General features: G+C 65.1%; 83 protein-coding genes and 3 pseudogenes. 40 read left to right on the forward strand and 46 right to left on the reverse strand.

Features of this window, described 5'->3' with window-relative positions:
* Positions 1-186: 186 nt before the first annotated feature.
* Positions 187-879: a ChrR family anti-sigma-E factor gene (locus tag AC1DR7_RS03925; protein WP_478051526.1), complete on the reverse strand. Its 693-nt coding sequence runs from the start codon at positions 877-879 to the stop codon at positions 187-189.
* Positions 876-1,499, reverse strand: coding sequence for a sigma-70 family RNA polymerase sigma factor (locus tag AC1DR7_RS03930; RefSeq protein ID WP_256774408.1), 624 nt, complete (start codon positions 1,497-1,499; stop codon positions 876-878). Before AC1DR7_RS03930 ends, AC1DR7_RS03925 begins: the two co-directional genes overlap by 4 nt.
* Positions 1,500-1,648: 149 nt before the next feature.
* Between AC1DR7_RS03930 and AC1DR7_RS03935 the strand changes: the two genes are divergently transcribed.
* Positions 1,649-2,608, forward strand: a complete 960-nt coding sequence (locus tag AC1DR7_RS03935) for a cation diffusion facilitator family transporter (protein WP_256774409.1) — start codon at positions 1,649-1,651, stop codon at positions 2,606-2,608.
* Positions 2,609-2,664: 56 nt separating this feature from the next.
* On the opposite strand, the gene AC1DR7_RS03940 is transcribed toward AC1DR7_RS03935, so the two are convergent.
* From AC1DR7_RS03940 to glgA, 14 genes are all read right to left on the reverse strand, one after another.
* Positions 2,665-4,611: a hybrid sensor histidine kinase/response regulator gene (locus AC1DR7_RS03940; RefSeq protein ID WP_256774410.1), complete on the reverse strand. Its 1,947-nt coding sequence runs from the start codon at positions 4,609-4,611 to the stop codon at positions 2,665-2,667.
* On the reverse strand, positions 4,598-5,458 hold the full coding sequence (locus AC1DR7_RS03945; protein ID WP_457318202.1) for a sensor histidine kinase: 861 nt from the start codon (positions 5,456-5,458) through the stop codon (positions 4,598-4,600). Before AC1DR7_RS03945 ends, AC1DR7_RS03940 begins: the two co-directional genes overlap by 14 nt.
* Positions 5,455-6,471, reverse strand: coding sequence for an ATP-binding protein (locus AC1DR7_RS03950; protein ID WP_457318201.1), 1,017 nt, complete (start codon positions 6,469-6,471; stop codon positions 5,455-5,457). The genes AC1DR7_RS03945 and AC1DR7_RS03950 overlap by 4 nt, the downstream gene beginning before the upstream one ends.
* Positions 6,462-6,863, reverse strand: coding sequence for an anti-sigma regulatory factor (locus tag AC1DR7_RS03955; protein ID WP_457318200.1), 402 nt, complete (start codon positions 6,861-6,863; stop codon positions 6,462-6,464). Before AC1DR7_RS03955 ends, AC1DR7_RS03950 begins: the two co-directional genes overlap by 10 nt.
* Complete coding sequence (locus tag AC1DR7_RS03960; RefSeq protein ID WP_256774414.1) at positions 6,860-7,225, reverse strand: STAS domain-containing protein; 366 nt, start codon at positions 7,223-7,225, stop codon at positions 6,860-6,862. The genes AC1DR7_RS03955 and AC1DR7_RS03960 overlap by 4 nt, the downstream gene beginning before the upstream one ends.
* 1 nt (position 7,226) lies before the next feature.
* The gene (locus AC1DR7_RS03965) at positions 7,227-8,087 is read right to left on the reverse strand and encodes an STAS domain-containing protein (protein WP_256774415.1); all 861 of its coding nucleotides are present in this window, start codon (positions 8,085-8,087) and stop codon (positions 7,227-7,229) included.
* A gap of 160 nt (positions 8,088-8,247) precedes the next feature.
* Positions 8,248-9,165: an NAD(P)/FAD-dependent oxidoreductase gene (locus tag AC1DR7_RS03970; protein WP_457318198.1), complete on the reverse strand. Its 918-nt coding sequence runs from the start codon at positions 9,163-9,165 to the stop codon at positions 8,248-8,250.
* Positions 9,162-11,294, reverse strand: a complete 2,133-nt coding sequence (gene glgX / locus AC1DR7_RS03975; protein WP_457318197.1) for a glycogen debranching protein GlgX — start codon at positions 11,292-11,294, stop codon at positions 9,162-9,164. Before glgX ends, AC1DR7_RS03970 begins: the two co-directional genes overlap by 4 nt.
* Positions 11,291-11,452 carry a DUF2934 domain-containing protein gene (locus AC1DR7_RS03980; RefSeq protein ID WP_457318196.1) on the reverse strand — a complete coding sequence of 54 codons (162 nt, stop codon included), beginning with the start codon at positions 11,450-11,452 and terminating at the stop codon, positions 11,291-11,293. The genes glgX and AC1DR7_RS03980 overlap by 4 nt, the downstream gene beginning before the upstream one ends.
* A gap of 11 nt (positions 11,453-11,463) precedes the next feature.
* Positions 11,464-14,013, reverse strand: coding sequence for a malto-oligosyltrehalose synthase (treY, locus tag AC1DR7_RS03985; protein WP_478052626.1), 2,550 nt, complete (start codon positions 14,011-14,013; stop codon positions 11,464-11,466).
* Position 14,014: 1 nt separating this feature from the next.
* Positions 14,015-15,916 carry a 4-alpha-glucanotransferase gene (gene malQ, locus AC1DR7_RS03990; protein WP_457320674.1) on the reverse strand — a complete coding sequence of 634 codons (1,902 nt, stop codon included), beginning with the start codon at positions 15,914-15,916 and terminating at the stop codon, positions 14,015-14,017.
* On the reverse strand, positions 15,913-17,652 hold the full coding sequence (gene treZ / locus AC1DR7_RS03995; protein ID WP_478051436.1) for a malto-oligosyltrehalose trehalohydrolase: 1,740 nt from the start codon (positions 17,650-17,652) through the stop codon (positions 15,913-15,915). The genes malQ and treZ overlap by 4 nt, the downstream gene beginning before the upstream one ends.
* A complete protein-coding gene (gene glgB / locus AC1DR7_RS04000) occupies positions 17,649-19,889 on the reverse strand; it encodes a 1,4-alpha-glucan branching protein GlgB (RefSeq protein WP_478054453.1) in 2,241 nt (746 codons plus the stop codon). Before glgB ends, treZ begins: the two co-directional genes overlap by 4 nt.
* Positions 19,886-21,379 carry a glycogen synthase GlgA gene (gene glgA / locus AC1DR7_RS04005; RefSeq protein ID WP_457319118.1) on the reverse strand — a complete coding sequence of 498 codons (1,494 nt, stop codon included), beginning with the start codon at positions 21,377-21,379 and terminating at the stop codon, positions 19,886-19,888. Before glgA ends, glgB begins: the two co-directional genes overlap by 4 nt.
* Before the next feature lie 479 nt (positions 21,380-21,858).
* Between glgA and AC1DR7_RS04010 the strand changes: the two are divergent.
* Positions 21,859-22,161, forward strand: a pseudogene (locus AC1DR7_RS04010) (MFS transporter); the annotation flags it as partial.
* Positions 22,162-22,280: 119 nt separating this feature from the next.
* On the opposite strand, the gene AC1DR7_RS04015 reads toward AC1DR7_RS04010, so the two are convergent.
* Together AC1DR7_RS04015 and AC1DR7_RS04020 are read right to left on the reverse strand one after the other, a co-directional pair.
* Positions 22,281-22,655: a response regulator gene (locus tag AC1DR7_RS04015; protein WP_457319113.1), complete on the reverse strand. Its 375-nt coding sequence runs from the start codon at positions 22,653-22,655 to the stop codon at positions 22,281-22,283.
* Positions 22,652-23,665, reverse strand: coding sequence for a sensor histidine kinase (locus tag AC1DR7_RS04020; RefSeq protein WP_457319114.1), 1,014 nt, complete (start codon positions 23,663-23,665; stop codon positions 22,652-22,654). The genes AC1DR7_RS04015 and AC1DR7_RS04020 overlap by 4 nt, the downstream gene beginning before the upstream one ends.
* A 142-nt stretch (positions 23,666-23,807) precedes the next feature.
* Here AC1DR7_RS04020 and AC1DR7_RS04025 point away from each other — a divergent pair, with 142 nt between their 5' ends.
* Positions 23,808-24,164, forward strand: a complete 357-nt coding sequence (locus AC1DR7_RS04025) for a bleomycin resistance protein (protein WP_457319115.1) — start codon at positions 23,808-23,810, stop codon at positions 24,162-24,164.
* Between the two features lie 21 nt (positions 24,165-24,185).
* Here AC1DR7_RS04025 and AC1DR7_RS04030 read toward each other — a convergent pair whose 3' ends face one another.
* A complete protein-coding gene (locus tag AC1DR7_RS04030) occupies positions 24,186-24,656 on the reverse strand; it encodes a hypothetical protein (protein ID WP_457319116.1) in 471 nt (156 codons plus the stop codon).
* Between the two features lie 299 nt (positions 24,657-24,955).
* Between AC1DR7_RS04030 and AC1DR7_RS04035 the strand changes: the two genes are divergently transcribed.
* From AC1DR7_RS04035 to AC1DR7_RS04045, 3 genes are all read left to right on the forward strand, one after another.
* Positions 24,956-26,728 carry a GGDEF domain-containing phosphodiesterase gene (locus tag AC1DR7_RS04035; protein WP_478052617.1) on the forward strand — a complete coding sequence of 591 codons (1,773 nt, stop codon included), beginning with the start codon at positions 24,956-24,958 and terminating at the stop codon, positions 26,726-26,728.
* 117 nt (positions 26,729-26,845) lie between these two features.
* Positions 26,846-29,020, forward strand: coding sequence for a methyl-accepting chemotaxis protein (locus AC1DR7_RS04040; RefSeq protein WP_457319393.1), 2,175 nt, complete (start codon positions 26,846-26,848; stop codon positions 29,018-29,020).
* Between the two features lie 99 nt (positions 29,021-29,119).
* Complete coding sequence (locus AC1DR7_RS04045; RefSeq protein ID WP_478052028.1) at positions 29,120-29,596, forward strand: hypothetical protein; 477 nt, start codon at positions 29,120-29,122, stop codon at positions 29,594-29,596.
* A gap of 57 nt (positions 29,597-29,653) precedes the next feature.
* Here AC1DR7_RS04045 and AC1DR7_RS04050 read toward each other — a convergent pair whose 3' ends face one another.
* Positions 29,654-29,944 (reverse strand): hypothetical protein, encoded by a 291-nt coding sequence (locus tag AC1DR7_RS04050; RefSeq protein WP_457319395.1) that lies wholly within the window; start codon positions 29,942-29,944, stop codon positions 29,654-29,656.
* Positions 29,945-30,167: 223 nt separating this feature from the next.
* Between AC1DR7_RS04050 and AC1DR7_RS04055 the strand changes: the two genes are divergently transcribed.
* Positions 30,168-30,338, forward strand: a complete 171-nt coding sequence (locus tag AC1DR7_RS04055; protein WP_256774579.1) for a CsbD family protein — start codon at positions 30,168-30,170, stop codon at positions 30,336-30,338.
* Between the two features lie 79 nt (positions 30,339-30,417).
* On the opposite strand, the gene AC1DR7_RS04060 is transcribed toward AC1DR7_RS04055, so the two are convergent.
* Entirely contained in the window at positions 30,418-31,446 is a 1,029-nt protein-coding gene (locus tag AC1DR7_RS04060) for a sensor domain-containing diguanylate cyclase (RefSeq protein ID WP_457319398.1), read from the reverse strand.
* A 225-nt stretch (positions 31,447-31,671) separates the two neighbouring features.
* On the opposite strand from AC1DR7_RS04060, the gene AC1DR7_RS04065 reads away from it, so the two are divergent.
* The 3 genes from AC1DR7_RS04065 (at position 31,672) to AC1DR7_RS04075 (ending at position 35,772) form a co-directional block, all read left to right on the forward strand.
* Entirely contained in the window at positions 31,672-32,115 is a 444-nt protein-coding gene (locus AC1DR7_RS04065) for a hypothetical protein (protein ID WP_457319399.1), read from the forward strand.
* Positions 32,116-32,300: 185 nt separating this feature from the next.
* Positions 32,301-34,340 (forward strand): TonB-dependent receptor, encoded by a 2,040-nt coding sequence (locus tag AC1DR7_RS04070; RefSeq protein WP_457319396.1) that lies wholly within the window; start codon positions 32,301-32,303, stop codon positions 34,338-34,340.
* A gap of 1 nt (position 34,341) precedes the next feature.
* Positions 34,342-35,772 carry a PepSY-associated TM helix domain-containing protein gene (locus AC1DR7_RS04075; RefSeq protein WP_478051935.1) on the forward strand — a complete coding sequence of 477 codons (1,431 nt, stop codon included), beginning with the start codon at positions 34,342-34,344 and terminating at the stop codon, positions 35,770-35,772.
* Between the two features lie 79 nt (positions 35,773-35,851).
* Here the strand turns inward: AC1DR7_RS04075 and AC1DR7_RS04080 are convergent, their stop codons facing one another.
* On the reverse strand, positions 35,852-36,097 hold the full coding sequence (locus AC1DR7_RS04080; protein ID WP_457320661.1) for a hypothetical protein: 246 nt from the start codon (positions 36,095-36,097) through the stop codon (positions 35,852-35,854).
* A gap of 343 nt (positions 36,098-36,440) precedes the next feature.
* Between AC1DR7_RS04080 and AC1DR7_RS04085 the strand changes: the two genes are divergently transcribed.
* The 10 genes from AC1DR7_RS04085 to AC1DR7_RS04130 all read left to right on the forward strand — a co-directional run bounded on the left by AC1DR7_RS04085 (position 36,441) and on the right by AC1DR7_RS04130 (position 52,491).
* Positions 36,441-37,136 carry a response regulator transcription factor gene (locus tag AC1DR7_RS04085; RefSeq protein WP_457320659.1) on the forward strand — a complete coding sequence of 232 codons (696 nt, stop codon included), beginning with the start codon at positions 36,441-36,443 and terminating at the stop codon, positions 37,134-37,136.
* A gap of 17 nt (positions 37,137-37,153) precedes the next feature.
* Positions 37,154-38,365, forward strand: a complete 1,212-nt coding sequence (locus AC1DR7_RS04090; RefSeq protein ID WP_457320656.1) for a sensor histidine kinase — start codon at positions 37,154-37,156, stop codon at positions 38,363-38,365.
* A gap of 94 nt (positions 38,366-38,459) precedes the next feature.
* Positions 38,460-38,852 (forward strand): diacylglycerol kinase, encoded by a 393-nt coding sequence (locus tag AC1DR7_RS04095; RefSeq protein WP_457320654.1) that lies wholly within the window; start codon positions 38,460-38,462, stop codon positions 38,850-38,852.
* A gap of 78 nt (positions 38,853-38,930) precedes the next feature.
* Positions 38,931-40,595, forward strand: coding sequence for a phosphoethanolamine transferase EptA (gene eptA / locus AC1DR7_RS04100; protein ID WP_478052619.1), 1,665 nt, complete (start codon positions 38,931-38,933; stop codon positions 40,593-40,595).
* A 156-nt stretch (positions 40,596-40,751) separates the two neighbouring features.
* On the forward strand, positions 40,752-41,966 hold the full coding sequence (locus AC1DR7_RS04105) for an acyltransferase family protein (protein ID WP_478052620.1): 1,215 nt from the start codon (positions 40,752-40,754) through the stop codon (positions 41,964-41,966).
* Between the two features lie 55 nt (positions 41,967-42,021).
* Positions 42,022-43,290 carry an MFS transporter gene (locus AC1DR7_RS04110; RefSeq protein WP_256774439.1) on the forward strand — a complete coding sequence of 423 codons (1,269 nt, stop codon included), beginning with the start codon at positions 42,022-42,024 and terminating at the stop codon, positions 43,288-43,290.
* A gap of 18 nt (positions 43,291-43,308) precedes the next feature.
* Positions 43,309-44,556, forward strand: coding sequence for an arsenic transporter (locus AC1DR7_RS04115; protein ID WP_256774440.1), 1,248 nt, complete (start codon positions 43,309-43,311; stop codon positions 44,554-44,556).
* A 107-nt stretch (positions 44,557-44,663) separates the two neighbouring features.
* Entirely contained in the window at positions 44,664-45,866 is a 1,203-nt protein-coding gene (locus AC1DR7_RS04120) for a hypothetical protein (protein ID WP_457319614.1), read from the forward strand.
* 364 nt (positions 45,867-46,230) lie between these two features.
* Complete coding sequence (locus tag AC1DR7_RS04125; protein ID WP_478052622.1) at positions 46,231-49,842, forward strand: autotransporter outer membrane beta-barrel domain-containing protein; 3,612 nt, start codon at positions 46,231-46,233, stop codon at positions 49,840-49,842.
* A 297-nt stretch (positions 49,843-50,139) separates the two neighbouring features.
* On the forward strand, positions 50,140-52,491 hold the full coding sequence (locus AC1DR7_RS04130; RefSeq protein WP_478051057.1) for an arylsulfatase: 2,352 nt from the start codon (positions 50,140-50,142) through the stop codon (positions 52,489-52,491).
* Between the two features lie 70 nt (positions 52,492-52,561).
* Here the strand turns inward: AC1DR7_RS04130 and AC1DR7_RS04135 are convergent, their stop codons facing one another.
* Positions 52,562-52,918, reverse strand: coding sequence for a YkgJ family cysteine cluster protein (locus tag AC1DR7_RS04135; protein WP_457319761.1), 357 nt, complete (start codon positions 52,916-52,918; stop codon positions 52,562-52,564).
* 308 nt (positions 52,919-53,226) lie between these two features.
* On the opposite strand from AC1DR7_RS04135, the gene AC1DR7_RS04140 reads away from it, so the two are divergent.
* The gene (locus AC1DR7_RS04140) at positions 53,227-53,523 is read left to right on the forward strand and encodes a hypothetical protein (protein WP_457319763.1); all 297 of its coding nucleotides are present in this window, start codon (positions 53,227-53,229) and stop codon (positions 53,521-53,523) included.
* Complete coding sequence (locus AC1DR7_RS04145; protein ID WP_457319765.1) at positions 53,520-53,714, forward strand: hypothetical protein; 195 nt, start codon at positions 53,520-53,522, stop codon at positions 53,712-53,714. The genes AC1DR7_RS04140 and AC1DR7_RS04145 overlap by 4 nt, the downstream gene beginning before the upstream one ends.
* A 29-nt stretch (positions 53,715-53,743) precedes the next feature.
* On the opposite strand, the gene AC1DR7_RS04150 is transcribed toward AC1DR7_RS04145, so the two are convergent.
* Positions 53,744-54,460 carry a TetR/AcrR family transcriptional regulator gene (locus tag AC1DR7_RS04150; RefSeq protein ID WP_478051058.1) on the reverse strand — a complete coding sequence of 239 codons (717 nt, stop codon included), beginning with the start codon at positions 54,458-54,460 and terminating at the stop codon, positions 53,744-53,746.
* A 57-nt stretch (positions 54,461-54,517) separates the two neighbouring features.
* On the opposite strand from AC1DR7_RS04150, the gene AC1DR7_RS04155 reads away from it, so the two are divergent.
* The gene (locus AC1DR7_RS04155) at positions 54,518-56,800 is read left to right on the forward strand and encodes a TonB-dependent receptor (RefSeq protein WP_478076403.1); all 2,283 of its coding nucleotides are present in this window, start codon (positions 54,518-54,520) and stop codon (positions 56,798-56,800) included.
* A gap of 16 nt (positions 56,801-56,816) precedes the next feature.
* Positions 56,817-57,722, forward strand: coding sequence for a tyrosine-protein phosphatase (locus AC1DR7_RS04160; protein ID WP_457319771.1), 906 nt, complete (start codon positions 56,817-56,819; stop codon positions 57,720-57,722).
* A gap of 206 nt (positions 57,723-57,928) precedes the next feature.
* Here AC1DR7_RS04160 and AC1DR7_RS04165 read toward each other — a convergent pair whose 3' ends face one another.
* From AC1DR7_RS04165 to AC1DR7_RS04180, 4 genes are all read right to left on the reverse strand, one after another.
* Positions 57,929-59,110: an MFS transporter gene (locus tag AC1DR7_RS04165; protein WP_478051060.1), complete on the reverse strand. Its 1,182-nt coding sequence runs from the start codon at positions 59,108-59,110 to the stop codon at positions 57,929-57,931.
* Positions 59,111-59,211: 101 nt separating this feature from the next.
* Positions 59,212-60,117 carry a LysR substrate-binding domain-containing protein gene (locus tag AC1DR7_RS04170; protein ID WP_457321689.1) on the reverse strand — a complete coding sequence of 302 codons (906 nt, stop codon included), beginning with the start codon at positions 60,115-60,117 and terminating at the stop codon, positions 59,212-59,214.
* Between the two features lie 161 nt (positions 60,118-60,278).
* Positions 60,279-60,656, reverse strand: coding sequence for a putative quinol monooxygenase (locus AC1DR7_RS04175; protein WP_478051061.1), 378 nt, complete (start codon positions 60,654-60,656; stop codon positions 60,279-60,281).
* A gap of 50 nt (positions 60,657-60,706) precedes the next feature.
* Positions 60,707-61,375, reverse strand: coding sequence for a carboxymuconolactone decarboxylase family protein (locus AC1DR7_RS04180; protein WP_478052623.1), 669 nt, complete (start codon positions 61,373-61,375; stop codon positions 60,707-60,709).
* A gap of 196 nt (positions 61,376-61,571) precedes the next feature.
* Here AC1DR7_RS04180 and AC1DR7_RS04185 point away from each other — a divergent pair, with 196 nt between their 5' ends.
* Complete coding sequence (locus tag AC1DR7_RS04185) at positions 61,572-62,465, forward strand: LysR family transcriptional regulator (protein ID WP_457319731.1); 894 nt, start codon at positions 61,572-61,574, stop codon at positions 62,463-62,465.
* Positions 62,466-62,775: 310 nt separating this feature from the next.
* Positions 62,776-63,102, forward strand: coding sequence for a hypothetical protein (locus AC1DR7_RS04190; RefSeq protein WP_457319732.1), 327 nt, complete (start codon positions 62,776-62,778; stop codon positions 63,100-63,102).
* A 40-nt stretch (positions 63,103-63,142) separates the two neighbouring features.
* Here the strand turns inward: AC1DR7_RS04190 and AC1DR7_RS04195 are convergent, their stop codons facing one another.
* The 3 genes from AC1DR7_RS04195 to AC1DR7_RS04205 form a co-directional block, all read right to left on the reverse strand.
* The gene (locus AC1DR7_RS04195) at positions 63,143-63,535 is read right to left on the reverse strand and encodes a DUF1264 domain-containing protein (RefSeq protein ID WP_457319744.1); all 393 of its coding nucleotides are present in this window, start codon (positions 63,533-63,535) and stop codon (positions 63,143-63,145) included.
* A gap of 150 nt (positions 63,536-63,685) precedes the next feature.
* Positions 63,686-64,081 (reverse strand): hypothetical protein, encoded by a 396-nt coding sequence (locus tag AC1DR7_RS04200; protein WP_457319734.1) that lies wholly within the window; start codon positions 64,079-64,081, stop codon positions 63,686-63,688.
* 245 nt (positions 64,082-64,326) lie between these two features.
* Positions 64,327-64,908, reverse strand: a complete 582-nt coding sequence (locus AC1DR7_RS04205) for a TetR/AcrR family transcriptional regulator (RefSeq protein ID WP_457319736.1) — start codon at positions 64,906-64,908, stop codon at positions 64,327-64,329.
* 177 nt (positions 64,909-65,085) lie between these two features.
* Between AC1DR7_RS04205 and AC1DR7_RS04210 the strand changes: the two genes are divergently transcribed.
* The 4 genes from AC1DR7_RS04210 (at position 65,086) to AC1DR7_RS04225 (ending at position 69,428) form a co-directional block, all read left to right on the forward strand.
* Complete coding sequence (locus AC1DR7_RS04210; RefSeq protein ID WP_457319738.1) at positions 65,086-66,183, forward strand: alkene reductase; 1,098 nt, start codon at positions 65,086-65,088, stop codon at positions 66,181-66,183.
* A 59-nt stretch (positions 66,184-66,242) separates the two neighbouring features.
* Entirely contained in the window at positions 66,243-67,025 is a 783-nt protein-coding gene (locus tag AC1DR7_RS04215) for an SDR family NAD(P)-dependent oxidoreductase (RefSeq protein WP_478051063.1), read from the forward strand.
* Complete coding sequence (locus AC1DR7_RS04220; protein ID WP_478051064.1) at positions 67,022-68,023, forward strand: NADP-dependent oxidoreductase; 1,002 nt, start codon at positions 67,022-67,024, stop codon at positions 68,021-68,023. The genes AC1DR7_RS04215 and AC1DR7_RS04220 overlap by 4 nt, the downstream gene beginning before the upstream one ends.
* A gap of 757 nt (positions 68,024-68,780) precedes the next feature.
* On the forward strand, positions 68,781-69,428 hold the full coding sequence (locus AC1DR7_RS04225; RefSeq protein WP_457321638.1) for a hypothetical protein: 648 nt from the start codon (positions 68,781-68,783) through the stop codon (positions 69,426-69,428).
* Positions 69,429-69,484: 56 nt separating this feature from the next.
* Here the strand turns inward: AC1DR7_RS04225 and AC1DR7_RS04230 are convergent, their stop codons facing one another.
* The 5 genes from AC1DR7_RS04230 to AC1DR7_RS04250 form a co-directional block, all read right to left on the reverse strand.
* The gene (locus AC1DR7_RS04230; protein ID WP_478051065.1) at positions 69,485-69,814 is read right to left on the reverse strand and encodes a helix-turn-helix domain-containing protein; all 330 of its coding nucleotides are present in this window, start codon (positions 69,812-69,814) and stop codon (positions 69,485-69,487) included.
* 141 nt (positions 69,815-69,955) lie between these two features.
* Complete coding sequence (locus AC1DR7_RS04235) at positions 69,956-70,195, reverse strand: hypothetical protein (RefSeq protein ID WP_256774468.1); 240 nt, start codon at positions 70,193-70,195, stop codon at positions 69,956-69,958.
* Positions 70,196-70,282: 87 nt separating this feature from the next.
* The gene (locus tag AC1DR7_RS04240) at positions 70,283-70,582 is read right to left on the reverse strand and encodes a SymE family type I addiction module toxin (protein WP_478051066.1); all 300 of its coding nucleotides are present in this window, start codon (positions 70,580-70,582) and stop codon (positions 70,283-70,285) included.
* Positions 70,583-70,956: 374 nt separating this feature from the next.
* Positions 70,957-71,316, reverse strand: coding sequence for a helix-turn-helix domain-containing protein (locus tag AC1DR7_RS04245; protein WP_313245415.1), 360 nt, complete (start codon positions 71,314-71,316; stop codon positions 70,957-70,959).
* A 1-nt stretch (position 71,317) separates the two neighbouring features.
* Positions 71,318-71,620 (reverse strand): type II toxin-antitoxin system HigB family toxin, encoded by a 303-nt coding sequence (locus AC1DR7_RS04250; protein WP_478054861.1) that lies wholly within the window; start codon positions 71,618-71,620, stop codon positions 71,318-71,320.
* A gap of 254 nt (positions 71,621-71,874) precedes the next feature.
* Between AC1DR7_RS04250 and AC1DR7_RS04255 the strand changes: the two genes are divergently transcribed.
* From AC1DR7_RS04255 to AC1DR7_RS04265, 3 genes are read left to right on the forward strand one after another with little or no spacing between them, the layout of a single operon-like run.
* A complete protein-coding gene (locus AC1DR7_RS04255; RefSeq protein ID WP_457319292.1) occupies positions 71,875-74,013 on the forward strand; it encodes a TonB-dependent siderophore receptor in 2,139 nt (712 codons plus the stop codon).
* Between the two features lie 8 nt (positions 74,014-74,021).
* Complete coding sequence (locus AC1DR7_RS04260) at positions 74,022-75,152, forward strand: PepSY-associated TM helix domain-containing protein (RefSeq protein ID WP_457319293.1); 1,131 nt, start codon at positions 74,022-74,024, stop codon at positions 75,150-75,152.
* A complete protein-coding gene (locus AC1DR7_RS04265) occupies positions 75,149-75,274 on the forward strand; it encodes a hypothetical protein (RefSeq protein ID WP_256774474.1) in 126 nt (41 codons plus the stop codon). Before AC1DR7_RS04260 ends, AC1DR7_RS04265 begins: the two co-directional genes overlap by 4 nt.
* Before the next feature lie 136 nt (positions 75,275-75,410).
* On the opposite strand, the gene AC1DR7_RS04270 is transcribed toward AC1DR7_RS04265, so the two are convergent.
* Both AC1DR7_RS04270 and AC1DR7_RS04275 read right to left on the reverse strand, forming a co-directional pair.
* On the reverse strand, positions 75,411-75,713 hold the full coding sequence (locus AC1DR7_RS04270; RefSeq protein ID WP_457319294.1) for an antibiotic biosynthesis monooxygenase family protein: 303 nt from the start codon (positions 75,711-75,713) through the stop codon (positions 75,411-75,413).
* Between the two features lie 60 nt (positions 75,714-75,773).
* Complete coding sequence (locus AC1DR7_RS04275) at positions 75,774-76,454, reverse strand: helix-turn-helix transcriptional regulator (RefSeq protein ID WP_457319295.1); 681 nt, start codon at positions 76,452-76,454, stop codon at positions 75,774-75,776.
* Between the two features lie 209 nt (positions 76,455-76,663).
* Here AC1DR7_RS04275 and AC1DR7_RS04280 point away from each other — a divergent pair, with 209 nt between their 5' ends.
* The 3 genes from AC1DR7_RS04280 to AC1DR7_RS04290 all read left to right on the forward strand — a co-directional run bounded on the left by AC1DR7_RS04280 (position 76,664) and on the right by AC1DR7_RS04290 (position 81,351).
* On the forward strand, positions 76,664-77,962 hold the full coding sequence (locus AC1DR7_RS04280) for a DUF2254 domain-containing protein (protein WP_478051968.1): 1,299 nt from the start codon (positions 76,664-76,666) through the stop codon (positions 77,960-77,962).
* A 265-nt stretch (positions 77,963-78,227) separates the two neighbouring features.
* Complete coding sequence (locus AC1DR7_RS04285; RefSeq protein WP_478053046.1) at positions 78,228-79,328, forward strand: hypothetical protein; 1,101 nt, start codon at positions 78,228-78,230, stop codon at positions 79,326-79,328.
* 46 nt (positions 79,329-79,374) lie between these two features.
* Positions 79,375-81,351: a BCCT family transporter gene (locus AC1DR7_RS04290; protein ID WP_478054671.1), complete on the forward strand. Its 1,977-nt coding sequence runs from the start codon at positions 79,375-79,377 to the stop codon at positions 81,349-81,351.
* Here AC1DR7_RS04290 and AC1DR7_RS04295 read toward each other — a convergent pair whose 3' ends face one another.
* Positions 81,352-81,603, reverse strand: a complete 252-nt coding sequence (locus AC1DR7_RS04295) for a Na+/H+ antiporter NhaA (RefSeq protein ID WP_478076404.1) — start codon at positions 81,601-81,603, stop codon at positions 81,352-81,354. It abuts the gene before it with no gap.
* A 51-nt stretch (positions 81,604-81,654) separates the two neighbouring features.
* Here AC1DR7_RS04295 and AC1DR7_RS04300 point away from each other — a divergent pair, with 51 nt between their 5' ends.
* Positions 81,655-82,017, forward strand: coding sequence for a hypothetical protein (locus AC1DR7_RS04300; RefSeq protein WP_478052293.1), 363 nt, complete (start codon positions 81,655-81,657; stop codon positions 82,015-82,017).
* A gap of 5 nt (positions 82,018-82,022) precedes the next feature.
* Here the strand turns inward: AC1DR7_RS04300 and AC1DR7_RS04305 are convergent, their stop codons facing one another.
* Both AC1DR7_RS04305 and AC1DR7_RS04310 read right to left on the reverse strand, forming a co-directional pair.
* On the reverse strand, positions 82,023-82,706 hold the full coding sequence (locus AC1DR7_RS04305; RefSeq protein WP_457320353.1) for a thermonuclease family protein: 684 nt from the start codon (positions 82,704-82,706) through the stop codon (positions 82,023-82,025).
* 139 nt (positions 82,707-82,845) lie between these two features.
* Entirely contained in the window at positions 82,846-84,090 is a 1,245-nt protein-coding gene (locus tag AC1DR7_RS04310; protein WP_457320345.1) for an MFS transporter, read from the reverse strand.
* A gap of 58 nt (positions 84,091-84,148) precedes the next feature.
* On the opposite strand from AC1DR7_RS04310, the gene AC1DR7_RS04315 reads away from it, so the two are divergent.
* On the forward strand, positions 84,149-85,159 hold the full coding sequence (locus AC1DR7_RS04315; RefSeq protein WP_478053044.1) for an AraC family transcriptional regulator: 1,011 nt from the start codon (positions 84,149-84,151) through the stop codon (positions 85,157-85,159).
* 371 nt (positions 85,160-85,530) lie between these two features.
* Here the strand turns inward: AC1DR7_RS04315 and AC1DR7_RS04320 are convergent, their stop codons facing one another.
* From AC1DR7_RS04320 to AC1DR7_RS04340, 5 genes are all read right to left on the reverse strand, one after another.
* Positions 85,531-86,082, reverse strand: a complete 552-nt coding sequence (locus AC1DR7_RS04320; RefSeq protein ID WP_457320351.1) for a CPBP family intramembrane glutamic endopeptidase — start codon at positions 86,080-86,082, stop codon at positions 85,531-85,533.
* Positions 86,083-86,256: 174 nt separating this feature from the next.
* Positions 86,257-87,072: a bifunctional hydroxymethylpyrimidine kinase/phosphomethylpyrimidine kinase gene (gene thiD, locus AC1DR7_RS04325; RefSeq protein WP_478053043.1), complete on the reverse strand. Its 816-nt coding sequence runs from the start codon at positions 87,070-87,072 to the stop codon at positions 86,257-86,259.
* A gap of 78 nt (positions 87,073-87,150) precedes the next feature.
* A complete protein-coding gene (locus tag AC1DR7_RS04330; RefSeq protein WP_478052177.1) occupies positions 87,151-88,500 on the reverse strand; it encodes an acyl-CoA thioesterase/BAAT N-terminal domain-containing protein in 1,350 nt (449 codons plus the stop codon).
* 105 nt (positions 88,501-88,605) lie between these two features.
* Positions 88,606-89,310 carry a LytR/AlgR family response regulator transcription factor gene (locus AC1DR7_RS04335; RefSeq protein ID WP_478053119.1) on the reverse strand — a complete coding sequence of 235 codons (705 nt, stop codon included), beginning with the start codon at positions 89,308-89,310 and terminating at the stop codon, positions 88,606-88,608.
* Complete coding sequence (locus AC1DR7_RS04340) at positions 89,307-90,428, reverse strand: sensor histidine kinase (RefSeq protein WP_478076405.1); 1,122 nt, start codon at positions 90,426-90,428, stop codon at positions 89,307-89,309. The genes AC1DR7_RS04335 and AC1DR7_RS04340 overlap by 4 nt, the downstream gene beginning before the upstream one ends.
* A gap of 59 nt (positions 90,429-90,487) precedes the next feature.
* Here AC1DR7_RS04340 and AC1DR7_RS04345 point away from each other — a divergent pair.
* Both AC1DR7_RS04345 and AC1DR7_RS04350 read left to right on the forward strand, forming a co-directional pair.
* Positions 90,488-90,703, forward strand: a pseudogene (locus AC1DR7_RS04345) (integrase core domain-containing protein); the annotation flags it as partial.
* Positions 90,704-90,717: 14 nt separating this feature from the next.
* A pseudogene (locus AC1DR7_RS04350) lies at positions 90,718-91,661 on the forward strand (IS3 family transposase); the annotation flags it as partial.
* Positions 91,662-92,467: the final 806 nt, after the last annotated feature.

A 92,467-nucleotide genomic window follows, 5' to 3' on the forward strand; every position in this document is an offset into this window, starting at 1 on the left:
GCACGATTTCCTCCACGCCGTCCGCCACCGCACCKCTGCGGCGGACCAACGCCGTCACGCGCTGGACATCCGCTGCGGCCAGGCAGGCGCGCAGCACGCCTTGCCCGACCAGTCCGCTGGCACCGGTCATCAGAACATCAAGGCGGGAGGTGGCGGGCATCAGGAGATCCTTGGCAAGGCCGAACGCTAGAGTTTCACGAAACGCTGCATGCTGCGCGCCAACCAGCCGCTGAAACGCAGCGGCGCATCCAGCGCCGACACGCAGATGCACGGCGCACCCGGTGCTGTCACCGGCTGATGCTCGACGTCTTCATCCAGGTCGGCCATGTCCCCTGGGCCGAAGATGCCCAATGCGTCGTTGTAGGCGCCGCGCAGGATCTGGGTGAGCTCGCTCTGGCCGTGGCTGTGCATCGGCAGACACTTGCCCGGGGCGATGCGCAGCATGATCAACGACGGCATGTCGGCGGCGCGGATGCAGTGCACGCCGGGCGCGATCCAGCGCCAGCGCACGTCGCGCAGCGAGGGACCGAAGTACGGATGCAGGGAGACCGGGAGCGCATCGGGATGGGCCTGCACGGAACCACGTGGCGGTGCCGACGCGGTCGGCGGCCGCAGATCGCGCACCGGATCGTCCGGCACATCCTCGCTGTCCAGCTGCGCCAGCATCGCCTCGCGCAATGCCGCCTGGCGCGCGCTGGGCGATGCCGGTTGGGTCTGGTCCAGCAAGGCCGCGCCGATGGCCTCGGCGTCACGCAACACGTGCCGGCAATGCGCGCAGCTTTCCAGGTGCGTGCTGGCCACGATGCTGAGCGCGGTCGGCAAGGCGCCGGCGGCGTAGCTCATCAACGTCGATTCATGCAGGTGGTGGCGGGGATTCATGGCGCACTCCCGACGCTGGACTGCAGCTGCAGGAATGCCCGACGCAGGTGGGATTTGACCGTGCCCAGCGGCATCCCCAGCGCCTGGGCGATTTCGCTGTGGCTTTTGGCTTCGAAATGAGACATCCGCACCAGCCGTGCCTGGATGGCCGGCAGCTCGTTGATCCGCTGGCGCAGGCGCGCGTGGTCGGCGAACTGCTCGGCGGAGGTGCGCTCGGGCGGATCATCCAGGGCCGCATTTTCGACCGCCTCCTGGGCCTGCAGCCAGCCCCGCTCGCTGCGGAAGCGGTCGATGTGCAGGTTGCGCGCGATGCGGTACAGCCAGGTGCTGAGCGCGCTGCGCGAGGCGTCGAAGTCGGCCGCGTTCAGCCAGAGCCGCAGCAGGCTTTCCTGCGCCAGTTCCTCGGCGGTGCCGTCCGGGGCGCCACGGCCACGCAGGTAGATGCACAGGCGGGGCATGAAATGGTCGTAGATACGGATGAAGCACTCGCGGTCACGCAGCCGCGCCACGCCCTCCATGTCCTGGGTCCAGTCGGGAAGCACGCCGGTGGGCTGGGCGGAAACGGACACGATACGGGCGGCGTCGAAGGAAAAGGGCGGCGGGTCGGGTTGACGATACATCTGCGGTGGATGACGCCGTGTGTAGGGAGGCATGGGGTGTACGGGCCAGCGGGCCGATTGGATGCAACGCCGCGCCCATTTCCGCCCTGCACGCCGCCGGTACGGGCGCTTGGGGATCATGTAGCTCCCCCATTCAACCCGTCCCCGCCATGGCCAAGCCGTCCGGCTCCCGTCTTGTCATCTATGCCGCGCTTGCCGGCAATCTGTGCATCGCCATCGCCAAGTTCGTCGCCGCCGGGCTGTCGGGCAGCTCGGCGATGCTCAGCGAGGGCGTGCACTCGCTGGTGGATACCATCAACGAGCTGCTGCTGTTGTACGGCCTGCGCCGCTCCGAGCAGAAGCCCGATACCGTGCATCCGTTCGGCTACGGGCGCGAGCTGTACTTCTGGAGCTTCATCGTGGCCCTGCTGGTGTTCGCCGCCGGCGCGGGCGTCTCGGCGTACGAGGGCATCCAGCACATCCGCAACCCCGAGCCGGCCACCAACCACCTGATCAGCTACACGGTGCTGGGTGTCTCCATCGTGTTCGAAGGCACCTCCTGGTGGATCGCCCTGCGCGAGTTCCGCGCCACCAAGGGCACGCTGGGCTACTTCGAAGCCTTCCGGCGCAGCAAGGACCCGACCACGTTCACCGTGCTGCTGGAAGACAGCGCTGCCCTGCTCGGCCTGGGGTTTGCCCTGATCGGCCTGGTGGCCGCGCAGCTGCTGGACATGCCCATCCTCGATGGCGTGGCCTCGCTGTGCATCGCCGGGGTGCTGGCGGTGACTGCCTTCCTTCTGGCGCGCGAAACCAAGGGCCTGCTGGTCGGCGAACCGGCCCATCCCAGCGTGGCCAAGCGCATCCTGGCGGTAGCCAATACCGACCCGGACCTGCGCAACGCCAACGGCGTCACCACCATGCAGATGGGTCCGGACCAGGTGGTGGCGATGCTCAGTGCCGAATTCGAGGACGACCGGACCACCCCGCAGATCGAGGCGTGCATCACCCGGATCGAAAAGGCGGTAAAGCAGGAATACCCGGAGCTGGTGGCGCTGTTCATCAAGCCGCAGACGCCGGAGGTGTTCCGGGCGCGGCGGGCGGAACTGGGCGAACCCAAGCCGAGCCCCTGACCCGTTGCGGCCCGCGGCCCCCTGCAGCGCAGGTGGGCCAGCCCGCGCGGGGCCGCTCAGGCCGGCGCGAACATCTGGCGCACGCTGCGCAGCAGTTCGATCACGCTGAACGGTTTGGGCAGCAGCGACATGCCCGTGCCGAGGAACTCGTTGCGCACCGCCGCGCCCTCGGTATACCCGGTGACGAACAGCACCGGCAGATGCGGCCGCAACACGCGCGCGGCATCGGCCAGCTCGCGCCCGTTCATGCCCGGCAGGCCCACGTCGGAGAGCAGCAGGTCCACCTCGCGGGTCGAATGCAGCTCCAGCAACGCCTGCTGCGCATTGATCGCCTCGACCACCTGGTAACCGGCCTCGACCAGCATTTCGCGCACCATCATCCGCACCGAATCGGTATCGTCCACCAGCAGGATGCGTTCGGCACTGCCACGCGGGACCTGGCTGGGAACAGGTTTCTGTTCGTCGATGCCGACCAGCTCGCCTTCCGGCAGCAGCAGTTCTATCTCGGTACCTTCGCCGCGCTCGCTGGCGATGCGCGCACTGCCGCCGGACTGGCGGGCGAACCCGTAGGTCATCGACAAGCCCAGCCCGGTGCCCTCGCCCTGCGGCTTGGTGGTGAAGAAGGGCTCGAACACCTTGGTCAGCAGTTCCATCGGAATGCCGATGCCGTTGTCCAGGACTTTGACGCTGATGTAATGACCCGGCGCGAGCTCATGATCGCGCTCGATCTCGGTACGGTCGGCGCGGATGCGGATCAGCCCCTGCCCGCCCAGCGCATCGCGCGCGTTGATCACCAGGTTGAGGATCACGTTCTCGAACTGGTTCGGATCGGCCACGGCCACCATCGGCTGCGGCCCCAGTTCCAGGTCCAGCTCGATGTTCTCGCCGATCGAGCGCAGCAGCATGTCTTCCAGCGAACGGATCCGCGCGACCACGTCGAAGGTCTGCGGGTCCAGCGGCTGCTTGCGGGCAAAGGCCAGCATCCGCTGGGTCAGCGCCGCCGCGCGGTGGGCCGAGCCGGTGGCGATCTCGACATACCGCGAGGCCTTGTCCCATTTGCCGCTGGAGACGGCCATCTCGATCATGTCCAGGCCGGAGATGATCGTGGTCAGCAGGTTGTTGAAGTCGTGCGCGATGCCGCCGGTAAGCTGGCCGAGCGAGTCCATCTTCTGCGCCTGCAGCAGCTCGACCTCGGTGCGCTGGCGCTCGGCGATCTGGAAGGCCAGCTCCGACGTCGCGGTTTCCAGCTCCTGGCGCTGCTCGGACTCGCGCGCGTGGTGTTCGGTGGTGTCTTCGATCAGCACCAGGCCCTGGCCCGGTGCATGGTAAGGCGTCACGCGCCATTCGGTGATGCGGGTGTCGGCGCCTGCGCGCAGGGTAAACGTGCCCTGCCAGCGCTCGCCTTCGGCCAGCGCGACTTTCAGGGCAGCCAGGGGCGCGGCCTGTTCGTCCAGAAGCGATTCCAGCGCGCCCGGCTGGGTGGCATCCATGCCGAGCAGGCGCACGAAGGCATCGTTGGCATCATGGGAGCGCAGGGACGCATCCAGCACGGCGATCGGTGCATTGATCTGGCGGAAAATCTCGCCGAACCGCGCCTCGGCCTCGCGCAGCGCTTCTTCGGAACGTCGGGCGCGCAGCAACGTGCGCAGCGTGGCCAGCAGCACGTCCGGGTCCACCGGATGGATCAAGTAGGCATCGGCACCGGCGTTCAGGCCGGTGATCAGGTCACCGGTAGCGATGGACGCGGCCGAAACGTGCACCACCGGCAGCAGCCGCATGCGCGCGTCCTCGCGCAGTTGCCGCACCACGTCAAAGCCACTCATGTCAGGAAGGTTCACATCCAGCACAAGCGCGCCGAAGTCCTGCGCAGCCAGCCTGGCCAGTCCCTCGCCACCGGTACCGGCTTCTTCGACGCGGAACCCATGGTGCTCCAGCACGCGGCGCACCGCGTAGCGGGTGGCGACGTTGTCGTCCACGACGAGGATGCGGTCAGAGTGCGGCATCGGCAGCCTCCGTGGCGAGCGTGAGCGGCAGGATCACATAGAAGTCCGAGCCCTCGCCGACCACACTGTCCACGCCCACATGCCCTCCCAGCAACTCGGCGAAGCGCTTGCACAGCGACAGCCCCAGCCCGGTACCGCGCAGACGCTTCTGCAACGGCGTGTCGACCTGGACGAAGTCCTCGAACAGGGTGGACTGCAGCTCGGCAGGAATGCCGATGCCGGTATCGCGCACGCTGAAGCGGACCGAGTGCTCGCCTTCCAGGCGTGCCGAAACCACCACCTGGCCATTCGGGGTGAACTTCATGGCGTTGGAAATGTAGTTGCGCAGGATCTGCGCCAGCTTTTTGTCATCGGTGTACAGCATCGGCAGCGCGGGCGGATCGTCGAACACCAGGTCGACCTGGTTGCCCTCCACCAGCGGGCGGAACATGCCGCGCAGCGCCGAGAACAGGTCCATCAGATCGAACCACGCCGGGGAAATCGTGATGCGCCCGGCCTCGATCTTGGCCAGGTCCAGCAGGTCATCCACCATCTCGCGCAGCTCACTGGTGGAGGCGCTGATGAAGCGCACCTGGCGGCGCTGCTCGTCGGTGAGCGGGCCGTCCATGCCGTCTTCCAGCAGCCGGGTCATGCTCAGGATCGAACCCAGCGGCGTGCGGAACTCATGGCTCATGTACGACAGGAAGCGGCTCTTCAGCTCGGAGACCTCGCGCAGCTGCTCGGCCTGCTGGTCCAGTTCGGCATACAGCGCCAGCACCCCCTGGTTGGTCTCCTCCAGCTCGGCACGCAGCGCGTCGGCCTCCAGGCGCAACGTCTGCAGCTCGTGCGGGTCAGGGGCGGTAGTCAATGCAGGTCTCCAGGACGCAGGGCCACGATGCCGACGTCGTCGCGGCCACGGTCGAAATCGCGCTGCAATACCGCCACGATCACGCTGGGGTGGCGGTGGAACAGGCCGGGGTAGTCACGCAGGCTCCAACGGGCCTGCAGTCCATCGCTGTGCATGACCAGAAGCGTGCCTGCGGGTGCGTGAAAATGAAAGGGTTGGGCTTTACGGAACTGCACCCCGACGATGCCGGGATGGGAGGCCATGCCACGCGAGGTGGTCGGCTCGCACAGCGTGGCGGAAATGTTGCCGATGCCCGCGAACTGGATGCTGCCGGCCTGCGTGTCGATACTGGCCACCGCCGCCGCGCCACCGCGGGTGCCGGACATGCCGGCATGCAACGCGCCGATCAGGCCGGGCGCATCGAAGCTGGTGGCCTGCGCAGCGGCAGCCACGCCGGCCTGCGCGGCGTCCGCCGCCTGCAGCCCGTGGCCGAGGCCATCGATCATCGTGACCGCCACCGACGGCCCTTGCGCGCGTAGGTGCCAGCCATCGCCACAGGCCACTTCATGACGCATGGCAATGCGCAGCGCACCGTACGGAAGATCAATGGCGGCCGTCGCGCGGCCGGGATAGATCCGCGCCACGATCACCGCGCCCCTGGCATCGGACCAGACATCAAGCAGCGTCGCCTGGCGTGCGATCGCGCCCAGACCGATGCCCTGGGTGCCGCCCGTGGAATAGCCATCGGGCAGGCAGTGGGCCAGTGAAAATCCCGGGCCCGCATCGATCGCGCACAGCTCGACACCGAGGCCGCTGCGCCCGCAGACCAGCGACAGGTGCATGCGCCCGCCCCGCCCGTGCTTGATCACATTGGTGGCCAGTTCGGTGGCCACCAGGGCAACACGGCCCGCATCGGTTTCGTTGAAACCGGCCTGCTCGGCGAGCGCCAGCGCTTCGCGCCGGGCCTGTCCTACCTGCGAGGTTTCTTCGACCGCCACCACCCGCGTCACCTGGCCGGCGAAGTTCAGGTCCATTTGGTGATCGTGATGCGCGTGCCCTCGCCGGGCGCACTCTCCAGCTCGAACTCGTCCACCAGCCGGCGCGAACCGGACAGCCCCAGGCCCATGCCGGACCCGGACGACCAGCCATCGGTCAGCGCCTGCGCCAGGTCGGGAATGCCCGGGCCCTGGTCAGCGAAGACCAAGCGCACGCCCTTGCGCAGCCCACTCTCCAGGATTTCCCAGTCCATCGTGCCACCGCCGCCATAGATCACGGCATTGCGCGCCAGTTCGCTGGCGGCGGTGACCAACTTGGTCTGGTCGATCAGGCGCAGCTTGCAGGCCACGGCCACCTGCCGCGCAGCCTGGCGCGCCAGCACCACGTCCTGCTCAACGCGGATCGGCAGCGTCCCACTGGGCGCGGTCATGGCGCGTCGTCATCGGTGCGCTGCAGCAGTTTCATCCCGCGCTCGACGTTGAGCGCGGTCCGCACCCCGCTGAGGGTCAGGCCCAGCTCGACCAGGGTGATCGCAACGGCCGGCTGCATGCCGACCACGACCGTGGTGGCGTCCATGATCCGCGCGATCGCGGAGATGGTGGAAATCATGCGCCCGATGAAGGAGTCGACGATATCCAGCGCGGAAATATCGATCAGCACGCCGCGCGCCGAGGTGCGGCGGATCTTCTCGCTGAGGTCGTCCTGCAGGGTCAGCGCGAGCTGATCGTGCATGTCCACCTGGATGGTCACCAGCAGCAGGTCGCCCATCTGCAGAATCGGAATACGTTCCATCTCAGCGCTCTGCCCGCACCACCGTCTGCCCGGTGCGCTTGAGCGCCAGGGCGAGTGCATCGGCCAGATTGGCCTTGGTCACGATGCCCTGCAGGTCCAGCCCCAGGTGCACGATGGTCTGGGCAATCTGCGGGCGCACGCCGCTGATGATCGCATCGGCGCCCATCAGGCGGATCGCGGTGACGGTCTTGAGCAGGTGCTGGGCCACCAGCGTGTCCACGGTGGGCACGCCGGTGATGTCGATGATGGCGATTTCCGAGCCGGTATCGACGATCCGCTGCAACAGCGATTCCATCACCACCTGGGTCCGCTGCGAATCCAGCGTGCCGATCATCGGCAGCGCGAGCACGCCTTCCCACAGCTTCACCACCGGGGTGGACAGCTCCAGCATCTCTTCCTGCTGGCGCTGGATCACGTCTTCGCGGGTCTTCTGGAACGCCTGCACGCTGTGCAGGCCGAGCAGATCCAGCAGCTCGGAGATCGCCCAGAGCTGGTCGCCCAGCTGCGCTGCATCGGCGGCATAGCCCTGCTGGACCAGTTCGAACAACGGGCGCTTGAGCGAGAACAGGAAGCTGGCCGTCTCCGTCGAATTGAAGCCCTTCAGCACCCGATCGCGCGAGAGATCTTCCAGGAAGCGGCGGGTGTCCTGCCACTCTCGGGCGCCCACGGTGCCGGCGTTGGCAGTGGAGATGGCCTCCAGGAACAAGCGCCAGAACTCGCGTGCCTGCGTCTCCAGCTCGCGCTGGGACAGCCGGTTGTCCTGCGCCTGACTTCCGGAGGTCAGGTTTTCCATCCATTTGGACAGCAGCTGTTCCTGCTGACTACGGATAAGGTCGATCGTGCGCTGCTGCAAAGCCGCCATGGGGCATTCCTGGAAAGGGGATCAAAAAGTGACGCACTTCACATGAATGCGCGCCAGCACGCGAGCTTAAATCAATTCAGGTTCATGAGGCGATACGTTGCCGCGCGTTCCGTGAAAGATCCGTGCAGATCCCTGACTCGTTCAGAAAATACCGCGTCGTTCAGTCCAGCAAGCCCATCAACGAATGGTGTACGGCCACGCCGGCCAAGGCGCCCTCGCCCACCGCCAGCGCGATATTGCCGGCCATGCGCGCTGCGTCGCCGCAGGCGAACACGCCCGGCACGGTGGTCTGCTTGGCCGAGTCGGCGGTGATGCAGCCAGCGTCCTTGAGCTCGCAGCCGAGCTGCTCGGCCAGGTCGCTGGACAGCGTGGAGCGCGGCGAGACAAACAACGCGTCCATCGGCAGGCGGCGTCCGTCCTCGAGGACGATGGTGGCGGTCTCATCCACGCATCGCACCGGCGTGGATTCGATCACCACCCCGCAATCGTCCAGACGGCGGCGTTGTTCTGCATCGATACGCGTGTCTGCCTCGCTGCAGAACAGGGTCACCTGGCCCCAGTCGCACAGCAGCAGCGCCTGCCCTGCGCCGCCATCGTCGGAACAGCCGATCACCCCGATCCGGCCTTCGTACAGCTCATAGCCGTGGCAGTACGGGCAGTGCAGCACGCTGCGTCCCCAGCGCTCGGCGACCCCGTCGATATCGGGCAGCGCATCGGTCACCCCATAGGCAAGGATCAAACGGTCGGCACTGAATGTCTGACCGCCCTCGCAGGTGATCTTGAACGGCGTATCCGGCTCGGCCGACGCAGCCACCGCCGTTGCGGTCAGCCAGGTCAAGGTCGGATAGGCCATCAGTTCCTGCCGTGCCTGCATCGCGATCTCCGCAGGCGCGATCCCCTCCCGGCCCAGGAATCCATGCGCCACCAGCGCGTTGCGGTTGCGTGGCGTGCCACCATCGATCACCAGCACGTTGCGACGCGCCCGCACCAGTTGCAGCGCGGCGGACATGCCGGCGTAGCTGCCGCCCACCACCACCACGTCGTACTTGCCGGTCTGCGCGGGGGTCATGGCAATCATGGGGTCCTCTCGGGAGCACGCACCCGGCGACTGGTCAGCAGGCCCATGCTCCGCTCGGGCAGCGTGAGCCCGCCCTGCGGGTCCAGCGCCGGGACGGGGCCGTCGGTGCTGGTCAGCAGGACCCGCCAATGCCGCCCGGGCAGCACCGGCACATCGAAGCGCACCTCGCTATGGCCGGCGTTGAAAAGCAACAGCAGGGTTTCATGCTCGGGGCCGGGTTCACCGCCCTGCAGCGCGTTGCCGCCCATCTTGAGCATCAGCACGCGCGCCTCGGGATCGTTCCAGTCCGCTTCGTGCATGACCCCGCCATCGGCGCGCAGCCATTCGATCGCGGTATCGGCCATGTCGTCACGCGCGTCCAGGAAGCGCCCGCGACGCAGCTGCGGATAGCGGCGACGCAGCTTAAGCGCCTTGCGCACGAACGCTGCCTGGCGCACGCCGGGCTCCGAGCCGGCCTGCGCCCAATCCATCCAGGTCAGCGCGTTGTCCTGGCAATAGGCGTTGTTGTTGCCCTGCTGGGTGCGCCCGAACTCGTCGCCGGCCAGCAGCATCGGCGTGCCCTGCGAGAACAGCAGGCTCGCCAGCAGGTTGCGCATCTGCCGCGCACGCAGTGCCAGCACGTCGGGATCCTCGGTCGGGCCTTCGGTACCGTGGTTCCAGGAGATGTTGTGGTCGCTGCCGTCGCGTCCGTCTTCGCCGTTGGCCTCGTTGTGCTTGTCGTTGTAGCTGACCAGATCGCTGAGGGTGAAGCCATCGTGGGCGGTAACGAAATTGATCGACGCCGCCGGGCGTCGACCCTTGTGATTGAACAGGTCGGCCGAGCCCATGATGCGCGTGGCGAACTCGGCCAGTTGGCCGCCATCGCCGCGCCACAGTGCCCGCACGTTGTCACGGAACTTGTCGTTCCATTCGGCCCAGCCCGGCGCGAACTGCCCCAGCTGGTAGCCGCCCGGGCCGATATCCCACGGCTCGGCGATCAGCTTCACCTGGCTCAGCACCGGGTCCTGGCGCACCGCGTCGAGAAAGCTGCCCGACGGGTCGAAGCCGGAGCGCTCGCGGCCGAGAATGGTGGCCAGGTCGAAGCGGAAGCCGTCCACGTGCATGTCCTGCACCCAGTAGCGCAGCGAGTCCATCACCATGCGCAGCGCGCCGGCGTTGGTCAGGTCGAAGGTGTTGCCGGTGCCGGTGTCGTTGATGTAGTAGCGCGGATTGTCGGCCAGCCGGTAGTAGCTGGCGTTGTCGATGCCCTTGAAGGACAGGGTCGGGCCCAGTTCGTTGCCTTCGGCGGTGTGGTTGTAGACCACGTCCAGGATCACTTCCAGCCCGGCGGCGTGAACGCAGGCCACCATCTGCTTGAACTCGGCGATCGCATGGGTTGACAGCAACCGCGGGTCCGGCGCGAAGAAGGCCAGGGTGTTGTAGCCCCAATAGTTGCGCAGGCCGCGCTCCAGCAGGTGCTGGTCGTCCACATGGGCGTGGATGGGCAGCAGTTCCAGCGCGGTGGCGCCGAGCTGTTTCAGGTGGTCCAGCAAACCGTCCTGCTTGAGCGCGGAGAACGTGCCCCGCGCCGATTCGGCCACGTCCGGGTGCAGCATGGTCAGGCCGCGCACGTGCGCTTCGTAGATGACCGTGTCTTCCCACGCCACGCCCGGCGGGCGATCCCGCCCCCAGGTGAAGGCGTCATCGACCACCGCACACTTGGGCATGAACGGAGCGCTGTCGCGTTTGTCGAAGCTCAAGTCCTTGTCGCGGTGCCCGACGGTGTAGCCAAACAGCGCCGGCGCCCACTTGAGCTGGCCCACGATCTGCCGGGCGTACGGATCCAGCAGCAGCTTGTTGGCGTTGAAACGATGGCCCGCTTCGGGTGCGTACGGGCCGTCCACGCGGTAACCATAACGCTGGCCCGGGCGGGCATCGGGCAGGTAGCCGTGCCAGATCTCGTCGGTGTACTCGGGCAGGACGATCCGCTCCACCTCGCGTCCGCGCTCGTTGAACAGGCACAGCTCCACCTTGGTGGCGTGCCGGCTGTAGAGCGAGAAATTGACCCCCAGCCCATCCCAGGTGGCCCCCAGCGGGAAGGGGCGGCCCGCGCGCAGGCGGGAGGTTTGCACCGTCGGCCGACCGTTCATTGGCCACGCTCCTTGCCCGTGGCGGCCTGCAGTTCGGCCTCCAGCAGGCGCTCGGCCATCACCCAATGGCGCAGGTGCTGGTCGTTCGGGCGGCCCTCGGCCTCCCAGATCTGGCGCGCCAGTTCTTCAATGCGTTCGCGTCGTTCTTGCTCTTCCATGGGTCCCGGCTTCATTGGTGGATCAACACGGTCACGGGGCTGTCCGCAGACAGCACCCGCAGGGGAATGCCAACGGCTTGAATATCTACAGACAGGCCGGTGAGTACGTTGCGATAACGGCCAGGCGGGACGTTCACGCGCGCCCCGCCCCAGAAACGCCCCGGCAGCGCGGCGCTCGCCTGCGCCGCCGGGCCGGCGGTGGTATCGATGGCCACCACCAGCACCACGCGTTGCTGCGCGTGCGTGCGGCTCAGCGCCAGCACGCGATCGGGCGCGGTGGTATCCAGCGGTTGGTAATCGCCGTGCGCAAACAACGCCGGCATCGCGCGCCGCAACTGCAGCAGGTCGCGCAGCAGGCGCGTCTTTGCCGCGCCGTCGTGCCACGCCACCAGCAGCTGCGACCACGCCCGGGTGTCATCCAGTCCGTGATGGCGTGCCGGGTAATCCACCGGCCGGCGGTTATCCGGGTCCACCAGCGACAGGTCCCACGTTTCGGTGCCTTGGTACATATCCGGCACGCCAGGCACGGTCAGGCGCAGCGCGGTCTGGGCCAGGCTCAGGCGCGCACCGGCTGGCGCCAGCCGCGTCACCGCCGCACGCAGCGCGTGCCGCAGCGGCTGCGCACGGGATACAGACAGCAGGTCGTCGACGAGCCTGTCTGCGATCTGCTCGTAGGCGGCGTCGGGGTTGCGCCAACTGCTGCGCACGCCGGCTTCGCGCAACGCCTTGCGCTGCCATTGGCGGATGCGCGGGCTGAAGTCGTCCGGTAGCTGCTCGACCTGGGCCGGCCATGCCGACACCAGCGTCTGCCACAGCATCTGGCGATCGGCAGGATGCAGCGCGGCCACGCCGAGCGGCGCGGCGAGGCGGTCCAGGCGCCGTGCAGTGGTACCCCACCACGTCGGCCAGTGCGACAGCACCGCCAGCCGCATCCGCGCGTCTTCTCCGCGTTTATGGTCGTGGGTGGCCGTGGCCAGCAGCGCACGCCGATGCAACTGGCCGCGCTCGGCCGCCAGCGCGTGGAAGCTGTCCGGCGACAGCCCCAGCACCGACGGATGCGTGCCGACCTCGTTGCGCGAGAGCTGGGCGGCGTAGCGATAGAAGCTGCAGTCCTCCACCGCCTTGGCGTTGAGCGGCGCGCTCAGCAACTGGAACTGCTGGCGCAGCCGCAGGCACCGTGCCGGCAGCGCGTGCGAGCCCATCGGCGCAGGTGCTTCAAGCATCCAGCGCAGGATCTGCTCGATGACCACTGTCACGGCAGGGTCGGCGCCGGCGCAGGCATCGCGTGCTGCGCGCTGCCACCAGACCCGGTCCAATGCGGCCGGTGCCGCGCCGGTCAGGTAACTGCGGTACACCGGGAAATGCGCCAGCAACCGGGCCACCGCCGCGGCCAGCAGGGGCCTGCCGAAATCAGCCGCCTGGCCGCCGGCTTCGTCGGCGACCTCGGCCAGCAACGCGGCCAGTGCCTCGAACTCGGCGTGCAGCCCGTTATCCAGCACCTCACCGCGCGCCTGCAGCTCGACCTGCTCGACACTGCGCCCGTCTCCCGTCGCCTGTCGCCACTGCTGTGCCAGCACCGCGCCACCGGCGCTGTCATGCATCAATCCGCCCACCTGGTCCATGAGGTCATAGCCGGTGGTGCCATCACAGGGCCAATCCGGTGGCAGCCGCTCATCGGGGCCGAGGATTTTTTCCACCCACAGCCCAAGCGTGCCGGGGGCCAGGTTGCGTGCCGCGCCGGCCACATCCAGCGCATCACGCAGGCGTCGCAGATAGGCGGCAGGATCACGCAGGCCATCCACATGGTCCACGCGCACCCCGTCGATCACGCCGTCGGCGGCCAACCGCAGCGGCAATGCATGCACCGCATCGAAGACCTCGGCGCGCTCCATCTGCAGCGCCGCCAACGCCGTGAGGGTGAAGAACCGGCGGTAATTGACCTGCGCGTCGCCACTGCGCCACCACGCCAGCCGATAGGCCTGGCCGGCGAGCAATGCGGTGAGCGGTCCGGCTGCCATGCCCGGCACGGCATCGGCGTGGGTTTCCGGCGCCAAAGGATAACGGGCATCGCCGAGCGACAGCCAGGCGGTGCCCGCCGCATCGCGTTCCACCTGGATCCCCCCTTCTGCCACCGCCGTGGCCAGCGGGCGATCCAGTACCGGCAGCCACAGCTTGCCGCCGCGGCCAGGCGCCTGCCAGTCGATGTCGAACCACGCCGCATACCGGCTGCGCTGGCCGTTGGCGAGCACATCGGCCCAGAACGGATTGTCCGGGTGTGCGGCCACGTGGTTGGGCACGATATCCATGATGAGCCCCATGCCGTGCGCGCGCGCCTGCCCGGCCAGGCGTACCAGCCCGGCTTCGCCGCCCAGTGCCGGATTGACCGTGGTCGGATCGAGCGCGTCATACCCGTGGGTCGAACCGGGCACCGCCCGGGTGATCGGCGACAGATACAGATGGCTGATGCCCAGCGCCGCGTAGTAGGCCACCTGCGCGCGCGCCGCCTCGAAATCGAAACCGGCATGCAGCTGCAGCCGTGCGGTTGCGCGGAACGGCACCATCTCAGGGTTCACTGCCGCGCGCCGCCGCGAACCGACGCAACGTAGCGTGCAGCGTACGCCGCGGCAATGGCTGCGGCAGGCGATGCCGCCAATTGGGATACACCGCCACGGTGCCGGGCAGGTTCACCTGCTCGCGCAGGTCCAGCGCATCTTCCACGGGAAGCAGCGCCAGCGGCGCAGGACCGGCGGCCACGAACGCAATGGCCGCATCGTGCAACGCTTCCGGGCACGTCGCATCGGCGCCCACCGCGGCGGCCAGCTGCGCCGCTTCCTGGCGACGTTGCTGCATGGCCTGCGCGACGGTCGCTGCGCTGTCGTTGCCCAGCTGCGCGCGCACGGCGATGTCTTCGCCACGCTGCCACCCGGCCAGGGTGGGTAGATCGTGCGTGCCCGTGGTGGCCACCGCCATCTTCCGCCACAGGTTGGGCGGCAGGAATTCACCATCGCTGGCGCGCGAGAACGCCAGCACATCCATCCCGAGCACGCCGCGCTCGGCCAGCCGCTGACGGATGCCCTCAGGCACCACGCCGAGGTCTTCGCCGATGACGATGCAGCGGTGCCGCCACGATTCCAGTGCCAGCAGGTTCAGCAGGTCGTCCAGCGGATAGCGCAGATATGCACCCGCTTCCGACCCTGCGCCGTGCGGCACCACCCACAGCCGTTGCAGGCCAAGGATGTGATCGATGCGCACGCCACCGCGATCACGCATGACCGCGCGCAGCAGGTCGATGAATGGCGCAAACCCGGTGCGCCGCAGCCCATCGCCGGAATAGCTGCTCACGCCCCATACCTGGCCGTGCGGCGCGAACGCATCCGGCGGCGCCCCGAGCACCAGCCCGCGCAGCGCGGTATCGCCAGCGGCAGCCGCCTCGGCGCCGTCCGGTACGAAGCCGACCGCCAAATCGGCGATCAGCCCCAGCGCCATGCCGCTTGCGCGGGCGCGCTGCTGCACCTGGGCCCAGCTTCGGGTCGACAACCACTGCGCGAATTCCTGCAGCGCCGGGTCCGGCTGGCCCAGCGCGGCGGCGTTGAACGCGGCAAACCGGGCGAGCGATGTTCCGCCCTCCTGTCGATGGCGATCCAGGTCCTCACGCACCTTCTCGGGCGCGGCGTCCAGCCACTGGTGCCAGTGCGCCAATCGCGCCCACTTGTACGCAGCCGCCCCCGCCCAGTCGATCAACCCGTCGGGCGTCGGCATCGGCGCCTGCAGTGCGTCGTCGTCATCGGCGACCCAGGGAGGCGGCGCGGTGTAGACCGGTTCGAGAAAGCGGCGGTCGCTCGGCGAGTACGGGCTGTACAGCGCTTCGATCCGGCCGGCCGCGTGCAGCGGGCTGAGCGTCAGCGCGTCACCGCCGGCCGCGCGGATCCGCCGGCACCACGCCGCCGCGCCCGCACTGTCGCCAATCCCGGCGTCACCGGGCGAGCGGCCCGCATACACCTGCAGCGTGCCGCCCCATCGGCGCGGGGTTTCCGTGCCGGTCGCATCGGCCACGCTGAAGCACTGGGCCGGCGCAACGGCGACGGCATGTTCGCCGCCACCGATGCGCAGCGTCCAGTAGCCGGGCCGCCGCGGGCAACGCCAGCCACCTGCCGCATCCTGGCTGGCGGCCTCGGTAAGTCCCTCCTCATCGCACCACTGCCCCTGCCCTGCATCGGCCGGACCGATCACGAGCGTGGCGCCGACCTGTGCGGTATGCAGCTTCGGCTGCGCCCGCTCGGTCAGGCAGCGCTGCTGGCTCTCCATCCGCTGTGCGGGGGTGGCGGCCGGCCATTCCAGCGCTCCGAGCACCGCCAGCAGCGTGGTCTGGTCGACCCGACGCGCCGTGCCGTGCACGTCATGCCAGTCCACGATCAACCCGACCGTGGCAGCCAGGTCCGTCAGCGCTACCGATGGCGCGGTCATAGCGGCACCCAGCGCACCAGCATCGCGTCCGGCGCCAACGTGTCGTCGGCATCCACGTCACCCAGCTGCAGCACGGTTTGTCCGGCCGGCAAGGTGGCGGCCACCGCCGTGCCGCCAAGGTTGAAGGCCAGCCACCACTCGCCGCCGGGCAGTGCCCATCCCGCGGCGATGGCTTGATCGGCCAGTACCGTGGCCCCCAGGCTGCGCGCCTGCGCCGCGCCCTCGGCCAGATACCGGTGCCGCAACGCCAGGGACGCCTTGAAGTCGGCCAGCCAGGGGTTGTGCGCAAGCGCGTCCGGCGACGGCATCGGACAACGCGAGGCCAGGAACGTCTCCAGCGCGTTCGGATCGGGAATCGCCTCGCGCGATGCGGGCTCGGTGAATGCCTTGAGCTGGCTGAACTCGGTTCGCCGCCCCTGGCGCACGGCCTCATCCAGTGGTGGCTCGAAATCGGTGAAGAACAGGAACGGCTCGCGCGCGCCCCACGGCTCGCCCATGAAGAACAGCGGCACCATCGGGGTCAACGCGGTCAGCGCGTGCGCGATCCGCAAGCGTGCCGGGGCCACCGAACCCTGCAAGCGATCGCCGAAGGCGCGGTTGCCGATCTGGTCATGGTTCTGCGCGAACACCACGAAATGATCCGGCGACAACCCTGCGCTGGGTTCGCCGCGGCGGTTGCCATGCCGGTTCACTTCGCCCTGCCAGGCAAACCCTTCGGACAGCACCCGGGCAAATCGTGCCCCCGGTGCGCTGGCATAGTCGGCGTAGTAGCTCTCGGTCTCGCCGGTCAACAGCACGTGCAACGCATTGTGGAAATCGTCGTTCCACTGCGCGGTATAGCCCTCGCCCAGCAATGAGGCGGCATTGTTTTCGTTCTCCACCACCAGGTCCACCGCATGCGCCGGGCCATCGGCGTGGATGGCCTCGCGCAGCGTCACCAGGAACGTCTGCGGATGGATCGCGTGTACCGCATCCAGGCGAAGGCCGTCGAAGCGGTATTCGCGCAGCCACATCAGCGCGTTGTCGATGAAGTAGCGCTGCACCCACGGCTGGCGGAAATCGATGGCCGCGCCCCACGGCGTGCGAACATCCTCGCGGAAAAACTGCGGCGCGTAGCTGGCCAGCTGGTTGCCTTCCGGACCGAAGTGATTGAACACCACGTCCAGCAGCACCATCAACCCCAATCCGTGGGCGGCATCGACCAGCGCCTTCAGCTCGTCGGGCGTGCCATACACCGAGGCCGGGGCGTATGGCAGCACGCCGTCATAACCCCAGTTGCGCGACCCGGGGAACGTGGCCAGCGGCATCAACTGCAGCGCGGTGATGCCCATCGCCGCCAACGCCGGAAGCTCAGCCTGAAGCGCCGAATAGCCGCCCACCGCGCCCAGGTGCACTTCGTAAAGCACCGCTTCGGACCACGGCCGCCCTGCCCCGCCGGTGGTCTGCCAGACGTAGGCGTCTTCATCGGGGATGGCGCTGGCGCCCTTGAGGCCCTCCGGCTGCCAGCGCGAGGCCGGATCGGGCACGCTGAGCGCACCATCGATCCGGAAGCGATAGCGCGCACCGGGCGCGGCGTCGCAGACGACGGCATGGCACCCGTCTTCTTCCGAAACCATGGCCATTACCTCGCCCTCCAGCAGCAGTTCCACGCGGTGCGCTGCCGGCGCCCACAGCCGGAAGCAGTACCCACCTTCCGCCTGCCGCTGCGCGCCCAGTTGCCGCCGCGCAGGCGTCACTCCATCACCTGAAGGTAGACCGTGGACAAAGGCGGCAAGGTCAGCTCGATGGATTGCGCGTGGCCGTGCATGGCAATGGGCCGGGCGTCCACCTGTCCACGATTGCCCGCGTCGCTGCCACCGTAGAAGTGGCTGTCGCTGTTGAATACCTCACGCCAACGACCGGCACGCGGCACTCCCACGCGGTATCCATGTCGCGCCACCGGGGTGAAATTGCTCACCGCCAGCAACGCACCGCCATGGCCTTGCACGTCGTGGCGGATGAAGGCCAGCACGCTGTTGACGTGATCGTCGCCCACGCTCCACTCGAAGCCGTCCTCGGTGCGGTTGCCATGCCGCAGTGCAGGAATATCACGCAGCAGCCGGTTGAGGTCGCCGATCAGGCGCGCCACCCCGGCGTGTTCGGGTTGCGCGGCCAGCGCCCAGTCCAGCTCGGCATCGTGGTTCCACTCGGTGGCCTGGGCGAACTCGCCGCCCATGAACAGCAGTTTGCTGCCCGGGTGGGCCCACATGAAGCCGTAATAGGCGCGCAGGTTGGCCAACTGCTGCCAGCGGTCGCCGGGCATCTTGCCCAGCAACGAGCCCTTGCCGTGCACCACTTCGTCATGCGACAGCGGCAACACGAACTGCTCGGAGAAGGCGTACATCGCGCTGAAGGTCATCTCGCTGTGGTGGTGCGAGCGATGGATCGGGTCGCGCTGCAGATAGCTGAGTGTGTCGTGCATCCAGCCCATGTTCCATTTGTGCGAGAACCCCAGCCCGCCCTCGGCGGCCGGCGCGGTCACGCCCGGCCACGCGGTGGACTCCTCGGCGATCACCACCACGCCCGGATAAGTCGTGGCGATGGCGGTATTGAGCGCACGCAGGAAGTCGATCGCTTCCAGGTTCTCGCGGCCACCGTGCGCGTTTGGAATCCACTGCCCGTCGGCGCGGCTGTAGTCGCGATACAGCATCGAGGCCACCGCATCCACGCGCAGCCCATCGATATGGAAGCGGTCGATCCACTCCAGTGCACTGCCGATCAGGAACCCGGACACCTCGCTGCGCCCGTAGTTATAGATCAACGTGTCCCAGTCCGGGTGCAGGCCCTCGCGCGGATCTTCGTGTTCGTAGAGGCCAGTGCCGTCGAAGCGCTGCATGCCGTGCGCATCGGACGGGAAATGCGCGCCCACCCAGTCCACGATCACGCCCAGGCCCTGCTGGTGGCAGCGGTCCACGAAACGCGCGAACCCTTCCGGGTCACCATGCCGCGCGGTCGGCGCATACAGCCCCAACGGTTGATAGCCCCAGGAGCCGCCAAACGGATGCTCGCTTACCGGCAGCAGCTCGACGTAGCTGAAGCCAAGCTGCTGGATATACGGAATCAGCGCATCGGCCAACTGGTCCCAATCAAGCACGCTGCCGTCCGGGCCGCGTCGCCAGGAACCGGCGTGGAATTCATAGATGGAGATCGCACCGTCCGCGTTGGCCGCGCGCGCGTTCATCCAGTCCCGGTCCTGCCAGGCATGCTCCGCATCGGCGCCCACCACCGAGGCGGTGCCCGGCAGCGGCTCGCACTGCCGCGCCATCGGATCGGCCTTGTCGGTGAGGTGCGAGCCATCGGCAGCGATGATTTCGAACTTGTAGCGTGCACCGGCGACCACGCGCGGCACGAAGATTTCCCAGACGCCGGCTTCATGGCGGAACCGCATCGGATGGCGTCGGCCGTCCCAGCTGTTGAACTCGCCCACCACCGCTACCCGACGCGCGTTCGGCGCCCACACCGTAAAGCGCACGCCGTGTACGCCCTGGTCGGTGGCACGTTGCGCGCCCAGGCCGGTACGGATGCTGTGCGGGTCGCCAGCGGGGATGCCCGCCAGCAGTGCCGCATCCAGCTGCGGCCCAAAACCGAAGACATCTTCGATCTCCTGCGTCGATGTACCCCAGTCCACCCGCAGCAAGGCCACCGCAGCGCTTTCGCATGCGGATTCGAACAGGCCTTCGCCCAGCGCCGCCATCGGCTGCCAGCGCCCGCCCGCGTCGCGCCGTTGCACGGCCAGCGCACCGGGAAACAGCACGCGCAGCCGCCAACGGCCCTGCGCGTCCTGGTGCGGGCCCAGCAGCGCGAACGGATCGCCCGGCTGTCCCGCCGCCAGCGCGGCCAGACCAGGCGACAAGGGCTCGTCAACCGACGAGGACGTCGGTACACCCTCCGAACCTTGCGGCATCGGGGCCTGCACCTCGCACGACACCGTCATGCGCGCGCCTCGGCGGTGCGCTGGTACAGGTCGATGTAATGCGTGCCGGCAACCTCCCAGCCGCTGGGGCGCAGCATCGCCGCGCGCCGCATTGCGGCCATCAGCCGCGGCTGGCGGAAGGTGCGGAAGGCACGCTGCACGCAGCGGCGCAACATGTCCGCCTCCGGCCCGTTGAACAGGAAGCCGGTCACGCCGTCGTCCACCGTATCGATCAGCCCGCCGGTGGCGTGCGCGATGGGCAGGCAACCAAAGCGCTGTGCATACATCTGGCTCAACCCGCACGGCTCGAACCGTGAGGGCATCAGCAGGAAATCGGCGCCGGCAAACATGCGCCGGGCCAGGGTTTCATCGAAGCCGATGTAGGCCGACACGCTGCCCGGGAAGCGCCGCGCCAATGCGCGCACCTGCTCCTCGATCTCCGGCTCGCCGCCGCCGATGATCACCAGCTGGCCGCCGGCCGCCACGATCTGCGGCGCCACATCGCAGGTCAGGTCGAGGCCCTTCTGGTGCACCAGTCGCGACACCACCGCAAACAACGGCCCGCGGCTTTCCGGCAACCCGAAGGCGCGGCGCACGTGGCGGGCGTTATGGTCGCGGCCTTCAAAGCTGCGCACGTCGAAGTGCGCCGGCAGGTGGCGGTCGGTGCTCGGGTCCCAGCTGGCGTCGATGCCGTTGACGATCCCGCTCAGGTGACCCAGCGCCGCGCGCCGCGACAGCAACCGGTCCAGCCCGCAGCCCTCGGCCGGGGCGGTGATCTGCGCCGCGTAACTGATGCTCACCGTGTTGACCTGGTCGGCGTGCACGATGCCGCCGCGCAGGAACGACAACTGCCCATGGAATTCCAGCGCCACGCGCTGCACCTCGTCGATGCCCAGATCGGCCGCCAGCGCGCTCGGGAACAAACCCTGGTAGGCCAGGTTGTGGATGGTCAGCAGGCACGACGCCGTGCTGCCCGACCAACGTACGTAGGCCGCTGCCAGCGCGCACGGCCAATCATTCAGATGCAGCAGGTCCGGCTGCCATTCCATGCCCACCTCGCCCGAGGCGATCATCGCCGCCGCACGTGACAACGTGGCAAAACGAATGGCGTTGTCCGCCCAGGGTTGGCCGGCGTTGTCCACGTACGGCGATCCTTCCCGTTCGTACAGCTCCGGGCAGATCAGCACATACACAGGCAAGCCATCCTCGAGCACCGTCTGTGCGATCACGCACGCCGGCAACGCCGCATGCGCTTCGGTCTGCCCCACCACCTCGATGGGCCCGGTGCGCGCAAGCACCTCGCTGTAGCCGGGAATCAGCACGCGCATGTCGGCGCGGTCGCGCAGGGCGCGTGGCAATGCTGCGGCCACATCGCCGAGTCCGCCGGCCTTCACGAAATCGGCCATCTCCGACACCACGAACAGCACGCGGCGCACCGTGTCTGTCGCAAGATTGGAGAAACCTGACAGGCCAACCGGCATCGCGGCTTGCCTATGTCGTCGCACGCGGATGACATCACTCTGGGATACGGCTTCTGCGCTGGCAGCGGAAGACGCAAGGGGAAGAAGGCGCGTAGGCATGGGGGACTCGCTGGCAGAGAAACACGACGCAGCAGACTCCACCTCGAACCGGAATGGCCGGCGCAAGCAATCGTCAGGAGCGCACTACGAAGATGGGGGAACCCCAGCCATTACTTGGGGCGTGAATTGAATCTACACCCCGGCTCAATCAATGCCCCGTGAACCTGGCACGACAGTTGCGTGAACCCACATGCTAAAAACGCATGTGCTTATCAAGCTACCTAGTTGCAGCTGCCTCATGGGGAAGAATAAATCATTAAGAATTCCTTCTTCATCGTGCCCGCCGCGAACGCCACAAGTCGTCAATTGCTGGAGTCCAGCGCTGATTTCGACGCGCAGGACGCCCAGAGCCCATGGGAAACAGCAAGACCTACGACGAGTAAGCCGCGACAACCGGCTGTTGTTGCGGCGCTCTGCCGGGCACCACCCCTCACGTCGTGCAACTCACGCTCAGCCTGTGCATGGTCCTGCTCGGCGCAGGTCAACTGCTGTTTGGCGCGCTGGCAGACCGCATTGGTCGGCGCCCGATAGCGATGGGCGGCGGCACGATGTTCGTCATTGCCTCCCTCGCTCTTGCCGCGTCCAATGGCCCCGGCATGTTCCTCATGTTCCGTGTCTTCCAGGCACTGGGCGCGTCGGCGGCATTGGTTGCCACCTTCGCCACCGTGCGCGACGTCTACGCCGAGCGCCCGGAAGGAACGACGATGCCTGGCCGCTGGTGGGCTACTCGACCGGGACGGGGGTGCTCGTGTCGCTGGCGCTGGCCCGCACGCGCGACGAGCCGGGCGACGCACGCTGATCGCGGTCGGCTTATGCAGACATGGACACGACCCTACATCGCGTCAGGCTGCTGTCCGGCGTTCGGCTGCATCGTCGCCAGGGCGCCCTGCAGATCGCGCATGCGGAACGGCTTCTGCAGACCGTAACGATGGCGGAACTTCTCTGCGATCGCGGCCTGCCCGTAGCCGGTAATGAAAATATACGGCACGCCCTGGGCATCCAGCGCCTCGGCCACCGGGTAGGACGCGCTGCCCGCCAGATTGACGTCCAGCACGGCCAGGTCCACACCCCCGGCCCTCACCACCTCGAGCGCGGCATCCACATTGGCCACCGACGCGGCCACTTCGTAGCCCAGCGCCTCCAGGCAGTCCTCGAGCACCATCGCCACCAGCGATTCGTCTTCGACGACCAGCACGCGCGCGGTCACAGGGTCACCTCCGCCACGGTAGCCGGTAGCGGCATCGACACGCGGAACGCCACGCCGGCCGGGTCGAAGGCCAGTTCGACGTCGCCATCCAGATCGCGCTTCAATCCACGCTCGAGCAGGCGGGAGCCGAAGCCCTTGCGCGCCGGCGGGGACACCGGCGGTCCGCCACTCTCCTGCCACACAAGTTCAAGCAGATCCCCGCCATCGGCATCCACGCTGCGTACCCAGGCGATGCGCACCTTCCCCTGCGGCGAGGAGAGCGCGCCATATTTGACCGCGTTGGTGCACAACTCGTGCAGCGCCATCGACAGCGCCAGTGCGCGGCGCGGGTCGACCCGGCATGACCGCCCTTCCAGCACGAAGCGGCCGCTCGCATCGGGCTCGCACAACGCTGAGACATCGCGCGCCAACTCCAGGATGTCGGCACTTTGCCAGTTCTCGCGTGTCAGGGTGTCATGCGCGGTGGACAGTGCCAGCAGGCGCGAATCGATCTTCTCGTGCGCGTCCTCCAGGCTGACGGCGTTGTTGAACGACTGGCGGGTCAGCGACTGCACCATCACCAGCGAATTCTTCACCCGGTGGTTGAGCTCGTTGATCAGCAGTTCCAGGTGCTGCTCATGTTCCTTGCGCTCGGTAACATCGCGGGTGCTGCCGGCAATGGCTTCCACCTTTCCATCCAGCCCGAATACGGGGGTGAAGATGTATTCGTAGATGCGCGTGCCCTTGGTCTGGTGCGGGAACGGCACTTCGCCCCGGATGGGCTGGCCAGTGGCGACCACCCGGTCTATTTCCTCGTCGTGCATCGCCGCGTGCCACGGCTCATACCCCAGCTCAAGGCAGGTTCTGCCCGTGGCATCTTCCCAGCGCATGCCCCACATCGTCAGCAGGGCGTCGTTGGCGTAGATGAAACGGTGCTGGGCATCGAACACGTACAGAAGGTCCGGGGTGGCCTGAAGCAGGGCCTCGTAGATGCGCCATCGGGCGGCGTCTTGTTCCTTCTGGGCTGGCACGTCTGTAGATCCTGGGGCAGAGGCAGACGATAGTTCTGGCAGCGTGAACGCCGGATCATGAGTGGATGCCGCGCCGCCGCCCCGTCAACCCCGACGCGACGGCGCTAGAATCTGGCCCGTCACACCGGCACCGGAGCTCCCCATGCAACAGACCGTCATCCCCCAACTGCGCATGACCGATGCCACGGTCAGCGTGCCGTTCTACCAGCGCATGGGCTTTGCCATTGACTGGGAGCACCGTTTCGAACCGGGCATGCCACTGTTCGTGCAGATCAGCCGCGAGGGCCAACTGCTGTTTCTGACCGAACATGCCGGCGATTGCGAGCCCGGTGGCGCGGTCTACTTCCAAGTGCCCGACGTGGACGCACTGCATCGCGCGTTCGTGGCCGCCGGCGCGGCGGTGTTCCGCGCGCCGGCGGATGTGCCGTGGGGCGGACGGGAAATGCTGGTGGTGGACCCGGACCATAACCGGCTGCGGTTTGCTACGCAGGACAAGTAAGTCACCCGGCACGCCGCTGCACTAAGTGGGCAGCGGCGTCCATTCATGGGAAAAGCGCGCGAACTCAATCTGCAGTTCGCCATCGTGGTCCAGAATGATGTGGTGCCGGTAAACGCCGGGGCGGACAATCGAGAACTCGTGCAGAAGAAGATCGGCATGCCCATTGTCTTCCAGGGCGGGCTCGCACAGCTGGAAACTGGATACGCCACCATAGCGTAGCGTTGTCGTGCCCTCGAACATCTGATCAATAAGGCTCAGCGCGATCAGCGTCTCTCCATTGGAGAATCTGGCCTTGTACTGCTTGGACACAAGGAGAGACAGCATCCTTGCATCGTGCAGCGTCTTGTTTCCGCCAAGAGTGTAGCTATCGATGTCGCTGGCGAAAGCTCGCAGCGACGCGGGCATCCCACTCGCCACTGTATCGATGTAATCAAAATACCTGGAGAAATTCCAGGCCTGCCCATCGTGGTAGATCCTGTCGAGTTTCCTCACGCGCACACACTCCTTGGGTTTTTTGCCGGGCCATGCGTATCAGGCACCGGTTCGGCCGCAGGACGTCAGATTGCGCCCCGGCCGGTCAACATTCTGACGCATCCCGTCAACATTCCGACAGTCATCGCGCGCCGATGAAACGCAGGTTGAATGTGTCATTGAATTATTCATTTGCCTGCGCCGAAGCATGAATCCAAATGGGCCTCCCGCACGTAGATAGCCAGAGCCCACCCCACGACCGACGCGCAATGAGTCCCCCAGTCACCCAGGAAGATGAAAGAAAGGCCGTTCTTGGGTCCATGCAGATCGCCGATGTTGCCGCGCTCCCCTCGCTGGACCACATCACCCGTCTTGCCAGCTACGCCTTCGATGTCCCGGTTGCCTTTGTCTCGATCCTGGGCGATGTGGAACAGCGCTTTGTCTCCCGGATCGGGCTGCCGGTGGCGGCGACGTGCATCCGCGCCTCCATCTGTGCCCACGCCATCACCGCCAACGGGGTGTTCGTGGTCACCGACCTGGCGGCCGACCCGCGCTTCCAGGACAACCCCCTGGTCGCCAGCGCTCCGCACCTGCGCTTCTATGCAGGTGCCCCGCTGGTCGCCAGGAACGGGGTGGCCATCGGCGCCCTCTGCATCATGGACAGCATGCCCCGCGAGTTCCTGGACAGCGACCGCGAGCAGCTGTCGAGCCTGGCCCAGCTGGTGATGGGGCAGCTGGAGCTGCGCAACCTGTCCGGCCGGCTCGATCCGGTCAGTGGCCTCCCCAGCCGCCACCAGCTCCACGCCGATTTCCCCGGCATTGTCGCCCGCAGCGCCACCGGCAGGCGCTACGCCGTGGCCATCGACGTGCTCGACATCCCCCGCGCCAGCCAAGTGGGCCAGGTACTTGGGCTGCAACCGCTGGAAGCGCTGATCCGGCGCGCCGGCGTTCGCCTGCGCACCGCATTGGGCGGCATCGCTACGGTCTACCACGTGGGGGTCACGCGCTTCGCCTTCCTGGTGGACATGCCCACCCCAGACCAGGTGGAAAGCCTGGTCATGGAACTAAGGGGCCGGATGCTGCGTCCGCTGATGGCCGCCGCCGTGCCCATGTCGCCGCGCTTCCACGCAGGGATCTGCGCGGTCGAAGGCGGCGAAGGCAGYCACGAACTGCTTCGGAAACTCCTGGTGGGCCTGCACGATGCGTTCGACGCGGGTCAAACGTTGTGCTGGTACTCGGCAGCGCGGGACCAGACGGTGCACCGCGCCTACCGCCTGGCGTCGGATGCCGAGCGCGGCATCGCCAACGGCGAGTTCCATCTGGCCTATCAGCCACGTTTCGACGCCCCAACGCGCACCCCGGTCTCTGCCGAGGCGCTGATCCGATGGACCCACCCGGTGCTCGGCCCCATCAGCCCGCTCGAGTTCATCCCGGTCTTCGAACAGACCGCCCTGATGGCACTGGTCACCGACTGGGTGCTGGATGCGGCCCTGGACCAGCTGCTGGCGTGGCGGGCCCAGGGCGTGGACGTTCCCCTGTCCATCAACCTGCCCAGCAGCTATCTCACCAGCACCACCGCCTGGGAGGTCATCAGCGCGAAGTTGGCGCGGCGCGCCATCCCGTTTTCGATGGTTGAATTCGAGATCACCGAGGGCGAGTGGCTCGGCCCCGACTCCCCTGCGGTCGCGCAGATCTGCGCCATGGCGCAGGCGGGCATCCGGATCGCCATCGATGACTTCGGCAGTGGCTACAGCAACTTCAGCTACCTGTCCGACCTGCCCATCCGCACCCTCAAACTGGACAAGTCGCTGATCGACGGCATCGGCACGGACCCACGCGCAAGAGCCAAGGTCTCGGCGATCCACCATCTGGCCCACGAGCTTGGCTACCTCACCGTGGCCGAGGGCGTGGAACACCAGGACCAGCTCGACGTGCTGGCCGATATCGGCCTGGATCAAGTCCAGGGTTACCTGCTGGCCACGCCTTCGCCCGCGTCAACGATTGCAGCGTTGTTCGCGCGTGTCGGTCAGTCGCTGCAGGTTACCTGGGATGAACTTCATCACCCTCGCGTCACAAATTGCATCGCCACCTAAATGCTCCGCCGCACGTCTTTGAAGCAAAGCGGTGCGCCGCCGATATCGGTTCTCCACCGCGCAACTTGAGCTCCGGCTCGTCGCCTCCCCTCTGCATCTCACCAGGCTATCCACACCATGCACTTTGTCAGGAATCTACGTGTCGGCCAGCGCATGAGCGTTGGCTTCTCCGCTCTCATAGGACTGATGGTCGTCCTGACTCTGGTGGGCATCCATCGGGTCCACCTCATCGAGAACGACCTGCACACGATCAATGACGTCAACGCGGTCAAGCAGCGCCTGGCCATCAACTTCAGGGGCAGTGTGCATGACCGCGCGATCGCGCTGCGCGACGTGGTCCTGACCGATGACCCGCAGGCCCGGGCCGAGGCCACGCAACAGATCGAGAAACTCGCCGGCGACTACGCGGTGGCCGCCAAACCCCTGTCGGAGATGATCGCGGCGAGCACGGACAGCAAAGAGATCGGCATGTTGAAGGCCATCCGCGCCAACGAGGCCGCCACTCTCCCCTTGCTGGCCGAAGTCAGCAAGCAACGCGAGGCCGGCGATGTCCAGTCGGCAACAGCGCTGATGCTCACCCAGGCCAAGCCGGCCTTCGTGGCCTGGCTGGCCTCGATCAACGCCTTCATCGACTGGCAGGAGGCCAAGAGCGCCGCCACCGCCGAACAGCTGACGGCCACCGCGCGCGGCTTTGCCATGCTCATGATCGGCGCAACGCTGCTGGCGCTGGCGCTGGGAACGGTCATCGCCATCGCGCTCACGCGCAGCGTCGTCGGCCCCCTGCGCACTGCCCTGCAGGCCGCCCGCGACGTCAGCCAGGGCAAGCTGGATACAGCTCTGGTGGCACATCGGGGCGACGAGGCTGGCCAGCTGCTGGAGGCCATGGAGCAGATGCGCCAACGCATCCGGCGCGTCATTGCCGAGCTGGGCGAGATGACGGCCCGGCACGAGCGTGGCCAGATCAGCTACCGCATGGATGCGGCCGCCTACCCGGGTGAATTCGGCATCATGGTGCGCGATACCAATGACATCGTGGCGGCGCATATCGCCATCAAAATGCAGTTGGTCCACCTGATCGGCCGCTACGCGGTGGGCGACCTGTCCGACGACATGCAACGGCTGCCCGGCGAGAAGGCCATCATCACCGAGACCATGGACCGGGTGAAGGCCAACCTGTCCTCGATCAACCGTGACATCCGCGAGCTTACCCAGGCCGCCTCCGAGGGCAACTTCTCCGCGCGCGGCGAGCCGCAGGCGTATCAGTACGATTTCCGCGCCATGGTGGAAAACCTCAATGGCCTGATGGGCACCGCCGAGCAGAACCTCGCAGCACTGTCCACCTTCCTCAATGACGTTGCATCGGGCAACCTGGCCGCGCGCATGGAGGGCGACTTCCGCGGCGTCTTTGCCACCATGGGGGCCGATGCCAACAAGACTGCCACCAACCTGGCCGATATCGTCCGCCGCATCCATCTCTCGTCCGAGTCCATTACCGGCGCGGCCACGGAGTTGTCCAACGGCAACCAGGACCTCTCCAGGCGCACCGAACAGCAGGCTGCCAGCCTGGAGGAAACCGCCGCGTCGATGGAGGAGCTGACCTCCACGGTCAGGCAGAATTCCGCCTCGGCCGACCAGGCCAATCGCCTGGCCATCGACGCCGCCGCTGTCGCCGGGCGCGGTGGGGAGATCGTGGACGAGGTGGTCAGCACCATGGACGGCATCGAAACCGCTTCGCGCCGCATCGCCGACATCACCACCGTGATCGACGGCATTGCCTTCCAGACCAACATCCTCGCGCTGAATGCCGCGGTGGAAGCCGCACGCGCCGGTGACCAGGGCCGTGGTTTTGCCGTGGTCGCCGCCGAGGTGCGCAGCCTGGCGCAACGCGCGGCCAGCTCGGCCAGGGAGATCAAGGAACTCATCGACGACTCCGCCGCCAGGGTCGCCGAGGGATCCACGCAGGTCCGCGCCGCCGGCGCCACGATGCAGGAGGTGGTTTCGAGCGTGCAGCGGGTGACGGACATCATGCAGGAGATCGCTGCCGCCTCCCGCGAGCAATCCTCCAGCATCGAGCAGGTCAACGCGGTGGTCGGCCGCATGGATGAGACCACGCAGCAGAACGCCGCGCTGGTCGAAGAGGCTGCCGCGGCCGCTGCCGAGCTCGACGTCCAGGCGTCCGGGCTCCGGCACGCCGTCGCCGCCTTCACGATCGACCCGGTCGCGGTGCGCCGTGACCGCCCCTTGCACACGCGCGCCGTCGCTGCCCCGCGCCTTGCCCACAGTCTTCAATGATGAACGGCCAAGCAGCGGCCGCGGGCCATTGCTTGAAACTTCGGCAATGGCCCGCATTGACTGACAGCGCCCGCGGTTGGGCGCTCTCAGGAGAAATGCATGCCGCACCATGAAAAAATCGCCGTTGCCGGCGTCATCGAGCACGTCTTCGCGCATCGCTTCACGCTGGTCAGCAACGATCAGACCTATCTCGCGGATCTGGGGCCGAAAGGCGCAGAAGCGTTTCCTCTCGCGCAGGGCCTTGCCGTACGGCTTGAGGGCGAACAACGCCCGTCGGAAATCAAAGTCGCACGCATCGCCAGGAAGGGGGGCGCCTTCGTGGAGGTGGAACACAAAAAGCCGCATCACGGCCCCAAGCACCCCCCCTCCGATGCACCGGCCGATCCGCGTGCGGTGCTGGCCGCGGTGAAGAAGGCCGGTTGGAAGGTCTCAGGTAAACCCGCCCGCAAGCCCAGGCACTTTGAACTCCTGGCCAGACGCGATGCTGGTGGCTGGACCGAACTCCACGTGGATTTTGCAGGCGTCATCTACAAGCAGAAACCGGCAGACGATGAAAAGTGGGACCTGCCCGCCTGAAAGACTGGTAGTACACAACAAAAGAGCCCCGGGATGTCCCGGGGCTCTTTTTGTTTGTCAGGCCGCCTGTGGGCTCCAGCGACGCAGCGCAGCCCCCCTGAGCGATTGCTCACCGCACCCGGTCGGACAGCGCAGCACGCGCGCCACCGAGGTACTGACAAAGCCCTGCCCCTCCTGCGCCTTGAAGATGACCTCGCACGACAGGCAGCGCGCCACCATGGAATACAGATGCACGATGCGGCCACTGCAGGGGTCCTGCAACGCGCTCACTTCCAGCAGATCGAAGTGGCAGCTATCGGGCAGCGCGCGCCGGGGCAGCGGATAGGGAGAGGAGGTCTGCAGGTTCACGCGGGCGCGCCATCGAGGGAATGCAGGCGACTGTAGATAGCGCGGTGTGGAGCCCAGGTGCAGATGCGATGCCTGCCGCGCGAAGGCGCCGTTACGCATCGCATTCAACCCTGAATGATTCGGAATCCAGTTGCCTGACTTTCGTCATATTTCACCCGGGCGACACTTCCAGGCAAGCAGCATGCTCAAGCCCACCGACGGGCGGAACCGCGAGGCATTTGAGATGGACAAGAACCGTACCGAAGGTGTCAAGAACCAGGTCAAGGGCACCGTGAAGGAAGTGGCCGGCAAGGTCACCGGCGACAAAGCCCAGGAGCTCGAAGGCAAGGCCCAGAAAACCGTGGGCAAGGTGCAGAGTGAAGTGGGCAAGGCAAAAGACGACGCCCGCCGTTGAATCCGGCGCGCTGCTCCCGCACTTCGGTGAGGGAGCAGTGGCGTTGGAATTGCGTACGGATGGACGCCAGGCATTACGCTCACTCCGCGAAGCTTGTGGTGTTCTTGCCATGTCGCTTGGCGACATACAGCGCCCGGTCGGCCATGGCCAGCCAGTCCTCGGCAATGCCGATGCTCACGCTGATCTGGATCGAACGCACTTCTGCGGGCAGGTTGGCCTGCAACCGTTCCCTGATCCGCTCAGCCACCTGCATGGCCTCAGCAGACGTGCATTCCATCAGCAACACCGCAAACTCATCCCCACCCAGCCGCGCCGGCGTATCGCCGGGCCGCATGAAGTCCCTCAACGTCGCCGCAATGTGGCGCAGCACCTCGTCACCCGCCCGGTGACCGTGCCCGTCGTTGATCCGCTTGAAGTCGTCCACATCCAGCATCAACAAGCAGGCAACGCCGCCATGACGGTGCGACCTCTCCAGCGTCTGCTGGGCACGCTGGATCAGAAAGCCCCGGTTGGCCAGGTCCACCAGCGGGTCCATCCGGCTCAGGCGCTGCAACTGACGGTTCTGTGATTTCACCCGGCGCGCCAGCTGCCAGCTGAGCAGACTCAGCCCGATGCCATACACGAACAGGAAGGGCAGGCTGAGGGCAATCGTGCGCTGTGAGGTCACCGGCTGAAAGGGCAACACAAGGGCCAGCCAGGCCACGCCGAATCCCACCACCAGGGCCAGGGTCGCCCGCGCCGCCAGCTTCACCCCACCTGCGGCGATCTTGTCGGCCACCAGCAGCGCCGCGAACAACGCACTGGGCACGATGCTGAGCGCCATGAAGGCAATCCATGCACCGCCCAGCAACGAGTCGATGACCATGCAGCGGAACTGCGCCGCTGCCGGTTTCTGGGCGCGGTGAATCAAGGCCAGCGCAATGGCCGGCCATAGCAACGCGTTGACCAGCAGCAGCACCCACGCCACCACACCGTCGTTGCGCTCGAGGATGATCGAGGCAATCGGCAGGGCGGCAAGGCCGTTGCCGACAAACCGCATCCAGCCAATGCGGCGGGCCGCGCCGATTCCTTCCACCGCCAATTCCGCAGAATCCGTCAAGAACGGCACACTTCCCCCTCGACTTCCGCCAAAGCCCGATCCGCACACCGGAATCGGGAGCAGTCTGGCACTGTGGCGTAAATAACGGGTCAATATCGGCACGGGACGGTGCGACATCGGGTCGCAGGCTGCGCGCGGGCCTTCCAGACGGCCACGGCCGCTGCCTCCCTTAGAATCAACCCCGTGCGCTCTCCTGCCCTCCACCGCTGGCTTCATGCCTGGGCCTGCCTGGCCATGCTCCTGGTGGGGGTCGCGCCGCTGGTCAGCCGGGCGTTGGCGCACCCGGGCGTAAACGCTTCCCAGGCGCCGAACGCCCATGGCGCACCCCACCCCGCGCTCGACCCCGCCCCCGTGGGCGCGTACCCCAAGCATCACGATACGGCGCATGGCATGGATCACGCGATGGCGATGGCGACCCCGCGCGCGCATGGCCAGGCGGCATCGCCAGCCATCACGCCGGCCAAGTCTCCAGATCCCCACGCCGAGCATGCCATGGGCGTGGACTGCGACTACTGTCTGATCGCCGCACGGATGGTCAGCCTGCTGGTCGCCCTGCTTCTGCTCATTGCGCTCTGGCCCGCGGTCTTCCGGGCTTTGGCGAGGCAGGTCGTTGCCCCGCAAATGCCCCCGCCAGGCACACTCGGCGCCCGCGGTCCGCCGCCCGCCCTCGCCTGCTGATCCAGCCTGCGTCCTGAGGCGCGCATCGCGCCCGGCCGTCCGTACCCGCCCCACTCACCCGGCAACTCTGCCGGGCCGAATGCGCGCGCTGGATACTGCCCTTCCCCTCCGCTGTCCGGCTGACCCGCCGGCTCTTTTGCCTGTCTCGACCACGCGGTGGTCGCGGCAACTCGATCTTGTGGACCATGAACAGACTTCCCGCTTCCCGCCCGCTTTCCAGGGCCACTCTGATTGCGCTCGCCAGCGCTGCCTTGGCCCCGTCGCTGGCGTCCGCCAAGGAGGACACCGTGCTYACCCTGGGTACCGTGCAGGCCCGCGCCAGCGCCGAGCGCGACCTGTCGGCACGGTCGGTATTCACCTCCGTGGACATCCTCGGTGGCGACCTGCTGCAGCAGCAGAAGGTGGATCACAGCTGGGAGCTGCTGATGAACGCCCCCGGCGTGCAGGTCACCCAGTTCAAGATGGGCACCGATGCCGGCCGCTTCTCCTTCCGTGGTTTCAACGGCGAAGGCCGCATCAACGCGGTCAAACTGCTCATCGACGGCGTCCCAAGCAACGACAACGCCGGCGGCATGCCCTACCTGGATGCGGTGTTTCCGCTGGACATCAGCGCGATGGAGATCGTGCGCGGCACCAACGACGCGCGCTACGGCCTGCATGCCATCGCCGGTGATGTAAACGTGCTCACCCGCCATGGCGGCAACGACGGCCAGCTCAGCGTCACCGTCGGCAGCTTCGGCACACAGGACGTGCAACTGGCCAAGGGCGTCGAGAACGGTGCCTGGTCGCAGAACTATTTCATCGGCTGGCGTGGCACCGACGGTGAGCGCGACCATGCCGAGGGCACCCAGCGCAGCTTCGCCGGCAAGTGGTTCTACACCGATCCCGAGGGCCGCTGGCGCGCCGGTCTGGCCAGTCGTTACTACAAGAACGCCGCGCTGGAAGCGGGCTATCTCAGCTACCCGCAAGTGCAGGCCGATCCCTGGCAGTCGCCCGATTACGCCCGCGACGACCGCAGTGAGCGCGAAACCGTGCAGACCGCGCTGCACCTCGATGGCGCCCTCGCCAGCGACTGGCATTGGAACGCCAAGGCCTACCAGAACGACTATCGTAACCAGCGCTGGGTGACCTTCACCGCAGGCGGCGCGCAGCAGGAGCGCTTCAACGATGAAACCCACCGTGGGCTGATCCTCAACACCACCTGGCGCCCCACCACCACTCTGGCCGAGTTGGTGCTCGATGCCGGCGTGGATGGGCAATGGCAGGACAACACCGCCCGCCGCTACCGCACTGTCGCGCGCGAACGTCAGGCCACACTGCGCGACTGGGCGTTCGATCTCGACACCCACGGTGCGTATATCCAGGCCGTGATCCGCCCCTTCGACGCGCTGAAAATCGTGCCGGCCTACCGCGTGGACCGCATCTACGGCGATTTCCACAACGTCGCCGACGGCACGCGTGCACCGGTGTACGACTACGGCCTGATCAGGCAGCCCAAGCTGAGCGTGTCCTATGACCTGGGCAGCCGCACCGTCGCCTACGCCAACTGGGGCCGCACGTTCCAGATCGGCAGCGGCAACGGCGCCTACCGCACGCAGCCCGGCAATCTGTCGCCGTCGATCAACGACGGCTGGGAGACCGGCCTCAAGTGGGCACCCATGCAAGGGCTGCAGGCCCGCATCGCCTACTGGGAACAACGCGCCTCCGACGAAGTGGCCACCATCCTCGGCGTCAACGGCAGCGTGGGCAGCAACGAAGTGGGCAACGTCGGCAAAACCCTGCGCCGCGGCTGGGACGCGCAGCTCACCTGGCAGGCCAGCGCGCGCTGGCGTGCGTGGGCGTCGTATTCCCGGCAGAAGGCGGTGATCAAGGTGCCCGACCCCAGCACACCGCAGACCCGTGGGCGACAGGTCGAGAACGTGCCGAACTGGCTGGCCAACGCTGGCGTGGAGTACACGACCACCCCCGATTGGACCTTCAGCGCCTGGAGCAACGGCCAGGGTGACTACTTCGTGGAACGCACCAACACGCTGGGCCGTTACGGTGGCTATGCGTTGTTGAATCTGAGCGCCACCTACCGCCTGGACCCGCGCAACAGCCTGGCCCTGCAGCTGAAAAACGCGACGGACCGCTTCTACGTCTACGCCTGGTATGACAGCGGCGCATCCGGCTACTCGCCCGGCGATGGCCGCGCCCTCTACCTCAGCTGGACCCGGGAGCTCTGATATGGATACCGCCATCCCGCCGCCGTCCACCGAACGCTGGCGCTTCTACCGCGCGGTGTGGCGGTGGCACTTCTATGCCGGTCTGTTCGTACTGCCTTTCATTGCCTGGCTGGCACTGACCGGCGCGGTCTACCTGTACCAGAAGCCCATTGACCGGTGGGTCCACCATGACCTCAAGGTCGTGGAAAACCCACAGCACGCTCGCACGCTCCCCAGCGCCCAGATCGCCGCCGTCACCGCCCTCACGCCTGGCGAGGTGTTCCGCTACAGCACCCCGGAGCGCAGCGATGGCAGCGTGGAAATCGGTGTGCTGGAGGCCGACGGTCGGCGCGAGATCTACTACGTTGACCCGACCTCGGCGCGCGTCCTCGGATACCTGCCGGAAAAAGGCACGTTCTCCGGTGTCGTACGCCGGCTGCACAGCCTGGACCTGCTCGGTGACTACGCCCGTGCGCTGATCGAGATCGCTGCCGGCTGGGCCATCCTGCTGGTGTTGACCGGTGTCTACCTGTGGTGGCCGCGCGGGCGCAACGGTGGCGTCACCACGGTGCGTGGCCGGCCGGCCCAGCGCCTGTTCTGGCGCGACCTGCATGCGGTGACCGGTGTCTGGGTGGGGCTGGCGCTGCTGTTCCTGGCGGTCACCGGCATGCCCTGGTCGGTGGTGTGGGGCAAGCAGGTCAACGCGTGGGCCAACGGGCAGGACTACGGCTATCCGGCTGGCGTGCGCGTGCAGGTGCCGATGTCGCACCAGCGGCTGGCCGACACCACCACGCCCACCTGGTCGATGCGGCAGGCGCAAGTGCCGGTGTCATCCCTGCGCCACGCCGAACACGCGCCTGCCGATAGCCATGCCGGGCACGAGGGGCACGGCAGTGGTGCACTGGGCGATCTCGCCGCCCAACCTGGCAGCATCGGCATCGACGCCGCGCTGCAACGCATCAACGGCCTCGGCCTGGCACCCGGTTACAGCGTGGCGCTGCCGCGCGGTCCGATGGGCGTGTACACCGCCTCGGTCTACCCCGAGGACGTGGCAGGCCAGCGTGTGGTGCACCTGGACCAATACAGCGGCCGGGTGCTGCTGGACATGGGCTACGCCGAGTACGGCGTGCTGGGGCGTGGGCTGGAATGGGGCATCAACGTGCACCTGGGACAGGAATACGGCACGTTCAATCGCCTGTTGCTGGTCGCCGCCTGCGCCGCGATCCTCATGCTGTGCATCAGCGGCGCGGTGATGTGGTGGAAGCGGCGGCCGGTCGGCGGGATGGGCGTGCCTGCGCTGCCGAGGCAACGGCGAACGGTGGCCATCGTGTTCGCGCTGCTGTGCATTGGCGGGGTGGTGTTCCCGTTGGTGGGTGCCTCGCTGCTGGTGGTGGGCGTGCTCGACTTCATCATCAGCGGCGGCTGGCGCGCTCCGCGCCCGGCGCGCGATTGAAATGCCCGCCCAACCCCATGTCCGGAATACAGCCAAGCATCCTTCGCGAGAGCAATGCTGTCTGGCGCTGATACATCCGTCAGGTCTTCAGCACCTGCATCTGCAGAAACTGCTCGAACCGCGCGCGGCTGACGGCCTGGTGTTCGCCACAGTGGGGGCAGTTGAGCAGACCCGCGCCTTGCACGTCCACCAATCCTTCCCCCTCGGACAACCTGCATTCCTGCATGCACGATTGGCACTGGACATCCAGTTGTTGCAGCATTTTTATCGTCTGCGCGTCGGCCATTTCAGCGCGAACACCCAGGATCAGAAACTTGCCGGTCATCGGAAACTCCGTACTAGGCATCCTCGCCACTGATATGACCGTGATCAGAAGCGCGCCAACGAGGATGAACATTGGGGAAACCTTCTTGGCAGACGCCACCGCATGCCCTGCGGGTGGCCAACCGACTGCGATTTGAAGGAAGGATAGGCATGATCCCGATGCGACCCTGCAAGGAGAGTGAAGCCGGGGTTCGCAGCGTGTCAAGATCGGGCCGATGCGACGGAAGGGCGCGACCGTCTCTCCGCAAAGAACAACGCCTGCGTGGCGCGTCCGCCCGCTGCGCCTTGGCAATGGCGCAGCAATCCTTCAAAGTCCCTCACACGCTCCATGATGCCAACGATCCATGACCCGCCTGCTCATCATTGAAGACAACCCTGAGTTGGTCGCAAACCTGTACGCCTTCTTCGAGCCGTTGGGCTATGTGCTGGACGATGCACGGGATGGCGCCACCGGGCTGCGGCTGGCTACGCAGAACGATTACGACGCCATCCTGCTGGATCTGATGCTGCCGCGGCTGGACGGAATGACGCTGTGCCACAAGCTCCGCGAAGAGTTCCAGAATCCGGTGCCCATCCTGATGTTGACCGCGCGCGACCCCGTCGATGACCGCGTGCAGGGCCTGGCGCTGGGCGCGGACGATTATCTGGTCAAGCCCTTTTCGCTCAGGGAGCTGGATGCCCGCATCCAGGCCCTGGTGCGCCGCGCCCAGGGCAGACACGTGCAAGGCACCCTGGCCTGGGAAGATCTCAAGGTGGATACCCGTGCGCCACAGGCGTGGCGGCAAGGCCAGGCCATCAATCTGACCCCCAGTACACACAAGCTGCTGCTGTGTCTGGTGCGCGCCGCGCCTGCCGTGGTCAGGAAGCAGGAGATGGAGTATCTGCTGTGGGGCGACCATCCGCCAGAAAGTGGTGCCTTGCGCACGCACATCCACGAGCTGCGCCAGCACACCGACAAGAGCTTCGCATCGCCACTGATCGAAACAGTGCATGGCGTGGGATGGCGCATGCAGCGCCCCGCGAAGGCGACCGGGCAGTGAAATCAATGTACCGGCCGATGATGCTCCGGACACGCATTACGGTGTCCTTCGTGCTCCTGATGGTGGCGGTCATGGGCTTTGTGGTCGCCGCCGAGCAGCTCGACTACGACGAGCTGCGCGCATACGTCATTTCCAGAAGCCTGCACAGCGAGATGCATCGGCTGAAAGCGGACATAGCCAACGGCGCCACGCCGGTCATGGCCAATGGCAGCCAGTTTTACGACGCGCACACCGCGCCGCAAGCGCTGCGAACCTATGCGCCGGGCTACTACAGCGTCGGCAAGCCCGACGTCTGGCACCTACTGGTGTTCGACGTCGACGGGCAACGCTACTACCTTCGCCAGGATGCAGAGCGTTACCAGTATCTCGAGCACGTCATCGACGGCTACGCGCTGCTGGTCATCCTGCTATGCATCCTCTTCGCGTTCTGGATCGGACGACTCACCTCGGCCCGTGTCATCGCCCCCATCACCCGCCTGGCCGACGCCGTGGAACGCAAGGAGATGCCGTTTCCGTTCCAGGATGCGCGCGACGAGATCGGCGTACTGGCACGGGCGTTCGCGCAGCACAGCGATGAAGCCGAACAGTTCCTGCAGCGCGAGCGGTGCTTCGTGGGCGATGCCAGCCATGAACTGCGCACGCCACTGGCCATCATTGCCGGCGCAGCGGAAACCATCGCTCACCAACTGCCCGCCGACAGTCCCCTGCGGGCCAGCGGCGAGCGCATCCTGCGCACCACGCAGGAAATGCAGCGCCAACTGACCTGCCTGCTGCTCCTCTCGCGTGATCCGCAGCGGCTGGCCAGGGAAGACGTTCCGCTGCGCCCCCTGATTGAAGACTGCATGGCCCGCTGCGAGCCCTGGTTGGCACGCAAGCCAGTGGTCCTGCACATGGAAGCGCCGCAGGACCCGCGCCTCCACACCAACGCCGAGCTGGCGCGCAGCGTGGTCTGGAACCTGCTGCGCAATGCATGCCAGTACACCGATGAAGGCGAAATACGCATCATCGTGCAGGGCACCACGCTGATCATCGCCGACACCGGCCCCGGCCTGCCGCCCAGCGTCGATCCGCAGCAGTTCCAGCGCTTCCAGCCCAGCCTGCGCCACAGCGGCGAAGGGCTGGGCCTGTCCATCGTGCAACGCATTGTGGATCACCTGGGCTGGCGGATGGCCGTAGCAAGCTCGGCCAACGGTTGCCGGTTCACGCTCGACATGCCTGGCACGGCATGAACACGTGCAGCGCGCCGTAGTGGCGCCATCCTGACGGCTTTCTGACGCGGCTTTCTCAATCCTCCACAGAGACCAAGCCCTTTGTGAGATGCAGATGCAATCGTCAGGCCCCACCGGAACCGGCAAGTATCCCCATGGCAAAACCGGGTTGAACCGGGTGTTTCATACGCTGATCCATTCCCGTGACGGCTTCCTGGCCACCATCCGCAGCGAAGCGGCGTTCCGGCAGCTGCTGGTCCTGCATGGCCTGCTGATGGCGACCACATTCGTGCTTGATCTCAGCCCGGCCGAACGTGCGTTGATGCTGGCGGTCAGCTTCATCAGCCTGCTGGTCGAGCTTCTCAACTCCGCCATCGAGGCCGTGGTCGATCGTATCTCGCTCGATATCCACCCACTCTCCAAGAACGCCAAGGACATGGGCAGTGCCGCGCAGACCACGGCGTTGCTGATGGTCGGTGCTGTCTGGGCGGTGATCCTGTTGGCATAGGCAAGACAGAAGCACGTCCCTGACAACTTCCTGATACACCCGTTTCGATACTGCGCGCACTTTTCACTTCACGGAAGAATGCGCGTGCTTCAACGTCTGACCTCGATTCGGCTCACCGCAGTGCAATTGACCTGGATCGCCGCGCTGTTCTTCACCACCGCGGGGAACATCGCACTGTGGCAAACGCTATGGACCCACCTGTCGCTGAACACGCCGCGCAGCGTGCTGTTCCTGATCAGCCTGCCGATCTTCCTCTTCTGTGCGTTCAACATCCTGCTCACGCCGTTGCTGGCGCTGCCCTACCTGCGCAAGCCGCTGCTGGCACTGCTGGTCATCATCAGCGCGGCGTGCACCTACTTCATGCTCCACTACGGCGTGCTGATCGATCGCAGCATGGTGCAGAACGCGTTGGAGACCAACCAGGCCGAACTCGCCTCCTACGTCTCCGCGCCCTTGCTGCTTACGCTCTTGTTGCTGGGTGTGCTGCCTGCCACCGCGATGGTGTCCTTGCCGGTTCGACACACGGCGGGAAAATGGCGGACCGCGTGCGGATGGGTGGTCAATGTCGTGGCGTCGCTGGTGGTCTTCACTGTGGTGTCTCTGGCCTTCTACAAGGACTACGCCTCCCTGCTTCGCAACAACCGGCAGCTGAAGGACCAGGTGCTGCCCATAGCCGTCGTGCGCAATGCCAACGGCTATCTCAAACGCAGGTACATGGCCGTATCGCGCCCCCTGCAGACCGTCGCCGAGGACGCCACCCGCCCTGCAACGGTTGCGGGCCAGCGCCCCCGGCTGATCATCGCCGTCGTAGGCGAGACCGCGCGCGCCCGGAACTTCCAGCTCAATGGCTACCCGCGCGCGACCAATCCGGTCCTGTCCCGGCGCGGGGACGTCATCGCCTTCCAGAACGTCGCATCGTGCGGTACGGCCACGGCGATCTCACTGCCCTGCATGTTCTCCCGCATGGCGCGCAGGCACTATGACGACGTTCAAGCCGCAACCGAAGAGAACCTGCTGGACATCCTGCAGCGCACCGGCGTGGACATCCTCTGGCGCAACAACAACAACGGCGGCTGCAAAGGGGTATGCCAGCGCGTGCCCACCGACGACATGCCGGCCCTCAAGGTGGCGGGTCAGTGCGTGAACAAGGACGGCACCTGCCACGACGAGGTGCTGCTGCACCAGCTCGGTGCCCGCATCGATGCCATGAAGGGCGATGCCCTGATCGTGCTGCATCAGATCGGCAGCCATGGGCCGACCTACTTCGAGCGCTATCCCGAACAGGCCACCGTGTTCCGCCCGACCTGCAACAGCAACCAGATCCAGACCTGCACCAACGAGGCGCTGACCAACACCTACGACAACACGCTGGTCTACACCGACCAGGTGCTCGGCAAGACCATCGCCCTGCTGGAGGGATACGCGGACCAGCGCGACGTGGCCATGATCTACGTGTCCGACCATGGTGAATCGCTGGGCGAACGCGGGATGTACCTGCACGGCACGCCGTACGTCATTGCGCCCCCTGAGCAGACGAGCGTGCCCATGCTGATGTGGTTCTCCCCGGCCTTCGCTCGGCATGCCGGCCTGGATCTCGCCTGCCTGCGCGGCAACGCCCAGGGTGAGCGCTACAGCCACGACAACCTCTACCACTCCCTCCTCGGGCTGTTCGATGTGGAAAGCGGCGTGTATCAGAAGGGGCTGGACCTGTTCGCCGGGTGCCGCGCCCCGGCGCCAGGCTGACCGCTCCACGGCATCGCCTCACCCGCGGGGCGTGCGCCGTCCCGCTCGTCCCTCAGGCCCCGCCATTGGCCCCAAACCCTTGTGCCGCCGTCCCTTTCCGCGTGCCATCGGCGCTACGGCCCCGCATGCTGCGGCTCCCTTATCCGTCCTGCTCGCATGACCCGACGACACGATATCGACGCCCTGCGCGTCCTCGCCTTCGCGCTGCTCATCCTCTATCACCTCGCCATGGCCTACGTGGACGGCTGGGGCTTCCATCTGAAGAGCACCCACACCACGCCCGACCTGCAGTGGCCCATGCGCCTGCTCAACGGCTGGCGGATGTCCCTGCTGTTCCTGATTTCCGGCGTGGCCATCGCGCTGCTGGGCCCCGGCCTGCGGCGCGGTCGATTCGCGGCCGTGCGGAGCTGGCGGCTGCTGCTGCCCCTGCTGTTTGGCATGTTCGTGGTGGTCCCCATCCAGCCCTACTGCGAGGCGGTCAGCAATGGCGCCGCCTCGCCCGGGTTCGGGGCTTTCCTACTGCGCTACTGGCAGATCCGGCCCTGGCCGCCCGGCAGCTTTGCCGGCGCACCGTTTGGCATCACCTGGAACCATCTCTGGTACCTGGCCTACCTGTGGTGCTACAGCATGCTGCTGGTGCTGCTCAAGCCACTGCTGGATTCGGCACCGGTCCGCCGCGCCACGGCACGGTTTGCGGGCGCTCCCGGGCGGCTGCTCCTGTTCCTGCCCGCGGGGATCCTGCTGCTGTGGCTGGTGTGGCTGGCACCCGCGCATCCAGCCACCAATACGCTGGTGAACGACACGTATCAGCATGCCAAGTACCTGACCGTCTTCCTGATCGGGTATCTGCTTGGCAGGGAGCCTGCCTTCTGGGAGCGCGCGGTTGCCCTGCGCTGGACCAGCCTGGCCGCCGTGGGTTGCGCGGTCTGCTGGTATTTCCTGCTGGAAGCACTGGGCCAGTGGCTGCCGGCCGACGCGGTATTACGTCGCTGGCCCGCATCGTTCTGGAGCGTGCAGTCGAAATTCTGCGAGATGCTCTACGTGTGGGGCGTCCTGTTGACCCTCCTGGGCTGGGCCAGGCGCTATCTGGATCGACCGTTCCGCTGGCTGCCCTATTGCACCGAGGCCGTCTACCCGTGGTACATCCTCCACCAGAGCCTGCTCATCGCGGCGCTGTATTGGTTGAAGCCGCTGCAGCTTGGGCCCGTGCTTGAGCCGCTGCTGGTATTGATGGCAACGGTGGTCGGCTGCCTGCTGCTACACGAGTGCCTGATTCGTCGTGTGCGCTGGATCCGGCCGCTGTTCGGGCTCAAGGCGGTAAGCGAGGACGCTCCCCGGCGCCACACGGCCGTCACGGACGCGCGCGCATAACGTGCGCACCCCGCGAGCATGGGGGTAGATCGTCCCGACCATCGAGCCTGCGCACGTGAATCCACCGCCCCCCGCCCTGCAGCCGTCCCGCTCGCCTGATCGCGCGCTCGACGGGGTCAACTTCTTCCTGGCCGATGTGCGCGACGGATTGGGCCCCTACCTGGCGATCTACCTGCTGGCGGTCCACAAGTGGGAACCGGCCAGCATCGGCGCGGTCATGACCGTGGCCGGGCTCACCGCCCTGGTCGCGCAGACACCGGCAGGCGCCTTGATCGACCGGGTGAACGCCAAGCGCGCGACGGTCGTGATCGCCGCGATACTGGTCACCGTCAGCTGCCTGGTCCTGCCCTGGACCACCTCGTTCACCCTCGTGGCCATCACCCAGGCGGTGAGTGCCATCGCCGGCACGGTCTTTGCCCCGGCCATCGCGGCCATATCGCTGGGTATCGGCGGACCGCGGGTGTTCGCACGGCGCATGGGCCGCAACGAAACCTTCAACCATGCGGGCAACGCCGTCGCCGCGGTGCTGGCGGGCGGGCTGGCCTATGTGGGCGGACCGGTCGTGGTGTTCTACCTGATGGCGGCCATGACGCTGGCCAGCATCGCCGCCGTGCTGATGATTCCGGCAGCGGCCATCGACCACGAGCGCGCGCGTGGATTGCCCTCCCCACGCCAGGACGCGCCCGCGCCGACCTCGGTCCTGCGGCTGTTGCACGACAGAACGTTGATGATCCTGGCGGCCTGCTGTGCGCTGTTCCACCTGGCCAATGCGGCGATGCTTCCCCTGGTGGGCCAGAAGCTGTCCCAGACCAGCCCCGAGCTGGCCACCACGCTCACCGCCGCCTGCATCGTGGCGGCACAGCTGGTCATGGTGCCGGCCGCACTGCTGGTCGGAAACCGGGCCGACGCCTGGGGACGCAGGCCGCTGCTGCTGGCCGCCTTCCTCATCCTGCCGATCCGCGGCGTGCTGTATCCCCTGTCCGACGCGCCCGCCTGGCTGCTGGGCGTGCAGCTGCTCGACGGCATTGGTGCCGGCATCTTCGGCGCCCTGCTGCCGGTCATCGTCAGTGACCTGACCCAGGGGACCGGTCGCTTCAACGTCACGCTGGGGGCGGTGTCCACCGCCTTCGGGCTGGGCGCCGCCTTCAGTCCTGGGCTGGCCGGGTTGATCGTGCAGTTCGCTGGGTATGATGTCGCGTTCCTGACCTTGGCGGCCATCGCTGCCCTCGCCTTCGTCCTGGCCATGGCCATGCCGGAGACCCGGCCCCAGGCCAGCGATACCACCGCCGAACCTGCAACAACGGCATCCAACGCCCGCCTTTGAGTTTTTCCCGAGCCATTGATGCACATTCCAACCACGTCCCTGATCATCTGGACGGTAACCGCCGTCGCCACCTGCGGTGTCATCTTTCGCCCCTGGCGCGTTCCCGAGTACGCCTGGGCACTGGGCGCGGCCGCGCTGCTGACCGTTACCGGGCTGCTGCCTTTGAATGCGGCCATGGCCGCCGTGGCCGAAGGCGGCGACGTCTACCTCTTCCTGATCGGCATGATGGTGCTGGCCGAGCTGGCACGGCAGGAAGGGCTGTTCGACTGGTTGGCCGCGTATGCGGTGCAGCACGCCAAGGGCTCGGGACAACGCCTGTTTGATTTGGTGTTCCTGGTGGGCACGCTGGTCACGATCTTCCTGTCCAACGACGCCACGGCCGTCGTGCTCACGCCGGCGGTCTACGCCGCCTGCAAGGCCGCCCGGGCCAACCCGCTGCCGTATCTGTTCGTCTGTGCCTTCGTGGCCAACGCGGCGAGCTTCGTGCTGCCCATTTCCAATCCGGCCAACCTGGTGGTCTTCGGCGATCACATGCCCTCCCTGGCCCAATGGCTGCGGCAGTTCACCCTGCCCTCGCTGGCCGCCATCGGCATGACCTACCTGGTGCTGCGGCTGGCCCATCGCCGCCAGATCGCACCGCCCCTGGTGGCGGTGGCCGAGCAACGGCCGCTGTCCGAGGGCGGGCGCCTGTGCGCGATCGGCGTCGGTGTCACCGGCAGCGTGCTGTTGGTGACCTCGGCGATGAACGGGCCGCTGGGTCTGACCACGTTCTGCGCCGGTGCCGCTACCCTGGCCACCATCCGCCTGCGCCAGCGCCGCAGCCCGATGCCGATCCTGCGGCATGTGTCCTGGGGCGTGCTGCCGTTGGTTGCCGGGCTCTTCGTGCTGGTCGAGGCGGTGGCGCACACCGGCGTGATCCGCATCGCCGCCGACGCACTGGAGGCCTTTGCCCGTACATCGCCCAGCGAAGCCAGCTGGCTGGCCGGTGGCGCGGCCGCCGTACTGAGCAACCTCGCCAACAACCTGCCGATCGGCCTGGTGGCCGGCTCGCTGGGCCAGATGGCCGACCTGCCCACGCAGACCCGCGCCGCCCTGCTGATTGGTGTGGACCTCGGCCCCAATCTGTCGGTGACCGGCTCGCTGGCGACCATGCTCTGGTTGGTGGCGCTGCGTCGCGAAGGCGAGCACGTCAGTGCACTGACCTTCCTGCGCCTGGGCATCCTGGTGATGCCGCCGGCCTTGCTTGCCGCGCTCTGGCTTCTGTAGTCACGTCGTTGCCGCATTGTGTTGGCCGACGTGACTACAACCAATGGCACAGGAAGCCAGCGCCGTTTGCGCGCTACGTTGGACCAAATGGAATGGAAGGACCGCGTATGAAGCGTCTGTTTTTCTCGATGGCGTTGTTGCTGATGGCTGGAATGGCTGGCGCAGCGACGAAGGCAGTGAACGGAAAAACCACCGTCATCGTGCTGGGCGTCGACCACGCCGCCCAGCTGGTGGCGCGCAACGACCGCCCCGCCCTGCTTGCCGCGTTCCTGGCACATGCCAAGCCCGATGCCATCTGCATCGAGCGCTCGCCCGAGGCCTTCGCACGCAACGACTATTACGAATTCACCTACGAAGTCCAGGACGTCGTAGTCCCCTTCGCCCGGCGCAACGGCATCGACCTGTGCCCCATCGACTGGGAGCCGCCGGTGGAAGACGCCCGGCTCGGGTTCGGCCTGGACCTGGGCGCAGCGCCGGAACTGCGCCCCGCCAGCGGATTCCAGCAGTTCCTTTCGTTCCCGTCCCCGAGCCATCTCACGCGGGATCTTTTCCACGCCGACGAAGCAAAGAACGTGGCGCGCATCGCGCAGTGGGCCGCGACCCCGGCCAAGCGCGCCACCGATGATCTGCCGCGCAGGCTGTATCTCTATCGTACGTACCTGCAGGCTCAGCGGGTGGCCGCGGCGGCGAAGGCACACCCGGGTGGCACGGTGGTGGTGGTGGTCGGCGAGTTCCACAAGCGCGATATCGACGCGATCCTGGCCGATGCCGAAGACGTGCGCGTCGTCCAGCCGTCCAGCCTCGGCAAACCCACCGAGACGCAGGTGCGCCAGCAGGAGCGCCGTGACTATCGCGTGGCTGTCGCCAGCTTCAATCTCCTGGGCGTCCAATCCGCCACCGGCAACATCGATCGCGCATTCGTCCGGGAGACCGTGCAGGCACTCAAGGCCGAACAGGACTCGCCCGAGGCCAAGCTGATGGAAACACGCCTGGATCTGCTCGAAGAGCGCATCACGCCCATCATTGCGGTGGACCGCTATCGCGCCATCGCCGCAGACGCGGGCGATGCGCGCTTCACCTGGACCGGCGTCACCGACGCCGCACGCCTGGATTCCTACTTCGATCCCTTCGGCAACCTCACCGTGCGCCAACGGGCCCTGCTCGAAACGGCGCGGGAGCTGCACCGTGCCGGGCGTGGCGCGGAAGCGGCCGCGATACAGCAGGCCCTCGGCAGCGAACTCGGCGACCGAAAGAAGGCCCAGCTTGCCGGCTACTGGGAACGCTACATCGTCCAACCGGCGTCGCCGTAAGTCGCCAGCGCCAATGGCTTCCTGCAGGGGGACGCTCGCGGTGGCGACAGGCGGGTGAAGCGGTTGACGCTTCGAACTTCAAAACGTCGGCAGGACGCGGTAAGCATATAAAAGGCCTATGACATTGATATACGCCGAATATCAAGCAAGGCCTCATTGACGATAAATGTGAATCGTCAATGAATATTTCTGTGACCGTCACCGCATTTGCAACTAATTGCATGTTGTCCGATTGACCCCCTGCCTACCGTTGCGACCTCGCCCTTCCTGGCATGTCAATGCCGACACTACGAGGTTGCACACGATGAAGTCTGACGTCTCCGTACAGCGGGTCCTGTCTTTAGCCATCGCTTCGGTACTTGCGATGACGGCAGCAAACGCCGCCACCGCGCTGCCGATTGTCGCCGACGGCACCCATGTCGATGCAAACGGTGACACTGTCGCGGGCGATCCCGGCTACCTCGGCCATGCCATGAGCGCCGTCAACGGCGGCACGATCATCGCCTCGGACATGACGCTGACCACCAGCGGCGAACAGGCCTCCGGCGCCATCGCCGATGGCGTCGGCAGTCGCATCGAACTCAACAACAGCACCATCTCCACATCGGGCTACGTGTCGCCTGGCCTGAACGCCGTGTCTGGCGGCCAGATTGTGGCCGAAGGCGTCACCTTCAGCTCCACCGGCAACAACGGGCGCGGCGTGCAGGCCACCGGCGCCGGCAGTGAAGTCACCTTCAACGGCGGCCGCATCAGTACGGCGGCGATCTACGCCGATGGCGTACGGGCGACCGACCATGGCGTGGTCAACCTGGGCCGCGACAGCGCTGGCCAGGGCACCGTCATCACCAACATGGGCGGCTCGGTCGGTCTGCTCGCCGGCAGCAGCACGGCCGACGCCAGCGGCACCATCAACGCCGTCGGCGTGACCGTCAACAGCAATGGCCCGGCCGCCTTCGCCGGCGGCTCCGGCGCGCGATTGAACCTCCGCGAGAGCACCATCAATTCCTGGTCCTCCGGCGTTGTCGCCACGTTGGGCGGCCACGCGGTCATCGAAGGCACCACCATTCGTTCGGGTCGCGCGGACCGGCTCAACAGCCATGGTGTGTCCGCCGATAACGGTGCTCACGTGGATGTCCGCGACACCTCCATCAGCACCATCGGCGCGAGGTCCTACGGGTTGTATGCCACCACTGCCGGCAGCATCGATGCCGCTTCGACCAACATCAGCACCACCGGCTTGAACTCCCACGGTGCCATGGTCGACAGCGCCGACAGCCGCATCACCGTCGCCGGCGGCCAGGTCAGCACAACGGGCCAGGAAGCCTACGGGCTCTATTCCACCGCCGGCACCATCAACGCCAGCGACCTGGACATCACCACCACCGGTCTGGGCTCCATCGGCGTGTTCGCGCGTGGCAGCGATGCCGTGTTGAGCCTGAGCAACAGCACCGTCACATCCGGCGACCGTGGCCATGGCGCTGCCGCATTGGGCGGTGCGCAGTTGAACATCATCGACTCCAGCCTCACCGCCATGGGTGCAAACGGCAACGGCGTCACCGCGCGCAATGCTGGCACGCGCGTCAACGTCAACGGATCCACCCTGCGCACCAGCGCGGCAGATTCCCATGGCGTGCTGCTGAGCGACAGCGCAAGCGTCAACATCGACGGCGGCTCCATCGCCTCGACGGGCGACCGCAGCCGCGGCATCTGGGCGTACGGCGCCAGCACCGTCAACGTCGCCAACGCGCGCATCGCCACCGCTGGCGACCGCACGCTCGACGCTGCGGGAAGCATGTTTGGCGCCAGCGGCGTCGTCGCATCGTCCGGGTCGAAGGCGACCCTGCTGAACACCGAGGTGTCCACCACTGGCTACTGGGCCGACGGCCTGGACGTGGAGGGTGACGGCTCCGCCATGCAGATGATCGGCGGCACCGTACACACCCATGGGGATCAGTCCAAGGGTGCAGCGGTCTACGGCGGCAACAACCAGCTCTCCCTGCAGCAGGTGCGCGTGCAGACCGACGGCAATGCTGCGCAGGGCCTCGCTGTAAGGGGCGCAGGCAGCAGCATTCAGGTGCTGGACTCCTCGGTCACGACCCTTGGCATTGCATCGCACGGGCTTGACGCCATCGACGGCGCCCTCGTGCAGGCCACCGGCACGCAGGTGACCACCCAAGGCGCCGGTGCTTACGCCGCACAGGCCACCAATGGTGCTCGGATCGAGCTCCACGGCGGCACCCTTCACGCCGCCGCCTCGGCCGGCCTCGGCCTCGACGCTGCCTCACTGCGTGCGAGCGATGGCACCCGTATCGAAGGCGGAAACGGTCGGCTGGCCGAGTTCGCCTCGGACAGTGCCAATACCGTTTCCTTCGACCGCAACGTGGTCGCCCTCGGGGACATCCGTTTCTCCGATGCCGCCATCGACCGCGACGGCAATGGTTTCCTCGACCGCACCTCCTCCCTCTCGCTCGACCACGACAGCTACTGGAAAGGTGCCACCGATGCCGTGGGTGATCTCTCGCTGGCCAACGGCAGCCGCTGGGACGTGACCGGCGATTCGCAGATCGGCACCCTCGCGATCGCCAACGCCACCCTCGCCTTCGACCATACGGACGGCCAGTACAAGACCGTCACCGTGGACGGTAACTTCCATGCCGACAACGGCCTGCTGGCGATGAACACCGCACTGGGTGATGACACCTCGCCCACCGACCGGCTGCACGTGCGCGGCGACACCTCGGGTACCGCGCGTATCGCCGTGAACAATATCGGTGGGCCGGGAGCCCTCACCCATGACGGCATCCATCTGGTCCAGGTGGACGGCGTTTCTGCCGGTGAATACCAGTTGCAGGGCCGTGCCGTGGGCGGTGCCTATGAGTACTTCCTGCATCAGGGTGGCCGCACCGACCCGACCGATGGCGACTGGTACCTGCGCTCGCAACTGCCGGTGGCCCCCATCGACGAGTGCCTGGCCAACCCGCAGCGCCCGGCTTGCCTGGACCCCGAAGTGCCCACGCCGGTCGAGCGCCCGGAAGGCGGCGTCTACCTCGCCAACCAGGCCGCTGCCGTCGGCATGTTCGACCTCACGATGCACGAGCGCGTGGGTGAGCCGAACCTGGCAGAGCGCCAGAAGAACGCGGATACGATGGGCGGCGTCTGGGCCCGCGTGACCTCGGACCATACCCGTGGCCGCATCGATGACCAGCTCACACATCAGGGCCGCCAGCACCTGCTGCAGGTGGGCGCCGACCTCACTCGTTGGGGCCGCGAAGACCGCGGTGTCGCTGGCGTGATGGTGGGGACCGGCGAAGCCACCGAGCGCGTGCTCTCCGAGGTCACCGGCTATACCGCCGAAGGTCGGGTCAAGGGCCGCGCCGCCGGTGTCTACGGCAGCTGGCTGCGCGATGCCGCAAACGACGGCGGCCTCTACGTGGACAGCTGGGCGCAGATCGCGCGCTTCCGTAACACCACCCATGGCGACGCCCTGCGCACCGAGCGTTACGACAACCGCAGCACCAGCGCATCGGTGGAAGCCGGCTATGCCTTCAACGTGCATCGCGGCAGCGCCAGCGCCATGTACCTGGAGCCGCAGGCACAGGTGATCTGGAGCGACTACCGCATGGACGGCGGCCATCACGTGGAGGCCAACGGCACCGACGTGCGCGAGGCCAATGCCGGTGACGTGCGCACCCGCGTCGGGGTGCGCCTGTTCGGTCACACCACGCTGGAGGGCATCAACCGCGTGCAGCCGTTCGCAGCCGTGAACTGGCTGCGCAGCCATGGCGGCGCCAACGCCGTGTGGCTCGATGACATCCGCCTGGAAGGAGCGGCGCCGCGCGATGTGTACGAGGCCAAGGCCGGCGTGCAGTTGCAGCTCAGCCGCAGCCTGACCGCCTGGGGCGAGATCAGCGCCGGGCGTGGTGCTCAGGACTACCGCAGCTATGGCGGTTTGTTGGGGGTGAAGTACGCCTGGTGAACTCGCTGACCGGGAAGCGTGCGCCGTGGTAAACCACGCGTCGCGCTGAAGAAGGGCGCCCCAAGGGCGCCCTTCTTGCTGTTCGGGCGGCACAACGCCGCCAGCACTGTGATCCTTGACACCCCAGGCAGAATCGAGGGTGCCTGGCGACCAGCGGCCTAGCGCCGATGCACGGTTTCGCGCACCTGAGCAAATGGCATCGCCAGTACTTCTACCTATCGGCGGCACCGTTGTTCTTCGGATGCCAATCCAGGACGCCACCGCGACACTGGGCCCTCAGTTCACCGAGGCGCCCCCATGAGCCAGGAACTCCCCGGCAGCACCCTTCCCCTTCCCGAGCAGGCCTACCAGGGACCGCTCTCCTTCGATGCGAAGAAGCTGGGTGTCAAGCTGCCGCCGATCACCGCCAGGCGCCCGCCGGACGGCGCGCCCAACGTCCTGCTGATCATGTTCGACGATGTCGGCTTCGGTGCCGCCAGCGCCTTCGGCGGGCCGGTGCGCACGCCCACCGCCGACCGGCTCGCCAACGGCGGCCTGCGCTACACCCGCTTCCACACCACCGCGTTGTGTTCGCCCACGCGCGCGGCGCTGCTCTCGGGCCGCAACCATCATGCGGTGGCGATGGGCCACATCACCGAGACCGCCACGCCCGCGCCCGGCTACCGCTCCACCCGCCCCAACTCGGCCGTGCCACTGCCGGAAATCCTGCGCCAGAACGGCTACAACACCGCCCAGTTCGGCAAGTGCCACGAAGTGCCCGTGTGGGAGTCCGGGCCCACCGGCCCGTTCGACCATTGGCCGGCCTCCAGCGGCTTCGAGCGTTTCTACGGCTTCATCGGCGGCGAAACCAACCAATGGACGCCCGCCCTGATCGACGGCGTGTCTACCGTCGAGGCACCGCTGGACCCCGGCTACCATCTCATGCCGGACCTGGCCGACAAAGCCATCGACTACGTGCGGCTGCAGAAGAGCCTCACCCCGGACAAGCCCTTCTTCGTGTACTTCGCGCCCGGCGCCACGCACGCGCCCCACCACGTGCCCAAGGACTGGATCGCCAAGTACAAGGGCAGCTTCGATCAAGGCTGGGACGCGCTGCGCGAGGCAACCTTCGCCCGCCAGCGCGAACTGGGCGTCATCCCGTCCGATGCCGTGCTCACCCCGCGCCCGGACGGCATCCCCGCCTGGGACGACATGCCGGCCGAACTCAAGCCAATCCTGGCCCATCAGATGGAGGTATATGCCGCTTTCCTCGAATATGCCGACCACCACACCGGGCGCGTGATCGACGCCCTGGAGGAACTGGGCGTACTGGATGACACTCTGGTTTACTTCATCATCGGCGACAACGGTGCGTCCGCCGAGGGCGGCATCAACGGCGCCTTCATGCTCACCACCGCCTCCAACGGCGGTGCCGAGTACGAGACCGCCGCGTTCTGGAAGCAGCACCTGGACGAGGTCGGCGGGCCCAAGGCCTACAACCATTACGCCGTCGGCTGGGCGCATGCGCTGTGCACGCCCTACCAGTGGACCAAGCAGGTGGCCTCGCACTACGGCGGCACCCGCAACGGCACCATCGTGCATTGGCCGGCGCGGATCGCCGGCGGTGAGCTGCGCAGCCAGTGGCACCATGTCATCGACGTGGCGCCGACCATCCTTGACCTGGCCGGCCTGGCGCAGCCGCACACCGTCAACGGCGTCACCCAGGTACCGATGCACGGCGTTTCCATGGCGTACACCTTCAACGACGCCGAGGCCGACGAGCGCCACCTCACCCAGTACTTCGAAATCATGGGCAACCGGGGCATTTACCACGACGGCTGGACCGCGCAGACCAAGCACCGCACCCCGTGGGACGTGGTGGCCAAGGGCGTGGACTTCTCGCAGGACGTCTGGGAGCTCTACGACACCACCAAAGACTGGACCCAGTCCGACAACCTCGCCGCCACCCAGCCGGACAAGCTGGCCGAACTGCAGCAGCTGTTCCTGATCGAAGCGGTACGGCACAACGTGCTGCCCATCGACGACCGCGCCGCCGAGCGCATGAATCCCCAGCTGGCCGGCCGCCCCACGCTGACCACCGGCGACACCCTGCGGCTCTATCCCGGCATGACCCGCCTGGGCGAAAACGTGGCGATCAACGTCAAGAACCGCTCCTACGCAGTGACCGCCGAGATCGAAGCGCCCGCCGACAGACCACTCAATGGCGCCATCATCGCCCAGGGCGGGCGCACCGGCGGCTGGTCATTCTTTACCGAGAACGGCAAGCTCGGCTACCACTACAACCACTGCGGGCTGCTGCGCAAAACCATCCTGTCCGACGCGGACATCGGCGCCGGCCGGCACCAGGTACGGGCCGAGTTTGCCTACGCCGGCGGCGGCATCGGCCGCGGTGGCACGGTCACGCTGTACATCGACGGCAAGGCCGTGGGCAGCGGCGCGATCGAGCGCACCCACCCGCTGTACTACTCCTTCGATGAAGGCCTGGACGTGGGCATCGACACAGGGATGCCGGTGTACGAGGGCTATGTCACCGAGCGTGGCAAGTTCAACGGCACCATCCAGTGGGCGGAGATCCAGCTGGACCAGGACGATCACTCGCACATGATCGACCCCGAGAAACACCTGGCGGCGGTGATGCGTCATCAGTAGCAGGCAGACTCGCTGCGGCAGACCGACGGCATGCAAGACGTTGCGGCCAGCTCAATGCAGGCCCGCCAGGCTAAAGCAGCACCTGCCGCGTGCTGCGAAGAAAGCGATGGATCTCGTCTTCCACTGCCTCATCGATCATATAGACCGGCCGCTGGCCATTGGGGCAGCGCAGACGAGGCGTGGTTCCGAACAAACGGCAGATCAGCGGGCGCTCGGCGTAGACCTCGCACCCCTGCTTGCCCAGGTAGGGGCAACTGAGCTCAGCCAGGGCAGCATCACGCTCGGCCTCGCTCTTGATGGGCAGGCGCGCCATTTCCTCGGTCGACACCGTAACCGGACCGCAGCAGTCGTGGCACCCGACAATGCACCGGAAGGAAGGGATCTGATCGCGCAGCCGATCTATCGCGTCGCTGTTTGTATAGGGCATTGCGATGAGCCTCAGCCACACGTCAACGGAAGGCCATTTTACAACCCTGTTGCCCTGCTGGGCGGGCGGACGCGCGCCATGGCGTGAAGCCACCGCCAGGCGCCGATCGCGGCGACGGCCTGGTGGGCTGTCATGCCGCTGCAGGGCCTAGGCTACCACCGGTTCCCGCCCCGGAAGTCCGCCGATACCTACGCCTACCCGGCGACCACTGGGTTCAGGGGCGCATTCAGCACCTGACCTTGTGAGACCATGCGCCGAACAAACGGTCCTTCGCTCCACCGTGCTTCGTAGTCGTCAAGGACACACCCATGCCAGACACCGGCCTGTTCTACATGTTTGAAGTGTGCTGCAGCCCAACGAAAACGGCTCAACATGCCTTTCCTGAGATCGAGTTCATCCGGGTCCAATGCAACACCTGCCGGCATATCTTCAGGGCGACCGAACCGCCGAGTCTGGAAGCGTTCGTTGGCGGAGGCGCGGCTATCACGTGCGCCAAATGCGGAACACGGCAGGCGATCTCGGGGGCGCGTTTTGCTGAATACATGGAGCGCTTCCCGAGCGGCAATTGCGAGGAATACAGGGCCACGGCAGGAGACAGGCCATGACGCCACTCGACAAAGCCATCCGGAGAGAAGTCCAGGTCGGAGATGACACCTACACCGTGACCATCGACCCGACCGGCCTCAAGCTCGTGCTGAAGGGGCGAAGAAACGGGGTGGAACTGCAGTGGACCGAGCTGGTCAACGGCGACGCGGCGTTGGCTGCAGCGCTCCAGGCATCCATAGACGCCAAGTGACGCTCCACCAGACCGAACGCCCCGCCCGGTCACTCCCCGAGCACGCGCGCGATCGCAGCCGCCAGCAAGCTCCGCAGCGTCTCCTTCGCCAGGCCGGGATCGCGCACGGCGCGCATCGCCAGGCCCTCCACCAGCACCCGTAGCAGCAGGATGCGGGCCTGGATATCCCCTTCCTCCGGATCCCGTTCGCGCGCGATGTCGTGATGCCGCAGCCAGGCGCCGATCGCCGCGCTGGTCTGCCGGTCGTGCCGCCGCAATACTTCGGCCACCACCGGGTCACGGTGGGCTTCAGCGGTGATTTCCGCATACAGCGCGACGTTGGCGATGGCATTGCCGGCGGTCTCCAATGTCCCCCCGCGCGCCCACACCTCATGACAACGCAGCAGCCCCTCCACCAGATCCGATGCTGCCGGCATCTGGCCGATGGAGTCCTGGTCATGGGCCAGCTGACGCTCGATCAGCGCCAGGATCAGCGCGCGCTTGTTGGCGAAGTAGCGATACATCAGTCCCTGGCTGATGTCCGCTTCGGCGGCGATCTCGCTGATCGAGCCGGCATGGAAGCCACGGGCGATGAAGCAGCGTTGCGCCGCGTCGAGGATGCGTTGGCGCTGGGCCTCCGCACGGGCCGCGGCAGCATCTTCGGCGGGGGTGCCGGCAAGGGGGTTAAGCGTCATTGCTTGTCGTAGAAGGCGTCCAGTTGACGACGGATGGTACGGCATTCGACAGGTGAATGAACGGTCATTCATCTGTCATTTCACGCGTCCAGACTGCGCCGGCCTTCCCCCCTCCCGCGAACCCATCCGATGCGCCACGCCCAGCTGCACCTCCACCTGTTAGCCCTTGCCATCGCCACCGCCCTGCCCGGCATTGCCCTCGCCAACGACGCCGAACCCGCCGCCGATGCAGACATCGCCGCCCGCGATGTGGTCGCGCTGGACCAGGTCGTGGTCACCGCGCAGAAGCGCGCCACCAACCTGCAGGAAACCCCCATCTCGGTCTCCGTCGTGGATGCCGAAGCCTTGAAGGATCGCAGCGCGATCTCCATCGGCAGCCTCGCCGATGGCTCGATCCCCTCGCTGCGCGTCACCCCGTTCGCCACCCGCAGTTCCGCACTGAACATCGGTATCCGCGGCATCGGCGCGTCCGGCGATGCCAACCAGCCCGCGCGCGACGCCGGCGTGGGCGTTTACGTCGATGGCGTGTTCATGGGCCGCGCCCAGGGCCTGGGCAGCATGCTGTATGACGTGGAGCGCATCGAGGTATTGAAGGGGCCGCAAGGCACCCTGTTCGGCCGCAACACCGAAGGCGGCGCGCTCAGCATCGTCACCAAACAGCCCACCGGCGAGTTCGGCGGCAGCGTCAGCGCGGGCGTGTCCAACTACAGCGGCTACACCACCGGCCTGCACCTGGACCTGCCCAAGGTGGGCGATGTGAGCGTCAAGATCGACGCGGTGCAGGCCAAGCGCGGCGGCACCACCGACAACCCGATGCGCGGCGAGCGCGATTTCAACAGCTACGACAAGCGCGGCGCCCGCATCAGCGCACTGTGGCAGCCCAGCGACACCTTCTCCGCGCTGTATGCCTTCGACACCTCCTATGACGCCACCACGCCGTACCACACCCAACTGCTGGTACCGGGTGCCTTCGTGAGCCCGCTGCAGAAAGCCGGTGCCAGCGAGGATCGCCGCGATTCGTCCATCCTCGGCGGCCCGCAGGAAGACAACATCGGCCGCACCAGCGGCCACCTGCTCAACCTCGGCTGGACCTTGAGCGACACCCTCGAACTGAAGTCGATCAGCTCCTACCGCGAACTCACCCAGGGCCAGTTCGACATGGGCCTGGTCGACGCGATCTCCGCGTACGGCGGTCCGAACACTCCCTTCGCCCGCTACAGCCTTGCCCAGGTCTACCAGCACCAGTACAGCCAGGAATTCCAGCTGATCGGCACCACCTCGCAGGTGCAGTTCCTGGCGGGCGCCTTCTACTATCACGAAACCGCCGGCGACAACGCGCAGACGCCCAACATGCTGCTGTGGGGCCCCGGCGGCAACAGCTACACGCTCAACCCGGCCACCAACCCGTTGAACCTCGGCAACGTGCGCATCGACCGCGCCAGCAAGGCGTGGACCGACAGCCTGGGCATCTTCGGCCAGGCCACCTGGACGCCGGCTTCGCTCGAGCGCCTGCACCTCACCGCCGGCGGCCGCTACACCCGCGATGACAAGAAAGGCAGCCTGTACATCGTCAACGGCGCCGCCACCCACCTGGCCTTCGACGATGCCTGGGGCCGCTTCGATCCCATGGTGAACATCGCCTACGACCTGGGCGAAAGCGCAATGGTGTACGCCAAGTACAGCACCGGCTTCAAGGCCGGCGGCGCCAACTCGCGCTCCACCACCTATACCGCCTTCGCCCCGGAAGAAGTGACCGCATTCGAGCTCGGCTTCAAATCGCAGTTCTGGGACAACCGCGCACGCCTCAATCTGGCCTTGTTCGATTCGAAGATCGAACACAAGCAGATGGACTTCTCGCTGCCCTTCGACCCCAACAGCGGCGAAACCCGTACCACCATGGTCACCACCAACGCGCTCAGCAACGGCAGCTCGCGCGGTGCCGAGCTGGAGTTCAACGTGGTGCCGGTGGACAACCTCACCGTCGGCCTGAACTACGCCTACACCAAGATCGACGCACAGCGCGCCGTCGACCCGTTCGGCGCCGGCGTACAGGTCACCGTGCAACCGCTGCTGGCGCCGAAGAACGCCGGCAGCCTGTCGTTGGACTACCTGGTGCCGTTCGCCAACTTCGCCGCGCTCAAGTTCCATCTGGACGGCAACTGGTCCGACGGCTACTACACCAGCGAATACGACCAGATGCTCACCGACAGCTCGTTCATCGTCAACGCACGCGTGGCCCTGGTGGACGTCCCGCTCAACAGCGCCGGTTCCACCCTGGCTGTCTCGCTGTGGGCGCGCAACCTGCTCGATGAAGAGCACCTGTTCTACAAGCTCAACAACGCCTCCCTTGGCCAGAGCGGCATCTTCAATGATCCGCGCACCTATGGCCTGGACGTCACCRTCACCTTCTGACCGCATGGAGAACCCGATGAAGAACCGAACCGCCCCACTCGCCCTCGCCGTTGCCCTGAGCCTGCCCCTGCTCACCGGCGCGGGCGCAGCGCTCGCACGCGCGCCCGCCGCCGACACCACCAACGCCGCTCCGCGCACCGCCAACGTGCAGCCGGTCGCCGCCGATGCACAGCGCGTCATTCCGCTGCAGGGCGCATGGAACACCCGCACCTTCGTTGGCCTGCAGGGCAGCCAGGGCCCGATCCCGGCCAGCGCGTTCGTGCGCACCTCCGACCTGGGCCGCCTGACCGCCGCCGACCGCGACGCGCTGGCCGCTGCTGGCGTCACCCTGGATATCGACCTGCGCACCGCCGATGAGCAGGCGCAGTCGCCGGACCTGCTGGCCACCGATGCGCGCTTCGCCTACCAGCGCACCTCGCTGATGGGCACCGAGAAGATGGACCTGCAGAAGATGATGACCACCTTCCCCGATTCACTGGGCGCGGCCTACGTGCAGTGGCTGGACCACAGCCAGCCGCAGTTCAAGCAGGTCTTCCAGCGCATCGCCGCCGAGCGCGACGGCACCGTGCTGTTCCACTGCACGGCCGGCAAAGACCGCACCGGCATCATCGCCGGCCTGCTGCTCGACCTGGCCGGTGTCTCGCGCGCGGACATCGTGCACAACTACGCCATCTCCGCGCACTACCTGGAGGGGCAGCCCAAGGACAGCGCGATGAACGCGCAGATCATGGAACTCATCAAGCAGAACCCGGAGATCGGCAGGAAGATGGCCGGCATGGCGGGCACGGCGCCGGAGAACATGGAGATGTTCCTGGCGGCGCTGCATAAGCAGTATGGCGGCGCGGAGGGCTACCTGAAGTCCATCGGCGTGAGCGAGGCGGAAATCGATCAGCTGAAGGTGCGGCTCGGTCAGGCGGGTTGAGTAACCCGGGCAAACCTGGCCAACCGATAGAAAGCACAAGAGCCCTGGATAATCCGGGGCTCCTGCGTTGCCTGCACTTCCGGTCGCACGACACCCCCAGGTGCGGTGGACGCTCTCCCGTGCCTTCCAGCGTTCAGACCGGAATGCGCCGCCTTGCACGCGCCTATGTCGATCACAGCGTGTGCCATCCAACGCGTCGATGCCGATCAGGGAACCGACGATTCCAGCTCTTTCATTCGTCGCTTCTGCAGGTACAGCACCATCACCGCCAGCACCGCGGCCGACGCGCCCGTCAGCGGGATGGACGCCAATGACGCATAACTGATCGTGAGGCCGCCCAATGCACCGCCCAGCGCAGTCCCCAGATTGAAAGAAGCGATGTTCAACCCCGCCGCCACCGAACTGTAGGCGGGAATGAAGCGTTGGGCCTGCCTGAGCAGCCGCAGCGTCAGCAGGGTCACGATGGAGAAGAAGCAGATGCCCAGCGTGCCAATCAGAAGCATCATCAGCACCGGCATACCTGCGAAAGCGTACAAACCGAGCAGATTCAACGCCAACGCGACCAGCGCGAGCCGGATACTGCGATCCACGTCCGTCGCGTCGGCAAGGAAGCCTCCCAGAAGATTGCCGGCGATCGCGCAGATGCCGAACAACAGCATCCCCAGGCTCAGCCACTGCACGCCCACCGCAGTGACCTGCTGCAGATACGGCGAGACGAACGTAAAGAACGAAAACGTGGCAACGCTGACGAGCGCGCCGATACCGGCGGTGATCAGCAGCTGCGGATGGGCGATGGCCTTGATGCCCTTCCACGCGCCACCGCCGGTTGAACCCGCTTCCGCCTTACCGCGTGGCATGCAGAGCGCCAGGCCAAGCATGCCCCCCGCACTGAGCACGCCAATCGCCATGAAAATCATGCGCCAGGACCACAGGCTTCCCAGATAGGTGCCGAGCGGAACACCGATGGCCAGTGCCAGCGTCAGCCCGATCCACACCACCGACAGCGCCCGACCGGATCGCTGTGGTTCCACCAGCCGGGTGGCCGCGTCGGAGGCCACCGCCATGAACACGCCGTGGCCCAGGCCGACCACGAAGCGGACAGCCAGCAGGACCACCAGAGTGGGCGACGCACTCATCAGCAGGCTGCCCACCCCAAGCAAGGCCGTAGCCAGCAACAGGATATGCCTGTCCCGCCAGTGGGCGACCAGCGCGGTGATGAACGGTGCCCCGATGGCGGCACCCAGTGCGTAAGCGGCAATGGCCGTACCGACGAGGGAAATCGGCGCATCAAGGTCGTCGGCAATGGCGGTCAACAGCCCTGCGACGACGAACTCGGAAAGACCGAACGCGAATGCGCACAGCGAAAATACATAGATGGCGGCGGGCATTGCAGATCCTCAGCAGCGGGGCCGCCGAAGACTAGTGGCTTGCCTGGTGCGGGTGAAGGACTGTCTGCATACCGCACCAAGACGCGGCGCGTCTCATCCGATCAGGGCGGTGACAAGGTCTCCAGGACCGCCTCTATCAACCGGTCGCGGATCGCCGATGCCCGGGTCTCGTTCCAGGCCATGAACAGGTCCAGGCGGGACAGCGCATCGGAAGCGTCCACCTGGAGCGGGCGGAACACCACGTCCGTTCGCGCATTTGTCGCCAGGGACGCGGGCAGTAGCGCTACGCCGAACCCAGCGGCCACCAAGGCAATCAGCGTCTGCATCTGCCGGCCGTGCTGCACGATGTCGGGAACAAACCCCGCTGCGTGGCACAGGCTGAGGAGCTGGTCATGGAACCCCTTGCCGAGCGTCCGCGGTGAGGCGACGAACGCGTCGTTCTTAAGCAGTTGCAGCGCGATGGTCGGGGCCGCTTCCAGCCGATGGCCGGCAGGCAGCGCAACGACAATCGGTTCGCTCGACACGGTGGCCAGGCGCAGGTGCGGGACAGACGTTCCGGGCGACCGCATGAACCCAATATCCGCCCTGCCCTGCTCCAGCGCGATCACCTGCTCCTGGGTCGTGGCTTCCACCATCGTGAACGAAATGCCGGGGGAAGCATGTCGGAAACCGCGAAGCGCGCGTAGCAGAGGGGCGTAGGGCGCGATGTTGATGAAGGTCAGCGTGAGGTGGCCCTCAATCCCTTCCGCCACCCGCCGCGTCTGCGCCACGCCCTCCTCCAACGCGCGCAAGGTGCTGCGCGCAGTGACAAGGAACGCCGCGCCGGCCGCGGTCAGTGCCACACTGCGATTGGTGCGCACGAACAGAGGCGCACCGACGGCGCTCTCAAGCTTGCGGATCGCCTGGCTCAGCGGGGGCTGGGCCATGTGCAGCCGCTCGGCGGCACGATTGAAGTGCAGCTCTTCGGCAACGGCAACGAACTGTTGGAGCAGGCGGGTCTCTATCACTGAAACGCCACACCTCGTGTTTCCCCTGGATTGGGCGTGGTCAACATAGCAAATCACGGCGCCTGGGGCGCCGACGCGCTCTGGATCTCAACCCCCGCGTTTTGCTCTGCACCCGTTCCAAGGTCTATGACTTATTTCATTTCCCGCCGGCAGACCGACTGCTACTTGATCTTCAGTTCCGGCAAGAGAGGGTCAACATCAACCAACTCCAGTGACTTGACCATGTGCAGGGTCCCGTTCTTGTACTTGAGGAAATGCGAACTCTTCACATGCGTTTCGTAAGCCTGCCGGCTTGCATAGATCTCAAGGATTGTCAGCCGCGTCGGATCTTCCTTGTCAAACACCGCATACAGCGACAGCACGCCTGGCTCAAGCGCCATGGAGGCGCGAACTTCGTCAGCCAGGGCAGCTCGATACGCGGGAAGATGGTCTGCATTGACGGTGATCTTCGAGAGCCTCGTCATCTGAGCCTCCTCAGCGCCAACACTGAAGGCGCATGCCGCCACGCCGATGAAAGTGCCGATCAGTATCGTGTTCACTTAAGCCTCCCGTTCGTGCATGCCACTCGACGATGCCTCTGGCCTGAACATCATTCGGGTCGGGCCTCCAGGTGACGTTGAATGCCTAGGCGGACGCGCTCGGCAGCCTCCAGGCCGACGCGCGCTTCGAGAACATCCGCTATCCCATACAGCTGCTCTGGGCGCAGCCCTATGTTCATACTGATACCGATGTGCGACTGCAACTGGGGCTCTACCCCGGACATGGCCGCCAGCATGCTGACCGTTGCCAACTCCCGGCTTTGCCAATCCAGGTTGTCGCGCTCGAAGATGTCGCCAAACAGGTGCGTACGCAAATACTCATTTGCCTGCGGTGCGAAATCGAACAAAGCCCCGGAGACCGGCCCCCCAGCCAGCTTGGTCTGATTGGCCGTGCCTGCAGCGAGCAACGCGTCGCCTTTGGGAATCGGCCGGCCCGGCTCGCGACCGATTTCATCCTGAAGGCCGCGCTGCCTGCGGGCTTCTGCCACCCTCATCAGTTCGCTCAACGCATTCAGACTGCGCGGAAACCCCGCATAGGCGTAGACCTGCACGAGGATCTCTCGCGCTTCGGCCACGCTCAACCCCGCGTCGAGAGCTTGATTCACTGCGTCCCGGAGGTTTGCCATGTCGCCGGCGGCTGCGGAGGCGCTCATCGGGATGATCGCTTGCTGCCGGGGATCCAATACGGTGGCAGAAACCACGTGCGACTCAGTATTCATAGCGCTTCCTTCCTGTGCATGAACCCTCTGTACCGGCACGCTGACAAGTATCGCCCCAGCCATCAGACAGGCAATACGGTTCGGTTTCATGCGCGGGAGGCCTCGGGGGATGAAGGTCACCACGATAGTCGCCGGCCGCTACCGCGATAACCCGGCTGAAAGTTGATGCATTGCTGAATTCAGCTCACAATTGGCCATGAGCGCTGTGAAGACCAACGATCTCCAGGCCTTTCTGGTAGTGGCACAGGAACAGAGCTTCACCAAGGCGGCCGTTCGCCTGGGAGTGACCCCCTCTGCACTCAGCCACTCGATGCGGTTGCTGGAAGAACGCCTGGGCATCCGGATACTGGCCCGCACTACACGCAACGTCTCCCCTACCGAGGCGGGCGAGCGGCTGATGCACTCCATCGCACCGCACTTCGAGGCCATCGGCGCCAGCGTCGAGGCACTGGGGGAGCTGCGCGACCGTCCGGCCGGAACCCTACGGATCTCCTGCACGGACGATTCCTTGGAGACCATCATCCGTCCGCGGCTTGCCGGGTTCCTCGCCGAATACCCGGATATCACGCTTGAGTTCTACGTGGACTACGGGTTCACCAACGTGGTGGAACAACGCTTCGACGCTGGCATCCGGCTGGGCGAGGCGCTCAGCAAGGACATGATCGCGGTCAGGGTTGGACCCGATTGGCGCTTGGTCGTGGTTGGATCTCCTCATTACTTCGCGAAGCATCCGAAGCCGCGGAAGCCCGCCGACATCATGGAACACCGATGCGTGCACATCCGGCATCGTCCAAACGGTGTCATTTACGCCTGGGAGTTCGAGGAGGGGGGCAAGGAGTTCACCGTACGCGGCGAAGGCCAACTGGTGTTCAACAGCATGACCCACGTCGTCAATGCCGCCGTGGACGGCCTGGGCTTGGCCTATGCGCCCGAACCGATGGTCACCGAGCATATTGCGGCGGACAGGCTGGTTGCCGTGTTGGACAAATGGTGCTTGCCCTTCCCCGGCTACCACCTCTACTACCCCAACCGCCGGCAGCCCTCGCCTGCGTTTACGGCGCTGGTCGCTTGGCTGAAGCGGGATGAGTGAAATGGGAAGGACGTAGGGGAGATGACGGCGGCCTCTTTCGAGGAAATGATGAGGTCCTGAAACTGACCGCCCTACGGACAGCGCATTGGTCGCTGCCACAACCGTCTCTCATTGATGCAAGGTGCGCTTCCGGCCAGAAGCGGGTGTTCTCATCCGCTTCCAAACCTGTTGCAGAACAGAGGGCGACGCCCACCGACGTGGGTATCAATCGGCGCGGCAGTGGTGACGGACCAACACTGCGGCCCATCACGACAATCCCGTCACGGGTTTCCGGAGATGCTCTGATCATTCCCCCTGTTCAGGAGCAACGATGCCCACCTCAGCATCTTTTGTCATTCGCTCCTTTGAAGCGAGCTATGCCGCATCCGGCGAAGTAGAGCGAATCCTGGCGCTGACCGTGGAATGCGGCCATTGCAGCACAACCACTGCCTCAACCCTTGGCTCCCTGATGGAGCTTCCAGGTGGTGCGCTTTTTCGCTGTGGGCAGTGCGGCTCGCATCACGCCGTCAGCAACGCGCGGCTCTCGGCTATTGGCGAGCCTTTCAGGCGTTCTGCGGAGCACGCGTTGGCACGGGAAATGCAGCTCAACCCTATGCTGCCAGTGTTCCATCGGGCCCTGGCCATCGAAACGAGATAGTAGCCGGCGGACGTCCTGGCCTTGGCCTCGACGTCCACGCTCACCGTCCTGAGCTGCCCTTGGACGTCGCATTCTTGTCCCCGTCGGACGGCGCGTCGGGGTCTTCCTTCCCGGCGTGAGCATGTCCACCCGTCGGGTCTTCGATCTGGATGACCTTCCCCTTCTGCCACGCATCGGCGCCTGCATCGTTTGAGGGCGCGGCGATGTCGGCACGGCGCTTTCGCTTGTCCTCACTACTGACCCCGAGCCGGGCGTCACGGGCAGCGACCATGGCCGGGTCCGCCTGGCCATCTGCGGTGAATCCCATCATCAGCTGCGGCATGCCTCGGGGCAGGTCCTTGTCCAGGTCTGTGTGCCAGGTGTGCCAGGTCTTGCCATCACGGCCACATGTTTCGATGGCAACGCCAGGGAGTATGAAACGATCGTGATTCAGGAAGCGGTTGCCGGCATCGGCGCCCGAAAGACCATGGCATTACGACTGCTCGAAGCGTCCAGGGCAGCCGCCGTCCTCAAACTGGCGAGCTACCTGCGCCGCTGAGGCGTCGACTGGATACACCTTCGGCCTCCGTCTCACCGTCCCCTCTCACATAAGCAGGCGACTACCCATCGGTGGGCGCGGCGGTTGCAGGCAAGCCGTTGCATGCGGAGCGCCGTCCGAGGCCAGATGGGACGCTTCCGGAGACCCCATGCCGGTCTGTTCAAGCCCCTCCTGCACCGCTGCAAGCAGCCGGCTGGCACAGCGGACAGCGCTCCCGAGGCCAGGATCCAGCCCCACGATGTAAACGAAGCAGCCGTCAAACTTCGCCGACGCCGTCTCCAATCCCTCTGAATAGGTCATCTCGCGTTTGAGCGCCTTGAACCAGCGCTTGGGTGGCTCGGCGTCCAGCTCGATCACCACGGCGGCTTCGCCGAAGTCCAGCGGCATCGCTTCGATCCTCACCACCTTGGGGCTTGACGGGGTCTTTTGTCTGGCGGCCATTGCCCTTCTCCTCTGGAACAATGACGGAGAAGTATCCGCAGCAGGCGCCAAGAGCGCGTCAAAATTTGCTGACCGCCGGCGCGATTTTCTTTGCAGCTGCAGTGGCGCTGCTTAGCCGCGCAGAGAAGGCGCGAAGGTGGCACTGCTTCACTGCACCCTTGCGGCAACGCATGCGCTGCGAGGACTCGCCTGAGGCACTTCTTGCGGTCAGTGGCATCGGTTGCGCAGGCTGAGGCCGGCACGCGTCAGGCCGTAGACACCCCTGGCATCCGCGCCAGCACATCCGCCCGGCAGACATCCAGAAGTTCGTCCGCCAGCGCCGAATCGTCCGGGCAGGACCGGGACAGCACCATCGCCCCAACAGCCTGCGCCATCAAGGCGATCCGACGCGCGCGCGCCTGCTCGGCCGTGGCGGCGTCGGCCTGTTGTTCCAGCGTAGGAGCGACCGCCAGCTGCGCCTCGATACCTGCCGCAAAGGCCGCCTTGACCGCCGTCGGCTGACGCGCCGCGTCGGTGCACAGCGCTGCCATGGTGCAACCCTGGCCTGGTGCGTCCCGGTGCTCGCGGGAAAGGTAGTAGCGCACGAAGCTCTCCCGGTCCGTGCCGGCCGCGGCGTCGGCCGATTTGGCCAAGCCGCACCTCGCCGCTTCCGCCATCAGGTCGGCCTTCGACCCGAAGTGCTTATAGAAGCCGCCGTGCGTAAAGCCCGCGGCCCCCATCAGGTCTGCCACGCCCACGCCGTCGTATCCCCGCTCCCGGAACAGGGTGGAGGCGGTTTCGACGATGTGCGCCCGGTTGGCCTGCGCCTGTGCCTTGGTGACCTTCATGAACGATGCCCTGCAACGCGGTGCTGCGGAARTAAGGCACTTTACCACACTTAGATTACGCACATCATCAAACCATTGACATCTAAGATTACGGTCATCATCATTGCGCCAGCCCTATCCCGGAGCGGGCTTCCGCCCCTCCGCAACGCCCCGTCAACGATCACGACCCCACACCCCATGACGACCCCGACGCTCTTCCAGCCCTACCCCCTTGGCCCGCTGACGCTGGCCAACCGCATCGTGATGGCCCCGCTGACGCGCAACCGCGCCGGTGCCGGCCTGGTGCCCAGCCCGCTGGCCGCCACCTACTACGCCCAGCGCGCCTCGGCCGGCCTGATCATCACCGAGGCCACCCAGATTTCGGCGCAGGCCCAGGGCTACCAGGACACGCCGGGGCTCTACACCCAGGACCAGATTGACGGCTGGCGCGCGGTCACCGATGCCGTGCATGCCCGCGGCGGGCGCATCTTTGTGCAGCTGTGGCACGTGGGCCGCATCTCGCACGTGGACCTGCAGCCCGGCAATGCCGCACCCGTCTCCGCCTCGGCCATCCGCGCGCAGACCAAAACCTTCGTCCACAACGGCTTTGTCGATGTGTCCGAACCGCGCGCATTGGAGATCGACGAGCTGCCGGCCATCGTCAACGACTTCCGCCAGGCTGCCGCCAATGCCATCGCCGCCGGTTTTGACGGCGTGGAAATCCACGGTGCCAACGGCTACCTGCTCGAACAGTTCATCAAGGACGGCGCCAACCAGCGCACCGACGCCTACGGCGGCTCCATCGAGAATCGCGCGCGCCTGCTGCTGGAGGTCACCGCCGCCGTGGCGCAGGAGATCGGCGCGGATCGCACCGGCGTGCGCATCTCGCCGGTGTCGCCGGCCAACGCCATCGCCACGGTCAGCGACCCGCAGCCGCAGTACGACTACATCGTCGACCAGCTCAGCGCGCTGGGCATCGTCTACCTGCACGTGGTCGAAGGCGCAACCGGCGGCCCGCGTGACGTGGCGCCCTTCGACTTCGATGGGCTGCGCGGTCGTTTCAAGGGCACCTACCTGGCCAACAACGGCTACGACCTGGACCTGGCCAACGCACACCTCGCCGAAGGCAAGGCAGACCTCATCGCGTTTGGCCGTGCCTTCATCAGCAATCCCGATCTGGTGGAACGCCTGCAGACCCGCGCGCCCTTGAACGCATTGAACCCCGCCACGTTGTACGGCGGCGGCGCGGAGGGCTACACCGACTACCCCGCATTGACCGATCCGACGCCGCAGTAATCCGTTCAACAGCGTCGCGCTGCACCCCTTCTCGCCCACCCCATTCCAAGAGACACACCATGAGCCTGCTTCCCACCGTCCTCATCACCGGCGCCTCCAGCGGCATCGGCACCGTTTACGCCGAACGCTTCGCGCGCCGCGGCCACGACCTGGTGCTGGTCGCGCGCGACAAGACGCGCCTGGACACGCTGGCCGCCCGCCTGCGCCAGGACACCGGGGTCGCCGTAGACGTCCTGCCGGCCGACCTCACCCAGCCCACCGATCTGGCCAACGTGGAAACCCGCCTGCGCGACGATGCGCGTATCGGCATCCTGATCAACAACGCCGGCATCGCCCAGTCCGGTGGCTTCACCGCGCAATCGGCCGACAGCATCGATCAGCTGGTGACGCTGAACACTCTCGCCCTGACGCGCCTGGCCGCGGCCGTTGCACCCCGCTTGGCCGACGCCGGCGAAGGCGCGATCGTCAACATCGGCTCGGTAGTGGGTCTGGCGCCCGAGTTCGGCATGTCCGTCTACGGTGCGACCAAAGCCTACGTGCTGTTCCTGTCGCAGGGACTCAGCCTGGAGCTGTCACCCAAGGGCGTCTTTGTGCAGGCCGTGCTGCCTGCCACCACGCGCACCGAGATCTGGGAGCGTGCCGGCATCGACATCAACACGTTGCCGGAGGTGATGGATGTCGGCGAGCTGGTGGATGCCGCCCTGGTCGGCTTTGATCGTCGCGAAACCGTGACCATTCCGCCGCTGCATGTGGCCGCACGCTGGGACACGCTGGAGGCATCGCGCCAGGGCCTGCTCTCGGACGTCCGGCAGGCGCAGGCCGCAGAGCGCTATCGCGCATGAGAGCCTTCCTCATCCACCGCTATGGCAAGAACGAAACGGGGCAGATCGATGACGTGCCAACGCCGGCGCTGCGCGACGACGATGTACTGATCCGCGTGCATGCGGCCAGCGTCAACGCGCTGGACACGAAGATCCGGCGGGGCGACTTCAAGGTGATCCTGCCGTATCGCCTGCCGCTGATTCTGGGCAACGACTTGGCCGGTACGGTGGAGCGTGTCGGTGCCGGGGTTTCCCAGTTCAAACCGGGCGACGAGGTATATGCACGCCCCGACGATGATCGCATCGGGACGTTCGCCGAGTTCATCGCGGTCAGCGCCGCATCCGTGGCACTCAAACCCCAAAACCTCACCATGGTGGAGGCCGCCTCGCTGCCGCTGGTCGCGCTGACCGCGTGGCAGGCACTGGTCGAAACCGCCCAGCTGAAACCGGGGCAGAAGGTCTTCATCCAGGCCGGCTCCGGCGGCGTCGGCACCGTGGCGATCCAGCTGGCCAAACACCTTGGCGCGTTCGTGGCCACCACCACCAGCACGCCCAACGTGGCGTGGGTGAAGGACCTGGGCGCGGATGTGGTCATCGATTACAGGCAACAGGATTTCGCCACTGAACTGCGCGACTACGATGTGGTGCTCAACAGCCTGGGCAAGGAGGAACTGGAGCGCTCGCTGCAGATCCTCAAGCCGGGTGGCCATCTCATCTCCATCTCGGGCCCGCCCACGCCCACCTTTGCGACCGCGCGCGGGTTGGCCTGGCCGCTCAAGCAGGTCATGCGCCTGCTCAGCCATGGCATCCGCAGCAAGGCCAAGCAGAAGGGGGTGACGTATTCCTTCGTCTTCATGCGGGCCGATGGGGCGCAACTGAGCGACATCACATCGCTTGTCGAGTCCGGCGCAATCGTCCCGGTCATTGATCGGGTGTTCCCGTTCGAGGACACCCAAGGCGCGCTGGCCCATGTGGAAAGCGGGCGCGCGAAGGGAAAAGTGGTGGTGGAACTGCCGTAGTTGGATTGCCCCACGCTTCACGTGCCATCCAGCGAGTGAATGCCGATCAGGGAGCCGACGATCGCGGCTCTCTTCTTACGCCCCTCCCTGCCCCTCCGGCCCCGGCAAAGCCAGGCGGGGACACGGGCGCTCTGGCTCCGGCCGTCGCGGCGGCCTATGATGAAATCCAGACCCAGGCCCGCGCCGTCACCCCATGGGCCCTCAATGCGAACGCGTGAGCATGCCAAATACAGGGCGGTTCTATCTGTTTGAAGTGAACGTGCAGCCAGGTCGGCCGGACACGGACGAGGAGCCCAAAGTGCTCAGTGTCCAGGCCGAATGTCTTTCCTGCCATCACGTCACCACTGCCGCTGCCCCGCCAAGCCTTGCGAACATACCGGGCGGAGGCGCGGTGCTGGAGTGCCCAGCGTGCGGCAGCCGTCAGGCGATCTCGGCGGCGCGTTTCGTGGAGTTTTCGCAACGGTCCGCTGGCGGCCCTGCGTCCCCGGATGCACCGCCGCAGTGATCCAGGCCTCAGCGGCTGACACGTGTTCGGGAGGTTGAATCAATGCCCCTCTCCCGCGTTCCCTTGACTGTCGCCTGGCCATTATCTGCCACTGCCCATAGGCCGCCTGCGTTGCGGGCGATCCCCATTCTGAAGCCACGCGCTGTTCTCCTGCGCGATCGGCGCAGGGCGTTTCACAGGATCCAAGCGGGTCAATGGCGATCATGCAGCTAGCGCGTGCCCCTGCGTCGGCCCTACGGAATCCAGCCCATCGTGCTTCAGAACCTGCTTCATTTCGCCCCGCTGATAACCGCCGCCATGACCTGCGTGACGGCGCTGATCTGGGTGGTTTACCTGAGCTTTTTCCTGCGCAGCTACCGACGTCAGCAGCGACCGTCCATTCTGATCACATCAGGCGCCGGCAAGGATCTGGACGCGCATTGCTTCGTGACCAATCTGGGATTGGAACCGGTGTATCTGCTTGACGTGGTCATCGACCTGATTGAGCCGGATGGCAAGGTCGTTCGCGCGGTCATACCCGAGCGCACTGAACGCTGGAGCCAGGATGTTAACGGCGACGACGACGATGTCCGCCGTGCGACCAACGTCGGCTCGCTCACCAGCGGCGGCGAACGAGATCTGGGCCGGTTCCGTACGCTTATCGAGCGCGCCAGCAAGGAGAATCCGGAGATCGCCTCCGATGCAGACTTCACCAGTCTGGAGGTGACCGTGGTGACGGTCACCGCGAGCCAGGCAGAGCTGTGCGGGGCTTCGCGCTGCTACCGGATCGACCACGGTACCGATGGCCGCCCTCGGCTGAGGGCAACGACCATCAAGGCCAGGCAGCTGCAGGGGTACTTTGCGCGCCGCAGCCTGACGCGCCTGCTGACCGCCCAGCTCAGATCAACGGCTATGGGTTGATGGGTAATGCAGTTATGGGCGCGTGGGAAGCGGTGCCAGATCTCGGCGGGCGCGCGCTATCTGGTCGCTTTACGCCGCACTTCCAGAAGCAATGCGTCCTGCGCCTTTCCGGACAGCTTGCCGAACTCATCGATGAGCTCGGCAAGCTGGTCCGTTTCCGCAAACAGATAGGCAACGGAAACGCCCAGGGTGCGCGCAATCTTCTGCGCCGTTTCGATATCGCAATTGTGCACGGCCCGCTCGTACCGGTTGATGCGAACGCCTGCAACGTCTTCTGGCAATCCCACAAGCACCCCCAACGCGCGTTGAGTCAGGCCCTGCTCGAGCCGGCACGCGCGAAGGCGGCGGGCGAACACAGAGCGGATGGACGTAGGTGTGCGGGTCATGCAAACAAGCATGACCCAGCGCTACGCTGAACGTAAATTACGTTCAGCGTATGCGGAACGGCAAGGCCAGATGCGTCACATAAGCCAGCGCATTGCCTCGTAATTCCCGTGTTCCCCGGCACCTTTGCGACGGTGCCGCGCTCACCCCGTGCCAAACGGACAGCAGTGCCACCCCTGCTGCCGGTGCGCCATCTCCTCCAGATCCCGGTCTGCGCCTGCAGCGTCCAGCACCTCCCCTGCCCCCGAATGACGCGTCACATACTCCCGCATCAACGCTTGCAGCACCTGTGTGGCGGGGCGACGCTCGCGTGCCGCCGCTTGCTGGAAGCGGGCGCGTAAGCCGGCGTCCATCGTTACCTGCATGAAGACACTCTCGTTCATGAGTTCCTCCTACTGCTGGCTAGTGAAATAGGATGCAATCCGCACGGCAGTGCCGTGCTGTGCCCGCCTGCTGGCGGCACGTCCCGATCAGCCGGCGGTGCGCTGCAGCTTCCTGGGGATCTTCTTGGGCACCACCACGGGGCGCTCCACCACCGTGAGGGTGATGCAGCCGGGGCTGGTTTCAATCTTCAGGCGTGCGCCTACGTCGAAGCCGAGCTTGTCGAGCCAGCGGCCGCGCAGGCGCACGTAGGGAATGACCTCATCGCTGCCGTACTCCTCGCGGGCGGGATAGTGCTGCGCGCCCACTTTGCAGGTGGGGGCTGGTCGGGCGTAAGGCTTGCGCTTGGGCGGGACGAATTCGGGCGGGCTCACCCAGGACCTGTGCATGTTGGACCTCCTGTAAGGATCGCCCTCGCCGGGATGGCGAGGGTGTCGGGAGGCTAGAAGCCGATCGAAGCTCGGTGGGCGTATTTCCGCAAGGGTGTTGTATTAGCCACCCTCCCGACTCAGGACGTCCAACTTACACTCTTCAAGGAGCTTCTAGACTCCGATGGACACCATGCGGGTTGATGCGGAAGATGGGAAATTGCTTGTTTCTTTTGAACCGCGAAATTTGGTTCATTGCGTCTACGCCGACTGGAGAATGAGCATGCACACGCTCCGGCGCAAAGGCAGTCCAAAAGGCACCGTTGATCCAACAAGCTTCCAAGCCAATTCGCGATGAACCTGAAGAAAACCCAGCCGAAGCGGGGTTTAGCGTATCAGGCACCAATCAAACTCTCTGCGGGAATCCCAAGGTTCTTGTGCAGGTTGCGAATCATCTCTATGGACAAGCCGCGCTTTCCGTTAAGCACTTCATACACGCGGTTTGGCTTGCCAATCGATGCTGCAAGATCTTTCGGCTCAAGCCCAGCTTGCTCCATCCTGAACTTGATTGCCTGGATCGGATCCGGCGCCTCTATGGGGAACTGCTTGGCTTCATACGCCTGGATGAGCGTGGCCATCACGTCCAGGTACTCGCCTTCCGGGCTATCAGGCGCGGGGTCAGCCTCCACAAGCTTGGAGATCGACTTCAGTGCAGCCTTGTAATCAGCAGGGGTACGAATGGGGGAGATGTTCATCTCAGTCAACCTCTATGGTTGCGGCATCTATCTGATCGTATTCGGCATGCGTGCCGATAAACTTCACGTAGACAATGCCTACTTGGTAAGCGACCGCCACGATCAGACGGTGGTCGTTGCCCTTGATGTTGAACACCACTCGGTTATTGGCAACGAAGCTCGGATTTCGGTAGGCGTTCTTGATGTCCTGCGGCGACGTCCATGTGGCCGCCTTCGCCTCGTCGTGCCATGCATTCAAGGGCTGTTCGGCTTGCGGGTTCGCCGCCCCGTAATCCCTGAGCGTGGCAATGGCGATGACTCTCATGCGGCAATCAAAGTCCCATTTTGGGACTTGCTAAACCAGCGGGTCGAGATCCCGCGGATGCCCACCTTCGCGGCCCCAGAATGCCCACAGCATGACGGCGCATCACTGACGAAGGCGGGTGACGTCCCCCCACACGTCGGCCAGCGGGCGGCAGAGCGGCTGATCCGAAGCGGGCCGGACCTCCCGTTGAGACGCAGGCATTTGACCTCCCCACATGTTAATCTTTCTCATTCGCACCTAGTCTCCCGCCCCCGATGACCCGCCCACCACTTCGCCCCTCCGCCCTGGGCCTGTCCCTGACCCTCGCCTGCCTTTCGGCCCACGCCGCTCCTCCCTCCTCCGCCGATGTGCAGCAGCTCGACGCAGTACAGGTGCTCGGCCGCGCCCAGACCCTCTACCGGGTGGACGACGCCACGGTGGGCACGCGGACGGAAACGCCGCTGGCGCTGGTGCCGCAGTCCATCCAGGTGGTACCGCGTGAGCTGATTGAAGACCAGGCGGCCCGCCAGATCACCGACCTGTACCGCAGCATCAGCGGCATCAGTTTCTTCAGCTATGCCGGCGTGACCCTGCGCGGCTTCCGCCAGGAAAACGTGCTGTATGACGGGCTGCGCGGCGACCCCTATGCCGGCTTTTCGGTGCCGCAGCTGTTCAACATCGAGCGCGTGGAAGTCCTGAAGGGACCGGCCGGCGCCCTGTACGGCGGCGGCGATGCCGGGGGCGTCATCAACTACGTGACGCGCAAGCCCAAAGCCACGCCCGAACGCCGTATCGAACTGCAGGCCGGCAACAACGATTTCCGGGCGGCGTCGATCGAGGCCACCGGGCCGATGAACACCGCGGGCAGCGTGCGCTACCGCGCCGGGCTCTATGGCGACACCGAACAGGGCGTGCGCTGGAACGCGGACAGCGAAAGCGTGATCGGTGATGCGTCGCTGGCCTTCGACGTGGGCGACACCGGCGAGTTGACCCTGCAGTTCACCGACATCACCCAGAACCTGGGCGGCAACCGCCTGCGTGGCGTGCCGGTGGACGACAACGGCAGTTTTCTCACCGACCGTCGCTGGAATCACAACGAAGCCAGCGACTTTCTCGACATGCGCGCCAAGGTTGCGCTGGCCCAGTACCGCTTCTCGCCCAGCACCAACCTGGACGTGGATGTGGGTGCACGCTGGTTCGAGAACAACGAGCATCAGATCTACCACGAGCCGATGGGGCTGATCGACCGCAACCGCGACGGTGTACCCGAGTGGATGACCCGCCAGCTGCGCAACCAGATCCGCGACAACGATGCATTCACCGCCAACGCCAACGCCGTGTGGCGCGTCAGCACCGGCAGCATCGAGCACAAGGTGCTGTTCGGCGCCGATGTGTACCAGCAGGATGCCGACTTCACCGCGCAGACGGCCAACAGCGCGGATCTGGCGCGGGGTGCCGGCCCGGTGCCGGGCATCGACCTGTTCAACCCGGTGTATGGCGCAAGTTCGTGGCGCGACTACAACCTGGCCGCCCTGCCCTGGCGCAGCACGAGCACGCGCAGCAAGCGCTATGGCGGCTACCTCCAGGACGAACTGACCCTGACCCCGCGCTGGCATGTGCTGGCCGGACTGCGTTGGGATGGCTTCAAGGACGATGACCGCGTTGCCGGCACCCGCGTGGACGGCAACGACATCAGCTGGCGTCTGGGCAGCACGTATACCGTGCGGGAAGGCGTGAATGTCTACGCCAATATCGCCAGCGGCTTCATGCCCCAGAGCGCGGCCAACCAGAGCGCCGAGGCGGGCGGCCCGTTCGATGCCGAGCGCAGCAAACAATGGGAAGTCGGGTTGAAATCCCTGCTGGCCGAGCGCGTCACCCTGAACCTGGCCGCGTACCGGATCGACCGCAGCAATATCGTGCAGGCCACCGGCGAGATCGTGGACGGCGTCAACCAGCTGGCCGCCCTGGGCCTGGTGCGCAGTACGGGCATGGAGCTGGATCTGCTGGCCGATGTCACCGACCGCTGGGTGCTCAACCTGACCTACGCCTACAACGATGCGCGGGTGAAGGATGCCGGCAGCAACGGCATCACCAATGCCTCCGGCGATCGCTTCGCCAATGCGCCGCAGAACAAGCTCGGCCTGTGGACGCGCTACGACCTGCCGGCGATCAACTCCGCCATCGGCTTTGGCGCCGACTACGTGGATGAGCGCGTCAGCCTGGATGGCCAACGGGTAAAGCCGTATACCGTGTTCGACATGAGCTGGAAGACGCAGTGGCAGCAGTGGCAGTTCCAGGCCAACGTCAAAAACCTGTTCGACAAGGTCTATGCGGCCAGTGGCTTCACCGAGCGCACCGGCCACTTTCCGGGTGAGCCACGCCGCGTGTACGTGCAAGCGGCGTACGCCTTCTGAGCCCGCCCATGCGCCAGCCTACGCCAGCGCCCCCCCACCGCCCTGCACGCAGCGGGAGTGGGCGCCGGCTGTGGTTCGATCTGCACAGCTGGCTCGGCCTGAAGCTCTGCCTGTTCATGGGCTTTGTCTGCCTCACCGGCACGCTGGCGGTGTTCTCGCAGGAGATCGACTGGCTGCTGCACGCCCCCATGCGCGTGGCCGATGGGGGTGAGCAGGCCGGCTGGGGGCCGGTCATCCATGCCGCGCAGGCGGCACATCCGGACTGGGAGCTGGAAGGCATCTCCGCCGGTCACACGCGCCTGTTCGCGGCGCGCGCGCAGATGCGCCTGCCCGATGGCAAGCGACGCTTTGTCTGGATCAACCCGTATACCGCGCAGGTGACCGGCGACACGGGCTGGTTCAATACGCAACGGCTGCTGCGCAACACCCACCGCCACCTGATGCTGCCGGTGGCCTGGGGCGTGCCACTGGTGGCGGCGCTGTCCATCCCGTTGCTGCTGTCGCTGTTGAGCAGCCTGTACATCTACAAGAAGTGGTGGCGCGGCTTCTTCAAACGGCCCGACCCCTCGCGACCGCGCCGCCTGTGGGGCGATGTCCATCGCCTGGCCGGGGTTTGGTCACTCTGGTTTTTGCTGCTGATCGGCTTGACCGGCGCGTGGTATCTGATCGAATCCCTTGGCGGCGATGCACCGGCCGCGCCGACCATGCGACTGGCCGAGGGCGATGACCGCGCTGCCGCCGTCGACCCGGCCGCTGTGGACGCTGCGGTGCAGACCGTCCGCCAGCAATGGCCCGGCCTTCACATCCTCGGCGCCATTCCCGCACGCGATGGCGGGAGCATCCTGTTCCTGGGGGAGGCCGACGCCTGGCTGGTGCGGGAGCGGGCCAACAACATCGCCGTGGACCTGCGCACCGGGCACGTGATCGGCATGCATGACGGCCGTGCGCTGGGGGTCCATCAGCGTATCGCCGAAATGGCCGATCCCCTGCACTTCGGCAGCTTCGGCGGTTGGCCCATCCGACTGCTCTGGTTGCTGGCCGGCACGCTGTTGACCGGGCTGTGCTTCACCGGCGTGTATCTCTACGGACTTCGCACAGTGGATTCGCTGCGATCAGCAGCCAAAAGGCGGCAGACATGAGTCATGAAAAACTGCCCGGCCCGTGGCGCGCGGCGTGGCACGGCATGGGTCGTTGGCGATGGCTGTGGCTTGCCCTGCTGCTGGTATGGGCGTCGCTGGTGCCGCTGGAGGCAATGAAGTAGCGGGGCTCACCCGTCTAGACGACCTGAATTGGCTACGTCCAGATCCAACACCGCCCTGCGGGGCGGCGTTGGTAGCAGGCGTCGACAATGCTGCAACCTGCTTCGAGTCCTTCAATGTGAAGAGTCCGCAGCGGCCTCAGCCCGGTACGAAATGCCGCATCAGGTGTAGTTCCTCGATGGCAGCCAAGTAAGGGGCGAAACGTGCATCGCCACCGGCAAACGCCTGCGCCGCCGCCTGAGCGCTGGCGAGGTCTTGCCAGCGAGCGATGTCAACGAATCGGTCGTCCTCGCCGATCGGCGAGAACGGCTGGTAATCGATCAACCCGGGGAACTGTGCGATGGCAGCGCGCAGCTGTTCACGTAGCCTGGGCATCTGCGCGTGCGCCTCCGGTTTTACTGTAAACACGGCCAGTTCGAGCACGGAAGAAGTGACTTGCATAGGAAGGGTTCCTCATGGGGTGAACGTGCAGTCTGCCCACCCCCTGCTGCCACCGGGGTGTCAGTAGGCGCGTCCGTCCCAAGCGCTTTGTTGGTGTTGGAGATACGCTTCCAGTGCCACATGCTCTGGCACCGTCAAAGGCGCGGCATTGCTGAGCGATTCGATCTGATCCAAGCGGAAGTCCCGATAGTCCTGCCGGAGCGCGCACCAGCTGCCCAGTGTCCAATGCTGCCCCCAGTGAAACAGGCCCAACGGAAGCACTGTGCGCTCACTAAGCCTCCCTTGCAGAGAGCGATAGCGCAGGTGCACGGTGCCACCTTCACGAACGGCCGTATGCAGTGGCTGCCAGCACGGCAGCGACACAGGCACTGCGCGCAGCGCTCGGGCGATGCGCGGCTTGGGAGGACCGGAGGGGGATGCCGCCTGCAGCTTATGCAACAACGAACGCGCCGCTGGCTGCAGGTGTCCGCCACCACTGCAGGCCAGCATCTCCACCGCCAATTGCAATGCCTCGAGCTCTGACGCATCCAAGGTCAGGGGCGGTAATTCAAAGTTGGGCTTGAGGCTATAGCCAATGCCCGCCTCGCCATAGACAGGTATACCGGCCACGGACAGGTCATCCATATAGCGGTAGATGCTGCGCACGGAAATACCCAGCTCTGTGGCCAGCACCGCCGCAGTAACTGGCTGTCGCACACGAATCAGATTGACCAACTGGAACAGACGATCGGCCTTGCGCATGATGGTTGCCGTGACTACAGCTGCTGTAAATATCCTCCAGCACCCGAAAATGCAAGCGGGTGTGCCGAGTCGCCATAGCGCGCTGCTCGAAGCTCGGATACGGCTGTGGCAGGCGACAGGAGAGCGGGTTGAGGCCGGACACTTGGCGTTGACGCGCCCAAGCCCATACAGCTGGGATACTGACTCCATCAAAGCTGAGCAACTGCCCCATGATGACCAAGTGGCGGCTGACCCTATTCAGGATCAGCAGGAGAATGTGGTTCCGATCCACTCTTTACGGGGTATTGGGTATCGTAACCGCCCTGGCAGGCGCTGCCGCCAAGTTCGTGTTACCGACTGGGCTCGCCACCCAGATTGGTGTTGATTCGGTCGGCAACATCCTCGGCATCCTGGCCGCCTCAATGCTGACGGTCACGACCTTCGCCCTTTCAACGATGGTTGCCGCTTACGGCTCGGCGTCCACCAACGCCACGCCGCGCGCCTCTCGATTACTGATTGAAGATACCCGGGCGCAAGGTACGCTGGCGACGTTCGTTGGTGCGTTCCTGTTCTCCATCGTCGGGCTCATCGCACTCAGCACGGGTATCTATGGGGACAGCGGACGACTTGTCCTGTTCGGAGCGACCATAGCGGTCATCATCGTCATCACCGTGACACTCCTTCGGGCCATCGAGCAGTTTTCCCGCTTTGGACGGCTGGGAGAAACGGTTGATCTGGTTGAAAAAGCCACGTTGAAGTCGATGAAGCAGCGCGCAGATGCGCCGTTTCTCGGCGGGATTCCCTACAGTGGCATAGCGCCAAGCAACACCATTGATGTCTTCGCCGCGGATGTTGGGTACGTTGAGCACATTGATGTGCAGCGGCTCAATGCCATCGCGGAGGAACACCAGCTGACGGTCTATTTGACCTGTCAGCCAGGCACCTTTGCGACTCCCAATCGCGCACTTCTGAGCGTTGGGGGCCTTCTCAACGACGATCAAAGAACACAGATGATTGAAGCGCTCACCATCGGCGGTTCTCGCAGGATGGAGAACGATCCGCGTTACGGCCTGGTCGTCCTCGCCGAGATCGGCGTGCGATCCATGTCTCCTGCCGTCAATGATCCTGGCACGTGCATCACGGTCATCGGTACCTGTGTGCGACTTCTGCTCAGATGGGATGCCTTGGCCTGCGCAGGTGAGCCTGACAAAGTGCGGTATTCCCACGTCCACATCGCTCAACTGGATGTGGACGACCTGTTCGAAGATGTGTTTGCGCCCATATCGACCGATGCAGCAGGGTCTCTTGAAGTCAACATCAGGCTGCAAAAAGCGTTCGCCGCCCTCTGCGCCGGCTGCTCACCCGCCACTCGCGAAGCCGCTCGACGCCACGCCGACGCGTCTTTGGAGCGCGCAGTGCAAACGCTGAAATTCTCCCGGGATCAAGAAAAGCTTCGGGCGATCGCTGCGGTAGAACATCAACGCGCTCAAGACGCAGCTACCCGCCAGGCAGTAGCGTCTGGTCACTGAGACCTGAGATTGGGATGATCGCTACGAATGGACATCGGCACATCCATCCTGGCACTACCACTCACCAGCGCTGGAACCTCTGTATCGAGATCCACCCTCCCGTCGCTTTCACGGGCTGCGTGGTTCCATATCGCCCAATGCGCGCAACTCCCATCCTGTCCGGCCTCACGCGCCGTGAAGACAGAGCCTTGGACTTGGGTGGCCTACGCTTACGCGTTAGACTTGGACGCTTTCATTCGCAAAATGGAGGCCACGAGACACTATCGTGAAGGTATTTCCCCTCATTTACTTGTGTGTTGCTGCAACGGCCACAGGCACAATCCACGCTCAAGAAGCGCCCAACACTCCTGTTGAACCATTTGTCGATGTGGGTGGCGCCATCCGGTTCAATTATGGCTGGCTGGACTACGGCCCCACAAGCCGCCTGCAACTTGAACTGCTTCGCGCAGACGTAAAAGCCGGAGCTGGCCCGCTTTTCTTCTCTGCCCAATATCGCTGGTATGACGGTTTCGATGCCGTCCACCATGCCTACGCCGGATGGAATTTCAACGAAGCAACGCAGCTCAAGGCCGGCATCCAGCAGGTTCCCTTCGGACTCCTGCCTACCGTCTCGCAGAGCTTCTGGTTCGGCTCAGGCTACTACCTTGGCATTGAGGACGATTACGATCCGGGTGTGACGCTCAGCCATGAACGTGGCGACCATCACTGGATAGTCGGCTGGTTCTCGGGGGATGAATACGGAAGCGGCTCTCGCTACAACCGATACTCCTTTGACGTGGCCCAGACTGCTGACCTGCCCTACAGGGAACGAGAGCGCGTTCACTTCAGATACGAACACACCAGCGCCTTGCATAACGGTGAGGTGCTGCTCGGGGCCTCTGGATTCAGTGGTCAGGTTCAGAACACCACTACCCGCCGTCACTATCGTCACCAGGGTGCTGCGCTGCATGCCCAGTGGAAACGGGATGGCTGGACGACCCAGCTGCAATGGGCTCGCTACCGTTACAGCGTGCCAGGCGACCGGATTGCGATGTCTGCCTTCCTTGCCCCCTTTGAGATTGCGTCGGAAGCCGATGTCCCCAGCGCAAACGTGGCCTACTCCTTCGGTGAGCAGCGCTGGCTCGATGACATCACCTGCTACAACAACCTCAGTATGACGCGCCCGATGGGACGCAGCCAAGGCGTGAGGGATTCATGGCAGAACGTGACCGGATGCAGCCTGCAAAAAGGGATCATGTTGACTTACGTGGACTGGATTGCGGGCAAGAACATGTGGTTTGCAGGCGGGGACGGCATCGGAATCGATGACGGCGGCCCCTCCCGCTGGCATAGCCGACTCAACCTCAACATCGGGTTCTATTTCTAAGCRCAAGTCGCACTCCTGCTTCAACGATCATCAACCGGAGGAATTTATGCAGAGCCCAGCTCCGCCATCCACTCCTGTTCGCCAGCGCATCTTGCCGCAGGTGTTCATTCCCACTGCGGCCATCGTGCTTTTACTGTTGGCGCTATCCATCTTCGTTCCAGAAAAAGCGACGACTTGGTTCACAGCAGCCAAGAACTGGACCGCCAATGACGCGGGCTGGTTCACCATCTTATCGGTCGCAGGCTTCCTGGTGTTTGTGGTCGGTGTAGCGATCAGTGGCTACGGGCGCATCAAGCTCGGCCCAGACCACAGTCGCCCTGATTACAGCTATGCCTCGTGGTTTGCCATGCTCTTTGCGGCAGGCATGGGCATTGGCCTGATGTTCTTCGGCGTGGCAGAGCCGATCATGCACTACGCTACCCCGCCGACCGGCACGGCCGAGTCTGCCGAGGCAGCTCGCCAGGCGATGCGTATCACCTTCTTCCATTGGGGTGTGCATGCCTGGGCCATCTACGCTGTTGTTGCGTTGGCATTGGCCTACTTTGCCTATCGCCACAACCTGCCGCTCCGGGTGCGATCGGCGCTCTATCCGCTCATCGGAGAACGCATCCACGGCCCCATCGGCCATGCGGTGGATACGTTTGCAGCCCTTGGCACCATCTTTGGCCTGGCCACGTCGCTTGGCCTGGGGGTAATGCAGATCAACTCCGGACTGAACTACTTGTTTGGCCTGGAAGTCAGCACCCTCGTGCAGGTGTCGCTGATCGGCATCATCACCCTGGTCGCCACGGGATCAGTGGTGGCAGGCCTGGACAGCGGTGTGCGCCGACTCTCTGAGATCAACATGATCATGGCCGTCGCACTGCTTGCATTCGTGCTTGTCTGCGGCCCCACCGTCCACCTGATGCAGGCATTTGTACAGAACACCGGAATGTATGCCTCCCAGCTGTTCTCGATGACATTCAACCTGTATGCCTATGAGCCAAGTGGTTGGCTCGGTGGCTGGACCTTGTTCTACTGGGGCTGGTGGATTGCCTGGTCGCCCTTCGTTGGCATGTTCATCGCCCGCATCTCGCGAGGCCGCACGGTGCGTGAGTTCGTGGTTGGCGTCTTGCTGGTGCCGCTGGGGTTCACATTCCTTTGGATGACCATCTACGGCAACTCCGCCTTGTTCATGGTCCGATCCGAAGGTGTTCAGGAGCTCGTCACGGCCGTTTCGAATGACAGCTCCATGGCGTTGTTTGAATTCCTGCGCCACCTTCCACTGACGATGATCACCTCCTCGCTGGCCGTCGTGCTCGTCGCGTTGTTCTTTGTCACGTCGGCTGACTCAGGCGCCTTGGTCATAGACATGCTGACCTCCAAGGGTGAGGAAGAGTCGCCGGTSTGGCAGCGCATCTTCTGGGCACTCTTGGTTGGAGGCATCGCCGTTGCCCTGCTCATCGCTGGCGGACTGGAGTCCCTCCAGGCAGCCACAATTGCCAGCGCACTGCCCTTTACCGTGGTCATGATCTTGATGTGCTGGGGCCTGCTCAAAGCCATGCATCTGGATGCAACGAAGCGCTCAATCTCGCGCGACGCACGGCTGCTTCCAGGCACCAGCGGCGACTGGCGCGCGAGACTTAAACTGCTCGCGCACAATCCCGTCAAGATCGAGGTGGTTGGCTTTATCAGGGAACAGGTGCTGCCCGCCCTCCAAGAGGTTGCGGTGGAGCTGCGCAAGCAGGACCTTCCTGTTGAAGTCACCGAGGGAGAAGACGGGCGTGCCTGGCTACGCGTAGGCCACGGCGAGGAAATGGACTTCTTCTACTCCGTGCGTCCTCAGCCTTACGAACCGCCCACCTTCGCGTTGCAGGATCCACGCCGCCCAGTGAGCGAGGGGACCCGCCACTATCGGGCTGAGGTGTACCTGCGCGAAGGCGGACAGGACTACGACGTCATGGGTTGGCCGAAAGTGCAGTTGATCCACGATGTGCTGGACCAATACGAACGCCATCGTCAGTTCCTGGATCACGTTCGCTGATCAATGTCCCGGCCAACCCATGTGGGTTGGCCGGGACGTGGGCCAAGCGGTCTTGAACCTGGCCAACGAGCTTTTGATCCAGCTCAGCCCAGCAGCGATGCCCAAGGGCGGCGGCCCCAGAACGGCGCTCATCGCGATCCCCGAGATGTCCACGCCGACATTGGCAAAGCCAAAGGTCGACACGATCGCGAAGCCAACCCAGGGGCAATGCCGTGCTTCAAGTGCAGGAGTGGCCATGCCGGTGCTGGTCATACACCGTCAGCACGACGGTGGCATGCTGCATCTTCATGCCGGAGAGCAACGATGCGGATGACGGAAAATTCCCTTGCAGCCAGTGCTGTCACGCTGAAGGTAGGCGTGGTTTTCTGGATGCTGGTCGCCTGGCAGACGCCGGGCGGCGAGCCTTGGGACGCGCCCGCGTTCTGGACCGTCGTCTATCCCATCGCACTGGGCATCGCCGCAATTCTAGGCGCCTGTTTTCCCAGGCAGGCGTGGCTATGGGGACTGTTGCTCATGATGCTGCAGGTGCCGGTGGTGGCCGTGATGTCGGGCGTTGGCCCGTTGTTGCTGGCCGGACTGGTGTATGCACTGGTACTGGCGGTGCCTGCGACGGCCATCGCGACGGCAGCCGGTGCGCTGCGCCGCCGCCTGCATGGGAGGGTCTGAGAAGCTCAGCGCTTCGCCGGCTGCCACCCTGCCCGCAGTGCATCCGAAGGGCTGCAGAACATGCGCTCGCCGCGGCTCAAGTCGATGCGCGTGTGCGCGTAGTCCCGCTGGCCGGGCACGTGGTAGATCTTCTTGCCCTGCCGGGAGATGTTGCCCTTGATGCGGCATCCGCCCGGCGCCGGCTGCGCGGCCACCGGGGCTTGTCGTGCCGTCTGCTCATGCTTGCTGCGACGGTAGTCAGCTGGCATCTGAAACGGCCCCTGCCAGAGGTTCCGCTGGTGCCGGCGCGCGTCGGCTTCGTCTGCGATGAATGCCGTGGCGTACTGGCGATACGCGACCGCCCAACCGGAGCGCACCATCCACCGGTTGACTGACGTCCCTTGAACAAAGCACTCCGCTACCACCCTGCCATAGCGGTCCGTGTCCTTGGGCTGGCAACGAACGGTTTTCTCCAGCAGATAGCCGTCCAGCGCGGCGGCTGACCGACGCCCACAGGGCCAAGCGCGCTCATCTTTGGCGGTGCATTGCTGCGCGCTTTCCGGGGCATCGATGCCCCAGAGGCGGATGCGCTGCTTCGCCACGGTGAGGGTGTCTCCGTCCGTGACCGTCGCGCGGCCGACCAGCTCTGCTGCCACGCCAGGAACGGAAGGAAGAACCAAAAGCAACACCACCAGACCTTTCACCACCATCAACAACAACGTCCTTCAAGTGCACGCCCGGGAGCGAGCGCCAGTTAAAACAGGGCCGAGCACTTTAGCGGAAGCTGAGACAGGACGCCGACCGCATCGACGGTCCTTGAATCCCGATGTGCATTCCTGGTGTGGCCGCCTAAATATGCAACGCCGGACCTGCCGACAACGCCGCCGAGCTCACCCTGACCCGGAACGCGATGAGCAGGCTGGCGAGGAGCATCACCGCCGCAGCCACGGTGAGGACTGCAACGATGCCCCCCAGCCCGAACACCAGGCCGCCCAATGCAGCTCCCGCTGCGATGGAAGACTGCACCGCTGCGACCACCATCCCGCCGGCACTCTCGGCCTGATCGGGCACCGCACGCGCGACCCAGTTCGACCAGGCAACGGGCACGCCACCGAAGGCCAGGCCCCAGAGCGCAACCAGGATCGATAGCCCGCCAACGCCCACCGGCAACAGGAGCATGCCCAGAGCGGCTACGCCCACCAAGGCGGGCATGATCACCAACGTGACTTTCAAACTGCGCTCCATAAGCCAACCGGCCAGTAATGTGCCGACAAAATTCGCCACACCGAACCCGAGCAGGATCAGCGCCAGGCCATCAGCGCTCACCTGCCCCAGGCTCTCCAACGTGGGGCGGATGTAGGTGAAGAGCGAGTACTGACCGGTGTGTGCCAGAACGCAGCCCAGCATGCCGATTGCAATGCCTGGCCTGCGCAGGAGCCCCACCACCGACTCGGGGACTGCCGCCTTGCGCGGGGCCATGCGGGGCAGCGTGAACCACTGGAACGCAAACGTGAGTCCACCTACCGCCGTCGCCGCCCAGAAGGCGCTGCGCCAGCCCAGCAGCCCGCCCAGGTAGCTCCCCAAAGGAACGGAAACCACCGTGCCGACCGCAATCCCGCTGAAGATGATGGACAGCGCGCGAGGCACGCGCTGCGGCGGCACCAACCGCATGGCCACGGCCGCTGCCATGCTCCAGAAACCGCCCAGCGCGACGCCCAGAAGGACGCGCATCACCAGCAGGACGCCCATGCTGGACGACAATGCCACCAAGGCGTTGGAGAGGATCATCAGAGCCGTGAAACTCAACAGCACCAGCCGCCTGTCTATCGAGCGGGTCAGCCGCGGCACAAGGAGCCCAGCGAACAGGGCCACGACCGCAGTAACCGTCACGGCTTGACCGGCCAGCGCCTCCGACACCCCCAGGTCCGCCGCCATCGGCGTCAACAGGCTGGCAGGCAGATATTCGGCCGTGAGCAGCCCGAAAACACCCATGGCCAGCGAAAATACGGCCACCCATGCCGATGAAGACGGCTCCCCGCTATCCGTGGCCACAGAATCACGCGCGCCTGCAGCATCAACTACGTTATTGCTCATCAAAGATCCCAGTGCATTCGTGCAGCCGAGAGTTTAGGGAGCCACGTCAGGATGATCTATGATTGTCCAACCTGTATTTTTGATCGAAACCCCGAGCCGTCTCATGAGCCACGCTACACCCCAGCCCACGGATCTGATCAACGAGCTGCTGACCGGCATGCGGCTGCATGGCGTCCAATACCGGCGCATTCAGACCGGGCCGACCTTTGGTCTTGGATTTCCGCCGAAGCCAGGCCATGCCTATTTCCATTACCTGGCAGTGGGCACCGCGATTCTTCGTGGCGCGGACGGCAGCCAACACCTTCTCTCTGCCGGGGACGTCGTGCTTCTTCCCCGCGCAGAAGGCCACGCGTTGTTGTCTGGCGAGGACCATCCGGTCCAGTGCCTGGAAACGATAGACGCCGCCCCACTAGGCGACACGGTGAGTGGCATAGACACGTGCCCGAGCACCCATGCCGTGCCAAGCGCGGTGCTCTTCCACGGATGCATGGTGTTCGATCTGGGGGGCATGCAAGGATTGAGCAAGTTGATGCCGGCGGTGATGTTGGCCGATGGCAACGCCGCTCAGTTTCCTGGGCTGTTGCCGATCGTCGACGCGATGAAGCGCGAGGTGTGTTCCGGTCGCATCGGATTTGCAGGAATTCTCGCCCGGCTGGCGGATGCAGTGGCCGCCATGATCGTGCGTGACTGGGTCGAGCGCGGTTGCGACGGCGCGTCCGGCCTGGTCATGGCCATGCGCGATCCTCGTCTATCGCTGTCATTGCTTGCGCTGCACAGAGATCCCGGGCATGACTGGACCGTCGAAGCGCTCGCTGCAGCATCCAACATCTCACGGTCTGTTTTTGCAGACCGGTTCCAGACCGTCATGGGAACCGCGCCGCTGCGGTACGTGACTGAGCTGCGAATGCAGTTGGCAAGTCAATGGCTGACCCATCAGAGCCTGTCCATCGAGGTCGTGGCAGAGCGCCTGGGCTACGCCTCGCAGGCAGCGTTCAGTCGTGCCTACAAGCGCGTCATGGGGCACTCTCCTGGCGCGACTCGGCGCGGGCGCGCCTTGGCCTCGGCATAGGGGGAGCCAGTCCTGCCTTCGAACAATCGCCTCGCGCTTCGCGGCTTATCGCCGCTGCAAGCTCGGTGCTTGGCCCGCCTTGAGCTTGGGGCAGCCGCATACCGAGGTGGGCCGCTGCTGCGCCCGATTCTGCTTCAGGCACATAGACTTCAATCGGGCACCATGCCGTCGCCTGAGGAGGGCCACGGGATGCAAAAACTTCCGGGTTCCATCTCAACCGTCGGCATCCCCTCTGACCCCTGCACGCCGTCTCGTGACTTAAGGGAGCCCTGCCCCATCCCCAAATCCGGAAGACGGCCATCGATAGCCAAACGCACCTGTCAAAGCGTGCCATCCGAACGTGGTGCCTCGGTCAACAACAGTCAACTTGATCAATACCAACCAAGGTAGAGCGTCGCCACTCCCCACGTATCGATCAAGCCGTGCGCCAACACGAGCGACCAGAGGTTGCGCCCAGATCGGAGGTAGGCAAACCCAAAGAGTGCACCGACCAGACCCGTCACGAGGATTCCCGACAGCCCTTGATTTGCATGCATGAGGCCGAAGACCAGTCCGCCCGTCAACGACGCGGGATAGATGCGACCAGGCACCCCACCGAATAGCGCGTGAAGCTGGTGCATGAGGAACGCGCGAAAGACGAGTTCCTCGCCGATTGCCGCACTAAGCCAAGCGCCAGCAACAAGCGTCAGTGCAGCAGGCAAATTGCCAAACAACGGTCCGTAGCCGCTGTAGTCGGCCTTTGTGTCCGTCAGATGATCCACGAGGGGTTGAATGAGCGGGTCGACAAGGCCCACGACAATCCCGACCACCAGGGCCGTCCACGCCAGCGTCTGGCCGAGTGATCGCCGTTGCAGCCCGCAATACGACGGTGAGCGCATCTCCATCCAAACGAACGTCATGCCCAGCAGACCGACGAAGGGCATGCGCCAAGGGAATGGGAGCCACGGAAAATATGCCAATGCAAGCACGCATGCCACCAGCAGCAGCCTGATGGGCATCGCTATCCGGACGTGCGGGCGTGAGGGCACTGTCGAGTCAGAGGTGTTCTGCATAGGGAATTCCTGGTGTCAAAGGTCAGCCATCACTTTGAGAGCGGTCTAAGTCCCTTGCAGCGACTGACGCCACAAGGCGTGGAAGTGGTGGACAGGACCCTGACCCTGGCCTACGTCGAGCTTCTCAGCTGCGCTTATCGCACCGCTTAGATAGGCCTTCGCCTCCCCTACTGCATCGGCTACGGGCATTTTGGGAATCAACGCGGCAAGTGCCGCCGATAGCGTGCAGCCGGTTCCATGCGTGTTGCGCGTGGCGATCCTCGGTGCGTTGAAGGTCCACCTCCCTCCATGTCCGGCCAGCAGGTCAGTGCTCTCAGCACCCTTCAGGTGTCCGCCCTTCAACAGCACCCACTCGCTCCCAAGATTCACCATTGCATCCAGGGTTTGATGCATCTGCTCAATGCTGGCGGCCTCCGGTACACCAAGCAAATCACTGGCCTCGGGCAAGTTGGGAGTGACGATCGTGCATAGCGGGAGCAGCTCATCTCTCAGCACCGCAACCGCGTCTTCCTCCAAGAGGCGGTCACCACTTTTGGCCACCATCACTGGATCCAGAACAATAGGGCACGTGGCACGCTCACGGAGCGTCTTGGCGATGGCTCGGGCAACGCCCGCGTTGGCAACCATGCCAATTTTGATTGCATCCACGCGCACGTCATCGAAGACAGCCTCAAGCTGTGCCTGCACGAAATCGGGGTCAAGCGCTACAAATCGCCGGACACCTTGGGTGTTTTGGGCGACAACGGCAGCAATGACAGTCATGCCATAGGCACCCAGCGCTGAGAACGCTTTAAGGTCTGCTTGAATGCCGGCGCCGCCGGTGGGGTCTGTTCCTGCAATGCTCAAAACGTTGGGGATCACGTGTTCCTCCAAAACCCGGTCAACCGCAGAGCCCGAGAGCTTGGCGCTCGGCCTGCGCAGGGTGAACTGCCGATTCGTTCACTTCGACGAGGGGAGCGAGTCACGTTCACTTTTCAGTGCCGCTCGCAGGAATCGGATGACAGCCGCACCACCCTCGCGATCCGCGCGCGCATAGCCCTTGGGAGTGCCGCCCACTTGGAGGTGAGGACCTAGGTCGTGTCGATACGTGGTTGGCTGCCAGAACAGGGAGATCAAGTGCCCGGCATCACTGAAATAGACGATCTCGTCCGGCTTATCACGATGATGATTCGCCAGATAGCCACTCGCCACCGCCGCCATCTCACCAGAGAGACCAAGCTGATCGTCTCCCGCTGCTACGAGCATGAGCGGGCCGTTGATCTTCTCGATCGGCAACATGGCAGATTTCAACGCTGACTGTGCCGTAGCGTCTTCCTCATCAAACCATCGCGAATCCTCCATATACGGCAGGAAGGGCAGATCTTTCCCCTTCAAGGTCAGACCGGGCTCATCGACCGCACGGAAATCGGCTGGTGCGATATCTCGCCGTATGCCTCGGAAGGGCGCTGGACTTCCCACTATCGAGACCACGGCGCGCAGGCGCTGGTCATGCGACGCGGCGGCCATCGCAATCGTCCCGCCCCAGGACCCTCCCAACACACCTATTCCAGACGCGTCGACGTAGCTTTGCTCTTGCAGCCAATCCACCGCCACCGAAACGGGATCAATCGGAACCCGCACGAGGTCCTTGGGCAAGCCAGGCATGCGGTAGTAAGCCACTGACATGGCCAGGAACCCATGAGAGGCAAGCCACGCGGCGTACATGTTTGCGCTCTCAATACCACCCTCGGAGCCACCGAGCGTAATGACGACGGGATGACGGCGACCGTCTGTCAGCACTCTCCTGGGTGCGTAGATGTTGGCGACCAAGCCAGGAGACTCGACAGTGAACGCCGAGACGTCTTCGCCGTCAATCCAGCGGCGGAGTTGGACGGTTTCCGCGACGTTCCCTTCAACAACCATTTCGAGCGTGAAAATCGCAGGCTCGAATCGCAAGTCTCCCTCCCTCCTTTTGATGGGGAAAGGCGAAGGCCTTCCTGGACCGTCCGGTTTCATCGACCAGAACAGTCCCGTCTGATCGACTCCCGTATAGCTGCCCGCCTCGGCGGCCGTCGTCGTGGGGTCAACCCTACCTTCCAGATCTGCTCGATAGACCGCGTTGGAGCGCCAGTTGGTGCCTTTGGAGTCCCGCATGGCCAGCCGAAGCTCAACGACATCCGTAGGCCGCATGCCTGAGATAGACACCCCCAGTGGCGCGTCAGCTCGACTGTCTGCCGAGACGATGCTCAGTGTCGCGGCATAACTATTGGCGCAAGCCAGAAGGAGCGATAGGAGGGCGAATCGACGCATTCAGGGGGCACTCTGAGGGTGACTTCAGAGCTTGCGAGCAGGACGCATACCTGAGACGGACTTTGGCGTGAGCCGTGCTCTACGTGGCACCAATCGTGCAGACATCTACGGCAATCGCGGCAAATTGGCTTCGAGTTGTGTTCGGAACTGTCGGCTGACCCGGAGGATCGTGCCGTCAATGAGTTCCAATAGAGCGTCCTGGTTTCGCGCGGAACGAAGTGCTGCGATGCGCCTTACATTCACCAATGAGGATCGGTGGATACGGAGAAATCCGCTCGGTTCCAACGCCTCCGCAAGACTTGCCATGCTATCGCGGCGCAGATACGTGTCCTTTCCCACATGGATGCAAACGTAATGGCCAGCCACGTCAACGTAGTCAATGTCTGCCGGCGACAGATAGACCGTCCGATCGCCCGATTGAGCCGCTAGTCGCACGGTGCGTTCGACCTTTCCATCCAGGCGCTCCCGGACACGGCGCATGGCCAACTGCAACCGGCGTGGATCCACCGGTTTGAGCAAGTAATCCAACGCCCCGGTCTCGAAGGCGCGAACGGCGTGTGCACTGTAAGCGGTGATGAAGACGATGTGCGGCACCAGTTCCTCAAGATGCTGCACGAGGTCCAAGCCGCTGCCGTCCGGCAGCCCGATATCGAGAAGAACGAGATCAACATCCCCAACCTTCGCGCGCTCAAGCGCACCCTCCAATGTTGATGCCTCCCCTACGACCGTGACGTCAGGCTCGCTTGCCAGCAAACGAGTGAGTCGCGCCCGCGCAAGAGAAATGTCGTCAACAATCAACGTGCGAATCATGGTTGATCGTGTTCCATCAGCGGGAGACGGATTGAAGCAATAAACCGTCTCTTCTCACACTGGGTCGTCAACGATGCCCCAGCCCCATGCGCCAGTACCAATCTCTTCCTGAGGTGGTCCAAGCCAATCCCCAGACCGCCTGATGAGCGCCCATTGACCGAGTTCACCACACTGATGACAAGATCCCCGTCTTGAAGGCTGGCGCCAATCTTGATCTCGACTGCCCCGTCAGTATCCGCGCCGTGCTGGATGGCATTTTCCAAAAGCGGTTGCAACACCATCGAAGGGACGGATGCATCCCAGGCACCGGGCTCGATCTCCGCAACGAACGTAATGTTGCCGGACAGCACCTGATGCAACTCGATGAACTCAGCGCATGCCCCAATCTCGTCCCTCAAAACCACCGCAGGAGCGCTTTCCAGCAACGCTCGAAGCAAGTTTGCGACATGCCCTAAGGCTCGATCAGCTTTGGGAGCATCACGATATCCAAGCTCGCCGATGGCATTGAGCGCGTTGAAGATGAAGTGTTGGTGTAGCCGTGATCGCAGTGCTTCTTCGTTCAAACGCGCCAGAAGACTCTCTCGTTCGCTTTTCAGGACCGTATGCGCCAACAGCTGCCCTACCCCCATGACAGCGACATAAAGCGGTATGGCAAATAGAGCGGTGGCCACCAAAGCACGCTGACTGCTGTGCAGATCCGAMTGCCCTTGCCCAGCAAGTCCGAACATATTCAAGAAGCCATGCCCCAATCCCCAGCCCGCCCCTGTTAGAAGGGGARTCGCTGGAAGACCGAACAATACAACCCAAATCAGGTGGTAAGCAGACCGGCCACCTCCGATGATCCATCGTCCTGAGAGACCGAGCAGCATGGGAGTGGCCAATGCCCATGGCGTGTAGCTGCCGACGAGAAACAAGAAGGCATGCAGGAAATCCGAAGCCTCCGGCGCGCCCGCTGGGGGGGCCGTCAAGACGACGGCAGGTGTGTAGGCGAACGCGAGCACGAGCCAAGACAGCCCAACCCACTGCCATCGAACTCTCACGATGGACCGATTGCCCGTCATCGGAGCGCTTAAAGGCGCGGAGGTGGTGTTCGACTTGATCAAAGGAGCTGCGGGCATCGAATCATCCGGCCCATTTTCTACTCCCCTAGACAGAATGCAAGAGCAAGCCATAGCTCAACCAGAACGCCTTCATCGAACGCTCCAACCGCACGTTCCGTGAGGAGGTGCTGGACCAGCACCTCTTCGCACGCCTTGAGGACGTACGTGAGGCAGCGCATTGGTGGATGATCGATTACAACGAGATTCGTCCACATGACTCGCTCAGCGGCATGAGCCCCGTCGAGTACCGTACCGCTCACGCCAGAAGCTCTACTTTAGAAATGTCTGCTTGACGGGGGAGCTTACGGATGCGTCCATGGTGTCCCAGCTAAAAGAACTGCAGGACGAGAACCGGCGGCTGAAGAAGATGTACGCCGATGCGCAGCTCAGTGCCGAGCTGCTGAAGGAAGCGCTCTCAAAAAAATGGTGAGGCCATCTCAGCGTCGCGAGATGGCCAGACGGGCGGTCCAGGCAGGCATCACCAGCATCGTTCATGCGTGCAGGACGTTCGAGGTGAGTCAGACCTGCTACCGCTATCAGGCCAAGGCCTGCCAAGAAAATGCGATCATCGCCGACTGGTTGCTCAGGCTGACCAGCGCCTACCGCGATTGGGGCTTTGGGCTGTGCTTCCTGCACCTACGCAACGTGAAGGGCTTCGCTTGGAACCACAAGCGCGTGTATCGGATCTATCGCGATTTGGAGCTGAATCTGCGCATCAAGCCGCGCAAGCGCATCGTCCGGGAAGTGCCGGAGCCTTTGGCGGTGCCTGAGGCGGTCAACCAGACATGGTCGATGGATTTCATGCACGACCAGTTGGCTGATGGACGCAGCTTCCGGATGCTCAACGTACTGGATGACTTCAACCGTCAGGGACTGGCGATGGAGGTCGACATCTCCTTGCCCGCGGCGCGCGTCATCCGCAGCTTGGAACAGGTCATTCAATGGCGCGGAAAGCCCCGCGCCATACGCTGCGACAACGGGCCCGAGTACATCAGCGGAGCGCTGCAAGCATGGGCCGAGCGGCAAGACATTGCACTGCTCTACATCCAGCCAGGCAATCCTCAGCAGAACGCCTACATCGAGCGCTACAACCGGACCGTGCGTTACGCTTGGCTTGCCAGCAATCTGTTCAATGACATCGAACAGGTCCAGGACATCGCCACTCGTTGGCTATGGACTTACAACCACGAGCGCCCAAACATGGCGCTCGGCGGCATCACACCAATGCAGAAGCGTGCACTGGCAGCGTAGTTCCACTTTTGGCGACCGCTAAAAGCGGGGGGATTACCGGTTGACGCATCGACTAGCCGGGCAAAGGGCGTAGCTCAGTAGCTTAGGGACTAAAAGGATCGGATCGGAACTCGCATCCATCGGTTCCGCGGAACACCACCGAATACTCCCTACTTGGATCAGCCTGTCCAGGAATGAAAAGCCCGTTAGCGTCGAACTTCACGGCGTACTTATCACCACTTCCAATGAGTACATTACGCTCGGAAGCAGGAACTTCTTCAAGGATTGGATTGAAGGCGGCCCATCCAGAAGCCCCCTTTTTTCTCCACTCAGTAGTAGCGTTTCTGGAATCGACTTCCCCCTCTAAATCCGAAAGAGGAATGCGAATTTCTCCGCGCCCTAGGTTTGATATTTCAAATTTGCCAAGACGCTTGTCAGCGCCCGAAGCAGCCCCGATGTACCTGATCTGGCCATCAGCGCAGCTCACCTGTCTCGGGTGCATGGTGCACGCTGCAGTAGCCGCTGCAATTACCAGAACCGCTAAGGATGTCTTCACTTCACCTACCCCTGATGATCAATCTATGCTTCCCACTGTCATCCCATCGCTGGCGAGATCTTATCACTGCTGGAAGTATCCCCTCGGATAGATGCTCCTGCATGGCAGCAGCACTCTGGGCTTCGCACTCTTGCGAGCTTCCGAACCTCCCAGCTCCGATGCTGGCCTCAAATCGCTCCGCAGCTGACCTCGCATCCTCCGCCCAGCGCCTCAAATCTCCAACATGATCCATCTCATCTCGCATCGTGGAACGCCTCACGCCAGGTGAATC

Source organism: Stenotrophomonas sp. P5_A9 (assembly GCF_056400525.1).

Excerpts from the sequence above, each read along its gene's own strand:
- AC1DR7_RS04260 (WP_457319293.1), top strand. The coding sequence starts at position 74,022 with ATGCGCCAGCCTACGCCAGCGCCCCCCCACCGCCCTGCACGCAGCGGG.
- AC1DR7_RS04040 (WP_457319393.1), top strand. The coding sequence starts at position 26,846 with ATGCACTTTGTCAGGAATCTACGTGTCGGCCAGCGCATGAGCGTTGGC.
- AC1DR7_RS04075 (WP_478051935.1), top strand. The coding sequence starts at position 34,342 with ATGGATACCGCCATCCCGCCGCCGTCCACCGAACGCTGGCGCTTCTAC.
- treY (WP_478052626.1), bottom strand. The coding sequence starts at position 14,013 with ATGGTGCCGTTCCGCGCAACCGCACGGCTGCAGCTGCATGCCGGTTTC.
- AC1DR7_RS04240 (WP_478051066.1), bottom strand. The coding sequence starts at position 70,582 with ATGCACAGGTCCTGGGTGAGCCCGCCCGAATTCGTCCCGCCCAAGCGC.
- AC1DR7_RS04025 (WP_457319115.1), top strand. The coding sequence starts at position 23,808 with ATGCAACAGACCGTCATCCCCCAACTGCGCATGACCGATGCCACGGTC.
- AC1DR7_RS04335 (WP_478053119.1), bottom strand. The coding sequence starts at position 89,310 with ATGATTCGCACGTTGATTGTTGACGACATTTCTCTTGCGCGGGCGCGA.
- AC1DR7_RS04250 (WP_478054861.1), bottom strand. The coding sequence starts at position 71,620 with ATGAGAGTCATCGCCATTGCCACGCTCAGGGATTACGGGGCGGCGAAC.
- AC1DR7_RS03970 (WP_457318198.1), bottom strand. The coding sequence starts at position 9,165 with ATGATTGCCATGACCCCCGCGCAGACCGGCAAGTACGACGTGGTGGTG.
- AC1DR7_RS04115 (WP_256774440.1), top strand. The coding sequence starts at position 43,309 with ATGCACATTCCAACCACGTCCCTGATCATCTGGACGGTAACCGCCGTC.
- AC1DR7_RS04150 (WP_478051058.1), bottom strand. The coding sequence starts at position 54,460 with ATGAATGACCGTTCATTCACCTGTCGAATGCCGTACCATCCGTCGTCA.
- AC1DR7_RS04245 (WP_313245415.1), bottom strand. The coding sequence starts at position 71,316 with ATGAACATCTCCCCCATTCGTACCCCTGCTGATTACAAGGCTGCACTG.
- AC1DR7_RS03960 (WP_256774414.1), bottom strand. The coding sequence starts at position 7,225 with ATGGAACGTATTCCGATTCTGCAGATGGGCGACCTGCTGCTGGTGACC.
- AC1DR7_RS04145 (WP_457319765.1), top strand. The coding sequence starts at position 53,520 with ATGACGCCACTCGACAAAGCCATCCGGAGAGAAGTCCAGGTCGGAGAT.
- AC1DR7_RS04305 (WP_457320353.1), bottom strand. The coding sequence starts at position 82,706 with ATGGTGGTGAAAGGTCTGGTGGTGTTGCTTTTGGTTCTTCCTTCCGTT.
- AC1DR7_RS04055 (WP_256774579.1), top strand. The coding sequence starts at position 30,168 with ATGGACAAGAACCGTACCGAAGGTGTCAAGAACCAGGTCAAGGGCACC.
- AC1DR7_RS04080 (WP_457320661.1), bottom strand. The coding sequence starts at position 36,097 with ATGACCGGCAAGTTTCTGATCCTGGGTGTTCGCGCTGAAATGGCCGAC.
- glgB (WP_478054453.1), bottom strand. The coding sequence starts at position 19,889 with ATGACGGTGTCGTGCGAGGTGCAGGCCCCGATGCCGCAAGGTTCGGAG.
- AC1DR7_RS04275 (WP_457319295.1), bottom strand. The coding sequence starts at position 76,454 with ATGCGCAAGGCCGATCGTCTGTTCCAGTTGGTCAATCTGATTCGTGTG.
- AC1DR7_RS04095 (WP_457320654.1), top strand. The coding sequence starts at position 38,460 with ATGCAATCGTCAGGCCCCACCGGAACCGGCAAGTATCCCCATGGCAAA.
- AC1DR7_RS04230 (WP_478051065.1), bottom strand. The coding sequence starts at position 69,814 with ATGACCCGCACACCTACGTCCATCCGCTCTGTGTTCGCCCGCCGCCTT.
- AC1DR7_RS04215 (WP_478051063.1), top strand. The coding sequence starts at position 66,243 with ATGAGCCTGCTTCCCACCGTCCTCATCACCGGCGCCTCCAGCGGCATC.
- AC1DR7_RS03935 (WP_256774409.1), top strand. The coding sequence starts at position 1,649 with ATGGCCAAGCCGTCCGGCTCCCGTCTTGTCATCTATGCCGCGCTTGCC.
- AC1DR7_RS04265 (WP_256774474.1), top strand. The coding sequence starts at position 75,149 with ATGAGTCATGAAAAACTGCCCGGCCCGTGGCGCGCGGCGTGGCACGGC.
- glgX (WP_457318197.1), bottom strand. The coding sequence starts at position 11,294 with ATGAACGGTCGGCCGACGGTGCAAACCTCCCGCCTGCGCGCGGGCCGC.
- AC1DR7_RS03930 (WP_256774408.1), bottom strand. The coding sequence starts at position 1,499 with ATGTATCGTCAACCCGACCCGCCGCCCTTTTCCTTCGACGCCGCCCGT.
- AC1DR7_RS04135 (WP_457319761.1), bottom strand. The coding sequence starts at position 52,918 with ATGCCCTATACAAACAGCGACGCGATAGATCGGCTGCGCGATCAGATC.
- AC1DR7_RS04190 (WP_457319732.1), top strand. The coding sequence starts at position 62,776 with ATGCCCACCTCAGCATCTTTTGTCATTCGCTCCTTTGAAGCGAGCTAT.
- AC1DR7_RS04320 (WP_457320351.1), bottom strand. The coding sequence starts at position 86,082 with ATGCCCTTCGTCGGTCTGCTGGGCATGACGTTCGTTTGGATGGAGATG.
- AC1DR7_RS04270 (WP_457319294.1), bottom strand. The coding sequence starts at position 75,713 with ATGCAAGTCACTTCTTCCGTGCTCGAACTGGCCGTGTTTACAGTAAAA.
- AC1DR7_RS04085 (WP_457320659.1), top strand. The coding sequence starts at position 36,441 with ATGACCCGCCTGCTCATCATTGAAGACAACCCTGAGTTGGTCGCAAAC.
- AC1DR7_RS04315 (WP_478053044.1), top strand. The coding sequence starts at position 84,149 with ATGATTGTCCAACCTGTATTTTTGATCGAAACCCCGAGCCGTCTCATG.
- AC1DR7_RS04235 (WP_256774468.1), bottom strand. The coding sequence starts at position 70,195 with ATGAACGAGAGTGTCTTCATGCAGGTAACGATGGACGCCGGCTTACGC.
- AC1DR7_RS03980 (WP_457318196.1), bottom strand. The coding sequence starts at position 11,452 with ATGGAAGAGCAAGAACGACGCGAACGCATTGAAGAACTGGCGCGCCAG.
- AC1DR7_RS04255 (WP_457319292.1), top strand. The coding sequence starts at position 71,875 with ATGACCCGCCCACCACTTCGCCCCTCCGCCCTGGGCCTGTCCCTGACC.
- AC1DR7_RS04205 (WP_457319736.1), bottom strand. The coding sequence starts at position 64,908 with ATGAAGGTCACCAAGGCACAGGCGCAGGCCAACCGGGCGCACATCGTC.
- AC1DR7_RS03940 (WP_256774410.1), bottom strand. The coding sequence starts at position 4,611 with ATGCCGCACTCTGACCGCATCCTCGTCGTGGACGACAACGTCGCCACC.
- AC1DR7_RS04120 (WP_457319614.1), top strand. The coding sequence starts at position 44,664 with ATGAAGCGTCTGTTTTTCTCGATGGCGTTGTTGCTGATGGCTGGAATG.
- AC1DR7_RS04045 (WP_478052028.1), top strand. The coding sequence starts at position 29,120 with ATGCCGCACCATGAAAAAATCGCCGTTGCCGGCGTCATCGAGCACGTC.
- AC1DR7_RS04065 (WP_457319399.1), top strand. The coding sequence starts at position 31,672 with ATGCTCCTGGTGGGGGTCGCGCCGCTGGTCAGCCGGGCGTTGGCGCAC.
- AC1DR7_RS04140 (WP_457319763.1), top strand. The coding sequence starts at position 53,227 with ATGCCAGACACCGGCCTGTTCTACATGTTTGAAGTGTGCTGCAGCCCA.
- AC1DR7_RS04180 (WP_478052623.1), bottom strand. The coding sequence starts at position 61,375 with ATGAATACTGAGTCGCACGTGGTTTCTGCCACCGTATTGGATCCCCGG.
- AC1DR7_RS03965 (WP_256774415.1), bottom strand. The coding sequence starts at position 8,087 with ATGGCGGCTTTGCAGCAGCGCACGATCGACCTTATCCGTAGTCAGCAG.
- AC1DR7_RS04130 (WP_478051057.1), top strand. The coding sequence starts at position 50,140 with ATGAGCCAGGAACTCCCCGGCAGCACCCTTCCCCTTCCCGAGCAGGCC.
- AC1DR7_RS03955 (WP_457318200.1), bottom strand. The coding sequence starts at position 6,863 with ATGACCGCGCCCAGTGGGACGCTGCCGATCCGCGTTGAGCAGGACGTG.
- AC1DR7_RS04125 (WP_478052622.1), top strand. The coding sequence starts at position 46,231 with ATGACGGCAGCAAACGCCGCCACCGCGCTGCCGATTGTCGCCGACGGC.
- AC1DR7_RS04105 (WP_478052620.1), top strand. The coding sequence starts at position 40,752 with ATGACCCGACGACACGATATCGACGCCCTGCGCGTCCTCGCCTTCGCG.
- malQ (WP_457320674.1), bottom strand. The coding sequence starts at position 15,916 with ATGACCGCGCCATCGGTAGCGCTGACGGACCTGGCTGCCACGGTCGGG.
- AC1DR7_RS03950 (WP_457318201.1), bottom strand. The coding sequence starts at position 6,471 with ATGGACCTGAACTTCGCCGGCCAGGTGACGCGGGTGGTGGCGGTCGAA.
- AC1DR7_RS03925 (WP_478051526.1), bottom strand. The coding sequence starts at position 879 with ATGAATCCCCGCCACCACCTGCATGAATCGACGTTGATGAGCTACGCC.
- AC1DR7_RS04330 (WP_478052177.1), bottom strand. The coding sequence starts at position 88,500 with ATGCGTCGATTCGCCCTCCTATCGCTCCTTCTGGCTTGCGCCAATAGT.
- AC1DR7_RS04165 (WP_478051060.1), bottom strand. The coding sequence starts at position 59,110 with ATGCCCGCCGCCATCTATGTATTTTCGCTGTGCGCATTCGCGTTCGGT.
- AC1DR7_RS04280 (WP_478051968.1), top strand. The coding sequence starts at position 76,664 with ATGATGACCAAGTGGCGGCTGACCCTATTCAGGATCAGCAGGAGAATG.
- AC1DR7_RS04310 (WP_457320345.1), bottom strand. The coding sequence starts at position 84,090 with ATGAGCAATAACGTAGTTGATGCTGCAGGCGCGCGTGATTCTGTGGCC.
- AC1DR7_RS04185 (WP_457319731.1), top strand. The coding sequence starts at position 61,572 with ATGAGCGCTGTGAAGACCAACGATCTCCAGGCCTTTCTGGTAGTGGCA.
- AC1DR7_RS04160 (WP_457319771.1), top strand. The coding sequence starts at position 56,817 with ATGAAGAACCGAACCGCCCCACTCGCCCTCGCCGTTGCCCTGAGCCTG.
- AC1DR7_RS04200 (WP_457319734.1), bottom strand. The coding sequence starts at position 64,081 with ATGGCCGCCAGACAAAAGACCCCGTCAAGCCCCAAGGTGGTGAGGATC.
- AC1DR7_RS04295 (WP_478076404.1), bottom strand. The coding sequence starts at position 81,603 with ATGACCAGCACCGGCATGGCCACTCCTGCACTTGAAGCACGGCATTGC.
- AC1DR7_RS04300 (WP_478052293.1), top strand. The coding sequence starts at position 81,655 with ATGCGGATGACGGAAAATTCCCTTGCAGCCAGTGCTGTCACGCTGAAG.
- AC1DR7_RS04220 (WP_478051064.1), top strand. The coding sequence starts at position 67,022 with ATGAGAGCCTTCCTCATCCACCGCTATGGCAAGAACGAAACGGGGCAG.
- AC1DR7_RS04090 (WP_457320656.1), top strand. The coding sequence starts at position 37,154 with ATGATGCTCCGGACACGCATTACGGTGTCCTTCGTGCTCCTGATGGTG.
- AC1DR7_RS04210 (WP_457319738.1), top strand. The coding sequence starts at position 65,086 with ATGACGACCCCGACGCTCTTCCAGCCCTACCCCCTTGGCCCGCTGACG.
- eptA (WP_478052619.1), top strand. The coding sequence starts at position 38,931 with ATGCGCGTGCTTCAACGTCTGACCTCGATTCGGCTCACCGCAGTGCAA.